Below are 111,687 nucleotides of genomic sequence, written 5' to 3' on the forward strand. Positions count from 1 at the left end.
GGCGCTGATCCAGATCCTCACCGAGCCGAAGAACGCCCTGGTGCGCCAGTACCGGCGGCTGTTCGAGCTCGACGGGGTCGACCTGGAGTTCAGCGACGACGCACTCGAGGCGATCGCCGACCAGGCGATCCTCCGCGGCACCGGCGCCCGCGGGCTCCGGGCGATCATGGAGGAGGTGCTCCAGTCGGTGATGTACGACGTGCCCAGCCGGGACGACGTCGCCACTGTGGTGATCACCAAGGACGTCGTGCTCGAGCACGTCAACCCGACGATCGTGCCGCGCAAGCCCACCCGCGCCCCCCGCGAGAAGAGCGCCTGACGCCCTCCCGACCCGCCCCTGCGCCGGGGCGGTGACGTGCGCAGATGCCGGGTTCCCGCTGTGGGGACCCGGCCTCTGCGCACATGGTCAGCGGCCGTCCACAGATCCTCCCGCCGGCCGCCCGACCGGGGGACGAGGCCGCACGCTCGTCCGGTGACCTGGGACGTCGAAGCGGTCGTGGGGCCGCGCGGCTGGGCGACCCACGCCGAGCTGGTCCGCCACGTGCACCGCGGGACAGTGGACGCCTGGGTGGCCGCAGGCCGCCTCGTCCGCCTGGAGCCGGGGGTCTTCGCGACTCCCGCTGCCGCGGGTCGGTGGCGCACCCGGGTCGCTGCCGCGGCCCTGACCCGCGGAGCGGTGGTCAGCCACGGTTCGGCGCTCGCGCTGTGGGACCTCGTCCCGCCGCCACCGGGACCGGTGCACCTGACCGTCGAGGGAGCCCGCAGCGGGCGGGGGACGACCAGTGTCCGGCTGCACCGCGGCACCGGTCTGCTCGACGCCCTGCGCCGGGTCGAGGGCATCCCGGTCAGCTGCGTGGAGCGCGCCGTCGTCGACAGCTGGGGTCTCCCAGGAGCGGTGCCCCGGCCGGTCGTCCGGGCCGCGGCGATCGACGCCGTCCGTACGCGGCTGTGCCGGCCGCAGGAGCTGGCCTGGGAACTCGACCGCCGTCCCCGGCTGCCAGGCCGCGCGCAGCTGGCCGAGCTGGTCGCGCTGCTCGCCCAGGGCTGCCGCAGCGAACTGGAGATATGGGGGTGCCTGCACGTGCTGCAGCAGCCGGGCATGCCGGCTTTCACCCAGCAGCGGCCGCTGGTCGTCGCGGGGGAGCGGTTCTTCCTCGACGCCGCCTACGACGAGGCCCGGCTGGCCGTCGAGCTCGACGGTGCCGCCTGGCACGGGTCCCACCGGCAGCGCGAGCGCGACATCCGCCGGGATGCGCTGGTCGCCATCACCGGTTGGCAGACGCTGCGCTTCGGCTACGCCCGCATGACGACCGAGCCCGCCGCGTGCCGGCGGACGATCCTGGCGACCCACCAGGCGCGGCTGGAGCTGTTGCGTGGGCGCTGAGGCCGGGTGCCAGACATCGGAACCCGGCCTCAGCGCACGCGTCACTCGGTGGCGGGCTCGGCGAGGACGACGTCCACGGTGAGCGGACCGTCGCCGGCGACCACCGACAGCTCCGCGATCCGGCCGGCGTTCGCGAGGTCGACCCGGGTGGACTCCACCAGCGCCACCTGCGCCGCCGGGGCGGTCACCGTCGCCGTCGCCACGTCGGCGCGCATCGACTGCTTGGCCTCGGACTTGGCCTTGCGCACCGCGGTCAGCGCCTCCGCGGCGACCAGCGGCACCGCCGGGTCACCCCCGGTCGGCAGCTCGGCGGCGGCCGGCCACAGCGCCCGGTGCACCGATCCGCTCTGCCACCACGACCAGACCTCCTCGGTCACGAACGGCAGCACCGGCGCGAACAGCCGCAGCTGCACCGACAACGCCAGCGCGAGCGCCGCCTGGGCCGACCGCGCCGCGTCGTCCGAGCCGTACGCCCGGGTCTTCACCAGCTCCACGTAGTCGTCGCAGAACGACCAGAAGAACGTCTCGGCGACCTCGAGGGCCCGGGTGTAGTTGTAGGCGTCCATCGCGGCGGTCGCCTCGTCGACGACCGTCGCGAGCGCGGCGAGCAGGCCACGGTCGATCGGCTCGGTGACGTCCTCGGCGGTCAGCGCGGTCGAGGCGCCCAGGCCCAGCACGAACTTGCCGACGTTGAGCACCTTCATCGCCAGCCGCCGGCCGACCTTCATCTGCGCCTCGTCGAACGGCGAGTCGGCACCGGGCCGGGCGCCGGCCGCCCGCCACCGCACCGCGTCGGTGCCGTAGCGCTCCAGCACGTCGATCGGGGTGGTCGCGTTGCCCTTCGACTTCGACATCTTCTTGCGGTCGGGGTCGACCACGAAGCCGGAGATGGTGGCGTGCGTCCACGGCACGGTGCCGTGCTCGTAGTGGGCGCGGACGACGGTGGAGAACAGCCAGGTGCGGATGATGTCGTGCGCCTGCGGCCGCTGGTCCATCGGGAAGACGTGCGCGAACAGCTCCGGGTCGGTGTCCCAGCCCGAGGCGACCTGCGGCGACAGCGACGACGTCGCCCAGGTGTCCATGACGTCGGGGTCGGCCATGAACCCGCCCGGCCTGCCGCGCTGGGACTCCTCGAAGCCCGGCGGGACGTCGGACGACGGGTCGACCGGCAGCGATGCCTCGTCGGCGACGATCGGCTCGTCGTAGACCGGCTCGCCCTCGGTGTCCAGGCGGTACCAGACCGGGAAGGGGACGCCGAAGAAGCGCTGCCGGCTGACCAGCCAGTCGCCGTTGAGGCCCTCGACCCAGTTCTCGTAGCGGTGCCGCATGTGCTCGGGCACCCACTGGATCTCCCGGCCCCGGGCGACCAGCGCCTCCCGCAGGTCGGCGTCCCGCCCGCCGTTGCGGATGTACCACTGGCGAGTCGTGACGATCTCCAGCGGGCGCTCGCCCTTCTCGAAGAACTTCACCGGGTGGGTGATCGGCTTCGGGTCGCCGACGAGGTCGCCGGACTCGCGGAGCAGCTCGACGATCCGCTGCTGGGCGCTGAACGGGGTCTTGCCGGCGAGCTCCGCGTAGACGTCGGCGGGCACGCCGTCGGGGGCGTCGGCGACGAAGCGGCCGTCCCACCCGATGACGGCGCGGGTGGGCAGTTGCAGCTCGCGCCACCAGGTGACGTCGTTGAGGTCACCGAAGGTGCAGATCATCGCGATGCCGGAGCCCTTGTCGGGCTCGGCGAGGCGGTGCGCGACCACCGGCACCTCGACGCCGAACAGCGGCGTCCGCACGGTCCGGCCGAACAGCGGCTGGTAGCGCTCGTCGTCCGGGTGCGCGACCAGCGCGACGCACGCCGGCAGCAGCTCGGGCCGGGTGGTCTCGATGAAGACCGGGTCACCGGACGGCCCGGCGAACCCGATGCGGTGGTAGGCGCCGGGGCGCTCCCGGTCCTCGAGCTCGGCCTGGGCGACCGCGGTGCGGAAGGTGACGTCCCAGAGGGTCGGGGCCTCCTGGGCGTAGGCCTCGCCGCGGGACAGGTTGTGCAGGAACATGCGCTGCGCGGTGGCCCGCGAGGTGTCGGAGATCGTCCGGTAGACGTTCGACCAGTCGACCGACAGGCCGACCCGGCGCCACAGCTTGGCGAACTCCTCCTCGTCCTCCGCGGTCAGCCGCTCGCACAGCTCCACGAAGTTGCGCCGGGAGACGGGCAGCTGGTCCTTGCCCGGCTTGGCCGGCGGGGTGAACGACGGGTCGTAGGGGAGCGAGGGGTCGCAGCGGACGCCGTAGTAGTTCTGCACCCGGCGCTCGGTGGGCAGGCCGTTGTCGTCCCAGCCCATCGGGTAGAAGACGTGCTTGCCGCGCATCCGCTGGTAGCGGGCGATGATGTCGGTGTGCGTGTAGCTGAACACGTGCCCGACGTGCAGCGACCCGCTCGCGGTCGGCGGCGGGGTGTCGATCGCGTAGGTCTGCGCCCGCGGCGCGGACAGCGCGGCGGACCGGTCGAACTCGTAGACGCGCTGCTCGGCCCAGCGGGCGACCCAGGTCGCCTCGAGCCCGTCGAGGGTCGGCTTGTCGGGTACGCCGGCAGGGGCTCCCGGAGCGGTGCTGTCGGGGGCTGAGATGTCGGCTGCCATGACTGGCATCCTAAGAGCGATGAGCACCTCAGTTTCCCCAGGGCAGGGGGCCGGTTCCCCCGAACTGGCCCGGGTCGAGCAGGAGCTCCTGGCGCGCTGGCCGGAGAACCGGCTCGAGCCGTCCCTGACCCGCATCAACGCCCTCGTCGACCTCCTCGGCTCGCCGCACCGCGCGTTCCCCGTCGTCCACGTCACCGGCACCAACGGCAAGACGACGACGGCGCGCATGGTCGACGAGCTGCTGCGCGGGTTCGGGCTGCGCGTCGGCCGGTTCACCAGCCCGCACCTGGAGACCGTGCGCGAGCGGATCGTCATCGACGGCGAGCCGATCAGCGCGGAGCGGTTCGTCGAGACCTACGACGACATCGCCCCCTACGTGCAGATGGTCGACGGCGGCGGCGTGCCGATGTCGTTCTTCGAGGTCATGGTCGGGCTGGCCTACGCCGCGTTCGCCGAGACCCCGGTCGACGTGGCGGTGGTCGAGGTCGGCATGGGCGGCACCTGGGACGCGACCAACGTCGTCGACGCGCGGGTCGCCGTCGTCACCCCGGTGTCGCTGGACCACGCCGAGTACCTCGGGCCGGACGTCGCCAGCATCGCCACCGAGAAGTCCGGGATCATCAAGCCCGAGTCGGTCGCCGTGCTGGCCCACCAGCCGGCGGGTGCGCTCGAGGCGCTGGTGCGCCGGGCCATCGAGGTGGAGGCCACGGTCGCCCGCGAGGGCACCGAGTTCGGCGTGCTGGAGCGCCGGGTCGCCGTGGGCGGCCAGCAGGTGCGGCTGCAGGGGCTCGGCGGTGAGTACGACGAGGTCTACCTGCCGCTGTTCGGCGCCCACCAGGCGCAGAACGCCGCGGTCGCGCTGGCCGCCGTCGAGGCGTTCCTGGGAGCGGGCGCGGCCAGCGGGCCGATCGCGCAGGACGTCGTCCGCGAGGCGTTCGCCGCCGTCCGGTCGCCGGGCCGGCTGGAGCGGGTGCGCACCTCCCCGACCGTGCTGATCGACGCCGCGCACAACCCCGGCGGCATGGAGGTCACCGTCGAGGCGGTGCGGGAGTCGTTCGACTTCACCCGGGTGGTCGGCGTGGTCAGCTGCGTCCGCGGCAAGGACGTCTCCGGCATCCTCGCGGCGCTCGAGCCGCTGTGCGCCGAGCTGGTCGTCACGCAGAACAGCTCCGAGCGGGCCATGCCGGCCGACGAGCTGGGCGCGCTGGCGGTCGACGTCTTCGGCGCCGACCGGGTGAGCGTGCACCCGCGGTTCCTCGACGCGCTGGAGTCGGCGATCGAGCTGGCCGAGGCGGGTCCGGACGACGCCCTCGGCGGCTCGGGCGTGCTGGTCACCGGCAGCGTGATCACCGCCGGGGAGGCCCGCTCCCTGCTGCTGGCGAACCGGTCGTGACCGAGCTCGCGAGGTCACGCATGGGCAGAGCACCTCGGGTCACCGCCCCGACGAGCGTCAGCGAGGAGGAGCGGTGACGGCCCCGGACCCGGTCCGGGCCGGCAGGGCGCTCAACGGCGCGGCGGCCGGGATCCTGGTGCTCGAGGGCCTCTCGGTGCTGTTCGTGCCCCGCGGGCTGGCGCAGAGCGGCGGCGGGCTGGCCGGCTGGCAGACCGCCGCGGTGCTCGTGCTGGCGGTGGTGCTCATCCTGGCCAGTGGCGTCCAGCGCAAGCCGCGCGGCCTGCTCATCGGCACGGCGCTGCAGGTGCCGCTGGTGCTCACCGGGTTCCTCGGCTCGGCGATGTGGCTGGTGGCCGGGGTCTTCCTGCTCATCTGGCTGTACCTGCTCCAGGTGCGCAAGGAGCTGCTCGGCTCGCCGTTCGGCCCGCCGCCGGCGCCGCCGCCCGCCGGCTGAGCGTCACCGGCCGTCACCACCCTCACCCGGTCGAGGGGCGTCCCCGCGCCCGGCCTGCAGCCCGGCCCGCCGCGGGCCGAAGCTGGCGGTGGACCCCCGGCGACACCAGGTGCCGGGGCGCACGAGGGGAGAGCGCCGTGCAGGATCACAGCAGCTGCTGCGGGGGCGCGCACGACACGAGGTCGGCCGCTCGCCGGCCGACCGGGGAGCCGCCGATCGCCCCGGGCGGGCCGATCAGCCAGACCATCGCGGCCAACGCGGCCCGGCTGCGCTGGCGGATCCTGTCCGACGTGGTCGAGCAGCGGGCCCAGGAGCTGCACGCCCGGTCCAGCTACGACTGCTGGAACGGGCTGAGCGAGCGCGACCAGGAGCTCTGGCGGCACATGGCCCGCCTGGACATCGGCGGGTAGCGCTCAGGCGGCCGAGGCGTCCCCGAGCTCGGTGCGCAGCCGGTCGGCGTCGGTGCCCAGCTGCCGCAGGACCCGGTCGACCACGGGGTCGGCGACGGCCAGGACCCCGGCGAGCACCGCCGCGCCATCGATCGCCCGCTCGCGGCGGGGGCCGCCCTTCTGCAGGACGGCGCGCAGCGACTCCTGCAGGGCACGCTTGGCGCCGTCGGTGAAGGGGAGGTGCCCGGCGGTGCCCTCGGCGCCCCGCTCGAGCGCGCCCGGGCCGAACGCCGCCTCGGCGGCCGCCCGCACCTGGTCGAGGTCGATGCCCACCGCCGCGAGCGCGTCCGGGTCCAGCGCGCCACCGGACCGGCCGAGCGCCGCCCGGAGGTCGGGGTGGGTCACCCCGGTCGCGCGGAGCACCTCGCCGGCCCGGCCCGGGTCGCGGGTGAGGGCGAGGAGCAGGTGCACCGGCTCGATCCGCCCGGCCCGCAGCGCGCGGGCCTCCTCCTGGGCGGCGACGACGGCCTGCCGGGCCTCGTGGGTGAAGCGTTCGAACACGTCAGTCGTCCTTCCTGCTGCGGGCGTGCTTCTTGTGGACGGCCTGCCGGGTCACGCCGAGGGCCTCGGCGATCTGCTGCCACGACCAGCCGCGGGCGCGGGCGTTGCCGACCTGGAGCACCTCGAGCCGGTCGGCGAGCTCGCGCAGGGCGCGGACGGCGCGCAGCCCGGTGTCCGGGTCGTCGGCCGCGGCGGCGGTGGTGACGTCGGTAGGGGAGGCCATGGCTGTCAACTTAGGTTGACGCCGACGTCCTGTCAACCTGGGTTGACGCCCGGGGTGCCGTACGCTCCCGACCCGTGTCTGCACCCACTGCCGAGCGCACGCTCGTCCTGGTCAAGCCCGACGGCGTCGCCCGCGGCCTGGTCGGTCAGGTCCTCACCCGCCTCGAGGCGAAGGGCCTGCGCCTGGTCGCCGCCGAGCTGCGCACGCTGACCGCCGAGGTCGCCGAGACCCACTACGCCGAGCACCGCGAGCGGCCGTTCTTCGGCTCGCTCGTCGAGTTCATCACCAGCGGGCCGCTGATGGCCCTGGTCGTCGAAGGCCCGCGCGCCATCGAGGCGTTCCGCGCCCTGGCCGGCGCCACCGACCCGGTCAAGGCGGCCCCGGGCACCATCCGCGGCGACTTCGCCCTCGAGGTCCAGAACAACATCGTGCACGGCTCCGACTCGCCCGAGTCGGCCGCGCGCGAGATCGGGATCTTCTTCCCCCAGCTCGGCTGAACCGCGGCGGGGCCTCGGACGACGGGGCCCCGCCGTCTACCCTGGGACCTGCCATGACTGGACAGTCCCTGTACCCCCGCCTCGAGCCGCTGCTGGCCCAGGTCGGCAAGCCCATCCAGTACGTCGGCGGTGAGCTGAACGCCCAGGTGAAGCCCTGGGAGGACGTCGCCGTGCACTGGGCGCTCATGTACCCCGACGCGTACGAGGTCGGGCTGCCCAACCAGGGCCTCATGATCCTCTACGAGGTGCTCAACGAGCGCCCCGATGCGCTCGCCGAGCGCACCTACGCCGTCTGGCCCGACCTGGCCGCGCTCATGCGCGAGCACGGCGTCGGCCAGTTCACCGTCGACGCGCACCGCCCGGTGGCCGACTTCGACCTGCTCGGCGTCAGCTTCGCCACCGAGCTCGGCTACACCAACCTGCTCGAGGCGCTCGACCTGGCCGGGGTCCCGCTGCACGCGGTCGACCGCGACGAGTCGCACCCGGTCGTCGTCGCCGGCGGGCACGCCGCCTTCAACCCCGAGCCGGTCAGCGACTTCGTCGACTGCGCCGTCCTCGGCGACGGCGAGCAGGTCGTCGGCGACATCACCGACGTCGTGGCCGCCTGGAAGGAGCAGGGCCGCCCCGGCGGGCGGGTCGAGCTGCTGGCCCGGCTGGCCCGGGTCGAGGGCGTCTACGTGCCCCGCTTCTACGCGGTCACCTACGCCGGCGACGGCACGATCGCCGGCGTCCTGCGCACCCGGGACGACGTCCCGGCGCGGATCGGCAAGCGCACCGTCATGGACCTCGACGAGTGGCCGTACCCGAAGCAGCCGCTGGTCCCGCTGGCCGAGAGCGTGCACGAGCGGATGAGCGTGGAGATCTTCCGCGGCTGCACCCGCGGCTGCCGGTTCTGCCAGGCCGGGATGATCACCCGCCCGGTGCGCGAGCGGACCATCACCGGGATCGGCTCGATGGTCGACGCCGGCCTCAAGGCCACCGGCTACGAGGAGGTCGGCCTGCTCTCGCTGAGCTCCGCCGACCACTCCGAGATCGGGCAGATCGCCAAGGAGCTCGCCGACCGGTACGAGGGCACCAACACCGGCCTGTCGCTGCCGAGCACCCGGGTCGACGCGTTCAACGTGACGCTGGCCAACGAGCTGTCGCGCAACGGCCGCCGGTCCGGGCTCACCTTCGCCCCCGAGGGCGGCAGCGAGCGGATCCGCCGGGTGATCAACAAGACCGTGTCCAAGGAGGACCTGGTCCGCACCGTCACCACCGCCTACGCCAACGGCTGGCGCCAGGTGAAGCTCTACTTCATGTGCGGTCTGCCCACCGAGACCGACGAGGACGTGCTGGAGATCGCGGAGCTCGCGGTCGAGGTCATCCGGGCCGGCCGCGAGGCCAGCGGCTCCAAGGACATCCGCTGCACGGTCTCCATCGGTGGCTTCGTGCCCAAGCCGCACACCCCGTTCCAGTGGGCCGGGCAGGCCAGCGCCGAGACCATCGACCACCGGCTCAGGGTGCTGCGCGAGGCGATCAACGCCGACCGCCGCATCGGCCGGTCGATCGGGCTGCGGTACCACGACGGCAAGCCCGGCGTGATCGAGGGGCTGCTGTCCCGCGGCGACCGCCGCGTGGGCCGGGTCATCGAGCGCGTCTGGCGCGACGGCGGCCACTTCGACGGCTGGAGCGAGCACTTCTCCTACGACCGGTGGGTCACCGCCGCGACCCAGGAGCTGGCGCCCTTCGGCGTGGACCTGGACTGGTACACCACCCGCGAGCGCACCGAGCACGAGGTGCTGCCCTGGGACCACCTGGACTCCGGGTTGGACAAGGAGTGGCTCTGGGAGGACTGGCAGGACGCGATCTCGGAGGACGAGGTCGGCGACTGCCGCTGGACCGGCTGCTACGACTGCGGCGTGTGCCCGACGATGGGCACCGAGATCCAGATCGGGCCCACGGGCCGAAGCCTGCTGCCGCTGAGCGTGGTGGGCCGCTGATGGCCCGCATGCCGGAGGGGCCGCCCCCGCCGCCCACGGTGCAGAAGCTGCGGCTGCGCTACACCAAGCGGGGCCCGCTCCGGTTCGCCTCGCACCGCGACCTCGCCCGCGCCCTGGAGCGGGCGCTGCGGCGCGCCCAGGTGCCGATGGCGTTCTCCGCCGGCTTCAGCCCGCACCCGAAGATCAGCTACATGGGCGCGGCGCCCACGGGTGCCGCCTCGGAGGCCGAGTACTTCGAGATCGGCCTCGCCGAGCGCCGCGACCCCGAGCAGGTGCGCGCGGCGCTGGACGCCTCGCTGCCCCCGGGCATCGACGTGCTCGAGTGCGTCGAGGCGGGGGAGGGGACCGGCTCGCTGGCCGACCGGCTGGACGCCACCCGCTGGCGGATCGACCTCCCCGGCATCGAGCCGGCCGAGCTGTCCGCGGCCGTCGACCGGCTGCTGGCCGCCGACCAGGTGCTGGTCACCAAGCGGACCAAGAACGGCACCAAGGACGTCGACGCCCGCGCCGCCGTCGTCTCCGCTGCGGTGTCCGGCGGAACAGGTTGTGCCATACTCGAGGTGGTCGTACGTCAGCTCACGCCGACCGTGCGACCGGACGACGTGGTGGCCGCCTTGGCTGCCGTCGCCGACCTGCGCCCGCCGTCGCCCGCCAGGGCCGTGCGAGAGGCGCAGGGCCGGCTCGACGGCACCGGTGCGGTCGCTGATCCGCTCGGTCCCGACCGCGTGGTGCGCTCCTGCTGCCAGGAGGAGAGCGCGCCGGTCTGACCGGCCAGAGCCGGGAGACCGCCGGACGCCGTCACGCGACACGTCTGCCAGCCGTGGCGCGACCCCGCTGATCTCCGCACCACCGCAAGACCCGCTGTCCAGCTGCACCACCGGGCCCCAGCCGCACCGGCCGGGGCGCGATCAGACTTCGCGGGCCGGGCCGACCCGCCGCACCCCGTGCGGCCGCCCGACCCGCCCAACCCGCGCTCCTGCGCGGCCGCCAGTCGGAGACGATCGGCGCCCGGGAGCGCACCAGGAGGCGAGCCCTTCGTGGCCGACCGCATCGACGAGAACGACACCCCCGCCACGGGCCTGGCCGAGGACGCCCCCGGCGCTCCCGAGGCCCAAGACCCCACGCCGCCGGACGTCGCGCCCGAGACCCCGGCGGAGCCCCCGGTGGAGCCCCCGGTGGGGGAGCCCACCGAACCGGAGCCGGACGAGGAGGCCGACGGCGAGGCCGAGGCCCTCGCCGCCGAGCCCGCGCCCGAGGTCGCCCCGGAGCCGGAGCCCGAGCCCGAGCCGGAGGGGCCCCGCTTCGGGGCCCAGTTCAGCTCGCCCGAGCCCACCACCGTCACGGCCCGCCCGCGCCGGCGGGCCACCCGCCCGGCGCTACCCGCCGACCCCGACTCGGTCGCCCCGCCGGCCGCGGCCCCGTTCAGCGCCCCGCTGGCCGCGCCGTTCGTGCCGACCTTCGTCGCGCCCGAGCCGGAGGTCGCCGCCCCGCGCCGCCGCAGCCGGCGCCCCGTGGCCGAGTCGCCGGTGCCCGCCGACGACGTGGTCGAGGAGACCCCGCTCGACGAGCAGGACGCGCCCGCGCCGCGGCGCAGCCGCAGCCGGCGCCGCCCGGCCGCCGACGCGCCGGCCGTGGAGCCGGAGGCCGACGAGCTCACCGAGGACCGCGACGCCGACGAGCAGGACGACCGGGACGACCGCGACGGCGACGACGCCTCCGGGAGCGGCAGCCGCCGCCGGCGCCGGGGCCGGCGTGGCCGCGGCCGGGGCCGGGCCGGCGACGAGGGCGACGACGAGTCCGGTGACGCGACCGCCGAGGACGCCGAGGACGGCGCGGCCGACGAGGCTCCCGACGAGCGCGCCGAGGAGCCGGACACCGACTCCGCCGACGCGGACGAGGACGACGACGAGCAGGGCGAGGCCGGCAGCGGCTCCAGCACCCGCCGCCGGCGTCGCCGCCGTCGCCGGGGCACCGGTGAGGCCGGCGCCGACGACAGCAGCACCACCACCGACGACGACGACCGCCCGGAGCGGGCCGGCCGCACCGGTCGCACCTCCAGCGACGACGACGTCCGCGGCGTCGCCGGCTCCACCCGCCTGGAGGCCAAGCGCCAGCGCCGCCGGGAGGGCCGCAGCGACGGCCGCCGCCGGGCGCCGATCCTCTCCGAGAGCGAGTTCCTGGCCCGCCGCGAGGCGGTCGACCGGGCGATGGTCATCCGGCAGCAGGGCGAGCGCACGCAGATCGCCGTCCTCGAGGACGACGTGCTGGTCGAGCACTACGTGACCCAGGCGCAGTCGCAGTCCTTCGCCGGCAACGTCTACCTGGGCCGCGTGCAGAACGTGCTGCCCAGCATGGAGGCGGCGTTCGTCGACATCGGCAAGGGGCGCAACGCCGTCCTGTACGCCGGTGAGGTCAACTGGGACGCCGCCGGCCTGTCCGGCAAGCAGCGGTCGATCGAGACCGCGCTCAAGAGCGGCGACAAGGTCCTGGTCCAGGTGACCAAGGACCCGATCGGCCACAAGGGCGCCCGGCTCACCCAGCAGGTCAACCTGCCCGGCCGGTTCCTGGTCTACGTGCCCGGCGGCTCGATGACCGGCATCAGCCGCAAGCTCCCGGACAAGGAGCGCACCCGGCTCAAGGACATCCTCAAGAAGATCGTCCCGGACGACGCCGGCGTGATCATCCGGACCGCCGCGGAGGGCGCCTCGGAGGAGGAGCTCACCCGCGACGTCGCCCGGCTGCAGGCGCAGTGGGAGGTCATCCAGACCAAGGCGTCCTCGACCAGCAGCGCGCCGACGCTGCTGTACGGCGAGCCGGACCTCGCCATCCGGGTCATCCGCGACGTCTTCAACGAGGACTTCAAGCGGCTGGTCGTGCAGGGCGACGACGCCTGGGACACCGTCGAGGCCTACGTCGCGCACGTCTCCCCGGAGCTGTCCGAGCGGCTGCAGCGCTACACCGGCACCGGTGACGTGTTCCGCGACCTGCGGATCGACGAGCAGCTGGCCAAGGCGCTGGACCGCAAGGTGTGGCTGCCCTCGGGCGGCTCGCTGGTCATCGACCGCACCGAGGCGATGACGGTCATCGACGTCAACACCGGCAAGTTCACCGGCAGCGGCGGCAACCTCGAGCAGACCGTCACCCGCAACAACATCGAGGCCGCCGAGGAGATCGTCCGCCAGCTCCGGCTGCGCGACATCGGCGGGATCATCGTCATCGACTTCATCGACATGGTGCTGGAGAGCAACCGCGACCTCGTGCTGCGGCGGCTCACCGAGTGCCTGGGCCGGGACCGCACCAAGCACCAGGTCGCCGAGGTGACCTCGCTGGGCCTGGTGCAGATGACCCGCAAGCGGGTCGGCCAGGGCCTGCTCGAGGTCTTCTCCGAGCCCTGCGAGCACTGCCGCGGCCGCGGGATCGTCGTGCACACCGAGCCGGTCGACGACAAGCGCAAGGGCAACGGCGGCAACGGCGGCGGGCACTCCCACGGCAACGGGGGCAACGGCGGCGGCAGCGGGAGCGGCGGTGGCCGCAACCGCGACCAGCAGCGCTCCGGCGTCAAGGACGCCGAGCCCGTGGTCGCCGAGACCGCCGCGCCGGCCGAGGCCGCGCCCGAGGGCGCCGAGGGCGAGGCCGCGACCGAGGGCACCGGCTCCGGCCGCAGCGGCCGTCGCCGCGGGCGCCGTGGCCGCGGTCAGTCGGGCGAGGCCCGGGCCGCCGAGGACGCCGCCGCGCTGGACGGCGGTCGCGACGACGAGGGCACGGACGACGAGCCCGCGGACGACGAGGTGACCGCGGTCGCCGACGAGGTCGCGCCCACCGGGCAGCCCGTCGCCGAGGAGACCGTGACCGGGGAGCCCACCGCCGAGGGGACCGTGACCACGGTCGACGAGGACGGCGAGACCGCGGAGCCCGCCGCCGCGAGCCCGGAGGCCGCGCTGGCCGCGCTGGCCGCCGGGACCGCCCCGGTGGTCGAGGAGGCCGAGCCCGTGGCCGCCGCGGTCGACGAGGACGGGGAGGCCGCCCCGGTGGCCGACACCGTCACCGCCGCGCCCACGGACCTGGCCGTGCCCGAGGACCTGGCCGTGCCCGCGGACCTGGCGGTGCCCGAGGCGCCGGCGGTCCTCGTCCCGGAGGAGCCGGCCGTGCCGGTCGCCGAGGCGCAGCCGGCCGCCGAGCCGGCCGCGGTCGTGGCCCGGCCGCGGCGCCGCCGTGCGGCGTCCCGACCTGCCGGCCCGCCGGCGTAACAGGAACCGCGCCCGGGTGGAGGGGAGGGTTCGACCCCGCTCCTCCACCTCGGGTACGCTGGTCGGGTTGCTGCGCCCTGGGCCTGGGCACCGGAAGGTGCTCCCCGGCGCGCGCGTGCAGCCCGTCCAGCACCGGCCAGCCCGACGACCCGCGCGTCATCGCAGGTCATCGTGCCGGTCGCCCAGGACAGCAGAGAACCGATCGAGGAGTCAGTGGTGTACGCAGTCGTCAAGGCCGGTGGAACGCAGCACAAGGTGGCTGTCGGTGACACCTTCACCGTCAACCGCCTGAGCGGGGAGGCCGGTGACTCCGTCACCCTCCCGGCCCTGCTGCTGGTCGACGGCGACACCGTCACCACCGACGCGCAGGCGCTGGCCGGCGTGACCGTGACCGGCGAGATCGTCGAGCACGGCAAGGGCCCGAAGATCAAGATCCACAAGTTCAAGAACAAGACGGGTTACCACAAGCGGCAGGGGCACCGTCAGCCCCTGACCAGCGTCGTGGTCCGCGACATCACGAAGGGCTGACGACGACATGGCACACAAGAAGGGCGCCTCGTCCTCCCGCAACGGCCGCGACTCGAACGCGCAGCGCCTCGGCGTCAAGCGCTTCGGCGGCCAGGTCGTGAAGGCGGGCGAGATCATCGTCCGCCAGCGCGGCACCCACTTCCACCCGGGTCTGGGGGTCGGCCGCGGCAAGGACGACACCCTGTTCGCCCTCCTCCCGGGCGCGGTGACCTTCGGCCACCGCCGCGGGCGTCGCGTGGTCTCCATCGAGACGGTGGCTGCCGCGGAGCCCGTCGCCGTTTGATCAGGACCTCGTCCCCGGACGAGGCCGCACAGCTTTGCCCGGGTGGCGGTGCCGACAGGCACCGCCACCCGTTCCACTTTCAGCAGCAGCAGAGAGGCGGCGACCATGGCCGCTTTCGTCGATCGCGTGACGATCCACGTGTCCGCCGGCAACGGCGCCAACGGGGTCAGCTCGGTCCACCGGGAGAAGTTCAAGCCGCTCGGCGGTCCCGACGGGGGCAACGGCGGGGACGGCGGGGACGTCGTCCTCGAGGTCGACCCCAACGCGCACACCCTGCTGGACTTCCACCACTCGCCGCACCAGAAGGCGGGCAACGGCAAGCAGGCCGCCGGCGACTTCAAGAACGGCGGCCGCGGCGAGGACAAGGTCCTCCGCGTACCCGAGGGCACCGTGGTGTCCATCGACGGCGAGGTCGTCGCCGACCTGATGGGTGCGGGCACCCGCGTCGTGCTCGCGCACGGCGGCAAGGGCGGGCTCGGCAACGCCGCGCTGGCCAACTCCCGGCGCAAGGCGCCCGGCTTCGCGCTGCTCGGCGAGCCCGGCGACTCCGTCTCCGCGGTGCTGGAGCTCAAGAGCATCGCCGACGTCGGCCTGGTCGGCTTCCCGTCGGCGGGGAAGTCCTCGCTGGTCGCCGCCATGAGCGCCGCCCGGCCCAAGATCGCCGACTACCCGTTCACCACGCTGGTGCCGCAGCTGGGCGTCGTCCGCGCCGGCGACGTCACCTACACGATGGCCGACGTGCCCGGGCTGATCCCCGGCGCCTCGACCGGCAAGGGCCTCGGGCTGGAGTTCCTCCGGCACGTCGAGCGCTGCGCGGTGCTGGTGCACGTGGTCGACATGGCCACCATGGAGCCCGGCCGCGACCCGGAGAGCGACATCGATGCGCTGGAGCACGAGCTGCGCGAGTACGGCGGCGAGGAGCTCGACCTGGTCGGCCGGCTGCGCATCGCCGTCCTCAACAAGATCGACGTCCCGGACGCCCGGGACCTGGTCGACCTGGTGCGCGAGACGCTCGAGGCCCGCGGCCTGCAGGTGTTCGCGATCAGCGTGGCCACCGGCGAGGGCCTGCCCGCGCTGAGCTACGCGCTGGCCCGTGAGGTCGAGCAGTACCGCACGACGCTGCCCGAGCCCGAGCCGGTGCGGATCACCCTCACCCCGCGCGCGGTCGACGACAGCGGCTTCACCGTCGAGCCCGACCCGCGCACCGACGGCTGGCTGGTCCGCGGCGTGAAGCCCGAGCGGTGGATCCGGCAGACCGACTTCAACAACGACGAGGCGGTCGGCTTCCTCGCCGACCGGCTCAACCGGCTCGGTGTCGAGGACGCGCTGGCCAAGGCCGGCGCCGTCCCCGGCGACGCGGTCACCGTCGGCGACGTCACCTTCGACTGGGAGCCGACGCTGCCCGCCGGCACGCTCGACGCCGAGCAGATGGCGGGGCTGGGCGGTCGGGGCTCGGACGTCCGGCTGGAGAACAACCACCGGATCAGCGCCGAGGAGCGGCTGGCGGCCAAGAAGGCCCGCCGGGTGCCCTACGAGCTGGCCGAGGCCGACGGGTCCCTCGACCAGTCCTTCTTCGAGGACGACGAGGGGCGCTGAGCGTGCGGGCGGAGATCGCCGGGGCCTCCCGGGTGGTGGTGAAGGTCGGCTCGTCGTCGCTGACCACCCTGCCCGGGGGCCTGGACACCGAGCGGCTGCGGGCGCTCGTCGACGTCCTCGGCGCGCTGCGTGCCGCCGGCCGCGAGGTCGTCCTGGTCTCCTCCGGCGCGATCGCCGCGGGGCTGGCCCCGCTGGGGATCGACAGCCGCCCGCGCGACCTGGCCACCGCCCAGGCGGCGGCCAGCGTCGGCCAGCTCCGGCTGGTGCAGACCTACGCCGAGGCCTTCGCCGCGCATGACGTCACCGTCGGGCAGGTGCTGCTGACCGCCGGCGACCTCACCCGGCGCAGCCACTACCGGAACGCCCGGCAGACCGTCGAGCGGCTGCTGGCGCTGGGCGTGCTGCCGATCGTCAACGAGAACGACACCGTCGCCACCGAGGAGATCCGGTTCGGCGACAACGACCGGCTGGCGGCGCTGGTCGCGCACGTCGCGGTCGCCGACGCGCTGGTGCTGCTGTCCGACGTCGACGGCGTCTACGACGGCGACCCGCGCACCGGCCCGGCGCAGCTGGTCGACACGGTCCGCAGCCGCGCCGACCTGGCCGCGGTCACCCTGGGGTCGGCCCGCCGCAACGGCGTGGGCACCGGCGGCATGGCCACCAAGGTGGAAGCCGCGTTCATCGCCGCCTCCGCCGGGGTGCCGGTGGTGGTCACCTCCACCCCGCAGGCCGGCGCCGCGCTGGCGGGGGAGCGGGTCGGCACGCTGTTCGCCGCGAGCGGCCGGCGTCCCTCGGCCCGGCAGTTCTGGCTGCGCTACGCCAGCAGCCCGCGCGGGCGGCTGGTGCTCGACGACGGCGCGGTGCGGGCGGTACGCGAGCGGCACGCCTCGCTGCTGGCCGCCGGGATCACCGCGATCAGCGGCTCGTTCCTGGCCGACGACCCGGTGGAGCTGGTCGGGCCGGACGGCGTGGTGGTCGCCCGCGGCCTGGTCGCGTACGACGCCGCGGAGATGCCGGCGCTGCTCGGCCGCAAGAGCGGCGACCTCGACCCGGAGCACCGGCGCGAGGTGGTGCACCGGGACGAGATGGTGCTGGTCGGCCGCCGGTTCGTCGGCTGACACCGCCGGGAGCATCGCAGCGAGCTCTGCGAGCGAGGAGCGGACCGGGGGTGGAGGCCGACCAGTGCATTCGTCGGCTGACAGACTGTCGCCGTGACGATCCGCCCCATCCGCGAGATCGGCGACCCGGTGCTCCGCACGCCCGCCGACCCCGTGCGCTCGTTCGACAAGGACCTCGCCGCGCTCATCCGTGACCTGGAGGAGACCGTCGACAACCCCGGCCGCGCCGGGGTCGCCGGCCCGCAGATCGGCGTCGGGCTGCGGATCTTCTCCTACAACGTCGACGGCGTGATCGGGCACATGGTGAACCCGGTGATCACCGAGCGGTCCGAGGAGACCCAGGACGACGACGAGGGCTGCCTGTCGATCCCGGGGCTGTACGCGCCCACCGTGCGGGCGATGCACTGCGTGGCCGAGGGCTTCGACGTGCACGGCGAGCCGCTGCGGCTGGAGGGCACCGGGCTGATGGCGCGCTGCCTGCAGCACGAGGTCGACCACCTCGACGGGAAGCTGTTCGTCGACCGGCTCACCGGCGAGGCCCGCAAGCGGGTGCTGCGCGCGCTGCGCAGCTGAGCTCACGGCAGGACGGCGACCGCCTCGACCTCGACCAGCAGGTCGGGCTCGCCCGACGCCACGACCTGGCGGTGGACCTCGGGCCGGGGGAGCCCCTCGGGTCCGGCAGCTCGACGGGCACGGCGTCCTCCTGGGCGTCGACGGGTGCGCCGACCACGGCAGCACGGCCGCCGTCCGGGCCAGGGGGCTGCGCGCCCGCGTAACCTCGACCCGTGTCCGCCGCTGACTTCCCGCTGATCGGTGACGCAGCCACCCGGGCCCGCGAGGCGGCCCGCGTGCTGCGCACGCTGCCGACCGAGACCAAGGACGCCGCGCTGCTCGCGATGGCCGACGCCCTGGTCGAGCGCGCCGACGAGGTGCTCGACGCCAACGCCACCGACATGGAGGCAGCGGCGGCCGGAGGCACCCCGGCGGCGATGCTGGACCGGCTCCGGCTGGACCTGCCCCGGCTGCGCGGGGTCGCCGACGCGCTGCGGCACCTGGTGTCGCTGCCCGACCCGGTGGGCGACGTCGTCCGCGGCTCGACGCTGGTGAACGGCCTCCAGCTGCGCCAGGTGCGGGTGCCGCTGGGCGTGGTCGGGATCGTCTACGAGGCCCGCCCGAACGTGACCGTCGACGCCGCCGGGCTGTGCCTGAAGAGCGGCAACGCGGCGCTGCTGCGCGGGTCGGCGTCGGCGCACCGCACGAACACCGCGCTGGTCACCGTGCTCACCGAGGCCGCCGAGAAGGCGGGGCTGCCCGCCGGCTCCGTCGCGCTGCTGCCGGCCGACCGCGCGTCGGTGGGCGAGCTGCTCAACGCCCGCGGGCTGGTCGACGTGGTCATCCCGCGCGGCGGCGCCTCGCTGATCCAGCGGGTGGTCACCGAGTCGACGGTGCCGGTGATCGAGACCGGCGTCGGCAACTGCCACGTCTACGTCGACGCCTCCGCGGACGCCGCGATGGCCGAGGCGATCGTGCTCAACTCCAAGACCCACCGGGTGAGCGTCTGCAACTCCGCGGAGACGCTGCTGGTGCACCGCGACGTCCCGTTCCTGCCGCGGCTGCTGACCGCGCTGGCCGAGGCCGGCGTGACCCTGCACGGCGACGAGACGGCCCGCGCCGCGCACGACGCGGTCGTGCCGGCCACCGACGAGGACTGGGCGACCGAGTACCTGTCGCTGGACATGGCCGTGCGGGTGGTCGACGACCTGCCCCAGGCGCTGGACCACATCAGCCGGTGGGGGAGCGGGCACTCGGAGGCGATCGTCGCCGACTCGGCCCGGGCCATCGCCGACTTCACCGCGGGCGTCGACGCCGCGGCGGTGCTGGTCAACGCCTCCACCCGGTTCACCGACGGCGGTGAGTTCGGCTTCGGCGCCGAGATCGGCATCTCCACCCAGAAGCTGCACGCCCGGGGCCCGCTGGGGCTGCCGGAGCTCACCTCCACCACCTACGTCGTGACGGGCAACGGCCACACCCGCTGACCGCTCGTACGTCTCCCCAGAGTCGAGGAGCCGCATGTCCCTGCCCACCCACGCCGCCCAGTTCGCCGACGTGGCGGACGTGACCCAGCGGCTCTCGGCGGCCGGCTACCTGCCCGACCACGCGATCGCCACGACCGTGTTCCTCGCCGACCGGCTGGGCAAGCCGCTGCTGGTCGAGGGGCCCGCCGGGGTCGGCAAGACGGAGCTGGCCAAGGCGATGGCCGCGGCCACCGGGTCGGAGCTGATCCGCCTGCAGTGCTACGAGGGCCTGGACGAAGCGCGGGCGCTGTACGAGTGGAACTACAAGAAGCAGCTGCTGCGGATCTCCGCGGCGGGGGCGGGCACCGGCGCGGGCGCCGACTGGGACGCCGTGCACGACGACGTCTTCGGTGAGGAGTTCCTGCTCGCCCGGCCGCTGCTGACCGCCATCCGGCGGACCGAGCCGACGGTGCTGCTCATCGACGAGACCGACAAGGCCGACGTCGAGGTGGAGGGGCTGCTGCTGGAGGTGCTCAGCGACTTCCAGGTGACCATCCCCGAGCTCGGCACGATCACCGCGACCCGGCGGCCGCTGGTCGTGCTCACCTCCAACGCGACCCGCGAGCTGTCCGAGGCGCTCAAGCGCCGCTGCCTGTACCTGGCGCTGGACTACCCGAGCGCCGAGCGGGAGCGGGAGATCGTGCTCTCCCGGGTGCCCGACCTGGCCCCGGCGCTGGCCGACCAGCTGGTGCGCACCGTGCGGGCGCTGCGGGCGATGGAGCTGAAGAAGTCGCCGTCGATCTCCGAGACGCTGGACTGGGCGCAGACGCTGCTCGCGCTCGGGCTGGACACCCTCGACGAGGCGGCGGTCGGGGCCACCCTGGGCGTGGTGCTCAAGCACGCCAGCGACCAGGCCCGGGCCGCGGCGCAGCTGAAGCTGAACTGATGACGACGCCCGGCGCGGCCGCCGTCCCGGGTGGGCTGGCCGGCCACCTGGACGGGTTCGTGCGGGCGGTCCGCGAGGCCGGCGTGCCGGTGGGCATCAGCCAGGCGGTGGACGCCGCGCAGGTGCTCACCGCCGTCGACCTGCTGGACCGCGATCAGCTCCGGCACGGTCTCGCGGCGGTGCTGCTGCGCCGGGCGGCCCAACGGCCGGTGTTCGACGTGCTGTTCGACCTGTGGTGGCCGCTGACCGACCGGCCGGGCGCGGACGGCGACCCGACCGGCGACCCGGCCGTCGACGCGGCCGGCGGACCGGACGCGGACGGTGACGCACCGCTCCGGGTCGGTGAGCCGGGCGCCGCGGCCGAGGCGATGCGCGCGGAGCTGCTGCGGCTGCTGGCCGAGGGCGACGACGAGGCGCTGCGCCGGTTCGCCCGGCTGGCGGTCGACCGGCTGGGGGCCGGGGCGCCGTCGCCGTCCGGGCAGTCGTTCTTCAGCTACCGGGTGCTGCGCGCGCTGTCGCCGGACACCCTGGTCGCGCAGCTGGTGGCCGGGCTGCTGGGCGGCGCCGACCGCGGCGGGCTGGCCGAGCAGGTGGCCCGGCAGACGGCCCGGGAGCGGGTGGCCGGGTTCACGGCGGCGGTGGAGGCGGAGGTGCGCCGGCGGACGGCCGCGGAGAAGGGGCGGGAGCGGGTGGCCCGCAACGCGGTCAAGCCGCTGGCCGAGCAGGTCGACTTCCTGCGCGCCCAGCAGGCGGACCTGGTCGAGCTGCGGCGCACCGTCGGCCCGCTCGCCCGCCGGCTGGCCGCCCGGCTGTCGGCCCGGCGCCGCACCGGCCGGGCGGGGCGGCTGGACTTCCGGCGCACGGTGCGGGCGTCGCTGGCCACCGGCGGGATGCCGCTGGTCACCCACCACCGGCCCCGGGTGGTGCACAAGCCGGAGCTGGTGGTGCTGTGCGACGTCAGCGGGTCGGTGGCCGGGTTCAGCCACTTCACGCTGCTGCTCACCCAGGCGCTGCGCGAGCACTTCACCGGGGTGCGGGCGTTCGCGTTCGTCGACTCCACCGACGAGGTGACCCGGTTCTTCGCCCCCGGCGCGGACGTCGTCGACGCGGTCGCCCGGATCGGCCGGGAGGCCGACGTCGTCTCCTTCGACGGGCACAGCGACTACGGCAACGCGTTCGAGGTGTTCGCCGAGCGCTGGCCGGAGGCGGTCGGACCGCGGACGTCGCTGCTGGTGCTCGGCGACGGGCGCACCAACTTCCGCCAGCCGGGGCTGCCCGTGCTCGCCGACCTGGTCCGGCGCAGCCGCAGCGCGTACTGGCTCAACCCGGAGCCGCGCCGGCTGTGGGGGACCGGCGACTCCGCGGCCGACCGGTACCGCGACGTCGTGCCCATGGTCGAGGTGCGCAACGCCGCCCAGCTGGCGGAGTTCGTCACCACGCTCTGACCCCGTGCCCGTCCCGGGCCGGGCGGACGCGTTGCGCGCCGTCGGCCGGTCAGCGGAAATCCGCAGCCCGGCCCGTAACCGGACGCGACCGTCCGCGTTGAGCCCCGTGGACGGCAGCATCGAGCCCGCCGACGTCCGACCGGGTCCGCCGGTCGGGTGGCGGTGGAGGAGCTGCCGGCGGCCGGCGGCACGGGGGTGCCGGCCGTCGAACGGGCCGGGCAACCGGGACCGGTCGACTCCGCCCCGTACGTTCCCCTCCCGTCGGGGCCGGTGCTCCGCAGACCGGCTCCGGCGGGAGCGGATAGGCTCGATCGGTGGCAGCACGACGCATCGGGGTGATGGGCGGCACCTTCGACCCCATCCACCACGGTCACCTCGTCGCCGCCAGCGAGGTCGCGGGCCTGTTCGGGCTCGACGAGGTCGTCTTCGTGCCGACCGGTGAGCCGTGGCAGAAGTCCGACCGCGGGGTGAGCCCGGCGGAGGACCGCTACCTGATGACGGTCATCGCCACCGCCTCCAACCCGCGCTTCTCGGTCAGCCGGGTGGACGTCGACCGCGGAGGTCCGACGTACACCATCGACACGCTGGGTGACCTGCGGCGACTGCACCCGGACGCGGAGATGTTCTTCATCACCGGCGCCGACGCGCTCGCCCAGATCGTCAGCTGGCGGGACACCGACAAGCTCTTCGAGCTGGCGCACTTCGTGGGCGTCACCCGGCCGGGGTACCAGCTGGCCGACACCGACCTGCCCGACGGCGCGGTGAGCCTCGTCGAGGTGCCCGCGCTGGCCATCAGCTCCACCGACTGCCGCGCGCGGGTGCAGCGCGGCATGCCGGTCTGGTACCTCGTGCCCGACGGCGTCGTCCAGTACATCGAGAAGCGCCGGCTGTACCGCGGGGACCGCAACGGCCACCTGCTCAGCGGCCGTGTGCGCGCCGCGACCGCGCCGACCCGGCCGGCCGCCCCCGACATCCCCCCGTCGTCCGACGGCGGCCCCCCGGCTCGGCCGGCGCTGCCCGACGACCCCGCCCCCGGGGACGGTCCGTCCCCCGATCTGCAGGAGATACCCCGATGACCGCCTCGGCCGAGGCCCGCGAGACCGCGCTGATCGCCGCGCAGGCTGCCGCGGACAAGCTGGCGACCGACGTCTCCATCGTCGACGTCAGCGACCGCCTGGCGATCACCGACGCCTTCGTGCTGGCGTCCGCACCCAACGAACGGCAGGTCCAGTCCATCGTCGACGAGGTGGAGGACCGGCTGCGCGAGCACGGCGTCAAGCCGGTCCGCCGCGAGGGCGTCGCCGAGTCCCGCTGGGTGCTGCTGGACTTCGTCGACGTCGTCGTCCACGTCCAGCACGCCGAGGAGCGGGCCTACTACGCCCTCGAGCGGCTGTGGAAGGACTGCCCGGTCATCCCGTTCGTCGACCAGCACGCCCCCGCCGCGGCCGGCGCCGCGCCGGCCACCGGCGACGATGCTGGTGCTGGTGACGACGCTGCTGGTGACGACGTGGCCGGTGACGACGAGACCGGGGCGGCGGAGCCGGTCGACACCGACCGGTGACCACCGCCGGTCCCGCGACCCCGCCGGTGCGCCGGCTGCTGGTCTGGCGGCACGGGCGCACCGAGTGGAACGCGGCCGGCCGCTTCCAGGGGCAGCTGGACCCGCCCCTGGACGACGAGGGCCGCGCCCAGGCCGCCCGCACCGCACCGCTGCTGGCCGCGGCGCTCCGCGGCAAGCGGGTGGTGCTGGTCTCCAGCGACCTCCAGCGGGCCGTCGACACCGCCGGTGCCCTGGCTCCGCTGCTGGAGGTCCCGGTGCTCCTGGACCCCCGCCTGCGCGAGCACGGCCTCGGCTCGTGGGAGGGGCTGACCCGCGACGAGGTGGCCGACCGGCACCCCGAGCAGTACGCGGACTGGGTGGCCGGCGGTGCGGTGCGCGGTCGGGGCGGGGAGGAGCCGGCGGTCGTCGCCGACCGGGCCCTCGCCGCGGTCGCCGCGCTGCCGGAGGTCGACGTCGCGGTCCTGGTGACCCACGGCGGGCTGGCCGGCCGGCTGGTCGAGGCGCTGCTGGGTCTCGGTCACGAGCACCGCCGGGTGTTCGGTCCGCTGGGCAACTGCCACTGGAGCGAGCTGGACTTCCAGACCGTGGGCTGGCGGCTGATGCGGCACAACCTGTCGGCACCGGCGTCGTCCCCGGACGGCTTCCCGGCCGGAGCAGGCGCCCGGGACGCAGCCGGTGGTGCGGGCGGGCTCGCGCCGGTCGGCGCGGGCCCCGGGGAGGCGCCGTCCGGGCCCACCACCGACGCCGATGCGGCCGGCTGACCCCAGCGCCGCCCGGCACCGCCCCGCCGGTGGCGGGCGGGTGGCCGTGGTCACCGACTCGACCGCCTACCTGCCGGTCGGGCTCGCCGACCGGTACGGCGTCCACGTGGTGCCGCTGTACGTGGTGCTGGCCGGCCGATCGGGCCGGGAGGGCAGCGACGTCACCTCCCAGGAGGTAGCCCGCGCCCTGACCGTCCGCGGTGGTCAGGTGTCGACGTCGCGCCCCACGCCCGGTGACTTCGTCGCCGCTTACCGGGCCCGGCTGGACGCGGGCGCGGAGCGGATCGTGTCGGTGCACCTGTCGGCGGAGCTCTCGGGCACCTGGGACGCGGCCCGGCTGGCCGCCGCCTCGGTCGGCGAGCACCTGGTGACCGTGCTGGACTCCCGGTCGGCGGCGATGGGCAGCGGCTTCGCCGTGCTCGCCGCGGCCCGGGCCGCCGCGGCGGGGGCGACCGCCGAGGAGACCGCGGCCGCCGCCCGGGTCACCGCCGCCGCCACCCGCACGCTGTTCGTCGTCGACACCCTCGAGCACCTGCGGCGCGGTGGCCGGATCGGCACCGCGGCCGCCGCGCTGGGCACGGCGCTGGCGGTCAAGCCGATCCTGCACGTCTCCGACGGGCAGATCAGCGCCCTGGAGAAGGTGCGCACGTCGACCCGCGCGCTGCACCGGCTGGTGCAGCGCGCCGCCGAGGTGGCCGGGGACGCCCCGGTCGACGTCGCGGTGCACCACCTCGCCGCGCCCGACCGGGCCCAGCGGCTGGCCGACCAGCTCACCGACCGGCTCCCCGTGCGGGAGCTGCACCTCAGCGAGCTCGGTGCGGCCCTCGGCGCGCACGTCGGCCCGGGGGCGGTCGGGGTGGTCATCGACCCCTCGCCGCGGGAGCAGGACGACCCGCGGGAGCAGGACGAGTCGCGGAGGCAAGACGAGCCGCGGGACCAGGGCGACAGGGGCGGCCCGGGCCGGGGCGGCGAGGAGCTGGGCGGGCGCTGAGCGCGGCAGGGTCGGCACCGGCCCACCGTCGACTCCACGACCGTCCTCGTGCCGCCCACCGTCCACAACGGGCGGCGCCGTCCACAACCTGCCCGGACACCTGGCCGGGGGTCGGGGACCGCTCCTAGCGTCCGCCGGGTGCGCCCCTCCACCCGCCGCAGCGACGACGCCGACGTCATCCGCGCCCGCCTGCGTGCGCTGCTGGCGGAGGGGCAGCGGTCCGGCGGCTGGGTGCCCGACGACCCCGGCGACCCGGACCGCCCCGACCCCGACGACCCCCAGGGCGCGGGCGACGGCGCGGAGGCCGATCCCGACCGCTGGGAGACGCCGCTGACCGGCGACCCGGCGCTGCCGGTGCTGGGCCGGCACCGCGCCCCCGGCCGCACCGCCCGGGTCGTGCCCGGCCGGCCGGCGGCCTGGGCGCTGTGGGCGGCGGCGCTGGTCGCCGCGGCGGCGGTGCTGGGCTGGACGTGGCTGCACCGGCCCGCCGTCGAACCGGTGCCGTCCCGGGCGCCGGAGCCGACCGCCGCCGCCGCCGCGGCCCGGCCGACCGGGTCCCCGGACCCTGCGGCGCCCACGGGCACCGGGAGCGCGGTCGTCGTGTCGGTGGTCGGGCAGGTGGCCCGGCCCGGGCTGGTCACCCTCGCCCCGGGCGCCCGGGTCGCCGATGCGCTGGCCGCCGCGGGTGGCCTGCTGCCGGAGGCGGACCCGGCCGCCGTCAACGCCGCGGCCGTGGTCACCGACGGCCAGCAGATCGCGGTCGGCGTGCCGGGCGCCGCCGCCCCCGCCGCGGCGACCCCGGGTGGACCAGCTGCCGGCCCGGTCGACCTCAACACCGCCACGGTCGCCGACCTCGACGCGCTGCCCGGTGTCGGCCCCGTGCTGGCCCAGCGGATCGTCGACCACCGCACGGAGCACGGCCGGTTCACCGCGATCGAGCAGCTCGACGACGTCAGCGGCATCGGCCCGGCGCTGTATGCGCGGCTGGCACCGCTGCTGCGGGTCTGACGTGCGCAGCCTGCGGGTGGTCCGTCGCACCGACGAGGGCCGGTGGACCTGGCTGGACCTCCGCTTGGTGCCGCCGGCGGCGACGATCTGGGTCGCCACGCTGCTCACGGCCCGGCTCGGGGCGGCACCGCTCGCGCTGACCGCCGGGGCCGCCCTCGTCCTGGTGCCGTTGCTGCTGCGCGGCCGCACGGGCGGCCGGCGAGGCACCGTGCTGCTGGCGGGCTGCCTGGCCGCGCTGGCCGCGGTCTGCGCCGTCGCCGCGGTGCGGGCCGACGTGCGGGCGGGTTCGCCGCTGACCCGGCTGGCGGCCGACGGCGGGGTGGCCGGGCTGGTGCTGCGGGCCGACGCCGACCCCCGCCCGCTCACCGGCGCCGGCGAGCCGCGGGTGCTGCTGCCGGCGACCGTGACCGCCGTCGATGGCACGGCGGTCGCCGGCCAGCCGGTGCTGCTGTTCGGGCCGGCCGCCGAGTGGCAGCAGGTGCGCGCCGGGCAGTCGCTGCGGGTCCGGGCCGCGGTGCGCGCCGCCGAGCCCGGGGACGACGTGGTGGCGCTGCTGTCCGCCCGCTCCCCGCCCACGCAGCTCTCCGGCCCGGCCGGTCTGCAGCGGCTGGCGGCACCGGTGCGCGCCGGGCTCGCCGCCTCGGCGGACCGGGTGCTGCCGGCCCGCCCGGCCGGGCTGCTGCCCGGGCTCGTCGTCGGTGACACCCGCGGGATGGACGCCCAGCTGACCGAGGAGTTCCGCCGGGCCGGGCTGGCGCACCTCACCGCCGTGTCCGGGGCCAATGTCGCGATCGTGCTGACCCTGCTGCTCTGGCCACTCCGGCTGCGCGGCGCGGACCGCCGCCTGCAGGCACTGGTGGCCGTGCCCGGGCTCGTCGGGTTCGTGGTGCTGGCCGGGCCGCAGCCCAGCGTGCTGCGCGCGGCGGCGATGGGCGGGGTCACCCTGCTGGCCCTCGCCTCGGGGCGCAGCCGGGCGGCGGTCCCCGCGCTGTCCGCGGCGGTGGCGGTCCTGCTGCTGGTCGGTCCCGGGCTCGCGCGCGACCCCGGCTTCGCGCTGTCGGTGGCCGCGACCGCGGCGATCGTGCTGCTGGCGCCGGCCTGGTCGCGCGCGCTGCGCGCCCGGCGGCTGCCCGGTCCGCTCGCCGACGCGCTCGCGGTCTCCGCGGCCGCGGGGCTGGCCACCGCACCGCTGGTCGTGGCGTTGTCCGGCACGGTCAGCCTGGTCTCCCTGCCGGCCAACCTGCTGGCCGCGCCGGCGGTCGCGCCGGCCACGGTGCTGGGCCTGCTCGCGGCGCTGGCCGGGCCGGGGTGGCCGGCCGCCGGGGACCTGCTGACCTGGCTGGCGGGCTGGCCGGTGCGCTGGCTGGTCGCGGTCGGCGAGCGGGCCGCCGCGGTGCCCGACGGCGCGGTCGGCTGGCCCGGTGGCGCGGGCGGTGCGCTGCTGCTCGCGGCGGTGCTCGGGCTGCTCCTCTGGACGCTGCTGCGGTGGCCCCGGTGGCGGCTGCTCGCGCTGGCCGCGGTGGTCGGGATCGTCCTCGTGGGCTGGCCGGTGCGGCAGGTCAGCCGCGGCTGGCCACCCCCGGCGACGGCACTGGTCGCCTGCGACGTCGGGCAGGGCGACGCGCTGGTGCTGCCCACCGCGCCCGGTGAGGGGCTGCTCGTCGACGCCGGGCCCGACCCGGTGCTGGTCGACGCGTGCCTGGACCGGCTCGGGATCGACCGGCTGCCGCTGGTGCTGCTCTCGCACCTGGACGCCGACCACGTCGGCGGCCTGTCCGGGGCGCTCGGCGGCCGCGAGGTCGGGACGGTGGCCACCGGGTCGCTGGCGCCCACCGACGACCGGGCCCCGGCGCTCGGGGCGCTGGTCCGCCGCACCGGTGCCGAGCGGGCCGTCCTGGTCCCCGGCGACCGGCGCACCGTCGGGTCCGCGGCCGTCGAGGTGCTCGCGCCCGACCCGGCGCGAGCCGTGGTCGGCGCCGAGCCCAACGACCTGTCCCTGGTCGTGCGGGTCACCCAGCGGGGCCTCCGGCTGCTGTTCACCGGTGACCTGGGGGCGGACGCCGAACGCCGGCTGGCCGCGGGCACCGACCTGTCCGCCGACGTGCTCAAGGTGCCCCACCACGGCAGCGCCGACGCCGATCCCGGCTTCCTCGCCGCGACCGGCGCGCGGGTCGCGGTGGTGTCGGTCGGGGCGGACAACACCTACGGCCACCCGGCCACCCGGCTGCTGCGCTGGCTCGCCGCCGACGGCATGCGGGTCCACCGCACCGACCGGGACGGTGACGTCGCCGTGGCCGGCCGCGCCGGCGACTGGGGCGTGGCGGTGCGGGGACCGGACAGCGTCCTGGGACCCGCCGCCGCCGGGCGGCCCACCGCTCCGGGAGCCGCACCGCCGGGCCCGGCGGCGGCAGCGGCCGACCGTCGGAGGCGCGTGGCAGCATGGCGCCGTGGCTGCCGCACCCCCTCCTCCGACGTCCCGGCTGCGGGTCGTGCTCGGCGAGGAGGAGCTGCTGCGCGAGCGGGCGGTCTCGGCCGTCCGGACGGCGGTGCGCGACCTCCACCCGGACGTCGAGGAGCACGACCTGGTGGCCGGGGGCCTCCCGCTGGGCGACCTCGCGGAGGTGCTGTCGCCGTCGCTGTTCGGCGGCCACCGCCTCGTGGTCGTCCTCGGCGCCCAGGAGTCGGCCGCGGCGCTCGCCGACGCGCTCACCGGCTACCTCAAGGACCCCGACCCGGAGCTGACGCTCGTGCTCGTGCACTCCGGCGGCAAGCGCAACGAGGCGCTGGTCAAGGCATTCAAGGCCGCCGGTGCCGCGGTCGACGACTGCCCGAAGGTCACCTCGCCCGGCGACCGCATCGCCTTCGTCCGCAACGAGGTGCGCTACGCCGGAGGGAAGATCAGCCCCGACGCGGTGACCGCGCTCATCGAGGCGGTCGGCAACGACCTGCGCCAGCTGTCGTCCGCGGCCAGCCAGCTCGTCTCGGACTTCGGCGGGGTCGTCGACGCCGACGCCGTCGCCCGCTTCCACCGCGGCCAGGCGGAGGTCACCGGCTTCTCCGTCGCCGAGCGGGTGCTCGTCGGCGACACCGCGGGCTCGGTGGAGCTGCTGCGCTGGGCGCTGCAGCGCGGCGTGGCGCACGTGCTCATCGCCGACGCGCTCGCCGACGGGGTGCGCACCGCCGCCCGGGTCGCGTCGCTGAACACCACGAACATCGGTGACCTGGCGCGCACCCTCAAGCTGCCGCCGTGGAAGGTGAAGAAGGCCCAGGGGCAGGCCCGCGGCTGGAGCATCGACGGGCTGCAGCAGGCGATCGCGGTGACCGCGCAGCTCAACGCGGACGTGAAGGGCATGGCGGCCAGCGCCGACTACGCGCTGGAGCGCGCGGTCCGGCAGATCGTGGCGATCCGCGCGGCCACCGCCGGCGGCCGGGCCCGCACCGGCCGCTGACCGCCGCGCGCCGCCGGGCCCGCCGGCGGGCTCGCCGGGCAACGGCACGGCGGCGCCAGGGGCGACCGGGCCGAGGGGCGGCGCCCCTGCACGCCCCTGCGGACCGGTGCGAGCACCGGGTTCAGTAGGTGTAGCCACCACCCGTCGAGCTGCTCGAGGCGGCGGGCGCCTTAGTCAGCTCCGTGCCGTCGGGCTCGACGACGTGCCAGATCCCGCCGACGCCCTGCCCGGTGACGTCGCCCTTCGCCGCGTCGCCGGCGTAGGTGTAGACCGGCCGGCCGTCGATGGTCAGCTGCGGTCGGCCGTCGACCCCGGTGATCGTGCCGACCGTGCCGGTCACGTCGTGGACCACCGGGTGCGTCGACGTGGTCTCGACCGCCGGCCACAGGGTGGCGCAGCTGCCGGTGCAGGTGCTCGTCCCCGAGTTCGCGGTGTCCTGGTCGTAGAAGTAGACGGTGCGGCCGTGCCCGTCGACGACGACGGTGCCCAACGAGGTGCTGCCCGTCGCCAGCGCATCGGCGGAGCTGCCATCGGCGGCACTGCCACCAGCGGCACTGCCACCAGTGGCGTGCCCGCCGCCGGTCCCGCCGCCTGAGGTGCTCCCGGCCGAGCACCCGGCGAGCGCGGTGAGGGCCAGCGCCGAGCCGGCCACGGTGGTGAGCAGTCTGCGGTTCATGGAGGGTCGCCTTCCGGGAGTCCGTCGGCCGCGCCGCGCCCTGGGCGCCGCCGGGCGGTGCGGTGCCGCCGTCCCCACCACGGGACGCGGCGGCGGATCGTTCACCACGGCACCGATCCGCCCGACCGGTGAACGATCCGGCCCGCCACCCCGTCGTGCCCGGTGACAGGGTGGGACGACGAACGGATCGGGCGATGCGCACGCGGACGAAGGTCGTGCTGGCGGTGGGTGGATCGGTGCTGGTGCTCGGCGGCGTGGCGTTCGCCGTCGGACCGGGCATCTACGCCGACCACGTCAACTCCCAGGCCGCGGCGCCGCCCCGGATCGCCGCTGCCGGCGAGCGCGACCCGCTCCCCGCCACCGACCTGCCGGGGGAGTGGACGGTCGGGGCCGGCTCGTTCGCCGGCTACCGGGTGGACGAGGTACTCCGCGGCCACCGCGCCACGGTCACCGGCCGCACCGAGCAGGTGACCGGCGACCTGACCGTCACCGGCGACCAGCTCACCGCCGCCGACATCACGGTCGACGTCGCCGGCATCGCCACCCCCGAGGCGGCGCGCGACGCCTACTTCCGCAGCTCGGTGATGGACACCGACCGCTTTCCGCAGGCCACCTTCGAGCTGACCAGCCCAGCACCGGTCTCCGCGGTCACCGGCGGCCGGCCCGGCGAGGTGCCGGTGACCGGCGAGCTCACGATCCACGGCGTGACCCGGCAGGTGAGCACCACGCTGCAGGCGGCCGCTAACGGCGACGGCGCGCAGGTCACCGGCAGCGTGCCGATCACCTTCGCCGACTACGGCGTGACGGCGCCCCGGCTGCCCTTCGTCTCGGTCGAGGACACCGGTCAGGTCGAGTTCTCGCTGCACCTGGAGCGGGGGTGATCGCGGCCCGGCGCAGGTCCCGGGAGGCCGGGGCCCCGGCCGCCGACGACGCCGAGCTGCTGCGCGCCCTGCACGACGCGCACGGCCCTGACCTGCTGCGGTACGCGCTGCGGCTGACCGACGACCGGCAGCAGGCGGAGGACGTCGTCCAGGAGACGCTGCTGCGGGCCTGGCGGAAGCCCGACGTCCTCACCCAGGACGACGACGTGGCCCGGGCCTGGATGTTCACCGTGGCGCGGAACCTGGTGATCGACGACCGGCGCAGCGCCCGGCACCGCCGGGAGGTCGACACCGCGGAGGTGCCCGAGCGGGTCGGCGGCGGCAGCACCGAGGACGTGCTCGACGTGCTGCTCATCGCCGACGCGCTGGCCGCGCTGAGCCCCGAGCACCGGGCCGTCGTGGTCGACGCCTACTACCTGGGGCACACCGTGCCCGAGATCGCCCGCCGGCTGGAGATCCCGGCCGGCACCGTCAAGTCGCGCCTGCACTACGGTCTGCGCGCGCTGCGGCTGACCCTGCAGGAGAGAGGAGTCACCCGGTGACCGACGACGTGTACCGGGAGTGGGACTCCGCCTACGTGCTCGGCGCGCTGACACCCGTCGAGCGGCGGGAGTACGAGACGCACCTGGCCTCCTGCCCCGGCTGCCGGGCCGCGGTCGCCGAGCTCGCCGGGCTGCCCGGCGTGCTGAACCGGCTGCCGGCCCAGGACGCGCTGGCCATCCGCGACCAGGACGCCGGACCCCGGCGGGACGGCGACCGGGTGCGGGTGCTGGCCGACCGGGCCCGGCGCCGGCGGCGGCAGGGCCGGCTGCGCACCGCGGCCGCCGGGCTGGGCGTCGCTGCCGTGCTGGCCGGCGGGGGCGTCGTCGTGGGCACCCAGCTCGGCGACGACCCGGCCGGCCCGGCGGTCGCGACCGCCTCGGCCCGCACCGTCGACCTGCAGCCGGTCGGCGGCAGCGGCCTCACCGCCCAGCTGACCGCCACCCCGACCCGGTGGGGTACCCGCCTCGACTGGAGCTGCCGTTACCCCGCGGCCGTACCGGACGGGTACGGGGTCCGCTACGCGCTGGTCGTCATCACCGACGACGGCCAGGAGCGGACGGTGGCCACCTGGAGCGGCGACGGCACCTCGGCGTCCGGGCTGTCGGCGACCACGGACGTCGAGAGGGCGGCGATCCGCAGCATCGACGTCCGCTCGGTCGGCAGCACGGCGCCGCTGGCCCGCTCGGACCTCTGACCGGCGCCTACCGGGCGCTGCCGACCACCGCGGCGAGCCAGTCGGCGAACGCCGGCCACACCAGGTCCGCCAGCCGCTGGTAGCCGGCGGCCCCGGGATGGGCACCGTCGACCGACGCGATCTCGGCGATCCAGTCCGCGTCGCCGGCGAGCGGGGCCGCCACCTCGGCGTAGGGCACGCCGCGGTCGGTGCACCGCGCGGCGAGCGCCCTCGACAGCGCCTCGATGCGCTCGTTCTGCGCCGGGTCGGCGACCAGCGCCGGGCCGACCACCAGCACCGGCCAGGACGCCGCGGCCGCGGCGGCGAGCACGCCGTCGAGGGCGGTGAGCGTCTCGTCCTCGGTGGCCCGGCGGCGGCCGTCCTCGACGGTGGTGTCGTTGACCCCGCCGGCCACGACCAGGCCGTGCGCGTCGCCGTCCCGCAGCCGCGGCCGGGCCTCGGCGAGGAGCCGGCGGCCGATCTCCGGGGTGGTCTCCCGGCGGATCCCGAGCGGGTACGCGGTGAGGTCCCAGCCGGTCGCCCGGGCGCGCGCGGCCACCCGCCCCACCCAGCCGAGCGCCGCCGGGTCGCCGACCCCGGCGGCGAAGGAGTCGCCGAGGACGGCGACGCGGACGTCGGGTGCGGCGGTCACCGCGGCGTGAGCCGGACCGCGGGGTCGCGGCACCAGGCCTCGGCCGCCGGCCAGCGCCCGTAGCCGGCGGTCAGGTCGAGGTGCCCGGCGCCGGGCAGCAGGTCGAGGTCGAGCCCGAGCGCGGCCCACTCCGGGGACGGCCCGCCGCGGGAGTAGGGGTCGTCGTCCGCGATGGCCAGCCGGGTGACGCCGGCCGCCTCCTTCAACGCCGCCGCGTCCAGCGGCACCCGCGACCACTCGGCGACCTCGGGGAACCCGGCCAGCACGTCCGGCCGCGGCGGCGCGACCAGCAGCACCCGGTCGACCCGCTCGGCGGGCGCCAGCAGCGTCGCGACGTGTGCCCAGGTGGGGGCCGCGAGGGAGTGCGCGACGACCACCCGCTCACCCTCGCCGAGCTGGGCGAGCTCCGCGCGCACCAGCGCTGTCCACGCCGCGAGCGAGGGCCGGTCGGGGTCGGGCAGCTGCGGGTAGAGCACCTGCTCACCCGATGCGCGGAGCGCCTCGGTCAGCTGCCACTGCCAGTGCCCGCGGGGGCGGTGGTTCTGCCACCCGTGCAGCACGAGGAACCGACGGTCGGGCACGGGGGACCTCCAGCGGGACGGAACGGGGGCCGACGTGCGACGAGCCCCTCTCCCGGGAACGGGAGAGGGGCTCGTCGAGGAGCGGGGGCCGGCCTCAGAGCGAGGCGGCCTGCTTGGCCAGCGCCGACTTGCGGTTCGCAGCCTGGTTCTTGTGGATGATGCCCTTGCTGGCGGCCTTGTCGAGCGCCTTGGCGGCGGTCTGCAGGGCGACGGTGGCCGCGGCCTTGTCCCCGGCGTCGGCGGCGACGCGGAAACGCCGGACCGACGTCTTCAGCGCGGACTTGACGGCGACGTTGCGCTGCCGCGCGATCTCGTTCGTCTTGATCCGCTTCTTCTGGGACTTGATGTTCGCCACGCGTGAGCCTCGAATGTCTCTGGGGGTCGGGTCAGTGCAAGTGCTTGAGTCCTGCGTCCGCGGCACCACGAGGCGCACGGCGGACCGGCCTCACAAGATACCAGGGCTGCCGGTGCTCCCTCCACCCGCGGGCGGGGGAGCGGCATCCGGCGCGGGCGATCGCTGTACCCCGGCCGGACGTGGGACCATGGGCGCACTGTGACGACTCCCGCCATGACCGATCCCGCCCGGATCCGGAACTTCTGCATCATCGCCCACATCGACCACGGCAAGTCGACGTTGGCGGACCGGATGCTCGAGGTGACCGGCATCATCGAGGCGCGGCAGATGCGTGCCCAGTACCTCGACCGCATGGACATCGAGCGCGAGCGCGGCATCACCATCAAGGCGCAGAACGTGCGCCTGCCGTGGAAGGTCGGCGACGACGAGTTCGTCCTGGACATGATCGACACCCCGGGCCACGTCGACTTCACCTACGAGGTGTCCCGGTCGCTGGCCGCCTGTGAGGGCGCCGTGCTGCTGGTCGACGCCGCGCAGGGCATCGAGGCGCAGACGCTGGCCAACCTGTACCTGGCGATGGAGAACGACCTCACCATCATCCCGGTGCTGAACAAGATCGACCTGCCCGCGGCCCAGCCGGAGAAGTTCGCCGCCGAGATCGCCAACATCATCGGCTGCGAGCCCGACGAGGTGCTGCGGGTCAGCGGCAAGACCGGCGAGGGCGTCGCCGAGCTGCTCGACGAGATCGTCGCGAAGATCCCCGCGCCGGTGGGCAACGCCGACGGCCCCGCCCGGGCGATGATCTTCGACTCGGTCTACGACATCTACCGCGGCGTGATCACCTACGTCCGCGTCGTCGACGGCCGGATCAGCAGCCGCGAGCGGATCAAGATGATGTCGACCGGCGCCGTCCACGAGCTGCTGGAGATCGGCGTCATCTCCCCGGAGCCCAAGCCGGTCGACGGCCTCGGCGTCGGCGAGGTCGGCTACTTCATCACCGGGGTGAAGGACGTCCGCCAGTCCCGCGTCGGTGACACCGTCACGCTGCAGCACAAGCCGGCCAGCGAGGCCATCGGCGGCTACAGCGACCCCAAGCCGATGGTCTACTCCGGGCTCTACCCGATCGACGGCAGCGAGTACCAGCTGCTGCGCGAGTCGCTGGACAAGCTGCTGCTCAACGACGCGGCGCTGGTCTACGAGCCGGAGACGTCGGCGGCGCTGGGCTTCGGCTTCCGGGTCGGCTTCCTCGGCCTGCTGCACCTGGAGATCGTCCGGGAGCGGCTGGAGCGGGAGAGCGGCCTGTCGCTGATCTCCACCGCGCCGAACGTCGTCTACCGGGTGGTGATGGAGGACCGCTCGGAGGTCGTGGTCACCAACCCCAGCGACTGGCCCGAGGGCAAGATCGACAAGGTCTACGAGCCGGTCGTCAACGCCACCATCATCGCGCCCAGCGACTACACCGGCGCGATCATGGAGCTGTGCCAGAGCCGCCGCGGCTCGCTCACCGGGATGGACTACCTGTCCGAGACCCGCGTCGAGCTGCGCTACACGCTGCCGCTCGGCGAGATCATCTTCGACTTCTTCGACGCGCTGAAGTCGCGCACCCGCGGCTACGCGAGCCTGGACTACCAGGAGGCCGGCGAGCAGGAGTCGCAGCTGGTGAAGGTCGACATCCTGCTGCAGGGCGAGGCGGTCGACGCGTTCTCCGCGATCGTGCACAAGGACAAGGCCTACAGCTACGGCGTCCTCATGGCCGGCAAGCTCCGCGAGCTCATCCCTCGCCAGCAGTTCGAGGTGCCGATCCAGGCCGCCGTCGGCTCCCGGGTGATCGCCCGCGAGACGGTGCGCGCGATCCGCAAGGACGTGCTGGCCAAGTGCTACGGCGGTGACATCACCCGCAAGCGGAAGCTGCTGGAGAAGCAGAAGGAGGGCAAGAAGCGGATGAAGATGGTCGGCCGCGTCGAGGTCCCCCAGGAGGCCTTCGTGGCCGCGCTCTCCACCGCAGAGCCGACCGCCGCCAAGAAGTGACCGGCCGGCTGCTGGCGGTCTGCGTCTCCGGCACGGAGCTGCTGCCGCTGCCCGACAAGCGGCCCGACCGCTCGGGCATCGACAAGAAGCCGGTCGACGGGCGGGTCGCCGTCCACCCGCTGGGCCTGGACGGCGACGTCCAGGTCAACAAGCGGCACCACGGCGGTGAGGGCCAGGCGGTCTACGCCTACGCCCAGTCCGACGCCGACTGGTGGGAGGCCGAGCTCGGCCGCGCGCTGCCGCCGGGCCGGTTCGGCGAGAACCTCCGGACGGCGGGGCTCGACCTCGTGCACGCCGTCATCGGTGAGCGCTGGCAGGTGGGGACGACGCTGCTCGAGGTGACCGCCTGGCGCACGCCCTGCGCGAACTTCGCCCGGTACTGGGGCATTCCGGACCTGGTGAAGCGGTTCGCCGCGCACGGTGCGACCGGCGCCTACCTGCGGGTGCTCCGACCCGGCGACATCGGCGCAGGGGACGCCGTCGAGGTGCTCGACCGGCCCGACCACGGGATCACCGTGGGCGAGGCGTTCCGCATCGCGACCTTCGAGAAGACCCGGCTGCCGGAGCTGACGGTGGCGCTGCCGTACCTGCCGGTGAAGGACCAGCCGAAGCTCGCCGCGAAGATCGAGAAGCGGCTGGCCGCGCAGGCCTGAACCCGTTCCACCGAACCGCCGGCAGGGCTAGCGTCGCCTCCGGTCCGGCCAGGACCGCCGGGCCGCGGCACCACGGGCGGAGTCCTGCCATGTACGCCTTCACCGTCGACGTCCACGCACCCATCGAGCAGTACGACATGGTGCACGCCGAGGTCGCCCGCCGCAGCGCGGGCGCGGTCCCCGGTCTCCTCGTCCACTTCGGCCGGTCGACCGCGACCGGCTTCCAGGTGCTCGAGATCTGGGAGACCAAGGAGCAGTGCGACCGGTTCAGCAACGAGATCGTCGGCCCGGTGATCGCCGAGATGGCGGCCGGTCAACCGATGGCGACGCAGGACCCGGTGATGACCGAGTTCGACCCGCACGGGCTGATGCTCGCCGCCCGGGCGAACGCCTCCGCCTGACCGATCACGCGGTCGCACGTGCCTGACTCCGCGGGCCGGTCCGCCCCTCGCTCGTTCCCCGCTGCGATGCTCCCGGCCCTGTCGTCAGGCGACGGCGGCCTCCTGACCGCCCGTCGCCCGCACCAGGTCGGCGTAGGACAGCCCGACCATCGTCGAGTGGTCGCCCCCGCCGGCCCACACCTGCGGGTACCCGGCCAGGTCGACGTCGACGACGGTGCGCAGCGGCGCGGGGTGGCCCACCGGACCCACCCCGCCCACCTCCTGCCCGGTCGCGGCCAGCACGAACTCCGGTGTCGCCCGGCGCACCCGGGCGGCTCCGACCAGGGCCGCGACCTCGGCGGTGTCCACCCGGTGCGCGCCGGAGGTGAGCACCAGCAGCGGCGCGCCGTCCGCGGCGAACACCAGGCTGTTGGCGATCGCGCCGACCGCCACGCCCAGCGCCTCGGCGGCGGCCGCCGCGGTCGGCACCGGCTGGTCGAAGGTGCGCACCTCGGCGTCGACGCCGGCCGCGCGCAGGTCGCCCAGCAGACGCTCGACCGGACCGGTCACAGGGTGAAGACGATCTTGCCGTTGGTGCGGCCCTCGAGCATCCGCGCGAAGCCGTCGCGGGCCTCGGTCAGCGGCAGCTCGACGTCGATCTGCGGCCGCACGCCGGTGACCCGGCACATCTGGACGAGGGCCTCCAGCTCGGCGCGGGTGCCCATGGTCGAGCCGATCACCGACAGCTGGGTGAAGAACACCCGGTTCAGCTCGGCGCCGGGGTTGAAGCCGGTCGTCGCGCCGGAGGTCACGATCACGCCGCCGGGCCGCAGCGACTTCACGCTGTGGCTCCACGTCGCCTCGCCGACGGTCTCCATGACGCCGTCCACCCGCTCGGGCAGCCGGGCGCCGGTCTCGAACGCGGCGTCCGCGCCCAGGGCGAGCGCCGCGGCCCGCTTCTCCTCGGTGCGCCCGGTGACCCACATCCGGTAGCCGGCCGCCCGGCCCAGGCTGACCAGCGCCGTCGCGACGCCGCCGCTGGCGCCCTGCACCAGCACGGTCGAGCCCGGCCGCAGCCCGGACTTCACGAACAGCATCCGGTAGGCGGTCAGCCACGCGGTGGGCAGGCAGGCGGCCTGCGCGAAGCTCAGCTCGGCCGGCTTGGGCAGCAGGTTGCGCCGCGGGACGGCGACCCGCTCGGCCATCGTGCCCTGGTGCAGCTCGGAGAACAGCGTGCGCTTCGGGTCGAGCGTCTCGTCGCCGGTCCACCCGTCGCTGGCCACCACGCCGTGGACGACGACCTCGTTGCCGTCCTCGTCGACCCCGGCCGCGTCGGTGCCCAGCACCATCGGCATCCGCTCGGCGGGCAGCCCGATGCCGCGCAGGCTGAACAGGTCGTGGTGGTTCAGCGACACGGCGCGCACCGTCACCGTCGTCCACCCGTCGGGGACCTCCGGCTCCGGGCGGTCACCGATCTCCAGCACGGAGAGCGGTTCGTCCGGGGCAGGCGTCGACACGAAGGCAGCGAGCATGCCTGGCAACGTAACCGAGGCGCTGATCACAGGCGAGCCGCTGATCACCTGATGACGACGGCTCTGGTCCGCTTCCGCGCGGCGGTCCGCTCCTCGCTCGTTCCTCGCTGCGATGCTCCCGCCGCTGTCAGCGGACGACGACGGCGAACTCCTGCTGCGCGACGAACTCGCCGATCACCGGGGCGCCGGGCACCTCGCCGCCGAGCAGCAGCCCGCCGGAGGTCTGCGCGTCGGCGAGCAGCAGCGCCTCGTCCTCCGCGATCGCCGAGAGGTCGGCGTGCGGGCGCACCCAGTCGAGGTTGCGCCGGGTGCCGCCGGAGACGAACCCGGCCGCGGCCGCCTCGCGCGCGCCGGCCAGGTAGGGGACGGCGGCCGCGTCGACCACCGCGGTCACGCCGCTGGCCCGCGCCATCTTGTACAGGTGGCCGAGCAGGCCGAACCCGGTGACGTCGGTGCCCGCGCGGATCCCGGCGGCGACGGCCGCGACCGAGGCCTCGGCGTTCAGCGTGGTCATCGACGCGACGGCCTCCGCGGACACCTCGCCGGTGCTCTTCATCCGGTTGTTGAGCACCCCGACGCCCAGCGGCTTGGTCAGCGACAGCGCGGTGCCGGGCGTCGCGGCGGCGTTGGTGATGATCCGGTCGACGTCGACCAGCCCGGTGACGGCCATGCCGTACTTGGGCTCCGGGTCGTCGATCGAGTGCCCGCCGCCGACGTGGCAGCCGGCCTGCTGGGCGACCTCCAGGCCCCCGCGGAGCACCTCGGCGGCGAGCTCGGCGGGCAGGACGTCGCGCGGCCAGCCGAGCAGGTTCACCGCCACGACCGGGGTGCCGCCCATCGCGTAGACGTCGCTGAGGGCGTTGGCCGCGGCGATCCGGCCGAAGTCGTAGGCGTCGTCGACGACGGGGGTGAAGAAGTCCGTGGTGAGCACCAGGCCCTGGCCGCCGGGCAGCTGCACGACCGCGGCGTCGTCCCCGTCGTCCAGGCCGACGACCAGCCGGGCGGCCGGGTCCGCGGGACCGGTGTGGGTGAGACCCGCGACCACGGCCTCCAGTTCGCCCGGCGGGATCTTGCAGGCGCAGCCTCCACCGTGGGCGTACTGGGTGAGCCGGACAGCGGTGGCGGTCATGGCTGCGAATCTAGGCGTCCCGCGGCCGGGGCGGCCGGGGTGTTCCGGCCAGTGAGCAGGCGGTGCCGGTAGGGTCCGCCGTGGAGGCGTCAGGGTGTCTGGTGGCCCCCGCGGCCTCTAAAGCCGACGTGATCGAGCATCTCGGTCAGGCGGGTTCGATTCCCGTCCGCCTCCGCCACGCCCCCGGGCGGGGCCGGTCCTCCCGACCGGCTCCGCCCTAGGCTGGGCGATCGTGACCCCCGACCCCCGCCGCTCGGTGCCGCGCACCGACGCGGTCCTCGCCGACCCGCGGGTCGCGGCCGCCGCCGGTCGGCTCGGCCGGGACCTCGTCAAGTCCGCGGTCCAGGCCGCCCAGCAGCGGGTCCGCGCCGGTGAGCTCGCGCCGGACGACGTCGCCGCCGCCGTGCTCGCGGCGCTGCCCGGCACCGCGAGCAGCCTGCAGCCGGTGCTCAACGCCACCGGCGTGCTGGTGCACACCAACCTGGGCCGGGCGCCGTGGTCCCCGGCCGCGATCGCGGCGGTCACCGCCGCCTCGGGCACCACCGACGTCGAACTCGACCTGGGCACCGGGCGCCGCGGCCCGCGCGGCGAGGCGGCGATCGACGCGCTGCTCGCCGCCGTCCCGGCCGCCGAGGCGGCGATCGTGGTGAACAACTGCGCCGCCGCCCTCGCGCTGGTCGCCACCGCGCTCGGGCAGGGCCGGGAGCTGGTCATCGCCCGCGGCGAGCTGGTCGAGATCGGCGACGGCTTCCGCATCCCCGAGCTGCTGGCGGCCACCGGCGCCCGGTTGCGCGAGGTCGGCACCACCAACCGGGTCGCGCTCGCCGACTACGCCGCGGCCGTCGGCCCGGACACCGGCGCGGTCCTCAAGGTGCACCCCTCGAACTTCGTCGTCCGCGGCTTCACCCGCTCCGTCGACGTCGACGAGCTGGCCGGGCTCGGGGTCCCGGTGGTGGCGGACGTCGGCTCCGGCCTGCTCCGCCCGCACCCCGTGCTGCCCGACGAGCCGGACCTGCAGACCACCCTCGCCGCGGGGGCGGACCTGGTGCTGTGCAGCGGCGACAAGCTGCTCGGGGGTCCGCAGGCCGGCCTGGTGCTCGGCCGTGCGGAGCTGGTGCAGCGGCTGCGCCGGCACCCGCTGTACCGGGCGCTACGGGTCGACAAGACGACGCTCGCCGCGCTGGAGGCGACGCTGCGCGGGCCGCAGCCGCCGGTGCAGCAGATGCTCGCCGCCGAGCCGGTCGCGCTGCGCGCCCGCGCCGACGCGCTGGCCGCCCGGCTGCGCGCCGCCGGCCTCGACGCGCGCGCGGTCGACTCGACCGCCCGGGTCGGTGGTGGAGGGGCGCCGGAGCACCCGCTGCCCAGCGCCGCGGTGTCGCTGCCGCCTGAGTTCGCCGGGCCGCTGCGGCTCGGCCCGCAGCCGGTGGTCGGGTACCTGGCCGACGACCGGACGCTGCTCGACGTGCGCAGCCTGGCGCCCGAGGACGACGAGCGGCTGGCTGCCGCGGTGGAGGAGGTGGCCCGGCGGTGGACCTGACGGACATGCAGGTGCTGGCGACGGCCGGGCACGTCGACCACGGCAAGTCGACGCTGGTCCGAGCACTCACCGGGATGGAGCCGGACCGGTGGGAGGAGGAGCGCCGCCGCGGGCTGACCATCGACCTCGGCTTCGCCTGGACGACGCTGCCCTCGGGCCGGGTGCTCGCGGTCGTCGACGTGCCCGGGCACGAGCGGTTCGTGGGCAACATGCTCGCCGGGGTCGGCTCGGTGCCCGCGGCGCTGGTCGTGGTCGCCGCCGACGACGGCTGGTCGGCGCAGACCGAGGAGCACGTGGCGGTGCTCGACGCGCTCGGCGTGCGGCACGGGCTGCTCGCCGTCACCAAGGCCGACGTCGCCGACCCCGCGGCGGTGCTCGCCGACGCCCGGGCGCGGCTGGCGGCCACCTCGCTGGGCGAGGTGCTGGCGGTGGCGGTCAGCGCCCGCACCGGCGCCGGGATGCCCGCGTTCACCGCCGCGCTCGAGGCGGTGCTGGCCGGGCTGCCCGCCCCGGACCGGGCCGCGCCGGTGCGGCTGTGGGTCGACCGGGCCTTCACCATCCGCGGCGCAGGGACCGTCGTCACCGGCACCCTCGCCGCCGGCACCGTCACCGCGGGCGACCGGTTCACCCTCGGCGACCGCGAGGTGAGCGTGCGCGGCGTGCAGTCCCTGGGCCGGGCGGTCGAGGGTGCCGCCGCCACCGCGCGGGTCGCGCTGAACCTGCGCGGCATCGCGGTCGAGGAGATCGGCCGCGGCGACGCGCTGCTCACCCCCGGGGCCTTCCGCACGACCAGCGACGTCGACGTGACACTGGTCCACCCGGCCGGTGACCGGTTGCCCGCGGAGGCGATCGTGCACGTCGGCTCGGCCACCGTCGCCGCGCGGCTGCGCCCGCTGGACGACACCGCCGTCCGGCTGCGGCTGACCAGCCCGCTGCCGCTGCGGGTGGGCGACCGGGTGCTGCTGCGCGACCCCGGCGCCCGCCGGGTGCTCGGCGCGGACGTCCGGGACGTCGACCCGCCCGAGCTGCGCCGCCGGGGTGCCGCCCGGTCGCGGGCCGCCGAGCTGGCCGAGCACCCGGCGGGGGAGGCCGGGGCGCTCGCCGACCTGGCCCGCCGCCGCTTCGTGAAGCGGTCGGACTTCGTCGCGATGGGCTGGCCGGTGCCGGCCGGGGCGACGCCGGTCGGGCCGTGGCTGATCGCGCCGGGGCTCGCCGACGAGCTGGCGGCCCGGGTGCCGCAGGTGGTGGCCCGGTACCGGCAGCTGCGCCCGCTGGAGCCCGGCCCGCCGACGGCGGTGCTGCGCTCGGCCCTGGAGCTGCCGGACGCCGACCTCGTGCCGGCGCTGGTGCGGCCGCCGCTGTCGCTGCGCGACGGTCGGGTGGTCAGCGGGTCGGCGGGCCTGCCGCCGGCCGTGCAGCAGGCGGTCGACACGATCAAGGCCCGGCTGGCGGTCGACCCGTTCGCGGCGCCGGAGGCACCTCACCTGTCCGCCGCGGGGCTGGGGTCGCGGGAGCTGGCCGCCGCGGTGCGCGACGAGCAGCTGGTGCGCATCGCCGAGGGGATCTACCTCCTGCCGGGGATCGCGGACGAGGCGCGCCGCCGGCTGGCCGGGCTGCCGGCGCCGTTCACGCTCAGCCAGGCCCGGCAGGCGTGGGGGACGACCCGGCGGGTCGCCGTCCCGCTCGCCGAGTGGCTGGACGCGCGGGGTGTGACCGAGCGGCTACCGGACAACTCCCGCCGGCTGCGCTGACCGCTCAGGGCAGCGGACCGCCCAGGTACACCGCGCGCCAGGCGGGGTCGGGCTCGGCGTCCCCGGCCACCGGCGGTTCGGCGTCCTGGGTCTCCACCAGCTCCTCCGGGCGCACCGGCGCGGGCAGCCGCCGGAAGCGCGCCCGCGGGTCGTCCTGCTCCGTCATGCGCTGAGGGTGGAGCCCGGGCGGCGGGTCCGCAAGGCCCTGACCGCCGCCCGGGTCAGGGGACGCCGGGGTCGAACAGCGCCCGGCGGAGCTCGCGGTCGAACTCCCGCTCGACGACCTGGCGCTCCTCGACGTCCGAGGTCTCGACCAGCTCCTCGCGGCGCGCGTGCTCCGGCAGCTGGCGGAACCGGGTGCGCGGGTCCTGGTGCTCGGTCACGGCCTGAGCGTGCGGCCGGCGGGCCCCCCCGCACAAGGGTCTGCGGCAGCTCGGGCGCTGGCCCGCTCCGCTGGTCAGAGCCGAGCAGCGCGGTGCGCGCTCAGTCGGCCGGCACCCACCGCGGACGGCGCTTCTGCCGGAACGCGGCGATGCCCTCCTGCCCCTCCTCCGAGGCGAAGAACCGCGCCGACAGCTCCTGCAGCGGGCCGAAGTCGGGCGCGCCCGCGCCGCGCAGCAGCCGCTTCGTCTCGGCCAGCGCGGTCGGTGACCCGGCCGCCAGCGCGGTGACCTCCGCGGCGACGGTCGCGTCGACCTCGTCGTCCGGCACGGCCAGGTCGACCAGCCCGGCCGCCGCCGCCTCCGCGGCGCCGAACACCTCACCGGTCAGCGCCAGCCGGTGCAGCGCGGCCGGGTGCATCCGCGGCCGCACCACCGCCGAGATCACGCCCGGCACCAGGCCCAGCCGCACCTCGCTGAGCGCGAACGTCGCCGCGGCACCGGCCACCACCACGTCGCAGGCGGCCAGCAGCCCGATCCCGCCCGCCCGGGCCGGCCCGCGGACGACGGCGACCACGGGCTTGGGCGAGGTCCACAGCAGCGACAGCAGCGCCGGGAACTCCGTCACCCCCTGGTCGCCGGCGGCCGCGCCGGTGGCCTCGGTGAGGTCCATGCCGGAGCAGAACACCCGGCCGGTGTGGTCCAGCACGACGACCCGCACCGCGTCGTCGGCCAGCGCGGCGGTGAGCGCGTCGGTGAGCTGCGCGCGCATCGCCCGCGACAGCGCGTTCCGGTTGGCGGGGGAGTCGAGGGTCAGCCGGGCCGCACCCCCGGAGACGGAGACGGTGAGCACGCGGTCGGCGTTGGTCGCGGAGGTCACGCCGCCATCTTGCCGAGGGCGGTCACACTGGGAGCAGACATGACCACCTTGCCTCTGCTCGGCCAGACACCCGCCCTGCCCGCCGACCCGTCGATGCTGCCGGCCTCCGCGCGGGAGAGCCTGGCCACGACGCCGTTCGGTCTCTACGTGCACGTGCCCTTCTGCGCCACCCGCTGCGGGTACTGCGACTTCAACACCTACACCTCCGACGAGCTCGGCCCGGGCGCGAACCGCAGCGAGTACGCCGGCACCGCGATCGCCGAGCTGCGGCTGGCCGCCGAGGTGCTGGGCCCGGACCGCCCCGCCGTGCAGACGGTCTTCGTCGGCGGCGGCACGCCCACCCTGCTGCCCGCCGCCGACCTGGCCGCGGTGATGGACGCCGTCCGCGAGCTCTTCCCCGTCGCCCCGGACGTCGAGGTCACCACCGAGGCCAACCCCGAGTCGGTGACCCCCGGGTCGCTGGCGACCCTCCGCGCGGGCGGGTTCACCCGGATCAGCCTGGGCATGCAGTCCGCCGCCGAGCACGTGCTCGCCGTCCTCGACCGCCGGCACACCCCCGGCCGTGCCGTGCAGGCCGCGCACGAGGCCCGCGCCGCCGGGTTCGAGCACGTCAACCTCGACCTGATCTACGGGGCGCCGGGGGAGACCGACGCCGACTGGGCCGCGTCGCTGGACGCGGTGCTCGCCGCGCCGGTCGACCACGTCAGCGCCTACGCGCTCATCGTCGAGCACGGCACCCGGCTGGCCCGCCGGGTGGCCCGCGGCGAGCTGCCGATGCCCGACGACGACGTCCTCGCCGAGCGCTACGAGCAGGCCGACGTGGCGCTGCAGCGCGCCGGCCTGGGCTGGTACGAGGTCAGCAACTGGGCCGCGGACGACGCCGCCCGCTGCCGGCACAACGAGCTCTACTGGGCGAACGCCAACTGGTGGGGGATCGGCCCGGGCGCCCACTCGCACGTCGGCGGGCTGCGCTGGTGGAACGTCAAGCACCCGGCCGCCTACGCCGACCGGCTGGCCGCGGGCCTGCACCCGGCCGCCGACAGCGAGCTGCTCACCGCCGACGACCAGGCGTTCGAGCGGATCATGCTCGGGCTGCGGCTGCGCGACGGACTGCCGCTCACCGCGCTGAGCGACGCCGGGCGGGCCCGGGCCGCGGAGTCGGTGGTCCGCGGGCTGCTGGAGCCGCAGCCGCACGCCGGCGGCCGCGCTGTCCTCACCGACCGGGGCCGGCTGCTCGCCGACGCCGTGATCCGCGACCTGACCGACTAGCGGCCGGGACGACCGGCTAGCGCGGGGCCTCGGCGGCGGCCGGCTCCGCGGCGGCGGCCGGTTCGCTGCCGCCGGGCATCAGCGCGTCGAGGTCCAGCACGCGAACGTGGATGACGTTGCGCTGCTGGAGCGCCGCGCGCAGCGCGCGGTGCAGCCCGTCCTCCAGGTACATCTCGCCGTGCCACTGCACCGCGTGCGGGAACAGGTCGCCGTAGAAGGTCGAGTCGTCGGCGAGCAGGGTGTCCAGGGCCAGCTCGCGCTTGGTGGTGACCAGCGTGTCCAGCCGGATCTGCCGGGGCGGGATCATCGCCCAGTCGCGGGTGGAGAAGCCGTGCTCGGGATAGGGGCGACCGTCGCGCACCGACTTGAAGATCAGGGCTGCCCCTCCGTCCGGACACGGGTGGGCCGCCGCGCCGGCCCCCTCGACTCCGGTCAGCCTAGTGCGGTCCCGCTCCTCGTGCGGAGGGCCCGGGCGGTGGGATCGTTCCCGGTCCGGCGAGCCCGCGACCACGGGGAGCGACCGGTCGTATGCTGGCACTCGGCCGGTCGGAGTGCCAGGACGGCGTCCTGGTGCGGGCACCGGTCGGCTGGTCGGCACCGGGCGCGACCGGGCACGAGGGGTACGGGAGGTGTCAGCCGTGGCGCACGACGACCGGCGCCTGCGGGTGCTGCGCGCGATCGTGGAGGACTACGTCTCCACCAACGACCCGGTGGGCAGCAAGGCGCTCGCCGCCCGGCACGACCTCGGCGTGTCGCCGGCCACGATCCGCAACGACATGGCCGCGCTGGAGGAGGAGGGGTACATCACCCAGCCGCACACCAGCGCCGGCCGGGTGCCCACCGACAAGGGCTACCGGCTGTTCGTCGACCGGCTGTCGTCGGTCAAGCCGCTGTCGGGCGCGGAGCGGCGGGCCATCGAGAAGTTCCTCGACGGCGCGGTCGACCTGCACGACGTGCTCGGCCGCACGGTCCGGCTGCTCGCGCAGCTCACCCGCCAGGTCGCCGTCGTCCAGTACCCGACGCTGTCGCGCAGCGCCGTCCGGCACCTGGAGCTGGTGCCGCTGTCGACCACCCGGCTGCTGATGGTGCTCATCACCGACACCGGCCGGGTCGAGCAGCGGGTCGTGGAGTCGCCCGGCGAGGTGGACGCCGAGCAGGTGGCCGAGCTGCGCACCCTGCTCAACGCGGCGTTCACCGGCGCGAAGCTGGTCGAGGCCAGCGGCACGGTGCCCGGGCTGGTCGAGAACGCCCCGCCGCACCTGCGGGCGCTGGTCTCGGCGGTGAGCGCGACCCTGCTGGAGACGCTGGTCGAGCCGACCGAGGACCGGCTGGTCATCGGCGGCACGGCCAACCTGGCGCGCGGCAGCGCGCTGGACTTCCCCGGCACGGTGCGCCCGTTGCTGGAGGCGTTGGAAGAACAGGTCGTGGTCCTGCGGTTGATGGCCGAGGTGGGACCGAGCACCGTGCTGGTGAGCATCGGCGAGGAGAACGCGCACGAGGCGCTGACCGGTGCGTCGTTCGTCTCCGTCGGGTACGGCGCGGGCGACCAGGCCCTGGGCGGCCTCGGTGTCGTGGGCCCCACCCGCATGGACTACGCAGGCAACATGGCCGCGGTACGAGCCGTGGCCCGCTACGTCGGCCACCTGCTGGCCGAGAGCTGAGGACTGAGACAACCGCATGGCGACCGACTACTACGGCGTGCTGGGCCTGGCCCCGGGTGCGACGGACTCCGACATCAAGCGGGCCTACCGCAAGCTGGCCCGCGACCTGCACCCCGACGTCAACCCCGACCCGGAGGCCAAGGACCGCTTCCAGGAGGTCAGCCGCGCCTACGAGGCGCTGACCGACCCGGAGAAGCGCCGCATCGTCGACCTCGGGGGTGACCCGTACGACAACGGCGCCCGCGGTGGCGCCGGCAGCCCGTTCGGCGGCGGCGCCGGCTTCGGCGGCCTCGGCGACATCATGGACGCCTTCTTCGGCGGGGCGACGACCCGCGGTCCGCGCAGCCGGGTCCGCGAGGGCAACGACGCGCTGATCCGGGTCGACCTCGACCTGGCCGAGACGGTCTTCGGCACCACCACCGACATCACCGTCGACACCGCCGTCCTGTGCGACCTGTGCGCCGGGGCCGGCACCGCGCCGGGCACCCACCCGACCACCTGCGCCACCTGCCAGGGCCGCGGTGAGCTGCAGAGCGTGCAGCGCTCGTTCCTCGGCCAGGTGATGACCAGCCGTCCCTGCCCGACCTGCGGCGGCACCGGCCAGGTCATCCCCGAGCCGTGCAGCCAGTGCGCCGGCGACGGCCGGGTGCGCTCGCGGCGCACGATCCCGGTGAAGATCCCCGCCGGCGTCGAGGACGGCATGCGCATCCGGCTGGCCGGGCACGGCGAGGTCGGCCCCGGCGGCGGACCGGCCGGCGACCTCTACGTCGAGGTGCACGAGCGCCCGCACCCGGTGTTCACCCGCGACGGCGAGGACCTGCACTGCCGGGTCACCCTGCCGATGACCGCGGCGGCGCTGGGCACCACGCTGAAGCTGGAGACCCTCGACGGCGTCGAGGACCTCGACATCAAGTCCGGCACCCAGTCCGGCGGCGTGCTGACCCTGCGCGCCAAGGGCGCCCCGCGGCTGCGCGGCACCGGCCGCGGCAACCTCATGGTGCACATCGACGTGCAGACCCCGACCCGGCTCGACGACCGGCAGCAGGAGCTCCTCCGCGAGCTCGCCGGCCTGCGCGGGGAGGACCTGGCGGACGGCGGACCGGCCCACTCCGGCGGGCTGTTCTCCCGGGTCCGCGACGCGTTCAACGGCCGATGACCACCCCGCCGGCCGACGCCGCCGTCCCCGAGCTGGACGGCGCCCCGCTGTTCCTGGTCGACGAGCTGCCCCTCGGCCCGGCGGTCACGGTCGGCGGGCCCGAGGGCCGGCACGCGGTCGAGGTGCTGCGGCTGGCGGCCGGTGAGCGGGTGCGGGTCTCCGACGGGGCCGGCGTCGTCGTCGAGGGCACCGTGGCCCAGGCCGGCCGCGACGGCCTGCGGGTCGAGGTGACCGCCCGGCACGAGGTGCCCGCTCCTGTGCCGGAGTTCGTGCTGGTCCAGGCGCTGCCGAAGGGCGACCGGGGGCCGCTCGCGGTCGAGCTGGCCACCGAGCTGGGCGTCGACCGGATCGTGCCGTGGACCGCGGCCCGCTGCGTCACCCGCTGGCGCGAGGACCGGGTCGACAAGGGGCTGGCCAAGTGGCGCGCCGCCGCGCGGGCGGCCACCAAGCAGGCCCGGCGCCCCCGGGTGCCGGAGGTGACCGCGCCGATGAGCACCCGCCAGGTCGCCGGGCTGCTCGGCGAGCTCGACCTCGCGGTCGTGCTGCACGAGCAGGCCCGCGAGCCGCTGGCCCGCCTCGAGGTGCCCGGCACCGGCACCGTCGCGGTGGTCGTGGGCCCCGAGGGCGGGCTGACCGACGGCGAGGTGCTGGCCTTCCGCGCCGCCGGCGCGCACCCGGTCCGGCTGGGCGCGGAGGTGCTGCGCACGTCGACCGCCGGCGCCGCGGCACTGGCCGCGCTCAGCGCCCGCACCCGCTGGCGCTGAGCGGAGTCCCAGCGCATCGTCTCGCGAGCTCTGGGACTCCACTCGAGCTCAGGCGGGCAGGGCCAGCAGGACGACGCCCGCCACGATCCCGCCGACGGCCACCAGCGCCGCCGTCGCCCAGGTGGTCCGCCACCCGAACGCGCGCGACACCATCGCCATCCCCGGGATGCTGACCGCCGGCAGCGTCAGCAGCAGCGCGCCGATCCCGCCCAGTGACACCCCGGCCAGCGCCAGGCCCTGCAACACGGGGATCTCCCCGCCGGTGGGGATGACCAGCAGGGTGCCGACGACGGCCGCGACCACCAGCACGACCACGCCGGCGTGCACCGTGCTGCTGCCGATCGGGAACAGCCACCCGCGGAAGGCGCCGACCGCGAGCACGACCACGAGGTACTCCGGGACGAGGGTCACCAGCAGCCGCAGCAGCGTGCGCGCGAACCGCGCCGGTGCGGTGGCGAACCAGTCGACCGCGGCGGGCTCCTCCCGGCCGGTCACCTCCGGCAGCGGCACCTCGGTGCGGGAGGTCAGCCGGGCGACCAGCGCGCTGCCGCCCACGACCACCGCGGCTCCGACGACGACCCGGGTGACCGTCCACTGCCAGGGCGCGACCAGCGCCAGGAAGACGATGACCGCCGGGTTGAGCAGCGGGTTGCCCAGCCAGTAGGCGAGCGCGGCGGCGGGGCTCACGCCGTCCCGGCGCAGGGTGGCCGCGACCGGGGCGGTGCAGCAGGTGCACATCATCGACGGCGTGCTGACCAGACCGCCCACCGCCGCGGACCGCAGCCGGCCGGGCCGGTTGAGCAGCCGCACCAGCCAGGTGCGCGGGACGAACGCCTGCACGGCGGCGCTGATCAGGAGGGCGGCGACCAGCGCCTTCCAGATGGCCTGCAGGTAGGTGGCGGAGAACGAGGTGGCGGCGTGCCAGGTGGGTGCGTCGCCGGGCTGCACGCCGCCGACCGACAGCACGCTGCTGCCCTCCCACGTGCGGGTGCCGCTGAGCGTGACGACCTTCGCCTCGTAGGGCAGCCACTTCGCCCAGAGCAGGGCGGCGGCCGCGACGACCAGGGCCAGCAGGACGCCGGCGGCGGCGACCCGGCGGGTGGGTGGCCGGCTCGGCGGTTCCTCGAGCAGCGGGGCCAGGTTCCTGGGGGAGAGGGCGGTGATGCGTGCGGCGGAGCCACCCGACCGGACGGCGTCTCGGGTGCTCACTACGTCCTCGGCACGGGGCGGGGAGCGGGCACGGGGTACCTCCTGGGGACGGCGGGACGGGCCGGTCCATCCTCACCCGGCGCCCGACCGGCGGCGCGGCGCGCCCTCAGGACATCTCGACGATGCTGCGGGTCACCGCCGACTGCCGGGTCAGCACGCCGGCGATCAGGTGCTGGGTCTCGTTCACCCGCGCCACGACCTCGCGGATCGCGGCCAGCGCCCCGACGACGTTCTGCACGTCGGTCTGGATGGTGCCCACCCGGGTGCTCACCTCCTCGGTGGCCAGCGCGGTCTCCCGGGCCAGCTCCTTGACCTCGTTGGCGACGACGGCGAAGCCCTTGCCGGCCTCGCCCGCGCGGGCCGCCTCGATGGTCGCGTTGAGCGCCAGCAGGTTGGTCTGCTCGGCGATCCCGGTGATCACCCGCACGACCTTGTCGATCTGCGCGCTGGAGGTGCCCAGGTGCGCGACGAGGTCGGCGGCCCGGGCGGTCACCTGCTGACCGTCGACGGCGACCGCGGTGGCCTCGGCGACGTTGCGCTCCACCTCGTCGATCGAGGACACCAGCTCGCGGGCGGCGTCGGACACGCGCTCCAGGCCGCGCAGCCGCTCCATCGTCTGGGAGATGAGGAAGCCGGTGTTGCGGAGCGCGTCCCGCCGGCTGTCGCTCATGACCAGGGTCCGCGTGGCGAAGAAGTCCATCGTCCCGACGACGGCGCCGTCGACCATCACGGGCAGGCAGACCCCGGAGCGCACTCCGGCGTGCTGCGCGGCCGGGGCCCGCACGCAGTCGCGGACCTCGCCGAGGTCCTCGACGAAGACCAGGTCGCGGGCCCGCCACGTGCGGCCGGCGACCCCGACGCCCTCGGCGAAGGACGCCGTCCGGGTGACCTCGCGGAACTCGGCGCCCAGGTCGCCGCTCTCCAGGTCGACGGTGAGCACGCCCGCCGCCGGGTCGATCGACCAGTACGAGCCGTAGTGCCAGTCGAACTCGCGGCGGATGGTGTCCAGGGCGGTGGTGACCGCCTCCTCCACGCTGCCCGCACTGCTCAGCTCGCGCAGCAGGCTGTTGATGGCGGCGACGTCCCCGGCGGCCCGCGCCTGGTCCGCGGCGGCGGCCACCCGGGAGAAGGCCTGGGAGACCAGCTTGCCCACCGCCCGCAGCGCGTCGAGCCGCTCGGGGGTCGGGCTGAGCGTCTCCGTGGTGAAGAAGTCCATCGTCCCGACGACGCGGCCGGCGCGCACGACCGGGAAGCAGATGCCGCTGCGCACGCCGGCCCGCTGGGCGGCGGGAGCCCGCACGCAGTCGGTCATCTCGCCGAGGTCCGCCACGAACAGCAGGTCCCGGGCACGCCAGGCCCGCCCGGACAACCCGACGCCCTCCGCGAAGGAGGCGGTCAGCGTGACCTCGCGGAACTCCCGGCCGGCGTCGCCGGACTCGACGGCGAAGTGCAGCAGCCCGTCGGCCCGTTCGACCTGCCAGTAGGAGCCGTACGCCCAGCCGAAGCACTCCCGGACGGTGTCCAGCGCCGCCCGGGCGACGTCCTCGGCGGTGGCCGCGGCGTCCAGGGCGGCGACCACCCGGGTCACCGCCGCGACGTCGGACCGGGCCTCGGCGAGCTGGGCGGCCTGGTCGGCGACGTGGCGGGTGGACGGTCGGCGCATCGGGACCCTGCCTCTCCGGACGTGGCCGGGGGCACCCGCTGCTCGGGTGCTCCCACCGGCGTGTCCCACGGTGCCGCGCCGCGCACCCGATTGCGCGCAACTGATCTGGGCTACCTCGTTCCGTGTCGTGGTGGCCCCTAGAGTCGCGGCCGTGACCGATCCCGACTGCCTGTTCTGCCGCATCGTGGCGGGGGAGATCCCGGCGGACGTCGTCCGGGAGACCGACCGGACGCTCGCCTTCCGGGACGTGAACCCGCAGGCGCCCACGCACGTGCTGGTCGTCCCGCGCGAGCACCACCGCACCGTCGGCGAGCTCGCGGCCGCCGACCCGGACCTGGCCGCCGCGCTGCTGACCGCCGCCGCCGACGTCGCCGTCCAGGAGGGCCTGGCCACCGACGGCGAGCCGGAGCCCGGCTGGCGGCTGGTCGTCAACAGCGGCCCGGCAGCGGGCCAGACCGTGCACCACGTCCACCTGCACGTGCTGGGCGGCCGCGACCTCGGCTGGCCGCCGGGCTGACCCGCCGTCCGTCCGGGGAGGCCGGCCGCTGACCCCGCTGTGCGAGCCCGGTTCGACGTCGTCCCGCGCGGGTAAGCTGGCTCGGGTCACAACCCCGTAGCAGGAAGGCAGGGTCGAGCGTTCTTGCCCGACACCTCACCGGGCGCCGGTCCCACCGGCAGCTCGCCCAACGGCACCATCTCGTCCCGTGAGCTGTCCGCGCGCGCCGCGGCGGGCACCCCGGACACCTCGGACACCCCGGTCCCGCCGCCGGTGCGCACGTCGATCACCGTGCCCGACAGCGTCTCGATGGTCGCCCTCCTGGGCTCCGGCGACGAGCTGCTCCGGCTGGTCGAGGGCGAGCTGACCGCCGACGTCCACGTCCGCGGCAACGAGATCGCCGTCACCGGCCAGCCGGCCGACAACGCCTTCGCCGTCCGGGTCTTCGACGAGCTGATCGCGCTGCTGGCCACCGGCCAGGCGCTGCGCCCGGACTCGGTGCGCCGCGTCGTCGGCATGCTCAAGGCCGGCGGGTCCGAGCGCCCCGCCGACGTGCTGAGCCTGGACATCATCAGCCGGCGCGGCCGCACGATCCGGCCCAAGACGCTGAACCAGAAGCGGTACGTCGACGCCATCGACAGCAACACCATCGTCTTCGGCATCGGCCCGGCCGGTACCGGCAAGACCTACCTGGCCATGGCCAAGGCCGTGCAGGCGCTGCAGACCAAGCAGGTCAACCGGATCATCCTGACCCGCCCGGCGGTCGAGGCCGGCGAGCGGCTGGGGTACCTGCCCGGCACGCTGTCGGAGAAGATCGACCCCTACCTGCGGCCGCTGTACGACGCGCTGCACGACATGGTCGACCCCGAGTCGATCCCGCGGCTGATGCAGGCCGGCACGATCGAGGTCGCGCCGCTGGCGTACATGCGCGGGCGCACGCTCAACGACGCGTTCGTCATCCTCGACGAGGCGCAGAACACCACCGCCGAGCAGATGAAGATGTTCCTCACCCGGCTCGGCTTCGGGTCGAAGATCGTGGTCACCGGTGACGTCACCCAGGTCGACCTGCCCGGCGGCGCGCAGAGCGGCCTGCGGATCGTCCGGGACATCCTCGACGGCATCGAGGACGTCCACTTCGCCCAGCTGACCAGCACCGACGTCGTCCGGCACCGGCTGGTCGGCGACATCGTCGACGCCTACGACCGGTGGGACACCGCGCAGCGGTCCGACCGGCCCGCGGGTGCGGCACCGGCCCGTCCGGCGCGCCCGCGCCGCCAGCAGGGGAGCTGAGCGTGGCCGTCGAGGTCGCCAACGAGTCCGAGATCGCGGTCGACGAGCAGGCCCTGGGCGGGATCTGCCGGTTCGTGCTCGACGAGCTGGGCGTGAGCCCGCTCGCCGAGCTGTCGGTGCTGTGCGTCGACAGCGACTACATGGCCACGCTGCACGAGCGGTGGATGGGCGAGAAGGGCCCCACCGACGTGCTCGCCTTCCCGATGGACGAGCTGGACGCCGGCCGTCCCGATGACCCCGACCCGGGCCCGGCGCTGCTCGGGGACGTCGTGCTCTGCCCGTCGGTCGCGGTGCGCCAGGCGCGCGCGGCCGGCCACTCGATGGACGACGAGCTGCTGCTGCTCGCCTGCCACGGCGTGCTCCACCTGCTCGGCTACGACCACATGGAGCCCGACGAGGAGAAGGAGATGTTCGGCCTGCAGTCCACGCTGCTGGAGGGCTGGCGCTCCGCTCCCCGTGACCCCGTCACCGGCGCTCCGGTGAGCGAGGAACCCGGCCCGCGATGACCGCGACCGCGATCGTCCTCCTGGTGATCGCCGTCGTCCTGGTGCTGCTCGCCGGTGTGTTCGGCGCGCTGGACGCCGCCCTGCAGCGCCTGTCCAAGGCGCGGGTCGACGAGATGGTGCGCGAGGGCGTCAAGCGGGCGCCCGCGCTCGCCCGGGTGGTCGAGGAGCGCGGCCGGCACGTCGCGCTCCTGCTGCTGCTGCGGATCGTCTGCGAGATGACCGCCGCGGTGCTGGTCGCCGACGTGCTGTTCCGGCAGTTCTCCTCGGAGGCGCTGGGCATCGTGGTGGCCGCCGCGGTGATGGTCGTCGTCAGCTACGTGCTCATCGGCGTCGGCCCCCGCACGCTGGGCCGCCAGCACGCCTACGCGATCGCCATGGCCGGCGCGCCGCTGGTGCGCCTGCTGGGCCGGCTGCTCGGCCCGGTCGCCACCCTGCTGATCGTCATCGGCAATGCGATCACCCCCGGCCCGGGCTACCGCGAGGGCCCGTTCTCCAGCGAGGTCGAGCTGCGCGAGCTGGTCGACATGGCCGAGGAGCGCGGGGTCGTGGAGGCCGGCGAGCGCAACATGATCCACGGCGTCTTCGAGCTCGGCGACACCATCGCCCGCGAGGTGATGGTGCCGCGGCCGGACGTCGTCTGGATCGAGCAGGGCAAGAACCTGCGCCAGGCCCTCGCGCTGTGCCTGCGCAGCGGGTTCAGCCGGCTGCCGGTGATCGGCGAGAACGTCGACGACGTGCTGGGCATCCTGTTCATGAAGGACCTCGTGCGGCGCTCGCAGAACATCCCGGCCGACCGCTCCGGCGGGCCCAGGGTCGAGGAGCTGATGCGCCCGGCGACGTTCATCCCGGAGTCCAAGCCGGTCGACGAGCTGCTGCGGGACATGCAGGCCAGCCGCACCCACATGGCCGTCGTGGTCGACGAGTACGGCGGCTTCGCCGGGCTGGTGACGATCGAGGACATCCTCGAGGAGATCGTCGGCGAGATCGACGACGAGCACGACGCCGTGCAGCGCCCGCCGGTGGAGGAGCTCGAGGACGGCAGCTTCCGGGTCACCGCCCGGCTGCCGGTCGAGGACCTCGCCGACCTCTTCCGGGTCGACCTGCCCGAGGACGACGACGTCGAGACCGTCGGCGGCCTGCTGGCCCGCGCGCTCGGCCGGGTGCCGATCGAGGGCTCGCAGGCCGACGTCGGCGGGCTGCGGCTGGTCGCCGAGAGCACCGGCGGCCGGCGCAACCGGATCGACACCATGCTGGTCTGCCGGGTGCCCGAGCCCGAGCCGGAGGCCGACGAGGACGAGGCCGCCCGGGAGGACCAGCCGGCCGGGGTGGAAGGCTGACCCCTCGTGACCGCCGCTGAGCTGGACCCCGAGGACGCCAAGCTGATCACCCTGGCCCGCTCCGCGCGCGGCCGCACCGGGGCGCCGGAGGGAGCGGCCGTCCGCGACACCGACGGCCGCACCTACGTCGCCGCCACCGTGGCGCTGCCCTCCCTGCAGCTGTCGGCGCTGCAGGCGGCGGTGGCCGCCGCGGTGTCCAGCGGGGTGGAGGGGCTCGAGGCCGCGGCCGTCGTCAGCGCCGCGGAGTCGGTCGAGGAGGCCGGCCGCGCCGCCGTCCGCGACCTGACGCCGTCCGCGCCGGTGCTGCTGGCCGGCCCCGACGGCACGCCCCGCGCCACCTCCTGACCGACCTCCCCGCCTTCTCGCGGGGAACCGGGCGTTAGTCCAGCGGGCGGCCGAGGGCGTCGGCGAACCCCGCCGGGTCGCGCACCCAGGCGGTGAACGCGCGGTCGCCCTCGCCGTCGGTGGCCAGGTGCCGCACGCTCACCCGGGTGCGGCCGGGCCACCAGCGGGCCCGGCGGCGCGCGGTCGGCCAGTCGGCGGGCGGACGGCCGACGAGCACCTCGCGCACCAGCACGAGCGGCACCAGCTGGAACGTCGACACCTGGCGCAGCCCGGCCACGTCCAGCGAGAGCGCCGCGTCGGAGACCGTCGTCCGGCCGGTCGAGCCGAGCAGCACGACCAGCGCCAGGCCGATGGCCAGCGGCAGCTCGTCGGTGACCCGGTCGCTGCCGCCGCGGGCGGCCAGGATGCCCAGCCACAGCGCGACGCCGACGACGACCAGCGCGAGGACGACGGGGCCGACCGGGTCGTACTGCCAGTAGCGCAGCGGCCGCGGGGTGACGGTGACCGTGCGCTTGGGGCGGCGGGGGGAGAGGAAGCCGTAGCTGGTGACCTGGGTGCGGTGCTCCTCGACCGCGCGGGCGGCCTGGACGGCCAGGGGCTCGCCGGCGTCGCGGCGGTTGCGGGGAGGCATGCCCGTCATGATCCCAGGCGGTCCGGCGGCACCGGGTGCGGAGCACCACATGGACGACCCGGTCGGGGGAGGTTAGGCTTGCCTTCCCCGATGCGAGGAGGATCCGTGGGGCTGCGACTGCCGGTCGGCGGGGTCACCGTGCTGCTGGGCCCGGCGGCGGCCCGGGCGGCCACCATGGCCGCGCTCGACGACGACAGCGCCCGCTGCGGCGCCGACCACGACGCGCTCCCGGTCCTGCGGCTGTCCGGCCGGGCGGCCGACGGCGTGCGGCAGCGGCTCGACGCCGTCGACGCGGCGCGTGCCAGCCGCGCGTCGCTGGTGCTGGTCGACCGGCTCACCGAGGGACTGGCCGCGGGCGACCGCCGCACGGTGCTCACCGCGCTGTCCGCGGTGGCGTCCTCGGGGCGGGCCGTGCTCGTGGACGACGACGACCCGGTGGCCGCGCTGGCCGTCGCCGACGGCGCGCTGCGCACCGGCACGTGGGCGTTCGAGCCGGTGCCGGATCCCACCCAGCTGGAGCGGCTGGCCTCCTGAGCGGCCGCCGCCCGAGGTCAGCGGGCGGAGTAGGTCAGGCAGTCGGCCGCGTCGGCCGCCGACCCCACCTGGATCTGCGAGGCGGTGCACTCGAGCCGGTCGTTGTGCACGCAGTCGGAGCGGTGGCAGGCGCCGACCACGCCGGTGCGCTCGAGGCCGGCGCGGAACGAGATCTCGACGAAGGTGCCGCAGTGGGCGTGGTCGCCGGCCACGGTGATCGCCCCGGCGTGGCAGTTGGAGTCGGCGTTGTAGGAGCAGCTGCTCACCGAGCAGTCGTGCACCATCGGCATGTACTCAGTGGTCGTCATGGACCGAGGGTGGCAGCTCGGCGGACGGCCCGCCAGACCACCGGGCGTGCCCTGACCTGGCCGGACGTCGTTGCGTCGGGCACCGGCGGAACGTCGGTGGGGGATGGGAGACTGGGTCTCGTGAACGCCCCCGAACAGCCGCCGTACCGCAGCGGCTTCGCCTGCCTGGTCGGCCGGCCCAACGCCGGCAAGACCACGCTGACGAACGCGCTGGTGGGGGAGAAGGTCGGCATCGTCAGCAACCGGCCACAGACCACCCGGCACGCCATCCGCGGCGTCGTCCACCGCCCCGGCGGGCAGCTGGTGCTGGTCGACACCCCCGGGCTGCACAAGCCCAAGAGCCTGCTCGGTCGGCGGCTCAACGACGTCGTCCGCGACACGCTGTCCGAGGTCGACGTCATCGTCTTCTGCATCCCGGCCGACCAGCCGGTGGGCGCCGGCGACGCGTACATCGCCCGCCAGCTCGCCGAGGTCAGCACCCCGATCGTGGTGGTGGTGACCAAGACCGACGCGGCGAGCAAGAAGCAGGTGGCCGAGCAGCTGATCGCCGCCAGCCAGCTGGTCGAGGCCGCCGAGGTGGTGCCGGTCAGCGCGGTGGCCGGCGACCAGGTCGAGCTGCTGGAGGACCTGCTGGTCGGGCTGCTGCCCGAGGGCCCGCAGATGTACCCCGACGACCAGACCACCGACGAGGACACCGAGCGGCAGATCACCGAGCTGATCCGCGAGGCGGCGCTGGAGAAGGTGCGCCAGGAGGTGCCGCACTCCCTCGCGGTCACCGTCGAGGAGATGGAACGGCGCCCCGACCCGAAGACCGGCGGCGAGCTGGTCGTGATCCACGCGTCCCTGCACATCGAGCGGCCCAGCCAGAAGCCGATCGTGCTCGGCAAGGGCGGCGTGACGATCAAGGCGATCGGCAGCGAGGCCCGGGTCGGGCTCGAGGAGCTGCTCGGCGCCCGGGTGCACCTCGACCTGCACGTCACGGTGCTGGGCGAGTGGCAGGACGACCCGAAGAAGCTCAACCGGTTGGGCTACTGAGCCGATGAGCAGCACCCCGCAGTCGCTGTACCGCGACGAGGGCGTCGTCCTGCGCACCCAGAAGCTCGGCGAGGCCGACCGCATCGTCACCGTGCTCACCCGCCGCACCGGCAAGGTGCGTGCGGTGGCCAAGGGCGTGCGCCGCACCAAGAGCAAGTTCGGTGCCCGGCTGGAGCCGTTCAGCCACGTCGACCTGCAGCTGTACACCGGCCGCTCGCTGGACATCGTCAGCCAGGCGGAGTCGCTGCGGAACTACGGCCCGGCGATCGTCGGTGACTACCGGGCCTACACCGCCGGCACCGCGGTGCTGGAGACCGCCGACCGGCTCACCGTGGAGGAGAAGGAACCCTCGCTGCGGATGTTCCTCCTGGTCATCGGTGCGCTGCGCACGCTGTCGGAGGGTGTGAAGCCGGCGCCGCTGGTGCTCGACGCGTTCCTGCTGCGCGCGATGTCGGTGGCGGGCTGGGAGCCGGCGCTGGGCGACTGCGCGCGCTGCGGCGAGGTCGGCCCGCACCGGCACTTCTCCGTGCCGGCCGGTGGCACCGTCTGCCCGGACTGCCGGCCCACCGGCTCGGCGATGCCGAGCCGGGTCACGATCGAGCTGCTGGAGGCGTTGTTGTCGGGCGACTGGGAGCGGGCCGAGGCCAGCCAGGCCAAGGACCGGCGGGAGGGCAGCGGCCTGGTCGCCGCCCTGCTGCAGTGGCACCTGGAGCGCGGGCTGCGGTCGCTGCCGCTGGTCGACCGCACCGAGGTGGTCCGGTGAAGCGCGAGGTCAAGAAGCCGAACCCGCACCCGTCGGGCGCGACCCCGCCGGACATCCCCGCCGACAAGGTGCCGCACCACGTCGCGATCGTGATGGACGGCAACGGCCGCTGGGCCAAGGAGCGCGGGCTGCCGCGCACCGCCGGGCACGAAGCCGGGGAGCACTCGCTGTTCGACTGCGTCGAGGGCGCGATCGAGCTCGGGGTCAAGGCGATCAGCGCCTACGCGTTCTCCACCGAGAACTGGCGGCGCAGCCCGGACGAGGTCCGCTTCCTCATGGGCTTCAACCGCGACGTCATCCGCCGCCGCCGCGACGAGATGCACGAGCTCGGGGTGCGGGTGCGCTGGGCCGGTCGTCGTCCGAAGCTGTGGCGGTCGGTGATCAAGGAGCTCGAGGTCGCCGAGGAGCTGACCCGGGACAACGACGTCCTCACGCTGACGATGTGCGTGAACTACGGCGGGCGCGCGGAGATCGCCGACGCGGCCGCCGCGATCGCGCGCGAGGTGGCCGCCGGGCGGCTGAACCCGGACAAGGTCGACGAGAAGACGATCGCCCGGTTCCTCGACGAGCCGGACATGCCCGACGTCGACCTGTTCGTGCGCAGCTCGGGGGAGAACCGCACCAGCAACTTCCTGCTGTGGCAGTCCGCGTACGCGGAGTTCGTCTTCCTGGACACGCTGTGGCCCGACTTCGACCGCCGCCACCTGTGGCAGGCGTGCGAGGAGTTCGCCTCGCGGCAGCGGCGGTTCGGCAGCGCCTGACGGCCGGTGGAACCCGCCGTCTAGCGTTGAGGGGTACACCCGCCGACCGCCAGCCGGATGGAGCCCTCCGTGCCCAGCGACACCCCTGCCCCCGCCCGTACCGCCGACCCGGCCCGCCTGGACAAGGTGGTCAACCTCTGCAAGCGCCGGGGCATCGTCTTCCCGTCGGGTGAGATCTACGGCGGTACCCGCTCCGCGTGGGACTACGGACCCCTGGGCGTCGAGCTCAAGGAGAACATCAAGAAGCAGTGGTGGCGCACCGTCGTCCAGGGCCGTGACGACGTCGTCGGCCTCGACTCCTCGGTCATCCTGCCCCGCCAGGTGTGGGTCGCCTCCGGTCACGTCGGTGTCTTCACCGACCCGCTGACCGAGTGCCAGAACTGCCACAAGCGGTTCCGCGCCGACCACCTGGAAGAGGCGTACGAGGAGAAGAAGGGCCGGGCGCCCGAGCGCGGCCTGCTCGACATCACCTGCCCGAACTGCGGCGTCACCGGCTCGTGGACCGAGCCGCGCGACTTCAACATGATGCTCAAGACCTACCTCGGCCCGGTCGAGGACGAGTCGGGGCTGCACTACCTGCGCCCGGAGACCGCGCAGGGCATCTTCGTGAGCTTCGCCAACGTCATGGGCGCCTCGCGGAAGAAGCCGCCGTTCGGCATCGGCCAGATCGGCAAGTCCTTCCGCAACGAGATCACCCCCGGCAACTTCATCTTCCGCACCCGCGAGTTCGAGCAGATGGAGATGGAGTTCTTCGTCCAGCCCGGCACGGACGCCGAGTGGCACCAGTACTGGATCGACGAGCGCACCCGCTGGTACACCGACCTGGGCATCGACCCGGCGAACCTGCGGCACTACGAGCACCCCAAGGAGAAGCTCTCCCACTACTCGACGCGCACCGTCGACATCGAGTACCGGTTCGGCTTCCAGGGCTCGGAGTGGGGCGAGCTCGAGGGCATCGCCAACCGCACCGACTTCGACCTGAAGACGCACAGCGAGCACTCCGGCACCGACCTGTCGTACTTCGACCAGGCCTCCGGTGAGCGCTGGACGCCGTACGTCATCGAGCCGGCCGCCGGGCTGACCCGCTCGCTCATGGCCTTCCTCGTCGACGCGTACACCGAGGACGAGGCGCCCAACGCCAAGGGCGGCGTCGACACCCGCACGGTGCTCAAGCTCGACCCGCGGCTGGCACCGGTGAAGGCCGCCGTCCTGCCGCTGTCGCGCAACGCCGACCTCTCGCCCAAGGCCCGTGACCTCGCCGCTGAGCTGCGGAAGAACTGGAACGTCGACTTCGACGACGCCGGCGCCATCGGCCGCCGGTACCGCCGGCAGGACGAGGTCGGCACCCCGTTCTGCATCACCGTCGACTTCGACACCCTCGAGGACGACGCGGTGACCATCCGCGAGCGCGACGCGATGACCCAGGAGCGGGTCGCGCTGGACCAGGTCGTCTCCTACCTCGGCGCCCGCCTCCCCGGCTGCTGAGTTCGTCTCGGCTCGCTGGGGCTCCGCTGCCTGTCAGGCAGCAGAGCACCATGCTCCGGGGACCAGTGGTGCTCTGCCCGCCCAGGGCGGGCAGAGCACCCGTTCCGCGCAGGGCCGGTCGCGCCCCCGCCGGGGCGTCCAGCGCCATGACCGATGTCATGGTGCGGTCGTGATGCTCGGCCGAGGAACACCGGACGGCGTCCCGCCAGGCTCACCGGCATGACGCAGACGCAGCACGCCCCCAGCGGGGCGCCCCCGGTGCGCACGGCCCCGCCGGCCGTGGCGCTGCACGGGCTGACCAAGCGGTTCGGCGCGGTCACCGCGGTCGACGGCCTGGACCTCACCGTGCAGCCCGGCGAGATCGTCGCCTTCCTCGGCCCGAACGGCGCGGGCAAGACCTCGACCATCGACATGGTGCTCGGGTTGTCCCGCCCGGACGCCGGCACGGTCGAGGTGTTCGGCCTGCCGCCCCGCACCGCCGTCGCCCAGGGGCTGGTCACCGCCGTGATGCAGTCCGGCGGGCTGCTCAAGGACCTCACCGTCGGCGAGACCGTCGAGCTCACCGCCGCGCTGTTCGCGCACACCCGCCCGGTCGCCGAGGTGCTCGACCGGGCCGGGCTCACCGACATCGCCGGCCGCCGGGTGGCCAAGTGCTCCGGCGGCCAGCAGCAGCGGCTGCGGTTCGCGATGGCGCTGCTGCCCGAGCCCGAGCTGCTGATCCTCGACGAGCCGACCACCGGCATGGACGTCGAGGGCCGCCGCGAGTTCTGGAGCGCCATCCGGGCGGACGCCGAGGCCGGCCGCACCGTCGTCTTCGCCACGCACTACCTGGAGGAGGCCGACGCCTACGCCGACCGCATCGTGCTGGTCAGCGGCGGCCGGGTGGTCGCCGACGGCACCGCCGCGGAGATCAAGGCGCTGTCGGCGGGCCGGCTGGTCACCGCCACCTGGATCGACGCCACCCCCGCCCAGGCGGCCGCGCTCTACCAGGTCGAGGGCGTCGAGGACGTCGAGCAGCGCGGCGACACCGTGCTGGTGCGCACCCGCGACTCCGACGGCCTGGCCCGCCACCTGCTCACCGCCACCCCCGCACGCGACCTGCAGATCACCTCCCGCGGGCTCGAGGACGCGTTCCTCGCCCTCACCCAGAACGGAGCGAGCCGGTGACCACCGCCCTCGACCGCCGCGTCCCGCCGCTGGGCGGGTTCTCGGCCACCTTCCTCCGGCTGGAGATCCGCCGGATGCTGCGCAACCGCCGCACGCTGGTGTTCACCCTGCTCATGCCGCCGCTGTTCTTCCTGCTGTTCGGCGGGCTCAGCGACGCCTACCAGCACGACACCGCCGGCCGCGGCAACGTCTCGGCGTACCTGATGATCAGCTTCGCCGTGTACGGATCGATGATCGCCAACACCGCCGCCGGCGCCTCGGTCGCGGTCGAGCGGGCGCTCGGCTGGTCCCGGCAGCTGCGGCTCACCCCTCTGAACCCGCTGGCGTACATGGCGACGAAGGTGGCCACCGCGATGGTCATGGGCGCCATCTCGGTGGCGATCGTGTTCGCGGTCGGCGCGGTCAGCGGCGCGGTGCAGCTGCCCACCTGGGCGTGGGTGGTCAGCGGCGTGGTGGCGTGGCTGTGCGCCGTCGTCTTCGCCGCGTTCGGGCTGTTCATCGGCTACCTGGTGCCGTCGGAGAACGTGATGCAGCTGCTCGGCCCGGCGCTGGCGCTGCTCGCGCTGATGGGCGGCATCTTCGTCCCGCTGTCGACGCTGTCGCAGACCCTGCAGGACCTCGCCTCCTACACACCCGCGTACGGCGTGGGGGTGCTCGCCCGGGCCGCGCTGGTCGACGACGGCGTCGACCTGGGGGCGGTGCTCAACGTCGTGGTCTGGACGGCGCTGTTCGCCGCGGGCGCCATCTGGCGGTTCCGCCGCGACACCGCCCGCGTGTGAGCGGGTCACACTGCTCCCCGTGACTGCTGCACCGCGCACCGCGGCGCCGTCGTCCCCGCTGCCCCGTCGCTGGGTCGGTGGGGACGACGCGCGCCCGCTCGGCACGTCGAGGGTCGGCTGGCTGTGGGCCGCCGTCTGGCTCGTCTACCTGGCCGTCCCGATCCGGGCCGGCTGGCGCGACCGGGACACCGTCGCCGGGGTCGTGGCCGTCGTCGCGCTCCTGGTCTTCGCCGTCGGGTTCGCCGCCTACTTCGCCTGGATGCGGGTGCACCGCATCCGGACCGGGCAACTCCACGCCGGGCCGGTCTGGGCGATGCTCGGCGTGATGGTGCTGCTGCTGGTCATCGCCGCACCTGGCGCGGGGGAGGACGTCGTCGCCGGCGCCGTCTACGTGGGGGTCACCGCGGCGATGACGCTGCCGGGCCGGCAGGTGCTGGTGGTGGTCGGCGGCCTCACCGCCGCGGCGGTCGTGCTGCCGCTCGTCGTCCCGGGGTGGAAGCCGCTCGGCGACTTCATCCCGCAGCTGCTGCTCGCCAGCTTCGCCGCCTACGGGGTCGGGCAGGTGCTCAAGCGCAACATCGAGCTGGCCCACGCCCGGGCCCAGCTGGTCGACCTCGCCGTCACCCGGGAGCGGGCCCGGCTGGCGCGGGACGTGCACGACGTCCTCGGCCACTCGCTGACCGTCATCACCGTGAAGACCGAGCTGGCCGGCCGGCTGCTGGAGGGCCTCGACCCGGACCCCCGGCTGGACCGGGTGCGCGCCGAGGTCACCGAGGTCGAGCAGCTCGCCCGGGCCGCGCTGGCCGACGTGCGGGCGACCGCGGCGGGCACCCGGCAGGTGTCGCTGCCGGGGGAGCTGTCCACGGCCCGGCGGGCGCTGGAGTCGGCCGGCATCACCGCGGACCTGCCGGTGGCCGCCGAGGAGGTGCCCGCCGAGTGGCGGGAGCTGTTCGCCTGGGTGGTGCGGGAGGGCGTGACCAACGTCGTCCGGCACTCCGGTGCCCGGTGGTGCGGGGTGACGCTGACGCCGACGAGCGTGGAGGTGCGCGACGACGGCCGGGGGCCGGGCGGGTCGGGCAGCGGCGGGTCGGGACTGGCCGGGCTGTGCGCCCGGGTCACCGCCGCCGGTGGCCGGCTCGAGGTGGGGACGGCGCCCGAGGGCGGGTTCTCGCTGCGCGTGGTGACCGCGTGATCCGGTTGCTGCTGGCCGACGACCAGGCGCTGGTCCGGGGGGCGCTGGCCGCGCTGCTGGACCTCGAGCCGGACCTCACCGTGGTCGCGGAGGTGGGCCGCGGCGACGAGGTGGTCGACGCCGCGGTCCGGCACGACGCGGACGTGGCTCTGCTCGACGTCCAGATGCCGGGCCTGGACGGCATCGCGGCGACCGCGGCGCTGCGGGCGGGGCTCCCCTCGTGCCGGGTGCTGATCGTGACGACGTTCGGCCGGCCGGGGTACCTGCGGCGGGCGCTGGAAGCGGGGGCGAGCGGGTTCGTCGTGAAGGACACCCCGGCCCGGCAGCTCGCCGACGCCGTCCGGAAGGTGCACGCCGGCCTGCGCGCGGTCGACCCGACGCTGGCCGAGGAGAGCCTGGTCGCCGGGGCCAGCCCGCTGTCGGCGCGGGAGGCCGAGGTGCTGCGTGCGGCCCGCGGCGGCGGCACGGTCGCGGACCTGGCCCGGGAGCTGCACCTGGCCGAGGGGACGGTGCGCAACCACCTGTCCGCGGCGATCGGCAAGACCGGCGCCCGCACCCGCGCGGAGGCCGTGCACCTCGCCGAGGAGCACGGCTGGCTGCTGGGCTGACGTCCCGCCCGCCCGCCCCGTCGTCCGAGCGGCTCAACCCTGCCGTCGTCCGGCTCAACCCGGCTGACCTGACGTTGAGCCGTGCCGTGACCCGGCTCGACGTCAGGCCGACCGGGTTGACCCGACCGGGCTCCGGGTCAACCCGCGCCGACGACGTCGTCGAAGCGGACCAGCCAGCCGTCGTCCCCGCCGGGCTGGTCCCGCAGCCGACCGATCGGTCTGGGCACCTCGGTGAACTCCCGGACGACCGGCCCACGGACCAGCAGTGATCGCTGGACCAGCTGGTCCAGCCGGTCACGACCGCGGGTCAGGTCCGCGTTGGCGACCCGGATGAACCTCACGCCGAGCGAGACCAGCAGCTCCTCGGTGCGCTTCTCGTGCCAGAGTTCCTCCTCCGGGGTGCGCCGGAAGGCGGGCCGCCGGTACTTGACCTGCCCGTCGAACTCGATCGCCAGGGCGGCGTCCGGATACCAGCCGTCGGCGACCTTCAACAGTTGGCCGCCGACCCGCAACTCGACCTGTGGCACGAACGGCGGCAGCCCCATCGCCGCGAAGGTCAACCGTCCCGACGTCTCCAACCACGACTCGGCCCGACCGTCGGCGAGCTCGACGGCGCGTACTGAGCGCGGAACGCCGGGGACGTACCGCTGCCGGTCGAGGACGCGCGCCAGTTCCGCGACGGTGGTCAGCCCGCGAAGCAGCGCCGCGTCGACGGCGGCGACCGCGTGGACCTCGGGCCAGGACCGGGCGAGGTCGACCACGGTGCGTGCCGCCGTGGTCAGGGAGTAGGCGCCGCGGGCCGTGAGCTCGGCATCGGGGAGTTCGGCACGCGTCATCCGCCAGCCCTGCCCGCGCCGCCAGCGGTGCGGGTCGGTCAGCTGGACGGTGGGTGGGTCGTTCCGGGGTCGCGGCAGCCCCCACACCCAGGCCGCGGTCGCACCGCTCAGCACGGCGGTGGGGCGGGCCAGCCCGGTGAGCACGGCGAGCGCGTCCAGCCCGGGACGGCGCTCGGTGCGTTCGACCTCCGCCAGGTCGGCGCGGGAGATGAACACGCCGGTGCGCAGCCGGACCCAGGTGCCCGCACGCACGGCTGCCCGGATCTCGCTCTCGCCGACGCCACGTCCGGCCAGGTCGGCGGTGGTGAAGATGCCGAGCCGGCGGCGGCCGGGCTCGGCCACCGACAGGGGGACGGCGGCAGCGGTGGTCACCGGGTCAGGGTGCGGGTCGGCGGCCGCGAGTTGGCAGTCCTCGGGGAGCGTGTGGACGGCCGGGCCGATGGGGGACGGCGGCGAGCGCGCCGCGGCGCCGATCGAGTAAGGCCGACAGCCGGCCGGGTTGACCCGGTCCACCTGAGCTTGAGCCGCGGCACGGCACCGCTCAACGTCAGGTCGCCCGGGTTGAGCCGGACGGCGGGAGGGTTGACCCGGGCGGGACGACGGCGCGCGGGCGACCCTGTCGGCGGGAGCGGGGTCACACAGCGGAGCCACCTACTCTGGACGGCGTGACCAGCACCCTCGAGCGGCCGAAGGCGCTGCCGGCGCTGCAGCTGGGGTCGCTGACCGTCGACCCGGCGGTGGTGCTCGCGCCGATGGCCGGCATCACCAACCCGGCCTTCCGCACGCTGTGCCGGGAGTTCGGCGCGGGCCTCTACGTCTGCGAGATGATCACCACGCGCGCGCTGGTGGAGCGCAACGAGAAGACGCTGCAGATGGTCAAGGCCGCCCCCGGCGAGGCCGACGCGTTCAGCGTGCAGCTCTACGGCGTCGACCCGGCCACCGTCGGCCGCGCGGTGGAGATGCTGGTCGACGAGCACGTCGCCGGCACCCGCCCGGCGCACATCGACCTCAACTTCGGCTGCCCGGTGCCCAAGGTGACCCGCAAGGGCGGCGGCTCCGCGCTGCCGTGGCGCCGGGTGCTGTTCGGCAACATCGTGCGCGCCGCGGTCGCTGCGGCCAAGGACGTGCCGGTGACGGTGAAGACCCGCATCGGCATCGACGCCGACCACGTCACCTACCTCGAGGCCGGCGCGATCGCGCAGGACGAGGGCGCCGCGGCGATCACCCTGCACGGCCGCACCGCCGACCAGCTCTACAGCGGCACCGCCGACTGGGCCCCGATCGCCCGGCTGGTCGAGGCCGTCGACATCCCGGTGCTCGGCAACGGCGACCTGTGGGAGGCGGACGACGCGCTGCGCATGGTCGCCGAGACCGGCGCCGCGGGCGTCGTCGTCGGGCGCGGCTGCCTCGGTCGGCCGTGGCTGTTCGGCGACCTCGCCGCCGCGTTCGCCGGTCGGTCGCAGCGCACGCTTCCCGACTTCCGGCAGGTCGCCGCGATCATGCACCGGCACGCCACGCTGCTGGCCGCCGACCACGGCGAGACCTGGGGCTGCTCCGACTTCCGCAAGCACGTCGCGTGGTACCTCAAGGGCTTCTCCGTGGGCTCGGACACCCGCCGCGCGCTGGCCATGGTGAGCTCGCTCGACGAGCTGGCCGAGCTGCTGGCCGGCATCCCCGACCAGCCCTACCCGACGGCCGTGCTGGGCGAGCCGCGGGGACGCACCACCCCACCGCGGCCGGTGTCCCTGCCCGAGGGCTGGCTCGACGACCGTGACGACCCGCGCCCGCCTGCTGGCGCCGAGCTGCTGGTGGGTGGCGGATGACGAACGGCCCGTACCTCTACGACGACGGCCCGGCGCCGCTGCACACGGGTGAGCCCCGGCAGCGCAACGGGCTGATCCTGGTCATCCTCGCCGCCACGGTGGCCGCCGCGCTGCTGGCGGTCGGCGCGATGTGGCTGGTGCACGGCTCGTCGGCCGACCAGGCCGAGGAGACCGCCTCGGTGTTCAGCAAGGCGCTCGCCGCCGACGACACCGAGACCGCCTACGCGCTGCTCTGCGACGACGAGCGCGCCCGGCTGACGCCCGCCGAGCTGCCCGACGAGTACGGCCACGCGGGCACCCCGGAGGTCACCGGCTCCCGGCAGTCGGGCGAGGACTCCCGGCGGCTGGTCGACGTCCGCTGGGACGGCGCCGGCGGTGGCGACACCACCCGGCTGCTGGTGGTCCCCGAGGGCGGCGGCAAGGTCTGCGGTCCTGGCAACTGAGCCCGCCGGCACACCCTCCACAGGGGCCGCACCGCCGTCGTCCCCGCGTGGTACCCATGACGGGTGGCATGGGTCGGTCGGGTCGTCGGGGCAGCGGTCATGGCCGCCGTCCTGCTGGTCGTCTCGACCGCGCTGGCCATCTGGTGGACCGCCCGGCAGGACGCCCGGCCCAGCAGCGACGCGATCGTCGTCCTCGGGTCGGCGCAGTACAACGGCGTCCCGTCGTCGATCTTCGAGGCCCGGCTCGAGCACGCGCTGGCGCTCTACCGGGACGGCGTGGCGCCGGTGGTCGTGACCGTCGGCGGCAAGAAGAGCGGTGACGCGTTCACCGAGGCCGAGGCCGGGCGCGACTACCTGGCCAAGGAGGGCGTGCCGGACGACGCGCTGCTCGCCGTGCCGCACGGTGTCGACACGCTGGAGAGCATGCGCGACGTCGCCGGGGTCTTCGACGACCGGGGCTGGCACACCGCGGTGCTGGTGACCGACCCGTGGCACGCGATGCGTGCGGAGCGGATGGCCGCCGACGCCGGCATCGACGCGAGCAGCTCGCCGACCCGTCAGGGGCCGGCGGTGCAGACCCGCACCACGCAGTTCCGCTACATCCTGCGGGAGACCGCGGCGTACCTGCTCTACCGGGTGACCGGTGAGAGCGTCGCCGGCGCCCCGGGGATCGGCTGAGGGGAAGACGAGAGAGATGGCCGGGCGGGGACGCATCCGGGCCGCGGACATCGCGACGGTCCGTGAGCGCGCGAAGATCGAGGACATCGTCGGGGAGCACCTGCAGCTGAAGCGGGCCGGCGGCGGGAGCCTGAAAGGGCTGTGCCCGTTCCACGACGAGAAGTCGCCGAGCTTCCACGTCACGCCGTCGAGAAACCTCTTTCATTGTTTCGGTTGTGGGGAAGGCGGCGACGTCATCGCCTTCATCCAGAAGATCGACCACCTGTCGTTCGCCGAGGCGGTCGAGCTGCTGGCCGGGCGCACCGGCGTCCAGCTGCAGTACGAGGACGACGACGGCCGCCGCACCGCCGGCCCCGACCGCGCGCACGCCGGCCAGCGGGCCCGGCTGGTCGCGGCGAACACCGCGGCCGCGCAGTTCTACGCAGAGCAGCTGATGAGCCCCGAGGCCGGCCCGGCGCGGCAGTTCCTCGCCGAGCGCGGCTTCGACAAGCAGGTCGCCGTCGACTTCAGCTGCGGCTACGCGCCCGGCGGCTGGGACACCCTCACCCGGCACCTGCGCGGGCTGGGCTACACGCAGGAGGAGCTGGTCACCGGCGGGCTGGCCAAGGAGTCCTCCCGCGGCACGCTGATCGACCGGTTCCACCGCCGGCTGATCTGGCCGATCCGCGACCTGTCCGGCGACGTGATCGGTTTCGGCGCCCGCAAGCTGATGGACGACGACCCGGGCCCGAAGTACCTGAACACCCCCGAGACGCCGCTGTACAAGAAGAGCACCGTCCTCTACGGCGTCGAGCGGGCCAAGCGCGACATCGCCCGCAAGCACCAGGCGGTCGTCGTCGAGGGCTACACCGACGTCATGGCCTGCCACGTCGCCGGCGTCACCACCGCCGTCGCGTCCTGCGGCACCGCGTTCGGCGCCGAGCACATCGGCGTGCTGCGCCGGCTGCTGATGGACCAGGACGAGTTCCGCGGGGAGGTCGTCTACACCTTCGACGGCGACGCCGCGGGCCAGGCGGCGGCGATGAAGACGTTCAAGGAAGACCAGCGGTTCGTCGCGCAGACGTTCGTCGCCGTCGAGCCCGACGGCCGCGACCCCTGCGAGCTGCGCCAGGAGCAGGGGGACGCCGCCGTCCGCGACCTGGTCGCCCGGCGCACCCCGCTGATCGAGTTCGTGCTGCGGACGCACCTGGCCGACTACGACCTGGACACCGTCGAGGGCCGCGTCGCGGCGCTGGACAAGACCGCGCCGCTGATCGCGCAGATCAAGGACCACGCGCTGCGCCCGGCGTACGCCCGCCGGCTCGCCGGGCTGCTCGGTCTGCCGGACGAGTCGGAGGTCGTCGCCCGGGTGCGCCGGGCCACCGACGCCGGGGGGACGGCGCAGCAGCCACGGCCCCGCAACCCCCGCAAGAGCGCCGACGACATCGCCGCCGAGGTCGAGCGGGAGGCGGTGAAGGCAGCGCTGCAGTGCCCGGAGCTCGCCGGCCCGGAGTTCGACTCGGTCCCGTCGACGGAGTTCACCAACGAGGACTACGCGGCGGTGGCCGCGGCGGTCGGGCAGGCCGGGGGAGCGGCGGGCGCCACCGTGTCCGGCGCGGCGTGGGTGGAGCAGGTCGCGGAGCACTGCGACCGGGACACCGCGCGGGCGATGCTGACCGCGCTGGCGGTCGAGCCGCTGCGGTCGGTGGGCGAGAACGACGCGGGCTACGTGAACGCGCTGATGGCCCGGCTGAAGCTGATGGTCGCCGAGCGGCAGCTGGTGCCGATCAAGGGCCGGTTGCAGCGGATGAACCCGGTCGAGGACTCCGACGGGTACATGAAGCTGTTCGGAAAGCTGATGGAGCTCGAGCAGCTGGCGCAGTCGCTGCGCAAGCGGGCGGCGGGCGGGCTGTGAGCCTGCGCGCGCGGGTCCGGGACCGGTTCGCCCGGCCGCCGGAGCCCGTGCGCGCGGCGCTGGCGGACGACCCGGACGAGCGGGTGCTGGCCTGGGGCGAGCTGGTGGCTGGCGGCTGGCTGGTGGCCACCTCGCGCGGATTGCGCGAGATGGGCGGCGCGCTGCTGCCCTGGCACCTGGTCGGGACGGCGCGGTGGGCCGCGGCGGGCGAGGGCGGCACGTTCACCGTCGTCCCGCTGGCCGAGGTGGAGCCCGGCGTGCAGGCGCGCCAGCCGGTGGTGCGGTACGTGCTGCGCGGGGCGGGGGAGCTGCCGCGGGCGGTGCGCGACCGGGTCGACCGCACCGTGGTCACCAGCCGGCGGCACCCGCTGCCCGGTGGGGGAGGGGTGCTGCTGGTGGCGCGGCGGGTGCCCGGTCAGGCCGGGCGCGAGTGGACCGTGGTGTTCGACGACGACGCGGCGCGCGACGACCCGGTGGCCCGGGAGGTCGCCCGCGAGCGGCTGGCCGCGGCGGTGGCCGCCGACGACCCGACCCGCTGAGGGGTCAGTGCGCGCCGGTGTCGTTGCCCAGCCGGGTCTTGACCGAGCTCACCGCGGCGTCGGCGCGAGCCTGGACCATGCCGGCGGCGCTCTGCAGGCGCGGGTCGTCCTTGGCGTGGTTGTAGGCGCGGCGGATCTGCTCGTAGCGCTCCTTGCCGGCCTTGGCACCCAGGACGTAGCCGGCACCGAAGCCGGCGAGGAAGGACAGCTTGGCCACGGGGAACCTCCGGGGACGGGTGCGAGACGGGCGATGATCACGCTACCGGCCCGCGACGCGCGGGACCTGCCGAGAGGCCCCCTGCGGGGGTGCCCGGACCCCGTGCGGTAGTCTTTCGAGGCGCGCGGGCAAGCCCGTCGTTCCCCCGTAGCTCAATTGGCAGAGCATGCGACTGTTAATCGCAGGGTTATTGGTTCGAGTCCAATCGGGGGAGCTCTTCAGAGCCCCTGACCAGCGGAGACGCAGGTCAGGGGCTTTCGTGTGTCCGGGCCGAGCGCGCGTCGGCCGCGGATCACGGCTGGTCGAGCGGCGGATGGGGCGCTCTCAGGCTTCTGGTTGGCGTCCCGGACCTGACGTCCTGCGCGGCTCCCGCCGAGGGCGCGCCTACTTCACCTGAGAGCGCCGTCGGAGAGGTAGCGCCGCACTGGGACGCCGTCATCCGCGTTTCGCAGTCGAGCAAGGGACGCGGTCACCTGGAGTGCCAAGGGCTCGGTCCGGGTGGGGCGGGCCTCTTCAGCGAGGCAGTGGCCGGCGGTAGCGTCGCCGGGTGGACGCAGCTGCGGATCGGGACGCCTACCTGCAGTCGGTCCTGATCGGCGGCCGCGAGCCGGTGACGATCGTCGTCCGGGACCACGACCCGGAGTGGCCGGCCCGCTTTCAAGCGGCACGTGACCGCATCCACGATGCGCTGGGCACCCGCGCTGTCACCATCGAGCACATCGGCAGCACCGCCGTCCCCGGTCTGGCGGCCAAGCCCATCGTCGACATCCTCGTGACCGTTCCTGACGTGGACGACGAGTCGGCCTACGCGCCCGCCCTCGAAGCGGCCGGGTTCCCGCAGCGGGTCCGCGAACCCGGCCACCGCATGTTCCGCACCCCCGAGCACGACGTGCACATCCACGTCTACGAGCCGGACGCCCAGGCGGTGACCGACTACCTCGACCTGCGCGACTGGCTGCGGCAGTCAGCCGAGGACCGGGCCCGCTACGCCGCGACCAAGCGCGAGCTGGCCACCCGGCAGTGGGCTGACATGAACGACTACGCCGACGCCAAGTCCGACGTCATCGCTGCGACCCTGGGCCGAGCCAGAGCCTGGCGGTCGTCGATCGGCCGGTGACGGCCCGACCACTCGCTGGGGGAGTCGTCTTCCGTCCCGCCCGCAGCTCAGCAGGTCCCTACGTCGTCCCCGCGCCTACGCTCGGGAGATGCCGTCCAACCGGAAGCCGCTGGAGGATCTCCGGGAGACCATGGGTCGCCTGGGCGGCCAGCTGCCACGTCCCGGTCTGCGCGGCGTCGACGACCTGATGGACGACCTCTTCGGTGGCCGCCCGGGGCCTGCCCGGCCGCTCGAGGTGATCCAGGCGGAGCTCGACGGGCTCATCGGCCTGACGGAGGTCAAGGAGCAGGTGCAGGCGCTCGTCGCCTTCCTGCAGGTGCAGGCACGGCGCAAGGCGCACGGCCTGCCGGAGGCGGCGACGTCCCAGCACCTGGTCTTCCTGGGGAACCCGGGCACGGGCAAGACGACGGTCGCCCGGCTCCTGGCCGAGATGTACCGGGCGGTCGGGCTGCTGCAGAAGGGCCACCTGGTGGAGGTCGACCGGGCCGCGCTGGTCGGGCAGTACGTCGGTGCCACGGCGATCAAGACCGACCGCGTCGTCCGCAAGGCGCTGGACGGCGTCCTGTTCATCGACGAGGCCTACTCGCTGTCCCCGGAGACCGACGGCCGGGCGGACTTCGGGCCCGAGGCGATCGAGGTCCTGCTCAAGCGGATGGAGGACCACCGCCACCGGCTGGTCGTCATCGTGGCCGGCTACCCGGCGCTGATGGAGGCGTTCCTGGCCTCCAACCCGGGCCTCCGCTCGCGCTTCGCCCGGGAGATCGACTTCCCCGACTACTCGACCGACGAGCTGCAGGCGATCTTCAACGCCGTGGTCGCCCAGCACGAGTACGTGCTGGAGCCCGGCGCCGAGGTCACGCTCCGCCGGACCCTCGGTGGCCTGACGTCGGACCAGGAGTCCGGGAACGCGCGCTTCGCCCGCACCCTGTTCGAGCAGGCGCTCAACCGCCAGGCACTCCGGCTGACCCGCGACGGCAGCCGGAGCATCGACGACCTCGGGAGGGCCGACGTCTCGACGCTCACCGCCAGCGACATCGCCGAGGCCGCCCGCTCGCTCGGCGAGTAGGCGCGCGCGGCGGGACGGCCGTCAGTCCTCGTGCACCGTGGTGATCCGGTAGACCCCGGGCGCGGAGTCGGTCATGTCGATGAACCGCGCCTCGTCCTCCAGCACCTTCGGGTTGGCGCCCACCATCACCGCCCGGTACGCCTCCATGTCGTCGAAGTACGCCGCGGCGAAGCCCTCGTACTCGTGGCGGCCCAGGCCCGCGCTCCGGGCGGCGAAGGAGCTCGCCTTCGGGTCCGCGTGGAACTGCCGGTAGCCGCTGCCGCGCGCGTCCGCGCCGGGCTTGACGACCCAGCCGTGCTCGTCGAGCCAGTGCCGGTGGTGCGCGTCCCAGCTCATCGTGAGCGGGCGGCTGATCACCACGAGGGTGACCACGTCGGTCTCCCGCGGCGTGAACGGGTAGACCGTCCCGACCTGGGCGTAGGAGTCGGCCGCGTCCAGCCGGTCGCCCAGCCGCCCGGCCAGCCCCGCGAAGACGTCGACCAGCTCGGCGAGGGGCGCGTCGTCCCAGCCGGCCTCGATCTCCGCGTCGAACGGTCGCCCGCCCATCGACAGCGCGTGCGAGGTCCCGTCCACCGCGCCGTCGATCATCTCCAGCACACGCACCCGCGCACCTGGCCGCCCGGACAGCAGCTCCCACACCCGCCCGGCCTCCGCCTCGAGCGCGGTGCCCAGCTCGGCGCGGTCACCGGACCCGCTGCGCAGCAGCAGAGCCGCCATCCGCTTCATCGCAGGGACGCTGCTCCCGGTCGGGTGCGCATGTCAAGCACAGGTCCAGGCCCGGGGACGGCGGGGCTCACGCGGGGACCCACGCGAAGCCGTCGGCGTGGGCGTCCAGGGTGCCCGTCGAGGGCAGCGGGAAGTGCCCGGTGCACAGCAGCAGCTGTTCCCGCCGCACCTCCTCCAGCACCCGGCGGCGGCTGGCGGCCGACTCCTCCGGGTCGCTGTCGAGCAGCATCCTCAGGTCGGGGTGGCGCAGCTGGATCGGGGAGTGCACCAGGTCCCCGGTGACCACCGCGCCGCGCCGGGCCCCGTCGACCCGGACGACCACGTGCCCGGGGGTGTGCCCCGGGGTGTGCACCAGCCGGACGCCGTCGTCGACCTGGTGGTCGGACCGCACCACCTCCGCCTGCCCGCCGGCCAGCACGGGCAGGACGCTGTCGGCGACGACGGGGCTGGGAGTGGCGGCGTGCACGGCCTGCCAGTGCTCGAGCTCCTCCCGGACGAACAGGTACCGGGCGTTCGGGAACGTCGGCACCCAGCGCCCGTCGACCAGCGTGGTGTTCCAGCCGACGTGGTCGCCGTGCAGGTGGGTGTTGACGACGACGTCCACGTCGGCGGGCGTCAGCCCCAGCCGGGCCAGCCCGCCCGCGTAGCTGGTCAGCTGCAGCTGGTCCCACGGCGGGACGCGCGGGTACGGGCGGGAGTTGCCGACGCAGGTGTCGACCAGGACGGTGAGCCGCGGCGTGCGCACGACGTAGGACTGCACGGCGAGCACCAGCTCCCCGGAGCGGTCCAGCGACCCCTCGGCCAGCGCCGCCGGCCGGACGTCGTCGAGCAGGTCGTCGCTCAGGTCCGGGAAGAAGTACTGCGCGTCGAACACCAGCAGCTGCTGCTCGACCACCCGCTCGACGACGACCCCGCCGAGGTCGATCGGCCCCGGGCTGCCCGGGTGCGCAGCCGCAGCGAGGTTCTGGTGCTCGTCCATGCAGGGCCTCCGGGCGCGTCGTAGCGGCAAGTGTGCGGCCGGCCGGCGCCCGACGCACAGCGCCCTTCCACCTCGTGACCTGCGGGGTGCGGCACCGGCCACCCGGGCACCAGGGTGAGCAGATGAGCACGATCAGCCGGGTGCGGCTCCAGGAGCTGCGCTGGACCAGGCGCGGCCGGGCCCTCGACCGCTTCCTGCCGGTCGCCGGCGACCCGGCGAGCGAGAGCCCGGGCACCGGCTGGGTGCTCACCATCGAGTCCGACGCCGCCGTCGGCCGGCACGTGTGGTCCAGCGGCATCAACGGCTTTGCGGCCGTCGCCGTCCAGCAGGTCGGCGCATGGCTCGTCGGCAAGGACCCCTTCCAGCGCGAGTGGATCTGGACGACCCTCGCCCACGCGTGGCGCAAGCACGACCGCACCGGCATCGGCCCGATCGACATCGCGTTGTGGGACCTGGCCGGCCGGGCCTACGGGGTGAGCGTCTCCCAGCTGCTCGGCGGCTACCGCACCACCCTGCCCGCCTACGTGTCGACCCTGCACGGCGCGGAGACCGGTTCGCTGTCGACGCCGGCCCACTACGCCGACTTCGCCGTCCAGTGCGCCGAGCTCGGCTATCCGGGCTTCAAGGTCCACGGGTGGGCCGGCGGGGACGTCCGGCGCGAGATCGCCACCGTCCTCGGGGTGCGCGCCGCCGTGGGGGAGGGCATGGCCCTGATGCTCGACCCGTCGTGCAGCTACCCCACCTTCGCGGACGCGCTGCGGGTGGGGCGGGCGTGCGACGAGGCCGGCTACTTCTGGTACGAGGACCCGTACCAGGAGGGCGGGGTGTCGGCCCACTCGCACCGGCGGCTCGCCGAGCTCCTCTCGACGCCGCTGCTCCTCGGCGAGCACGTGCGCGGCTTCTCGGCGCACGTCGACCAGCTCGTCGCGCGGGGCACCGACTTCGTGCGGGCCGACGCCGACCTCGACGGCGGCATCACCGGGGCGATGAAGATCGCGCACGCGGCCGAGGGCTTCGGTCTCGACGTGGAGCTGCACGGACCGGGGCCGGCGCACCGCGCCTGCATGTCGGCGATCCGCAACAGCAACTTCTACGAGCTGGCGCTCTCCGCGCCCAGCCTGCTGCGCGCCTCGGACGACTTCCCGGTCTACCTCGGCTACGACGACGGCGTGCTGGCTGCGGGTCCCGGCGGGACCTTCGAGGTGCCGACCGGACCGGGCCTGGGGGTCGAGCTCGACGACGACTGGATCGCCGCGCACGTGGTCAGCGAGTTCGTCGCGGAGTGAGCCCGTCGTCGCCGTCGACCCGCGGGAGGACGGCGGGGGCCGGTCAGGCGGGGGCGTCGTCGCCGAACGCCCAGTCGACCGGGGCGAGCTCGATCGTCTCGACGGCGGCCAGCGGCACGGCCTGGAAGATCGCGTGCTCCCAGCACGCCGGCACGTACCGGGCGCCCGCCACGCTGACGCCGTAGCTCGCCGGCTTCCCGCACGCGCCACCCCACTCGCAGGCAAGGATGTCGTCGGGCACCCGGGCAGTGTGCTCGCAGGTCAGCCGCCCGGCGCCGGTTCGCGCGCGCCACTTCATGAGCGGTCAACAAGCCTCGACCCAGCATCGGCAGGGGCACCCGGCACGTACCGTGACGTGTGCTCGTCGAGCCGCTGCCGTCGCTGACCGACCTGGTGCTGGGCCTGGTGACCTCGTACCTGTTCGTCCGCCTGCCCCGTGGCCGCCCGGCGTCGCGCTACTGGCGGGCGGCCTTCCTCTGGTCGGCGGTGAGCGCCCTCGCCGGCGCCGCCCACCACGGCCACTTCGTCGGCACCCGCTTCAACGACCTGAGCTGGGCCATCACCAGCTCCGTCATCGTCATCACCATCTCGTTCCTGCTCGCCGCGACGGTGATCGAGGTGCTCGGCCGGAACCGGGCCGCCGTCTTCTGGCCCCTGCGCCTGGCCGGACTGCTGGCCTACGCGGTCGTCGCCGCCACCGGCAACGCCGGCATCACCGCGATCCTGCTCTGCGAGAGCGTCACCATGGTCAGCGTCCTGGTGCTCTGGACCTGGGCGTGGCGGCACGACCACCCGATGGGCCGTCCGATGCTGGTCGCGATCGGCACGAACATCGGCGCCGCCGGGCTCCGGGCGCTCCCCGAGGGGCTGCCGATCGACCCGGTGTCGGCCTACCACCTGGGCCAGATCGTCGCGATGGTCCTGCTGTACCGCGCGGTCGCCGGTGCCGAGGTCAGCCGCGTGCCCGCAGCAGCCGGGTGAGCGGGGAGACCACCAGCATGACCCCGGCCAGGACGAACAGCGTCCAGGCGAACCCGTGGCCTGCCCCCAGCCCGAAGTAGACCGAGCCGACCACCGCCGAGCCGAAGCCCAGCCCGGCCTGCATCACCGTCAGCAGCACCCCGCCGCCCAGCCCGGCGAGGTGCCCGTGCACCTGGCTCAGGATCACGCCCATCAGCGGCGACCACACCAGCGCGAGCCCGACGCCCACCACGACCATCGGCCCCGCCACCGAGCCCACGCCGAAGCTCGTACCGAACCCGTCGGCGACCACCCCGAGCCAGACGAACCCCACCGCGGTGAGCAGGCCACCGACGGCGAGCACCCCGACGCCGAACCGCGGCATCAGCCGGCCGGCGGCGATCGAGGCGCCCAGGAAGCCCAGCGACAGCGGCAGCAGGCTCAGCCCGATCCGCAGCGGGCTCAGCCCGTGCCCGCCGGCCATGAACGAGTACACGAACATGAACCCGCCGAAGGTCACGTACACCGGGGTCGCGACCAGCAGGCCGATCCGCACGGTGCGGAAGGCGAACAGCTCCGGCGGCAGCAGCGGCAGCCCGCCCTGGCGCTGCAGCCGCAGCTGCCACCGGACCAGCGCAGCGGTCGTCACCGGCACGGCCGCCAGGCAGGCCCACGTCCACGCCGGCCAGCCGGTCGCGCGGCCCTCGGTCAGCGGCAGGATCAGCAGCGTCATGGTCGCGCCGAGCAGGACGGCGCCGATCCAGTCCAGCGACGTCCGGGCCGGCGCCTTGGTCTCCGGCAGGTACCGGGCCACCCCGACCACCACCAGCAGCGCGACCGGGGTGTTGATCCAGAACACCGAGCGCCACCCCAGGTCCGAGCCCGCCAGCGCGCCGCCGACCAGGAAGGCCAGCGACGTGGCCAGGCCGGCCGTGGCCCCGAACCAGGCCAGCGCCCGGGTGCGGTGGTGCCCGTCGGAGTTGGCGTGGATGCTCGCCAGCACCTGCGGCGAGAGCGCGGCGCCGGACACCCCCTGCACGAACCGGGCCGCCACCAGCTGGCCCGGGGTCTGCGCGACGGCGCACAGCAGGCTCGTGACGGCGAACAGCCCGAGCCCGACGAGCAGCATCCGCTTGCGGCCGAACGAGTCGCCGAGCCGCCCGCCGATCACGACCAGCGCGGCGTAGACCACGCCGTAGGCGGCCACCACCAGCTGCAGCGTGCCGGCCGAGGCGCCCAGCTCGGCGCCGATCTGCCGCAGCGCGACGTTCACGCTGAACACCGACATCACCGGGACGACGGCGGCGGCCAGCGCGGCCAGCAGGGCGATCGGGTGCATGCGACGCGGTTCGGCAAGGGGATCCGCCACCGCGGAGGAGGAGACGCTCGAGGTCATGACGAGCAGCGTCCGGCGTTCCGGATGCTGGTGGTGAGAGCCTGCCGATCCTGGTACTGACACTCACTGGTTAACCCGCCCGGACGGCGCGACCATGGCCCGGTGACCGATGCCCGGCGGACCGAGCTGGCCGACTTCCTGCGCACCCGGCGGGAGCGGCTGACCCCGGACGACGTGGGCCTGCCCAGCGGTGGCCGCCGGCGCACGCCGGGCCTGCGCCGCGAGGAGGTCGCGCTGCTCGCCGGGGTCGGGGTCACCTGGTACACGTGGCTGGAGCAGGGCCGCGACATCAACGCCTCGGTGCAGGTCCTCGAGGCCATCGCCCGCACGCTGCGGATGGACGGCCAGGAGCGCTGGCACCTGTTCCAGCTCGCCGGGGTCACCGTCGTCGCGCCGTCCGCACCCTGCCCGGGCGTGAGCCCGGCCGACCAGGCCGTGCTCGACCAGCTCGACCCCTTCCCGGCGGCCGTGCTCTCGCGGCGCTACGAGATCCTCGCCTACAACCGCGCCTACAACGGGCTGGCCGGTGACCTCGACGCGGTCGCCCCGGGGGAGCGCAACCAGCTCTGGCTGTTCTTCACCCACCCCTACTGGCTCGACCTCTGCATCGGCAACCGGGCCGAGGCGGCGGCGCACCTGGTCGGCACCATGCGGGCCGGCATGGCCGAGCACCTCGACGACCCGCTGTGGACCGGCCTGGTCCGGCGGCTGCGCGAGGCGTCGGCGGAGTTCGACGGGTTGTGGCGGCGCCACGACGTCGTGGACCACCCGATGCCGGCCAAGGACTTCCGCAGCCCGGCCGGCGACCTGCACCTGCAGCTGGTGCGGTTCACCGCCGGTCAGCTGCCCGGCGGCGCCCGGATGATGGTCTACACGCCGCGGGACGACGTCACCCGGGTCCGGCTGGAGCAGCTGGTCCGCGCAGAGCCGGCGCAGCGGCTGCACGCCGTGTAGCCCACCGGAACGGGCGCTGCGCGGGGGCTGGTGGGCGGGTGCCCGCCTCCGTAGGGTCCGGCCATGCCTGTGGAGCTGCGCCAGCTGCAGGCCTTCGTGGCGGTCGCCACCCAGCTGCACTTCGGTCGCGCCGCCCAGGAGCTGCACATCGGGCAACCCACGCTCAGCGAGCTGGTGCAGCGGCTCGAGCGCGAGCTGGGCACGCCGCTGCTGACCAGGTCCACCCGTCCGGTCCACCTCACGGAGGCGGGCTCGGAGTTCCTGCTCCGGGCGCGCGCCCTCTTGGACGACGCCGCCGAGGCCGTCGCGGTCGTCAAGCGCATCGGCACCGGGCAGAGCGGCACCGTCCGGGTGGGCGTCACGCCGCCGGCGGCCCCCGTCCTCGCGCCCCACCTCAGGGCGACCCTGGCCGACGTGGCCCCCGAGGTCGACCTGGTCGTGGCCCGGCTGTGGTTGCCGCTGCTCGAGCAGGCCCTGGCCGACGGCACCGTCGACGTCGGCATCACGTGCGGCCGGCTGGACGACGTCGAGGGCATGGCGACGGAGGTGTTCTGCGCCCAGCCGCTGCTGGTGGGGCTCCGACCCGGCCACCCCCTGGCCGGTGAGCCGGCGGTCCCGCTGTCCGCGCTGGCCGACCAGGTCCGGGGGGCCACCCACGCGAGCCTGTTCCCCGCCTGGTCGCTGGCGCAGCAGCAGGCCCTGCAGACCGCCGGCATCAGCCCGCCCACCGTGCAGCTCGACGACCCGGACCTCGTCGCGGCCCGCTGGATGGAGCACCCCGGGGTCGACTGGATCCTGCTGATCGGCTCGCTCACGGCAGGTCACGTCGACACCGTCGTCCGGCCGGTCACCCCCCGCCTCGACGTGCCGTTCACGGTGCGCTGGCGGCGGTCCCGGGTGCGCACCCCGGCCGTGGCCACGCTGGTCGAGCACCTGCTCACGATGCCGCCCGCGCCGGGGTTCTCCGCGCTCTCCGACTGAGGACCCGGTCATCGGTTCCGCCGATGGCAGCATCCCGACCTCGTCGTTGACCGTGCTGCGGCGCCCGAGCAGATTCGGTGCACCGACATCGCCCGGAGGCGCACGATGACCGCTTCGTCCTCGTCCCGCAGGCCCACCGTCGTGCTGGTGCACGGCGCGTTCGCCGAGTCCGCCAGCTGGAGCGGCGTGATCGCCCGGCTGGCCGAGCGCGGGCACCCGGTGGTCGCGGTCGCGAACCCGCTGCGCGGGGTGCGCACCGATGCGGCCTACCTGTCCGGCCTCCTCGACACCGTCGACGGAGACGTCGTCCTCGTCGCCCACTCCTACGGCGGCATGGTCACCAGCAACGTCCACTCCGACCGGGTGCGGGCCATGGTCTTCATCGGCGCGTTCGCCCCCGACGTCGGCGACAGCGCCGCCACCCTGTCGGGCCGCTCCCCGGGCAGCACGCTGGCCGAGACGCTGCAGCCGGTGCCGCTGCCGGACGGCGACGCCGACCTCTACATCCGCCAGGACCGGTACCACGCGCAGTTCGCGGCCGACTCCTCCGCCGCCGACGCCGCGGTCATGGCCGCCACCCAGCGGCCGATCACCCGGTCCGCGCTCGAGGAGCCCTCCGCCGGTGCGGCCTGGCGCACGGTGCCGTCGTGGTTCCTGTTCGGGGCGGAGGACAGGAACATCCCCGCCGCGGTGCACCGGTTCATGGCCGACCGGGCCGGGTCCCGCCGCACCGTCGAGCTCGCCGGCGGCTCGCACACCGTCGCGATCCCCGAGGCGGCACAGGCTGCCGCCCTCGTCGAGGAGGCGGTGGCGTCGCTCGCCGCGGCCCCCGCGCAGTCCTGATCCCGCCACCGATCAGCTCCGCCGCCCCACCCGAGGAGATCCGCATGGGCACCGTGACAGTCGGGCAGGAGAACACCACCCCGATCGAGCTGTACTACGAGGACCACGGCAGCGGTCCCGCCGTGGTGCTGCTCGCCGGCTGGCCGCTGGACAGCCGGTCCTGGGAGCCGCAGCTGCACCCGCTGCTGACCGCCGGGTACCGGGTCATCACCTACGACCGGCGCGGGTTCGGCCGCTCCAGCCGCCCGACCACCGGGTACGACTTCGACAGCCTCGCGGCCGACCTGGACGCGGTGCTCACCGCCCTGGACCTGCGCGACGCCGTCGTCGTGGGGTTCTCCCTCGGCTCCGGTGAGCTCCTCCGCCACGTCGGCCACTCGGGCACCGGGCGGCTGCGCGCCGCAGTGGTCGTGGAGACCCTCGCCCCCTCGTTCGCGAAGTCGGCCGACAACCCGACCGGGGTGGACGCCGCCGGGGTGGCCGCGGTGCAGGAGGCCGTCCTCGCCGACCGCTTCGCGTGGCTGACCGGGCTCGTGGCGGACCTGGTGAACCTGGACCAGCACCGCGGCACCCGGGTCAGCGAGGACGCCGTCCGCGCGCTGTGGAACGCCGGTGCCGAAGCCGGCGGCCACGCCACCTGGGCGTGCCCGCCCGGCTGGCTGGAGGACTTCAGCGGCGACCTCGAGGCCCTCGACGTCCCCACGCTGATCGTCCACGGCACCGCCGACCGCATCCTGCCGATCGACGGGCAGGGCCGGCGCCTCCACGCAGCCCTCCCCGACGCCCGCTACGTCGAGATCGAGGGCGGCCCGCACCTGCTGGGCCTGACCCACGCCGCGGAGCTCAACCGCGAGCTGCTCGCCTTCCTGTCCGACGTGACCGGCACCGAGAACGGAGACCAGGCATGACCACGACCCCGCAGGTGGTGCTGGAGCCCGCCGCCCAGGACCTCGTCGAGCTCACCGGCAAGCCGCCCTTCCTCTACGAGCTCAGCCCGCAGGCGGCCCGCCAGGTGCTCACCGACCTCCAGTCCGGGCCGGTCGACAAGCCGGACGTCGACGAGGAGTGGGTGACCGTGCCGGCCGAGGTGGGCGACGTGCGGGTGCGGCTGCTGCGTCCCGCGGGTGCGACCGGGCAGCTCCCGGTCGCGGTCTACATGCACGGTGGCGGGTGGGTCCTCGGGGACGCCGCCACCCACGACCGGCTGGTCCGCGAGCTGTGCGTCGGCGCCGGGTGCGCGGTCGCGTTCGTCGAGTACACCCCCTCGCCCGAGGCGCACTACCCGGTCGCCGTCGAGCAGGGCTACGCCACCGCCCGGTGGATCACCGAGCACGGCGCCGAGCACGACCTGGACGCGACGCGGATGGCGGTCGCGGGGGAGTCCGTCGGCGGCAACATGACCGCCGCTCTCGCGCTGATGGCCAAGGACCGCGGCGACGTGCACTTCGTGCACCACTCGATGTACTACCCGGTCACCGACGCCGCCATGGACACCGGCTCCTACGAGCAGTTCGCCACCGGCTACTACCTCAGCCGCGGCTCGATGGAGTGGTTCTGGGACGCCTACCTCCCCGACCGGGACCGGCGCTCGGAGATCACCGCCTCCCCGAACCGGGCGACGGTGGAGCAGCTGGCGGGCCTGCCCCCGGCGCTGCTGTTCGTCGACGAGGCCGACGTCCTGCGCGACGAGGGCGAGTCGTACGCCGCGAAGCTCCGGCAGGCCGGCGTCGAGGTGACCACGGTGCGCTACGACGGCGCGGTGCACGACTTCATGCTGCTGGACCCGCTGCGCGGCACCCAGGCCGCCCGGGCCGCGACCGCGCAGGCCGCCGCGGTGCTGGGCGCCGCGCTCGGCACCCGGCCCGCCTGATCCGCCGTCCGGACCACGAGGAGCGATCCGATGCCGTCCGACCCCGCCCGGCCGGCCGACGCCCTGTCGGCCACCCTGACCCGCACCGAGGTCCAGCGGGAGCCGTTCTCGGTGCCCGGCCGGGAGATCGTGCAGGTCCGGACCGAGATCCCGGCCGGCGTCGCGTCCGGCTGGCACACCCACCCCGGTGAGGAGGTCGGCTACATCGTCGAGGGGAACGTCCGGATGGAGGTCCGCGGCCGTCCGGCGGTGGACCTGCACGCCGGCGACGGGTTCTGCATCCCGCCCGGCACCCCGCACAACGCGCTCGACCTCGGGCCCGGGACCGGCGTCATGCTGTCGACCTACCTGGTGGACGCCACCCTGCCGCTGTCGTCGGTCGCGGCCGCGCCGGGACCGGCCGGTGGCGCGTGACCTCCCGGCCCCGCTGAGCCGGGCGGCGAGGGGAGCAGCCGGTGACCGCGGTCCTGGTCGCGCTCGGGGCGGCGCTGATGACCGTCGCCGGCGGGGTGGCCGCGCTGCGGGCCGGGCGCCGCCGCCACCTCGTCCTCGGGCTCGCCGCGGGCCTGATGCTCGGCGTGGTCGGCTTCGAGCTGCTGCCCGAGTCGCTCCGGCAGGACCGGGCGACCTGGCTGTCCACGCCCGTGCCGCTGGTGCTGTTCGTCGGCGGCTTCCTGCTGCTGCACGTGGTCGAGCGGGCCTGCGCCGTGCACCGCGGTCAGGAGGACGCCTACCGGGGTCACGGGCACGGGCATGCGACCGGGACGTTCGCCGCCTCGGCCCTGGTGGGCCACAGCGTCCTGGACGGCGTGGCGCTCGGGGTCGCCTTCCAGGTGCAGACCCGGATCGGCGTCGTCGTGGCCGTCGCGGTCATCGCGCACGACTTCGCCGACGGCTTCAACACCTACACGCTCACCACCCTGCGCGGAGGCGACCGGCGGCGCGGTCTGCTGCTGCTCGGCGCTGATGCGGTCGCGCCGGTGGTCGGCGCCGCCCTCTCGGGGGTCGCCACCGTCCCCGAGGCGACGCTCGGCGGCTACCTGGGCTTCTTCGCCGGCGTCCTGATGTACCTGGCCACCGCGGACGTCCTGCCCGAGGCGCACGCGCAGCACTCGTCCGGGCTCACCCTCGCCAGCACCGTCGCCGGTGTCGCGCTGCTCTTCCTGATCGCCGGCGCGGCCGGCTGACCGCCCTCCACCGCACACCCTCGAGGAGCACGACCATGGGACCACTGGACGGCAGGACCGCGCTGATCACCGGCGCCACCAGCGGCATCGGTCTGGCGGCCGCGCAGCGGCTGGCCGCCGACGGCGCCACCGTCGTCATCACCGGACGACGCAGGACCGTGCTCGACGACGCCGTCGCGGCCGTCCGCGCCACCGCCCGCGCCGACGTGGTCGGAGTGGCCGGCGACGTGAGCTCCGGAGAGCACCTGGACGCCGTCATGGAGGTCGTCGCGCAGCGGGGGGCAGGCCTGGACGTGCTGTTCACCAACGCCGGCGGTGGCGAGTTCGCCGCGTTGAGCGACATCACCCGGGAGCACTACCACCAGACCTTCGAGCGCAACGTCGGCGGCACGCTGTTCACCGTGCAGAAGGCCCTGCGGGTGCTCAACGACGGGGCCTCGATCATCCTGTCCGGCTCCACCTCGGCCACCCGCAGCAGCGCCATGTTCGGCGTCTACGCCGCGTCCAAGGCCGCCATCCGCTCGTTCGGCCGCACCTGGGCCGCGGAGCTCGCCGGACGCGGCATCCGGGTCAACACCCTGGTGCCCGGCCCGATCGAGACCCCGGGTCTCACCGGCCTGGCCGGCACCCCCGAGGCCGGCCGGCAGCTGCTCGACCAGTTCGCGGCCGACATCCCGCTGGGGCGGGTGGGCCGCCCCGCCGAGATCGCCGACGCCGTGGCCTTCCTGGCCTCGGACGCGGCCGGCTTCATCACCGGCACCGAGCTGTTCGTCGACGGCGGGCTCAACCAGCTGTAGCGACCGGCGGCCCGGTCAGAAGACGACGGGCAGCGCATCCACACCGTGGACGAAGGACAGCGAGCGCCACGGGAGCTGCTCCTCGGGCACCGCCAGCGCCAGGTCCGGGAACCGGCGGAACAGCGCGGGCAGCACGATGCGCAGCTCCAGGCGGGCGAGCTCCGCCCCGACGCAGCGGTGGATCCCGTGCCCGAACGCCAGGTGGGTGCCGGCCGGGGACCGGGCCGGGTCGAACGAGTCGGGGTCCGCGCCCGCCCACGCCGGGTCCCGGTCGGCGCCGGAGAGCGAGGCGGCCACGACGTCCCCGGCCCGGACCGGGCAGCCGAGCAGCTCGCCGTCCTGCTTCGCGAACCGCGGGAACGCCACCTGCACCACCGACAGGTGGCGCAGCAGCTCCTCCACCACCCGGTCGACGTCCGCGGGTGAGCCGTTCCGGACCAGTGCCGCGTGCGCCGGGTCGCGGAGGAGGACCACGGTGCCCATCGCGATCATGCTGGCGGTGGTCTCGTAGCCGCCGGTGACGATGCCGTCGGCCAGGCCGGCCAGGTCGTCGTCCGAGACGTCCCCGCCCTCGGCCTGCAGGACCTGGCCGATCAGGCCGGGCCCGGGGTCGGTGCGCTGCCGGGCCACGGCGGCGCGGAGCAGCCGCTTCTGGTCCGAGACCGCGCCGAGCGCCGCCGCCGTCCCGCCGGTGGCGTCGAAGCGCTCGCCGGCCAGCCGGGTGAACGCCGCGCGGTCGCCGTCGTCGAGGCCCAGCAGGCCGCAGATCGTGTCCATCGGCACCCGGGACGCCAGGTGCTCGACCAGGTCCGCCGGCGACCCCGCGGCGGCGAGCTCGTCCAGCCGCTGCGCCACGATCTCCTCGATCGTGGGCCGCAGCCGCTGCAGCCGGTGGCGGGTGAACGCCGGGGCCACCAGCCTGCGCAGCTCGGTGTGCCGCGGGGGATCGGTGAAGCCGAGGCCGCCGGTGTCCGCCAGCGAGCCGGGACCGGCGTCCCGGAACAGGTGCGTGATGTCGGTGCTGAACGCATCGGTGTCCGCCAGGACGCCGCGGACCTCCTCGTACCCGGTCACCAGGTGCATCGTCAGCCCGAGGGGCAGGTTGCGTCGCTGCACCGGCCCCGCGGCCCGCGCCTCGGCGAGCTCGGGCACCGGGTCGGTGCCGACCCGCAGCAGCGGGAGCTTCGCCTCCTCCGGGAGGAAGTCCAGCGCGCCGAGGTCGACGCCGCCGGAGCGCAGCCGCCGCCGGGCCAGCCGGACCAGCCAGCCACGCGCCACGGCCCGCGGCCCGCGCCGGCGCGACGGGTGGGCCGCGGTGCCGGGGACCGTGCGAGGTGCCCGGCGCGGACGGGGGCGGGTGCGGGTCAGCGGGGGCATGGGTCCTCATCGGTCGGGGGCGGCGAAGGCGGACGGCGGGCGCCGGTGCCTCGGCCGGGCTCATCGACCGGCGACGGCGGGCCGAGGGTAGAGCCAGTGCCTGCACGCGAGCTGGCTACCGGCTGACCGTCCGCGTGTCCGACGTGCGGCTCGGTCGCCACCGCGACGAACGCCCCAGGTGCCGCAGCTCCCTGCCGGCACGCCACCGGTCCGATCGGTCCGGTCGATGATCCGTTCGCCGACCGGCCCTTGGCCGGCCCGGCCGATGACCGCAGCATGGTCGGCATGAGTGCACCGAGGATCCCGCTGAACCTCTTCGGGATCGGCTTCGGCCTGGCGGGGCTGGGGGAGGCCTGGACGACGCTGGCCGCCGCGGGCGCGGCGCCCGCCCTGGTCGGCGAGCTCGTCCTGCTGCTGTCGGCGCTCGCGTGGCTCACCGTCCTGGTCGCCTACCTGCGGCACGTCGCCGGCCACCGGTCGGTGCTGGTCGCCGACCTGCTCGACCCGGTCGCCGCCCCCTTCGCCTCGCTGGCGCTGATCACCCCGATGCTGCTGGCGTCCGTCGGGCTGCACCCGCACGTGCCGACCGCCGGCCGGGTGCTCACCGACGTCTTCCTGGTGCTCACCGTGCTGCTCGGCGGCTGGTTCACCGGGCAGTGGATGTACGCGCCGGTCGACCTGGACCGGTTCCACCCCGGCTACTTCCTGCCCACGGTCGCCGGCGGGCTCGTCGCCGCGGCCAGCGCCGCGGTGGTCGGTCAGCAACGGCTGGCCGAGGTGATGTTCGGTCTCGGCGTCGTCTGCTGGGTCGTCCTCGGCTCGATCATCCTGGGCCGGCTGCTGTTCCGCCCGCTGCTCCCGGGCCCGCTGCTGCCGACGATGGCGATCGAGGTGGCACCGGCCGCGGTGGCCAGCCTCGCCTGGTTCAACCTGCGCGGCGAGGACATCGACCCGATCGCCGCGTTCCTCGCCGGCTACGGCCTGCTCATGGTGCTCGCCCAGCTGCGGCTGCTGCCGGCCTACCTCCGGCTGCCGTTCATGCCCAGCACCTGGGCGTTCACCTTCAGCTGGGCCGCCGTGGCCACCACCGGGCTGGTGTGGCTCGAGGCCACCGACGTCGCCGGCGCCCGGGCCTGGCAGTACGTCGTGGTCACCGCGATCACCCTGCTGATCGGGGGCATCGCCGTCCGCACCGTGGTGGCGTTGGCCCGCCGGCGGTTCCTCCCCGCGCCGCCGGCGCCGCCGGTCGCGCCGGTGGGACCGGGCCCCGCCGTCCCCGAGCCCGCCGGCCGCAGGACGCCGCGCAGCGCGACGGGCCCCCCGCGCTAGGACACCGGCCGCTCACCGGGGCGGGTGGACCGGCGGCGGACCGGACCTCAGCCCCGGCCGGCGACCGTGTCGACCAGCCGGTCGACGTCCTCGGGCGCATCGTCGCCGGCCCAGGCGACGTGCTGGTCGGGGCGGACGAGCACCAGGCGCGAGCCGTACTCCGCGCGCCCGTCGGCCCGGGTGTCGGTGACCACGGTCAGCGGCATGCCGATCCGGGCCGCGGCCGCCTCGAGCCCGGCCACCGCGGCCGGCGGTGCGTCGAAGGCGAGCAGGGTGAACCCGACGCCCAGCGCGTCCAGGACGTTCTGCCCGGAGGTGAGCAGCTGGGGTGCCAGGTGGTGGCCGGGCCGGGCCCGGAACGAGTGCTCGCCGAACGCGCTGATGACGGCGCCGGGCGGCCCGGTGACGACCGGCGAGCCCTCGTAGTTCGGCTCGTAGCTGCGCACCGCGATCTCGCCGCCCACGCTCGCGATGTCGGCGAACGCCGTCTCGAACTCGGCGCGGTCCCGGTCGGGCGAGTAGCGCTCGACGAAGGCGCGCTCGCGCTCGATCTGCGCGGCGATGATGTTCTGCCCGACGTCCCGGAAGACGCCCTCGCGCTCGGGGCTGTACGAGTCGAGCAGCGCCTCACCGCCCCAGCCCTGCAGCACGGCGGCCAGCTTCCAGCTGAGGTTCACCGCGTCCTCCAGGCCGTTGTTCAGGCCGAACCCGCCGTAGGGCGGGTGCGTGTGCGCGGCGTCACCGGCGATGAACGCCCGCCCGGCGCGGTACTGGTGGGCCACCTGCACGCGCAGGTCCCAGAAGCCGAGGTGGTCCAGGTCGTAGGGGAACTCGACGCCGACCGCCTTGTGCAGCATCTGCTTGACGTCGACGTCCTCCGTCGTGCTGCCCTCGGGGAGGGGCGCGTGGAAGAAGAAGCTCTCCGTGACGTCGATGCGGCCGAGGAAGGCCCAGTAGCCCTTGAGGTAGGGCGCCATGACCCGGTAGGTCGACCGTGGCGGGAAGCGCTCCAGGAGGCGGGCGAGCTCGGGCGACCGGAACACCGCCAGCGCGACGACCTGGTCGAAGTCGGTGCCGGACCGCTCGACGCCGCCCTGCTCGGCGACGACCGACCGGCCGCCGTCGCAGCCCACGACGTAGGCCGCCTCGAGGGTGCGCTGCTCACCGGCCCGCGCGATCGTCACGCGCACGCCCTGCGCGTCCTGCTCGACCGCTGTCGCCGTCCAGCCGAGGTACGCCTCGACCTCGTCGAGCTGGGCCATCCGCGCGCGGAGGACCTCCTCGGTGCGGTACTGCGGGAGCCGCTCGTTGCGCTCGAGGAAGTAGTCGGCCACCTGCTCGCGGCCGGCGGGTGCCCGCCAGTGGTCGCTCATCAGGTCGCCGTAGGCCACGACCGTGCCGATGGGATGGCCCTCGGGCATGGTGCGGGCGGCGCGCAGTTCGTCGGCCAGCCCCCAGAAGTGGAAGTGCTCCATGGTCCGCTGGGTCAGGTTCTGGCCCTTCGGGATGCGGGACAGCTCCGTCCGACGCTCGACGAGGGCGCAGCGGACACCCCGCCGGGCCAGGTCGATCGCCAGCGCGACGCCGACCGGCCCTGCCCCGACGACGATGACCTGGGGGTTCTCCATGGTCGTGTCCGACCTCCACTCCTCGGTCCCGACGGCCGCCCGCTCCTGCGGACACCGGGGGACGTGCACGGGGGCGCTCGCGGTCTGAGGCTACGGGGCTGCTTCGCTGTGCGGAAAGATGTGCGACGAAGTTCCGGAGCGCGGAACGTCGGCCGTCAGCGGACGGCGATCCGCTGCGCCGTCTCCTGGGCGGCCCGCGCCCACTCCTCGATCAGCGCGGGAGTGAGCCGGCTGGCGGGGGCGGCGACGGCCAGGGCGGCGCGCACGTGGTCGGGGCCCTCGGGGATGCGCACCCCGACCGCGCCGATCTCGACGTCGCTCTCGTTGTAGGCGACCGCGTAGCCCGACCGCCGCACCTCGGCCAGCGCGGTCTCCAGGTCCGCCCGCGTCGTCGGGGGAGTGCCGGGCAGGACGTCGTCGGGGTACAGCTGGGCCAGCTGCTCCGGGGGCAGGCCGGCCAGCACGGCCTTGCCGGCGGACGTCGCGTGGGCCGGCAGCCGCAGCCCGACCTGACCACCCACCCGCAGGGCACGGGTGGCCTCCGCGGCGTCGACGAACCGGACGTCGCGGCCCTCGAGCAGCACCAGGCTGACCGTCTCGCCGAGCTGGTCGCGCAGCGCGTGCAGGAACGGCCGGGCCCGGTCCCGGATGTCGAGCGTGCTGATGGCGGCCAGGCCGATCGACAGCAGCGCGTCACCGGCCCGGTAGGAGCGGCTGGCGGGGTCGCGACGGAGGAAGCCGTGGTGCTCGAGCATCGCCAGCAGCCGGTGCGCGGTCGAGCGGGCGACGCCGAGCTCGGCGGCGCACTCGGAGACCCGCAGCACGGGCCGCTCGCGCAGCTGCAGCAGGAGCAGCAGGGCGTTGCGGACCGACTCGATCGGATAGGCCGGACCGGTCTCCGTCGTGGTCACGCACGTGCTCCTCGGGTGTCGTCGCCGCTCTTGACGGTGCTGAGCGTACTCAGGCATGTTGTCGAAGACGGGACGCTGTTCTGCTGTTCAGAACGCGGCCCCACGCGGGAGTCCGGCACCGTCGCCGTCCCTGAGCCTGGAGGAACCGAGTCGTGAACCGCCTGGAGAACAAGACCGTCCTCGTGACCGGAGGTGGCCGGGGCATCGGCCGCGCCGGCGCCCTGGCGATGGCGGCCGAGGGTGCCGCCCTCGCCGTCCTCGACCTCGACGCCGCGGCCGCCGAGGCGGTGGTGGCCGAGATCGAGGCGGCCGGGGGCAGGGCCCGGGCCTGGGCCGCCGACATCACCTCCCCCGAGCAGGTGGGCGCCGCCGTCGCCGAGGTGGTCGCATGGGGCGGCCAGGTCGACGTGCTGGTGCACTCGGCCGGCATCGTGGGCCCCGCGATGCTCAAGGACATGACGCTGGAGTCCTTCGAGCGGGTGGTGGCCGTCAACCTGACCGGCACGTTCATCTGCCTCACGGCCCTCATCCCGCACTGGGTCGAGCTGGGCCACGGCAAGTTCGTGGCGCTCACCTCCCCGGCGGCGCAGCGCGGGCAGGTCGGGGGCGGGAACTACGCCGCGGCGAAGGCCGGCGTCGTCGCGCTGGTCAAGACGGCGGCCGTCGAGCTCGCCCGGCACAACGTCACCGCCAACGCGCTGCTGCCGATCGCCGCGACCGAGATGTCGGCCAACGTGCGGGAGAACCCGAAGCTGGAGGAGAAGTTCCTCGGCATGATCCCGCTGCGCCGCTGGGCCGGCCCCGAGGAGATCGCGCCCAGCCTGGTCTACCTCGCCTCGTCCGACTCCGACTACATGACGGGCAGCGTGCTGTCCGTCGACGGCGGCCGCACGATCTGACGGGACCCGGCGCGATGACATCCTCCTGGACGGTCGCCGAGCAGCTGCGCTGGGTCGTCGGACGCCGCCCGTCCGCGACCGCCCTCGTGGACGCCGACGGCGAGCTCACCTTCGCCCGGTTCGGCGAGCGGGTGCAGGCGCTGGCCGGCTTCCTCGCCCCGTACGCGGGCGGGCGGGTCGGGCTCTACCTGGCCAACCGCCGCGAGTGGGCCGAGGCCTTCTTCGCCTGCCAGCTCGCCGGCATCGGGGTGGTGCCGGTCAACGACCGGTACCAGGACCGGGAGGTGCGCCACCTCGTCGCGGACGCCGGGATCTCGCTGCTGGTCTCCGACGCGGCCGGGCACCGCGGCGACGTGCTGGCCGGGCTCCGCGGGGACGTCGACATCCTGCTGGTCGGCGCCCCGTACGAGGCCGCGCTGGCCGCGGGCGGCCCGGTCCGCCGGCGCGCCAACGACGAGTCCGCCGTCCTCTACACCTCCGGCACGACCGCGCTGCCCAAGGGCGTGCGGCTGACCCAGGCCAACCAGGCGCTGGGGACCTTCCTGGGGCCGGCGGTGCTGCTGGGTCTGACGGCCGCCGACACCGTGCTCATCCCCACCCCGCTGGGCCACCGGGTGGGTCAGGTGCGGTTGCTCGGCGGGCTGCTCACCGGGGCGCGCACGGTGCTCAGCGCCGACGCGCGCCCGGCCACGCTGCTCGAGGCGGTGCGGCGCCACGCGGTGACCGTCACCGGGATGGTCCCCACGATCGCCCGGGACCTGGCCCTCTCCGGCACGCCGGTGGGTGAGCAGCTGGCGAGCCTGCGGGTCCTCAGCGTCACCGGCGAGGCGATGACCGCCGAGCTGCGGGGGACCGTGGCGCGCATGCTGCCGGGCACCGAGCTGTGGACGTTCTTCGCCTCCACCGAGACCGGCATGGCCGCGGCGCTGCCGCCCGAGCAGTTCACCGCGCGGCCGGGGTCGTCGGGGCGGGCGCTGCCCGGGGTCGAGCTGGCGGTGCGGGACCTGGAGACCGGTGCCCGCGCGTCGACCGGCTCCGGCGAGGTGCTGGTGCGCTCGGGCGCACCGGGCTCCTACGCGGTCGGCGCCGGCTACGTCGGTGCCGCCGCGGACACCGCGTTCACCGACGCGGAGGGCTGGTTCGCCACCGGCGACCTCGGCACCCTCGACGCGGAGGGCTGGTTGTCGATCACCGGCCGCAGCAAGGACATGATCCTGTCCGGCGGCTTCAACATCGCCGCCCAGGAGGTCGAGGAGGTCCTCCGCCTGCACCCGGGCGTGCGCGACGTCGCCGTCACCGGCGAGCCCGACGAGCGCTTCGGCGAGCGGGTGGTCGCCTGGGTGGTCCGGACGCCGGGGAGCGGTGACCGGGTCGACGCCGAGGAGCTGCGGGCGTTCACCGGCACGCACGTCGCGGCCTTCAAGCGCCCCCGCGTGGTCCGCTTCGTCGACGAGCTGCCCCGCACCGCGACCGGCAAGACCGCCAAGTGGCGCCTCGGCGACGGGGCGGGCCGGTGACCGGCGGGATGGCGGTGCCGATCCCGCCGGCGCACCTCGCCTTCCGCGACGAGCTGCGCGAGTGGCTGGCTCGCCACCTGCCACCCGGCGGCCTCCCCGACGTCGACACCGTGGACGGGTTCCGGGCGCACCAGGCCTGGGAGCGCACCCTGCACGCGGCGGGCTACACCGGGATCTCGTGGCCCCGCGAGCACGGTGGCGCCGGCGGCGACCTGCTGCACGAGGCCGTCTTCGCCGAGGAGTACGAGCGGGCCCGCGGGCCGGTGCGGATCACCCGGCCGTCGCTGCGCTTCCTCGGCCCGACGCTGATGCGGTTCGGCACGCCCGACCAGCAGCAGCGCTGGCTGCTGCGGATGCTGCGGGCCGAGGACGTGTGGTCGCAGGGCTTCTCCGAGCCCGAGGCGGGCAGCGACCTGGCCGGCGTGCGCACCCGGGCGGTGCGGCAGGGCGACGGGTACCTGGTCGAGGGCCAGAAGACCTGGACGACGTACGGCCGGTTCAGCGACTGGATGTTCGCGCTGGTCCGCACGGGCGCACCCGGCGACCGGCACCGCGGGCTGACCTGCCTGGCCGTCGACCTGCACAGCCCCGGTGTCGAGGTCCGCCCGGTCCGTCAGGTGCACGGGCGCACCGGGTTCGCGGAGGTGTTCTTCTCCGGTGTCCGGGTCCCCGCCGACCAGCGGATCGGCGCCGAGGGCGAGGGCTGGGCGGTCGCGATGACCCTGCTGTCGTTCGAGCGCGGGCCGGACGCCGCTGGGCCGGTCCGCAGCGAGCAGCGGCTGTCCGCGCTCGCGGCCGACGTGCTCGCGGACCTGCCGCCGGACGACGTCGCCGGGGTGCGCCGCGAGCTGGGGGAGGCGGCCGCCCGGGTGTACGCCTACCGGTCGCACACCGCCCGCCGGCTGGCGGACCAGTGGAGCGGGGAGCCGGCCGGGGCGGAGTCGAGCCTGGTGAAGCTGTTCTCCAGCCAGCTCGACCTCGACCTGGTCACCCTCGGCGCCGACCTGTTCGGCGATGCGCGGCTGGCCGAGGGCACCCCCGAGCACCTCGACCTCTGGCACTCCCGGGCCGGCCGCGTCTACGGCGGCACCGCCGAGGTGCAGCGCACCGTGGTGGCCGACCGCGTCCTCGGGCTGCCCCGGTGACCGCGGGAGACCCGCCGGAGCTCCGGTTGTTCCGCCCGACCGACGCGCAGCGGGAGCTGGTCACCGGCGCCCGGGCGGTCTTCGCCGCCGCCGTCGGGGGAGCGGACGACGGGCCGCGGGGGCGGAGCTGGCGGGCGATCGCCGACTCCGGTCTGCTCGGTGCGCTCGTCGGCGAGGACGCCGACGGGCTGGGCCTCGGCGCCGACGACCTGGCGCTGCTGACCGAGGAGGCCGGGCACCTGCTGGTGCGTGGCCCGCTGGTCGAGACCGCGTGGATGGCGGTCCCGGCGCTGGCCGCGGTCGGCGCCCCGGCCGCGGACACGCTCGCGGCGGTGCTGGCCGGCGAGGTGCTGGCCTCGGCGGTCGACGACACGCTGCGCGGCCCGGACCTGGGCGCGGCCGGCCTGGTCGTCGTGCCGGGGGAGGACGGCGACCGGCTGGTGGACGGCGCTGCGCTCGGCCCGCTGGAGCCGGCGGCCGCCGCCGATCCCGGGGCGCGCCTGGAGCGGGCACCGGACCTGGCCCGGGCACCGGGCGCCCCGGTGCCGCGGACCGGCGTCGGCGCCCTGACGCTCGGCCGGCTGGGCGGCGCCGCCTACCTGCTGGGCGTCACCCGCTGGCTCCTGGAGACGACCGTGGCCCACGCGACCGCGCGCACCCAGTTCGGTGCGCCGATCGGCAGCTTCCAGGCGGTGCGGCACGGCCTCGCCGACGTCCACGTCGAGCTGGAGTTCGCGCGCAGCGCGGTGTGGGCCGCCGCCGGCGAGCTGGAGGCGGGGGCGGCCACCGGCCGGACGGCCGTGCTCGCTGCCGCCGTCCAGGCCCGCCGGGCCTTCGCGCTGGCCGACCGGCACTGCCTGCAGGTGCACGGCGGCCTGGGCTTCACCTGGGAGCACCCGCTGCACCGGCACCTCAAGGCAGGGCAGACCGTCGCCGCCCGGTTCGGCCGGGGCCGGGACCTGGCCGCCGCGCTCGGCGACGCGGTGCTCGCCGCCGCCCGTTCGGCTCCCCGTTCCGCGCCGCCCCGCCCGCACATCTGACGCGGGCGCCGGCTCAGGGCCCGAAGTGCGCCGGGTCGGTCATCACCTCGACGAGCGTCGGGTGGTCGACCGTGCGGGCCGCCGCCAGGCTCTCCCGCAGGTCGGCGAGGGTGTCCACGCGCGTGCCGGGCACCCCGAACCCGGTGCTGATCGCGGCGATGTCGGGACCGCTGATGTCGATGCCGGGGAAGTCGCCCCGCTCCACGGCGAGCCCGCCGAACCGGCGCAGCGCGGCGCCCACGGCGGCGTAGCGCTGGTTGTTGATGACCACGTAGGTGACCGGCAGGCCGCTGCGCGCCGCCGACCACAGCGCGGGCGTGCCGAACTGGAACACCCCGTCGCCGAGCACCGCGGCGACACGGCGCTCGGGCATGCCCATCTGGATGCCGAGCGCGGCGCCCATGCCCCAGCCCAGCGAGCCGGAGGTGGAGACGAAGTAGTCGTCGCCGCCGGACTGGTGGGCGCGCTGCTGGAGGATGCCGCCGGCGGTGGTGGCGTCCCCGACGAGCGCGACGCCGCGCAGCGACTCGGTGATCACGTCGACGACGTCCGAGGCGGTGAGCACCGCGGACGCGGAGGGGGACCGCCGGGGTCGTGGCTCTGCCGGCGGGACCTCGCGGTCGGCGACGGGCGGCAGCGCCGCGGAGAGCGCCTGCAGCACGAGCCGCTGGTCGCCGACCAGGCCGGCGTCCACGCCGTAGACCATCGCGACGTGCCGCGGGTCGGTGTGGCTGTGCACGATCGGCACCCCGGCCGGCAGCGGCGGGACCCGGGCCGGCTCGAACTCGTTGAACACCCGGGCGCCGAGGAACACCAGCAGATCGGCCTCCTGCACCAGGGGGTGGCCGATCTCGTACTGGCCGCGGAAGTGCGGGTGGTCGGTCGGGAAGCCGGGGCGCTCGAAGCCACGGCGGTCCTCGTGCACGACCGGGGCCCCGAGCTGCTCGCTGAGCCGGACCAGGTCCTCGACGGCACCGACGCGGGCCAGCTCGCTGCCGGCGACCAGCAGCGGCCGGCGCGCGGACTGCAGCAGGTCGGCCGCCGCCCGCACCGCGCCGGGGGCGGGCAGGGTCCGGGAGTCGAAGTCGAACCGGTGCACCTCGGGGACCGGCACCGGGACGGGGCTCTCCAGCAGGTCCTGGCTCAGCGCCACCCACACCGGTCCGGCGGGCTCGGTGACCGCGGTCCGGAAGGCGCGGTTGACGTCCTCGGCGATCGCCTCGGTGGTGAGCGACTGCCAGTCCGACTTCACGTACTGGTGCACCAGGTCGCGCATCCGCCGGCCGGTGGTGAAGCCCTCCCGGGCCTGGATCGAGGAGGCCTTGAGGCCGTTGAGCACCACCACGGGGGAGTAGGCCAGCTGCGCGGCGTAGAGGTGGCTGAGCCCGTTGGTCAGACCGACGTTGGCGTGCAGGTAGGCGACGCTGGGCCGGCGGGTGACCCGGGCCAGGCCGTCGGCCATCGAGACGGCGACGCCCTCGTGCGTGGTGAGCACCAGCTCGACGTCCTTGCGCGTGACGAGCGCGTCCAGGACGGCGGCCTCGGTGCTCCCCGGGCAGGTGAACAACCGGTCGGCGCCCCAGTCCCGGACGACGTCCAGGAGGGCCTCGGCGGCAGGTGTGGACATGGGTGGGTGCTCCTCGGCGCCGGGGGTGGGGTGCGTGGCCGCGCGACGGTCAGTGGTGCGTGACCAGCTGCATCAGGTGGCTGCGCAGCCGGGCGAACTCCTCGCTGGCCCGGGTGGTCAGCTGGTTGCGCGGCCGGCCCAGCGGGACGTCGACGATCTCGGCGACCCGGCTCGGGGCGCCGGTGAGCACCACCACCCGATCGGCGAGGTAGACGGCCTCGTCGATGTCGTGGGTGACCAGCACGACGGTGATGCCGAACTGCCGGCGGACCTCCAGGATCAGGTCCTCGAGGTCGAACCGGGTCTGCGCGTCGACCGAGGCGAACGGCTCGTCCATCAGCAGCATGTCCGGCTGGTGGGCCAGCGCCCGCGCGATCGCCACCCGCTGCTGCATGCCGCCGGACAGCTGCCACGGGTAGCTCCTGCCGGCGTCGGGCAGGCCGACGGCGGCGAGCACCTCGGCGATGCGCGCCTCGCGCTGCTGCTTGCCGACGCCGGCCACCCGCAGCGGCACCGCGACGTTGCGGTTCACCGACAGCCAGGGGAACAGCGACCGGCTGTAGTCCTGGAACACGACGCTGAGCCGGTCGGGGACCGAGGTGAGCGGCGTGCCCTCGAACCGCACCGAGCCGGTGGTCGGCTGCAGCAGGCCGCTGAGGCAGCGCAGCAACGTCGTCTTGCCGGCACCGCTGGGGCCCACGACGCAGACGAACTCGCCCTTGGCCACGTCGAACGACACGTCGTCGATGGCGAGCTTCTCGTCCGGCCGGCCGACGTTGTAGGCCTTGCGGAGCGCACGGACCGACAGCACCGGCTCGCCGCCCCCGGTGGGGACCGAGCTCCCGACGACCTGCGACTGGGACACGGGTCAGCCCTTCTGTTCGACTGCGCGGGCGCCGAGGTACCACGCCAGGACGACGCGCTCGACGAGGATGAACAGGAACGTGAGCACGCTCCCGATGAGGGCCAGCACGATGATCCCGGTCCACATGTCGGTGATCGCGAACCGCTGCTGGGCCTCGAGGATGAAGAAGCCGATGCCCGACTGGGAGGCGACCAGCTCGCTGACCACCATCATGATCACGCTGATCTGCAGGCTGTGCCGCAGCCCGGCCATGATCTGCGGCATCGCGCCGGGCAGCACGACCGTCCACACCGTCCGGGTGCCCGACATGTGCAGCGCCTTGGCGGTGTCGAGCTTGGTCGGGTCGGTGGCGCGCATCCCGTCGAGGGTGTTGAGCAGCGTCGGCCAGATCGCGGCGAGCACGATGATGGTGATCTGCATCGACGCGCCGATGCCCATGATCGCCATGATCGCCGGGAGCAGCGCCGCGGTCGGGATGACGTAGACGAAGTAGAGGACCGGGGAGACCGCCTCGCCGACCCGGGCGAACTTCCACAGCAGCGCGCCCGCCACGACGCCGAGCACGCCGGCGAGGGTGTAGCCGATCGCGAAGTGCTCGAGGCTGGACCACAGCTGGCTGCGGGCGTCGCCGAGGACCCACAGGTCCCACAGCTGCGTGAGGATGTCCTTCAGCGGCGGGAAGAAGGTGTTGGTGCTGCTCGCCGACAGCACCCACCAGAGCACCAGCACGAGGGCGAAGAACCAGAGGCGCCAGATGCTGGTCAGGGCCTTGCGCACCGGGGCGAACGCCCGCCGTCCGGAGCGGGCGCTGAACTGCTGCGAGGGGGTGGTGGCCGCGGCCACCACCGGGTCGGCGGTCGAGGGGACGTCGAGCGACCGGGTGCGGCCCTCGTCGGTGCCCGCCGGCGGTGCGGTACTCGGGGTCTTGGCCATGGTCAGGCTGCCCTCGATGCGTTGTTGCGCTGGCTCTCGTGCCAGTGCAGGAGGCGTCGTTCCAGGTAGGAGAACAGGCTGGTCACCAGCACCCCGGCGATGCCGGTGACGAGGATGAAGGCGTAGGTGGCCGGCAGCCGGCTGGGCCCGGCGTTGACCGAGGTGAGGATGCTCAGGCCCAGGCCGGGGGCGCCGCCGATGAGCTCGGCGATCACCGCGAGGATCAGACCGACGGCGGCGGCGACGCGCAGCCCGGTGGCGATGAACGGTGCCGCGCTGGGCAGGGTCACCCCGGTGAACCGGCGCAGGCCCCGCAGCCGCAGGGTGGTCGCGGTGTCCCGGACCACCGGGTCGACGGCGCGCACGCCGTAGATGACCTGGATGGTCAGCGGCCAGAAGACCCCGAAGGCGACGAGGAAGACCTTCATCTCCAGGCTCGCGCCCCAGACGACGATGGCCAGCGGCAGGATCGCGATCACCGGCACCGTCTTGAGGAACTCGATGACCGGGATGACGCTCAGGTAGGCGAAGCGGTTGAGCCCGAGCAGGGTGCCCACCACGATCGCGGCCGAGCAGCCGATCAGCAGCCCGACACCCCAGCCGCGCACGGTGTCCCAGATCGCCTGCCAGAGGTCCCGGCCGCCGAGCTCCCGGCCCAGCTGGGCCAGCGTGCCGGTCATGGTGGGGAAGGCGTCGTCCCCCAGCACGCCGGACACCGCGACGTACTGCCACAGCCCCAGCACGGCGGCGATGACCAGCAGCCGCGCGGCGATCTTGAACCACCGGCGGTCGACGACCTTCACCGCGTGCCTCCTCGCCGCTGCCGCGGCTCCCCACGTGCATCCAGGACACGTGCGTCCATGACGGTCGGTCCTCCCTCGCCCGGTCAGACGGGTCCGGGGAAGCCGGACACGTCCTCGTAGTCGGCGATGGCCTGGAGCTCGGTGCAGGCCTCGAGCGCCGTCATGCCGTGGCCGCGGCCGATGCCGCTGCCCTTGAAGCCGCCGAAGGGCATGGAGACGTCGGAGGCGCCCATCCGGTGCACGTTGATGAAGACGCTGCCGCTCTCCAGCCGGCGGGCGACCCGCAGCGCGTGGTCGCGGTCGTCGCTCCAGACCGACGCCCCGAGACCGAACTCGGTCGCGTTGGCGTGCCCGACCACCTCGTCGTCGGTGTCGAACGGCAGCACCGGGACGACGGGGCCGAACTGCTCGCAGGTGACCAGCTCCGCGCCCGGCGCGACGTCCGAGACGACCGACGGCAGCAGGAACAGCCCGTCGTCCCAGCCGGCCGGGTCCAGCCGGGTGCCCACGGTGCGCACCGTGGCGCCGTCGGCCCGGGTGCGCTCCACCAGGGCGGTCACCCGGTCGAACTGCGGCTGGTTGTTGACCGGGCCCATCGTGGTCCGCGGGTCGAGCCCGTCGCCGACCACCAGCTGGTCGACCGCCGCGGTGTACCGGTCGAGGAACTCGGCGTGGTGGTCGCGGTGGACGTAGATGCGCTTCACGTTGAAGCAGATCTGGCCGCTGGCGGTGAAGACGCTCTTCACCAGCTCGTCGACGAGCCGGTCGGTGACCCGGGCGTCCTCCAGCACGATGGCCGGGTCGTTGCCGCCCAGCTCGAGGCTGATGTTCTTGAGGTTGCCGGCCGCGGCCCGCATGACCGACTGCCCGGTGGCGGTGCTGCCGGTGAAGAACACCTTGCGCACCCGGGCGTGCGCGGCGATGGCCGCACCGGCCTCACCGCCTCCGGGCACCACGTTGAGCACGCCGGCGGGGAGGTGGCCGGCCACCACCTCGAGCACCCCGCTGAGCGTCAGCGGTGCGAACTCCGAGGGCTTGACCACCACGGTGTTGCCCGCCAGCAGGGCCGGCGCGATGCCGAGGAAGGCCAGGTAGACCGGGCTGTTCCACGGCACGATGACGCCGGTGACGCCCATCGGGCGGCGGCCGGTCCAGACGGTGCCGCGGGCGTCGGACCGGAACACGCGGTCCTCGGCGATCTCGTCGGCGCGCTCGCTGTACCAGCCGAGGATGTGCCCGGCGCCGCCGACGTCCACCCGCGACTCCCACAGCACCTTGCCCTGCTCCCGGGTGAGCAGCTCGGCCAGCGGGCCGGTCACCGGGGCGAGGGCCGCCACGGCTGCGGCTAGGTGCGCCGCGCGGTCGTGGGCGGGGAGCGTGGACCACGCGGGGAACGCGGCGTCGGCCGCCGCGACGGCGCGGTCGACGTGCTCCGCCGTCCCGACCGCGACCCGCCCGACCACCTCGCCCAGCCGGGCGGGGTTGCGCACCGGCTGGAACGCCGAGTCCAACCGCTCGCCGGCGACCAGCACCGGCGACTCGGGGGCGTCGCCGCCGGCCGCCGCGCGCTCGGCCACGTCGCTGACCTGTCCTGTCATGGAGTGCACCTCGGGGTCTCGTCGGAGGGGTCGGGTGGGGGTCAGCCCTTGGGCTTCCAGACCAGGTCCTCCGGGTCGACCTTCTTCTTGATGGCGCCCTGCTCGCTCATGACGTCCTGGATGCTGGCGATCGAGTCGGTGTTGATCTCCGGCACGAAGTTGGTCGGGAGCACCTGCGCCTGGGCCGCCTCGGGGGTCAGCTTCAGCCCCTTGACCAGGGTGGCCTTGGCCTCGTCCTCGTGGTCCTTCGTGTACTCGATCGCCTCGGTCATCGCGTCCTGGAACGACTGCGCCACCTTGGGGTTCTTCTCCAGGTACGAGGCGGTCGCGGCGTAGCAGTAGATGGTGCCGCCGGGCCACAGGTCCGAGCTCGGGTGCGCGAGCGCGACGGCCCCGGCCTGCAGCGCCGTCTCGACGTAGGGAGAAGTGATGACGGCGGCGTCGACGCGGCCGTCGGCGAGCGCCTGGGGCATCTGCGGGAACGGCATGGCGACGAACTTGGTGTCCTTGCCACCGGCCTTCGTGATCAGCTCCTGGGCGCCGATCAGGTTGATGCTGGACAGCTGCACCACCGCGACGGTCTTGCCGCTGAGCTGGTCGACCGAGGTGATGCCGCTGTCCTTGGCCGCGACCAGCGCGCTGGCGTCGCGGTCGGGGGCCACCTGCCCGTCGATCGGGCTGACGCACTTCACGTCGGTGCCCTGCGCGCTGGCGTTGATCAACACCGGCGTCGTGAGGAAGCCGAACTGCTGCTTCCCGGCGACCATCGAGGCGACGATCGGCGTCGGCGCCGCGGCGGACTCGGTCTTCACGTTGAGGCCGTGCTCCTTGAAGATGCCCTTCTCCTGGGCCAGGAAGAGCACGGCGTTCGGCGTGAACGGCACGATCCCGACGGTCACGTCGGTGAGGCCGCCGCTCCCGCTGCCGGCGTCCGCGCTCTGGCCGTCGCTGTCGCCGCTGCTGCCGCAGGCGGCCGCGAGGCTCACCGCTGCCGCCAGCGCCAGGACCTTGACACCTCTACGCACGTGAGCCTCCAGAACGTCGTTGTCACCCGGGCTGCGTCTTCGATGTCGCGCGCCGTCCTCGACGCCGTGCCGGGACCGGCTCCCCGTGGGGGCCGGCGGAGCGAGACGTAGGCCACATTAGGGACGACGTTCGCCCACTGTCCACGCCTGCGGAAGAAAGTGGGCGCGAGTTCCGCAGAACGAAATCCGGAGGGCTCAACCGGCGCCGGATCAGTCCCGCGGCGGCGCACCCAGCCGTTCCAGCACGGCGTCCGCGCCCTCCTGGAGGGCGGGCAGGAAGGCGCGCAGCGCGTCCGGGCTGCCGATCCGGCTGCTCGGTGCGGCGATGCCGAGCCCGGCCAGGGGCTGGCCGGCGGTGTCGCGCAGGGCCACCGAGATGGCGCACACCCCGTCCGCGCTCTCCTCCCAGTTGAGCGCGTAGCCCTGGGCGCGGATGCCCTCGAGCTCGGCCCGCAGGCCGCTGGTCGAGGTCAGCGCCGCCGCGGTGGTCGCCGGCGGCAGCTCCTCGTCCGGGTACCGCCGGGCGAGCTCGGCGTCGGAGAGGCTGGCCAGGATGGCCTTGCCGACCGCCGAGGCGTGCGCCTGCCGGACGATGCCGGTCCGGTTGCCCACCCGCACCGACCGGAGGCTCTCGGCGCAGTCGACGAACCGCACGGTCGACCCCTCGAGCACCGCCAGGCTGGCGGTCTCCTGGGTCGTCTCGCGCAGCCGGTCGAGGACGGGGCGGGCCACCCGGCGGATGTCGATCCGGCTCACGGCGGCCAGGCCGATCTCGTACAGCGCCGGGCCGGGGCGGTAGGCGCCGTTGGGCCGGTCCTGCGCCACGAACCCGCGGTGGCGCAGGGAGGTGAGGAGCCGGTGGGCGGTCGAGCGGGCCACGCCCAGCAGGTCGGCCGCCTCCGCCACCCGCAGCGCCTGCCGCTCACCGACGAGTTGCAGGAGCCGCAGGGCGTTGTCCACCGACGTCGTGACCGGGGCGTCGGGAGCGGCTACGGCGTCCCGGGAGCCAGAAGCGTTCGACATGCCGGAACCCTAGGTCGACGGCTTCCCGATGGACAGAACTACCAGTGGTCGGCCGACGGGGTTCACCCCTCGAGCAGGCCGGCCTCGTGGGCGAGGATCGCGGCCTGCGTGCGGTTGCTCAGCTCGAGCTTGGTCAGCAGCCGGGAGACGTAGGTCTTCACCGTCGCCTCGCTGACGAACAGCCGGCCCGCGAGCTCGGCGTTCGACCCGCCCGTGCCGAGCAACCGCAGCACCTCCCGCTCGCGCTCGGACAGCGCCGCCACCCGGGCCAGCGCTGCCGCCCGGCGGGGTGCGGCCCGCCGGTCGACGTAGGAGTCGACCAGGGTCCTGGTCACCGCGGGGGAGAGGGTGGCCGTGCCGTCGGCGACCGCGCGCACGGCGGCGGCGATCTCCCGCGGCGGGGTGTCCTTGAGCAGGAAGCCGGCCGCGCCTGCGGCCAGGGCCGCGTACACGTACTCGTCGACGTGGAAGGTCGTGAGGACGGCGACCTGCGGCGGGTCGGGCAGCGCCAGGATCTCCCGCGTCGCGGCGAGCCCGTCCATGCCCGGCATCCGGATGTCGGTGAGGACGACGTCCGGCTGCAGCTCGCGGGCCGCCCGGACACCCGCTGCCCCGTCGCCCGCCTCGCCGACGACCTCGAACCCGCCGACCGACTCCAGCACCGTCCGCAGCCCGAAGCGCACGAGCTCCTCGTCGTCGACGAGCAGCACCCGGATCGCGCTCACGCCGGCAGCACCGCCTCGACCTCGAAGCCGCCGTCCAGCCGTGGACCGGTGGTCAGCCGGCCGCCCAGGGTGCGCACCCGCTCAGCCAACCCCACCAGGCCGTACCCGCCGCTCGGCGCGCCGTCCGCGGGGGCGGACGCCGGGCCGTTGGTCACCCGGACGACGAGCCCGGCCGGCCGGCGCTCGAGCGCGACCCGCACCCCTGCGCCCGGCGCGTGCTTGGCCGCGTTGGTGAGCCCCTCCTGCACGATCCGGTACGCGGCCCGGCCGACGGCGGGGTCGATCGGCGCTCCGCCCTCCGGCGGGCCGGTCAGCTCCACGGCCAGCCCGGCGTCCCGCGCCTCGGCGACCAGCCGGGCGAGGTCGCCCAGCCCGGGCTGCGGGCCCAGCGGCGCGGCGTCGTCGGCGTCCTCCGCGCGCAGCACGCCCACCATCTGGCGCAGCTCGTCCAGCGCCTGCCGGCCGGCCGTCTGCACCTGCCCGGCCAGCTGCTCGACGCGGTCCCGGTCCGCGGCGGCCAGCTCGATCGCGCCCGCCTGCAGCACCATCAGGCTCACCCGGTGGCCGACCGCGTCGTGCATCTCGCGGGCGATCCGGGTGCGCTCGGTCAGCACGGCGTCGCGGGCCAGCAGCTCCCGCTCGGCCTCCGCCTTCTCCGCCCGGTCGCGCAGCGCCGCCAGCAGCAGCACGCGGGTGCGCCGGTAGATGCCGAACGCGCCGGGCAGCAGCACCAGCACCGCGCCGCCGAGCCACCGGCTGAACGCCTCGCCGGCCTCGCCCCCGGCCCACGGCTGGGCGACGACCACCGTCCCGACGACCGCCGCGACCCACCGCACCGGCCACCGGCCGACGTAGCGGCCGACCGCGTAGGACAGCGGGGTCAGCGCTCCGTTGAGCGCGGGCGAGGGCACCGACAGCACGGCGACGAGCAGGAACACCGGGAACGGCGCCCGGCGGCGCAGCACCAGCAGCGACCCGCACGAGACGGCGGTGAGCACCGCGAACAGCGCGACCGGCACCGGGCCGCGGTCACCGGCCGCGCCACCGGCGCTGATCGCGCCGGCGGTGACCACCGCGATCACGGTCTCGAGGACGGCGCCGCGCGTGCTGAGGCCCGGCCAGATGCGCGCCCGGAGCTCCATGGCGGGAGCGTATTTCCCGGCGCTCCGCCTCCGCGTCGCCCGGCCGTCGCGTCCGCCGTCCACTTTCGGATGACAGCGGAGCGCCGTCCGGGGACCCGATCTCCGGCCCTGCGGCCGACGCGGCGGGCGACCGTGCCGCGACAGGGTCTTCCTCGTGACCGGACAGGCCGGTCGAGCCGCGGAGGTCCCCATGATCGCAGTGACCGGATTGACCAAGCAGTACGGCGGGCGCACCGTCGTCGACGACGTCTCCTTCACCCTGGAGCCGGGCACCGTCACCGGCTTCCTCGGGCCCAACGGCGCCGGCAAGACGACCACGATGCGGATGGTCGCGGGCCTGGTGCCGCCCACCGCCGGGACGGCGCTGGTGCACGGCCGGCCCTACCCGGCGCTGCCCAACCCCGGCGCGGTGCTGGGCACGCTGCTGGACGCCGCCGCCGTCCACCCCGGCCGCACCGGGCGCACCCACCTGCGGCTGATCGCCGACGCGCTGGGCGTGCCGGCGAGCCGGGTCGACGAGGTGCTGGAGCTGGTCGACCTGACGTCGGCCGGCGGACGGCGGATCCGCGGCTACTCGCTGGGCATGCGGCAGCGGCTGGGCATCGCCGCCGCCCTGCTGGCCGACCCGCCGGTGCTGATGTTCGACGAGCCGGCGAACGGGCTGGACCCGGAGGGCATCCGGTGGATGCGCTCGCTGCTGCGCGACCACGCCGCGCGGGGCGGCACGGTGCTGCTGTCCAGCCACCTGCTCGGCGAGGTCGAGCACACCGTCGACCGGCTGCTGGTGATCGGCGGCGGCCGGATCGTGGCCGACGGCCCGGTGGCCTCGCTGCTGGGCGCCGACGGTGTCGCCGTCGCCGCGGCCGACGTCGGCGCGCTCGCCCGGGCGCTCACCGCGGCCGGCCTCGAGGTGGCGCCGGGGAGCGACGGCGGACTGGTCGTCGCCGGCGCCACCACCGCCGAGGTCGGCGCCGTCGCCGCCGCCGGCGGGCACGTGCTCACCGACCTCCGGCCGCTCCAGCGCGGCCTGGAGGACGTCTTCTTCTCGCTCACCGCGGCCTGAGCCGCGCCGTCCCCTGGAGGTCCTGATGACTGCCGCCGTTCTCCCCGCTCCCCGTCCCGTTCCCGCCCGCCGCACGAGCGCCTCGCTGCCCGCCCAGGTCGGGCTGGAGGTGCGCAAGTCGCTGTCCACCCGGTCCGGCGTCGCGCTCGTCGCCGCCGCCGCGCTGCTCGCCCCCACCGCGATGGGGGTGGCCGTCGCCTCGGACACCGAGTACCTCGCCTCGGCCACCGGCCCGGTCGTGGTGACCGGCATGCTGTCGGCGCTGGTGCTGCTCGCGCTGGGGGTGCTGTCGACCGCGGGCGAGTGGACCCACGGCAGCGTGCAGACCACCTACCTGCTGGAGCCGCGCCGCTCCCGGGTGCTGACCGCCAAGGCGCTGGCCGTGGCGGCGCTGGGTGCGGCGGTCGCGGCCACGGCCGCGCTGCTCTCCTCCGGCGTGCTGGCCGTGCTCGAACCGGGGCTGCCGTTCGCCGGCCGGGCGGTGCTGGTGGTCGCCGTCGCCGGCGCGGTGTTCGCGCTCGTCGGCGCCGGGGTCGGGGCCGCGCTGGGCAACACCCCGGGCGCGCTGACCGGCGTCTACCTGCTCAACCTGGGCGTGCTGCCGCTGCTGCAGGTGTTCAAGCCCGCGCTGGCCGACAGCATCGACCCGGGCAACGCGGTGCTCGAGCTGGCGGAGGGCTCCGAGCAGGTCCAGTCGGTCACCGTGCTCGCGGTGTGGACGGCGGTCGCCCTGGTCGCCGGCGCCGTGATGACCCGCCGCCGCGCCGTCCAGTAGCCCGTCCGCCGGACGCCCCCTCGACCGCCGGTCGAGGGGGCGTCCGCGCGCGTGCTGGGAAGCTCGACCGCATGACCGATCCACGACTGCAGGCCCTGGTCTCCGCGGCGGGCGACGACATGATCGCGCTCATCGGCGCCGCGGGAGCGCTGGACTTCCCGGCCTTCTGCGACCAGTTCGACGTCGCCGCGGCGAAGCCCGGCGCCCACCTGCCGATCACCACCTGGCTGCTCGCGAAGCTCGGCGCCCAGTACGTGCAGGACCGGGCGTCGCGCGAGTTCCTGACCCTGGAGGAGATGCTCCCGGTGCTGCGCTCCTACATCGAGGAGTGGACGCAGCAGCTCTGACCGCTGCCGGGCTGCCACCATCGCGGGCGTGGCCGAGCACGCCGTCGTCGTCGGGTCCGGCACGCTGCGGTCGGCAGCGGCGGACGCCGTGCAGTTCCCGCACCGCTGGACGCCGGGCGGCGTGACCGTCGAGGCCACGTTCACCGGCGCCCACCTGCTGCACCTGGCCGCGGCGGGCTGCGTGCTCAACGACGTCCACCGGGAGGCCGGGCGGCTCGGGATCGCGGTGGACGGCGTGCGGGTGACCGCCGCGGGCGGGTTCGATCCGGGCACCTGGGCGTCGACCGGCATCGAGTACGCCGTGGACGTCGACAGCCCGGCGTCCGCCGCGCAGGTCGCGGACCTGCTGGCCGCGGTGGACGCCGTCGCCGAGATCCCGCGGGCGCTGCGTGCGGGGACGAGCGTGACGCGCGCGGGCGGTCAGCCCCAGCCGCCGCCGGAGCGCAGGACGCCGGCCGAGTAGACGTGCCGCGCCCGTGCCGCCGCGAGGTGCTCGACCGCGGCGCGCAGCGCCCACTCCGCGCCGCCGGCCGCGGCGAGCAGACGCTCGGGCACGTCGGCAGCCACTCCCTTGAGGTCGCTGGTCCGATCGGGGCCGAGCAGGCCGGCGACGCCGCCGAGCACGGTGACCGAGGCATCCGCGGGGGACAGCACGACGTCGTCGGCGGGGGAGGGGTCCAGCGCCAGGTCGCGCTCCAGCCGGGCGGGGTCGACGACGGTGTACCGGGCGCGGCCGAGCAGGTCGCGCTGCCGGTGCCAGCGGCCCGTCGTCAGCAGCGCGTCGACCACCTGCGGCAGGCCGACGCGGCGCTCGTCGAGCCAGGAGTCCAGCGGCCGCTCACCCTCGGCCTGCATCGCCAGCAGCAGCCGGTCGACGGCGGCGAAACCGGTGGGGCGGTCGTCGAGCTCGATGCTGTCGTCGGTGACCCGCAACCGGTCGGCCAGGGCGAGGTCGACGACCAGGCCGCAGCGGACGGCCGCCGCGGCGAGCGCCTGCTGGGTGAGGCGGCCGCGGCGGTCGAGGGAGAGGGCGGCCAGCCGGGCGGCCACGCTGGTGTCGGCGTCCACGTCCGACAGCTTCGCGCAGCCGGCACCGGGCGTCGTCCGGCGGCCCGTCAGCCGGTGATCGTGCCGCCCTGGAAGCGCTGCGACGTGCGCCCTGAACCGGCCGGCACCGGGTCGGAGACGGGGTAGCCGTAGCCGCCGTTCTCCCAGCCCTGCGCCCGGTACGTCGTCCGGACGCCGCCGGTCACGGGGTGGGCACCGGTCGCAGGCGACCAGAGGACGGTGCCGCCCTGGAACTCCTGCGAGCACCCGCCGTCGCGCTTGCCGCAGGCCTCGTTGGTGACCGGGTAACCGAGCGTCCGCGGGTCGTACGCGCGCCCGATCGCACCCAGCACGACGTGCGTTCCGGTGGAAGAGGACCAGGCGACGATGCCGTCCTGGAACGTCTGGCGGCAGCCCGAGTCAGGGCCGGAGCAGGACTTCTCAGCCACCGGGTAGCCGAGGCGGCCGTTCTCCCACCCGCGCTGCCGGTACTCATCCCGGATCAGGAAGTAGACGGCGTGGGCGCCTGCGACGGGCGACCACAGCAGGGTGCCGCCCTGGAACTCCTGGGAGCAGCCGCCGTCGCGCTTGCCGCACGCCTCGTCGGTGACCGGGTACCCCAGATCGCCGGTCTCGGCGCCCAGGGCGCGGTACCGGTCACGCAACGCACCCAGGACGCTGTGCGCACCGGTACCGGGCGACCACAGCAGGGTGCCGCCCTGGAGCTCCTGGACACACCCACCGTCCCGCCCCCCGCACTGCTCGTTCCCCAGCGGGTAGCCCAGGCGGCCGTTCTCCCATCCCTGGGCGGCGTACGCGCTGCGCAGCGCGCCGTAGACGGTGGTCGCACCGGTCGCGCCGGACCACAGCTCGGTGCCGCCCTGGAACTCCTGCGAGCAGCCACCGTTGCGCTTGCCGCAACCCTCGCTGCGGACCGGGTAGCCGAGGCGACCGTCCTGCTCGCCCTGACGTTCGTACTCGCCGGCGAACGCGTACCGGACGGCCTTGGCGCCGGTCAGCGGCGACCAGTAGATGGCGCCGGAGGCGAAGTCCTGCAGACACCCGTCCCCCTCGAGGCTGCAGCGCTCGTCGGCCAGCGGCCGGCCCATCCCGGTCAGCCGACCCCAGGCGGTCCACTCGTCCCAGAGGGCGTACCGCACCTCCCGGGCGGACAGGCCGTCGCCGCCGAAGATGCTGCCGTGCTCGAAGTCCTGCTCGAAGCCGCCGGCGACGGCTCGCTCGGGGCCTGTCGCCGCCCCGAGAGCCCCATCGACCCCGCCGCGCTGCCAGCGGCTGGTCACCTCGGTGCTGCTGAGGTGGTGGGCGCCGGAGCGGCTCGACCAGGTGATGACGGTCCTCGGGAAGTCCGACCCGAACTGCTGAGCGCAGACGCCGCTCCGACCGCAGAGCTGGTCGCCGAAGGGGTAGCCCACCCACGACCCGACGCCGCCCTGGGCGGTCCACACGTCGCGGATGGCGCCGTCGAGGACGGCCCACGCGCTGCTGTAGTCCGGTACGTAGTACAGGGCCCCGTGCTCGAACTCCTGCGTGCAGCCGCCCCTGGGCAAGGTGCACGTGGCGTCGTCCACCGGATAGCCGAGTTGGGCGTCCAGCGGGGCGACCCAGCGGAGCCCGAACGACTTGCTGCCGTCCAACCGGTCGTCGACGGGGTGGACGCCGTGGGTCGCCGTCCAGGTCTCGTACCCGTTCTGGAAGTGCTGCCGACACCGGCTTCCGACCGCACACACGGGAGAGTCCTCGACCGGGTACGCCAGGGATCCGTCCAGGCCGCCCCGCCGTGACCAGTCGTCGGCAAGCACACCGTCGAGGACGTGGTGCGCGCCTGTGCTGCTCGACCAGTAGTAGGTGCCGTGGGTGAACCGCTGGCTGCACCCGCCGTACCTGAGGCCGCAGGTCTCCGCCGACGTGGCCGCGCCCAGCGGGCCGCTCGCGCCGCCGGTGGCCTGCCACGCGGTCTGGATCGGGCTCGGGTCGGCGGCCGACGCCCTCGGCATGCCGAGGGCGAGGCACAGCAGGACGGCGGCGAGCAGCACCCAGGGGCGCAGACGGGGGACGGGCACTCGAGACTCCCGGGAGGTGGTGGTGGACCGACGACGAGGTGACCAGCTCAGCGGCGGAGGGTGCCGCCCTGGAAGAGCTGGACCGCGGGCCCGGAGGCCGTGGTCGGACCGTCGCTGGTCGGGTAGCCGAGCCGGCCGTTCTCCCAGCCCTGCGCCCGGTACTGGTCACGGAACGACCCGGTCACGGAGTGCGCGCCGGCGGCCGGGGACCACAGCAGCGTGCCGCCCTCGAACTCCTGGCTGCACCCGCCGTCGCGCTTGCCGCAGGCCTCGTCGCTGATCGGGTAGCCCAGCGCGCCGTTCTCCCAGCCGCTGCGCTGGTAGGCGTTCCGCAGCGCGCCCCGCACCTCGTGGCCGCCGCCGGCCGGGGACCACAGGATGGTGCCGCCCTGGAACTCCTGGGCGCAACCGCCGCCCCGCTTGCCGCAGCCCTCGTTCGCGACCGGGTAGCCGAGCACCCCGTTCTCCCAACCGAGGAGCTGGTACTCGCTGCGCAGAGCTCCCCGCACCACGAGCGTGCCGCCCGTCTCGTGCGCGCTCGCGAGGGTCGCCAACTTCGGGAGCCACATCATCGTGCCGCCCTGGAAGTCCTGGCTGCAGCCGCCGTCGCGCTTGCCGCAGCCGGCTTCAGCGGCCGGGTAGCCGAGGATGCCGTTCTCCCACCCGAGGTGGTTGTAGGCGACCACGTTCCAGCCCTGTACCGAGTGCGCGCCGGTGGCGGCGGACCAGAACATCGTCGCGCCCTCGAACGGCTGGGCGCAGCCGCCGTCGCGCTTGCCGCACCCCTCGTCGCCCAGCGGGTAGCCCAGCGGGCCGGTCTCCGACCCCAACGCGCGGTACTGGTCGCGCAGTGCACCGCGCACCGAGACCGGCTGGTCCAGGCCCTTGCGCTGGGGCCAGAGGATCGTGCCGCCCTGGAAGTCCTGGGCGCAGCCGTCGTACTCCATGCCGCAGACCTGGTTGGTCACCGGGTAGCGCAGTGGACCGTTCTCCCAGCCGAGCGAGCGGTACAGGGTGCGGATCGGCTCGAGCAGCGTGCGAGCGCCGGTGGTGGGGCTCCACAGTTCGGTGCCGTGCTGGAACTCCTGCGCGCAGCCGCCATCGCGCTTGCCGCACGCCTCGTCGGTCGTCGGGTAGCCCAGCG

113 protein-coding genes, 2 tRNA genes and 2 pseudogenes (2 of these 117 running past the window's edge) are annotated in these 111,687 nt (G+C 75.0%); 78 read left to right on the forward strand and 39 right to left on the reverse strand.

The window, feature by feature from the left end; all coding sequences use genetic code 11:
• A protein-coding gene (gene clpX, locus AB0J00_RS10685) for an ATP-dependent Clp protease ATP-binding subunit ClpX (protein WP_357743876.1) crosses the window boundary here: on the forward strand, positions 1–319 show its final stretch. It extends 953 nt beyond the left edge of the window; the window shows 319 of its 1,272 coding nt (coding positions 954–1,272); its start codon lies off the left edge, out of view; it ends in the stop codon at positions 317–319.
• A 153-nt stretch (positions 320–472) separates the two neighbouring features.
• The gene (locus tag AB0J00_RS10690; RefSeq protein ID WP_357743877.1) at positions 473–1,384 is read left to right on the forward strand and encodes a DUF559 domain-containing protein; all 912 of its coding nucleotides are present in this window, start codon (positions 473–475) and stop codon (positions 1,382–1,384) included.
• Between the two features lie 41 nt (positions 1,385–1,425).
• On the opposite strand, the gene valS is transcribed toward AB0J00_RS10690, so the two are convergent.
• Entirely contained in the window at positions 1,426–4,014 is a 2,589-nt protein-coding gene (gene valS / locus AB0J00_RS10695; protein WP_357743879.1) for a valine--tRNA ligase, read from the reverse strand.
• Between the two features lie 19 nt (positions 4,015–4,033).
• Between valS and AB0J00_RS10700 the strand changes: the two genes are divergently transcribed.
• The 3 genes from AB0J00_RS10700 to AB0J00_RS10710 all read left to right on the forward strand — a co-directional run bounded on the left by AB0J00_RS10700 (position 4,034) and on the right by AB0J00_RS10710 (position 6,271).
• A complete protein-coding gene (locus AB0J00_RS10700) occupies positions 4,034–5,407 on the forward strand; it encodes a folylpolyglutamate synthase/dihydrofolate synthase family protein (protein WP_357743881.1) in 1,374 nt (457 codons plus the stop codon).
• Between the two features lie 73 nt (positions 5,408–5,480).
• On the forward strand, positions 5,481–5,861 hold the full coding sequence (locus AB0J00_RS10705) for a DUF4233 domain-containing protein (RefSeq protein ID WP_357743883.1): 381 nt from the start codon (positions 5,481–5,483) through the stop codon (positions 5,859–5,861).
• A gap of 137 nt (positions 5,862–5,998) precedes the next feature.
• Positions 5,999–6,271 (forward strand): hypothetical protein, encoded by a 273-nt coding sequence (locus tag AB0J00_RS10710; protein WP_357743885.1) that lies wholly within the window; start codon positions 5,999–6,001, stop codon positions 6,269–6,271.
• Positions 6,272–6,274: 3 nt separating this feature from the next.
• Here AB0J00_RS10710 and AB0J00_RS10715 read toward each other — a convergent pair whose 3' ends face one another.
• Entirely contained in the window at positions 6,275–6,811 is a 537-nt protein-coding gene (locus AB0J00_RS10715; RefSeq protein WP_357743887.1) for a Clp protease N-terminal domain-containing protein, read from the reverse strand.
• 1 nt (position 6,812) lies between these two features.
• Positions 6,813–7,034, reverse strand: coding sequence for a helix-turn-helix domain-containing protein (locus AB0J00_RS10720; RefSeq protein ID WP_357743888.1), 222 nt, complete (start codon positions 7,032–7,034; stop codon positions 6,813–6,815).
• Between the two features lie 74 nt (positions 7,035–7,108).
• Here AB0J00_RS10720 and ndk point away from each other — a divergent pair, with 74 nt between their 5' ends.
• The 19 genes and pseudogenes from ndk to holA all read left to right on the forward strand — a co-directional run bounded on the left by ndk (position 7,109) and on the right by holA (position 29,461).
• Positions 7,109–7,531, forward strand: a complete 423-nt coding sequence (gene ndk / locus AB0J00_RS10725) for a nucleoside-diphosphate kinase (protein WP_357743890.1) — start codon at positions 7,109–7,111, stop codon at positions 7,529–7,531.
• A 53-nt stretch (positions 7,532–7,584) separates the two neighbouring features.
• Positions 7,585–9,513: a TIGR03960 family B12-binding radical SAM protein gene (locus AB0J00_RS10730; RefSeq protein WP_357743892.1), complete on the forward strand. Its 1,929-nt coding sequence runs from the start codon at positions 7,585–7,587 to the stop codon at positions 9,511–9,513.
• The gene (locus AB0J00_RS10735) at positions 9,513–10,280 is read left to right on the forward strand and encodes a TIGR03936 family radical SAM-associated protein (RefSeq protein WP_357743894.1); all 768 of its coding nucleotides are present in this window, start codon (positions 9,513–9,515) and stop codon (positions 10,278–10,280) included. Before AB0J00_RS10730 ends, AB0J00_RS10735 begins: the two co-directional genes overlap by 1 nt.
• 270 nt (positions 10,281–10,550) lie before the next feature.
• Positions 10,551–13,760 carry an Rne/Rng family ribonuclease gene (locus AB0J00_RS10740; protein WP_357743896.1) on the forward strand — a complete coding sequence of 1,070 codons (3,210 nt, stop codon included), beginning with the start codon at positions 10,551–10,553 and terminating at the stop codon, positions 13,758–13,760.
• Between the two features lie 216 nt (positions 13,761–13,976).
• Positions 13,977–14,288, forward strand: a complete 312-nt coding sequence (gene rplU, locus AB0J00_RS10745) for a 50S ribosomal protein L21 (protein WP_357743897.1) — start codon at positions 13,977–13,979, stop codon at positions 14,286–14,288.
• A 7-nt stretch (positions 14,289–14,295) separates the two neighbouring features.
• Entirely contained in the window at positions 14,296–14,571 is a 276-nt protein-coding gene (rpmA, locus tag AB0J00_RS10750; RefSeq protein WP_357743899.1) for a 50S ribosomal protein L27, read from the forward strand.
• Positions 14,572–14,676: 105 nt separating this feature from the next.
• The gene (obgE, locus tag AB0J00_RS10755) at positions 14,677–16,167 is read left to right on the forward strand and encodes a GTPase ObgE (RefSeq protein WP_357743901.1); all 1,491 of its coding nucleotides are present in this window, start codon (positions 14,677–14,679) and stop codon (positions 16,165–16,167) included.
• Between the two features lie 2 nt (positions 16,168–16,169).
• On the forward strand, positions 16,170–17,285 hold the full coding sequence (proB, locus tag AB0J00_RS10760; protein WP_357743903.1) for a glutamate 5-kinase: 1,116 nt from the start codon (positions 16,170–16,172) through the stop codon (positions 17,283–17,285).
• Between the two features lie 93 nt (positions 17,286–17,378).
• Positions 17,379–17,858 carry a peptide deformylase gene (gene def, locus AB0J00_RS10765; RefSeq protein ID WP_357743905.1) on the forward strand — a complete coding sequence of 160 codons (480 nt, stop codon included), beginning with the start codon at positions 17,379–17,381 and terminating at the stop codon, positions 17,856–17,858.
• A 212-nt stretch (positions 17,859–18,070) separates the two neighbouring features.
• Entirely contained in the window at positions 18,071–19,321 is a 1,251-nt protein-coding gene (locus tag AB0J00_RS10770) for a glutamate-5-semialdehyde dehydrogenase (RefSeq protein ID WP_357743907.1), read from the forward strand.
• Positions 19,322–19,355: 34 nt separating this feature from the next.
• Positions 19,356–20,246, forward strand: coding sequence for a MoxR family ATPase (locus tag AB0J00_RS10775; protein ID WP_357743909.1), 891 nt, complete (start codon positions 19,356–19,358; stop codon positions 20,244–20,246).
• Positions 20,246–21,691 carry a VWA domain-containing protein gene (locus AB0J00_RS10780; protein ID WP_357743911.1) on the forward strand — a complete coding sequence of 482 codons (1,446 nt, stop codon included), beginning with the start codon at positions 20,246–20,248 and terminating at the stop codon, positions 21,689–21,691. The genes AB0J00_RS10775 and AB0J00_RS10780 overlap by 1 nt, the downstream gene beginning before the upstream one ends.
• A gap of 314 nt (positions 21,692–22,005) precedes the next feature.
• Positions 22,006–22,767: a nicotinate-nucleotide adenylyltransferase gene (nadD, locus tag AB0J00_RS10785; protein WP_357743913.1), complete on the forward strand. Its 762-nt coding sequence runs from the start codon at positions 22,006–22,008 to the stop codon at positions 22,765–22,767.
• Positions 22,764–23,252 (forward strand): ribosome silencing factor, encoded by a 489-nt coding sequence (rsfS, locus tag AB0J00_RS10790; RefSeq protein ID WP_357743915.1) that lies wholly within the window; start codon positions 22,764–22,766, stop codon positions 23,250–23,252. The genes nadD and rsfS overlap by 4 nt, the downstream gene beginning before the upstream one ends.
• Positions 23,249–24,013 (forward strand): histidine phosphatase family protein, encoded by a 765-nt coding sequence (locus AB0J00_RS10795; RefSeq protein ID WP_357743917.1) that lies wholly within the window; start codon positions 23,249–23,251, stop codon positions 24,011–24,013. Before rsfS ends, AB0J00_RS10795 begins: the two co-directional genes overlap by 4 nt.
• Positions 24,000–25,004, forward strand: a complete 1,005-nt coding sequence (locus tag AB0J00_RS10800; RefSeq protein WP_357743919.1) for a DegV family protein — start codon at positions 24,000–24,002, stop codon at positions 25,002–25,004. Before AB0J00_RS10795 ends, AB0J00_RS10800 begins: the two co-directional genes overlap by 14 nt.
• A gap of 138 nt (positions 25,005–25,142) precedes the next feature.
• On the forward strand, positions 25,143–26,012 hold the full coding sequence (locus tag AB0J00_RS10805) for a helix-hairpin-helix domain-containing protein (protein ID WP_357743921.1): 870 nt from the start codon (positions 25,143–25,145) through the stop codon (positions 26,010–26,012).
• Between the two features lie 712 nt (positions 26,013–26,724).
• Positions 26,725–28,086, forward strand: a pseudogene (locus tag AB0J00_RS10810) (ComEC/Rec2 family competence protein); the annotation flags it as partial.
• Between the two features lie 373 nt (positions 28,087–28,459).
• A complete protein-coding gene (gene holA, locus AB0J00_RS10815) occupies positions 28,460–29,461 on the forward strand; it encodes a DNA polymerase III subunit delta (protein WP_357743923.1) in 1,002 nt (333 codons plus the stop codon).
• A gap of 121 nt (positions 29,462–29,582) precedes the next feature.
• Here holA and AB0J00_RS10820 read toward each other — a convergent pair whose 3' ends face one another.
• Positions 29,583–30,137, reverse strand: a complete 555-nt coding sequence (locus AB0J00_RS10820) for a hypothetical protein (protein WP_357743925.1) — start codon at positions 30,135–30,137, stop codon at positions 29,583–29,585.
• A 194-nt stretch (positions 30,138–30,331) separates the two neighbouring features.
• On the opposite strand from AB0J00_RS10820, the gene AB0J00_RS10825 reads away from it, so the two are divergent.
• The 3 genes from AB0J00_RS10825 to AB0J00_RS10835 are packed head-to-tail and all read left to right on the forward strand — an operon-like array spanning position 30,332 to position 32,255.
• Positions 30,332–31,018: a YceI family protein gene (locus AB0J00_RS10825; RefSeq protein WP_357743927.1), complete on the forward strand. Its 687-nt coding sequence runs from the start codon at positions 30,332–30,334 to the stop codon at positions 31,016–31,018.
• A complete protein-coding gene (locus AB0J00_RS10830; RefSeq protein WP_357743929.1) occupies positions 31,015–31,560 on the forward strand; it encodes a sigma-70 family RNA polymerase sigma factor in 546 nt (181 codons plus the stop codon). Before AB0J00_RS10825 ends, AB0J00_RS10830 begins: the two co-directional genes overlap by 4 nt.
• Positions 31,557–32,255, forward strand: coding sequence for a zf-HC2 domain-containing protein (locus AB0J00_RS10835; RefSeq protein WP_357743931.1), 699 nt, complete (start codon positions 31,557–31,559; stop codon positions 32,253–32,255). Before AB0J00_RS10830 ends, AB0J00_RS10835 begins: the two co-directional genes overlap by 4 nt.
• Positions 32,256–32,262: 7 nt before the next feature.
• On the opposite strand, the gene AB0J00_RS10840 is transcribed toward AB0J00_RS10835, so the two are convergent.
• The 3 genes from AB0J00_RS10840 to rpsT form a co-directional block, all read right to left on the reverse strand.
• Positions 32,263–32,886 (reverse strand): GDSL-type esterase/lipase family protein, encoded by a 624-nt coding sequence (locus tag AB0J00_RS10840; RefSeq protein WP_357743933.1) that lies wholly within the window; start codon positions 32,884–32,886, stop codon positions 32,263–32,265.
• Positions 32,883–33,467, reverse strand: coding sequence for an alpha/beta hydrolase (locus AB0J00_RS10845; RefSeq protein ID WP_357743935.1), 585 nt, complete (start codon positions 33,465–33,467; stop codon positions 32,883–32,885). The genes AB0J00_RS10840 and AB0J00_RS10845 overlap by 4 nt, the downstream gene beginning before the upstream one ends.
• A 94-nt stretch (positions 33,468–33,561) precedes the next feature.
• Entirely contained in the window at positions 33,562–33,822 is a 261-nt protein-coding gene (gene rpsT / locus AB0J00_RS10850; RefSeq protein WP_357743937.1) for a 30S ribosomal protein S20, read from the reverse strand.
• 213 nt (positions 33,823–34,035) lie between these two features.
• On the opposite strand from rpsT, the gene lepA reads away from it, so the two are divergent.
• From lepA to AB0J00_RS10865, 3 genes are all read left to right on the forward strand, one after another.
• Entirely contained in the window at positions 34,036–35,850 is a 1,815-nt protein-coding gene (gene lepA / locus AB0J00_RS10855) for a translation elongation factor 4 (RefSeq protein ID WP_357743939.1), read from the forward strand.
• Positions 35,847–36,503: an MOSC domain-containing protein gene (locus AB0J00_RS10860; RefSeq protein WP_357743941.1), complete on the forward strand. Its 657-nt coding sequence runs from the start codon at positions 35,847–35,849 to the stop codon at positions 36,501–36,503. Before lepA ends, AB0J00_RS10860 begins: the two co-directional genes overlap by 4 nt.
• A gap of 89 nt (positions 36,504–36,592) precedes the next feature.
• Entirely contained in the window at positions 36,593–36,904 is a 312-nt protein-coding gene (locus AB0J00_RS10865) for a hypothetical protein (RefSeq protein ID WP_357743943.1), read from the forward strand.
• An 84-nt stretch (positions 36,905–36,988) separates the two neighbouring features.
• Here AB0J00_RS10865 and AB0J00_RS10870 read toward each other — a convergent pair whose 3' ends face one another.
• From AB0J00_RS10870 to selD, 3 genes are all read right to left on the reverse strand, one after another.
• Entirely contained in the window at positions 36,989–37,453 is a 465-nt protein-coding gene (locus tag AB0J00_RS10870; RefSeq protein WP_357743945.1) for a YbaK/EbsC family protein, read from the reverse strand.
• The gene (locus AB0J00_RS10875) at positions 37,450–38,415 is read right to left on the reverse strand and encodes a zinc-binding dehydrogenase (RefSeq protein ID WP_357743947.1); all 966 of its coding nucleotides are present in this window, start codon (positions 38,413–38,415) and stop codon (positions 37,450–37,452) included. Before AB0J00_RS10875 ends, AB0J00_RS10870 begins: the two co-directional genes overlap by 4 nt.
• 127 nt (positions 38,416–38,542) lie before the next feature.
• The gene (gene selD / locus AB0J00_RS10880) at positions 38,543–39,544 is read right to left on the reverse strand and encodes a selenide, water dikinase SelD (protein ID WP_357743949.1); all 1,002 of its coding nucleotides are present in this window, start codon (positions 39,542–39,544) and stop codon (positions 38,543–38,545) included.
• 82 nt (positions 39,545–39,626) lie between these two features.
• On the opposite strand from selD, the gene AB0J00_RS10885 reads away from it, so the two are divergent.
• The 3 genes from AB0J00_RS10885 (at position 39,627) to selB (ending at position 42,832) form a co-directional block, all read left to right on the forward strand.
• Positions 39,627–39,722: transfer RNA gene (locus AB0J00_RS10885), tRNA-OTHER, on the forward strand.
• A gap of 54 nt (positions 39,723–39,776) precedes the next feature.
• Complete coding sequence (gene selA / locus AB0J00_RS10890) at positions 39,777–41,081, forward strand: L-seryl-tRNA(Sec) selenium transferase (RefSeq protein ID WP_357743951.1); 1,305 nt, start codon at positions 39,777–39,779, stop codon at positions 41,079–41,081.
• Positions 41,072–42,832, forward strand: a complete 1,761-nt coding sequence (selB, locus tag AB0J00_RS10895) for a selenocysteine-specific translation elongation factor (RefSeq protein WP_357743953.1) — start codon at positions 41,072–41,074, stop codon at positions 42,830–42,832. The genes selA and selB overlap by 10 nt, the downstream gene beginning before the upstream one ends.
• Before the next feature lie 4 nt (positions 42,833–42,836).
• Here selB and AB0J00_RS10900 read toward each other — a convergent pair whose 3' ends face one another.
• The 3 genes from AB0J00_RS10900 to AB0J00_RS10910 form a co-directional block, all read right to left on the reverse strand.
• Positions 42,837–42,998 carry a hypothetical protein gene (locus tag AB0J00_RS10900; RefSeq protein ID WP_357743955.1) on the reverse strand — a complete coding sequence of 54 codons (162 nt, stop codon included), beginning with the start codon at positions 42,996–42,998 and terminating at the stop codon, positions 42,837–42,839.
• A 55-nt stretch (positions 42,999–43,053) separates the two neighbouring features.
• Positions 43,054–43,215 (reverse strand): hypothetical protein, encoded by a 162-nt coding sequence (locus AB0J00_RS10905; protein WP_357743957.1) that lies wholly within the window; start codon positions 43,213–43,215, stop codon positions 43,054–43,056.
• Between the two features lie 100 nt (positions 43,216–43,315).
• Positions 43,316–44,092: an enoyl-CoA hydratase-related protein gene (locus AB0J00_RS10910; protein ID WP_357743959.1), complete on the reverse strand. Its 777-nt coding sequence runs from the start codon at positions 44,090–44,092 to the stop codon at positions 43,316–43,318.
• A 39-nt stretch (positions 44,093–44,131) separates the two neighbouring features.
• Between AB0J00_RS10910 and hemW the strand changes: the two genes are divergently transcribed.
• Positions 44,132–45,361, forward strand: a complete 1,230-nt coding sequence (hemW, locus tag AB0J00_RS10915) for a radical SAM family heme chaperone HemW (RefSeq protein WP_357743961.1) — start codon at positions 44,132–44,134, stop codon at positions 45,359–45,361.
• A gap of 85 nt (positions 45,362–45,446) precedes the next feature.
• On the opposite strand, the pseudogene AB0J00_RS10920 reads toward hemW, so the two are convergent.
• Positions 45,447–45,737: pseudogene (locus AB0J00_RS10920) on the reverse strand (type II toxin-antitoxin system VapB family antitoxin); the annotation flags it as partial.
• A gap of 262 nt (positions 45,738–45,999) precedes the next feature.
• Here AB0J00_RS10920 and hrcA point away from each other — a divergent pair.
• From hrcA to AB0J00_RS10935, 3 genes are read left to right on the forward strand one after another with little or no spacing between them, the layout of a single operon-like run.
• Positions 46,000–47,022 carry a heat-inducible transcriptional repressor HrcA gene (hrcA, locus tag AB0J00_RS10925; RefSeq protein WP_357743963.1) on the forward strand — a complete coding sequence of 341 codons (1,023 nt, stop codon included), beginning with the start codon at positions 46,000–46,002 and terminating at the stop codon, positions 47,020–47,022.
• 16 nt (positions 47,023–47,038) lie between these two features.
• On the forward strand, positions 47,039–48,178 hold the full coding sequence (gene dnaJ / locus AB0J00_RS10930; RefSeq protein ID WP_357743965.1) for a molecular chaperone DnaJ: 1,140 nt from the start codon (positions 47,039–47,041) through the stop codon (positions 48,176–48,178).
• Positions 48,175–48,942, forward strand: a complete 768-nt coding sequence (locus AB0J00_RS10935; protein ID WP_357743967.1) for a 16S rRNA (uracil(1498)-N(3))-methyltransferase — start codon at positions 48,175–48,177, stop codon at positions 48,940–48,942. The genes dnaJ and AB0J00_RS10935 overlap by 4 nt, the downstream gene beginning before the upstream one ends.
• A gap of 48 nt (positions 48,943–48,990) precedes the next feature.
• Here the strand turns inward: AB0J00_RS10935 and AB0J00_RS10940 are convergent, their stop codons facing one another.
• Together AB0J00_RS10940 and AB0J00_RS10945 are read right to left on the reverse strand one after the other, a co-directional pair.
• The gene (locus tag AB0J00_RS10940) at positions 48,991–50,151 is read right to left on the reverse strand and encodes a permease (protein ID WP_357743969.1); all 1,161 of its coding nucleotides are present in this window, start codon (positions 50,149–50,151) and stop codon (positions 48,991–48,993) included.
• A 106-nt stretch (positions 50,152–50,257) separates the two neighbouring features.
• Complete coding sequence (locus tag AB0J00_RS10945; RefSeq protein ID WP_357743971.1) at positions 50,258–51,814, reverse strand: GAF domain-containing protein; 1,557 nt, start codon at positions 51,812–51,814, stop codon at positions 50,258–50,260.
• Positions 51,815–51,965: 151 nt separating this feature from the next.
• Here AB0J00_RS10945 and AB0J00_RS10950 point away from each other — a divergent pair, with 151 nt between their 5' ends.
• The 5 genes from AB0J00_RS10950 to AB0J00_RS10970 all read left to right on the forward strand — a co-directional run bounded on the left by AB0J00_RS10950 (position 51,966) and on the right by AB0J00_RS10970 (position 55,788).
• Entirely contained in the window at positions 51,966–52,331 is a 366-nt protein-coding gene (locus AB0J00_RS10950) for an HIT domain-containing protein (RefSeq protein WP_357743972.1), read from the forward strand.
• A 123-nt stretch (positions 52,332–52,454) separates the two neighbouring features.
• The gene (locus AB0J00_RS10955; RefSeq protein ID WP_357743974.1) at positions 52,455–53,600 is read left to right on the forward strand and encodes a PhoH family protein; all 1,146 of its coding nucleotides are present in this window, start codon (positions 52,455–52,457) and stop codon (positions 53,598–53,600) included.
• Between the two features lie 2 nt (positions 53,601–53,602).
• A complete protein-coding gene (gene ybeY, locus AB0J00_RS10960) occupies positions 53,603–54,106 on the forward strand; it encodes an rRNA maturation RNase YbeY (RefSeq protein ID WP_357743976.1) in 504 nt (167 codons plus the stop codon).
• On the forward strand, positions 54,103–55,443 hold the full coding sequence (locus AB0J00_RS10965; RefSeq protein WP_357743978.1) for a hemolysin family protein: 1,341 nt from the start codon (positions 54,103–54,105) through the stop codon (positions 55,441–55,443). The genes ybeY and AB0J00_RS10965 overlap by 4 nt, the downstream gene beginning before the upstream one ends.
• Positions 55,444–55,449: 6 nt before the next feature.
• On the forward strand, positions 55,450–55,788 hold the full coding sequence (locus tag AB0J00_RS10970; RefSeq protein ID WP_357743980.1) for a cytidine deaminase: 339 nt from the start codon (positions 55,450–55,452) through the stop codon (positions 55,786–55,788).
• Between the two features lie 34 nt (positions 55,789–55,822).
• On the opposite strand, the gene AB0J00_RS10975 is transcribed toward AB0J00_RS10970, so the two are convergent.
• Positions 55,823–56,419 carry a hypothetical protein gene (locus AB0J00_RS10975; protein WP_357743982.1) on the reverse strand — a complete coding sequence of 199 codons (597 nt, stop codon included), beginning with the start codon at positions 56,417–56,419 and terminating at the stop codon, positions 55,823–55,825.
• A gap of 105 nt (positions 56,420–56,524) precedes the next feature.
• On the opposite strand from AB0J00_RS10975, the gene AB0J00_RS10980 reads away from it, so the two are divergent.
• Complete coding sequence (locus AB0J00_RS10980; protein WP_357743984.1) at positions 56,525–56,953, forward strand: hypothetical protein; 429 nt, start codon at positions 56,525–56,527, stop codon at positions 56,951–56,953.
• Between the two features lie 17 nt (positions 56,954–56,970).
• Here the strand turns inward: AB0J00_RS10980 and AB0J00_RS10985 are convergent, their stop codons facing one another.
• Positions 56,971–57,261 carry a DUF1540 domain-containing protein gene (locus AB0J00_RS10985; protein WP_357743986.1) on the reverse strand — a complete coding sequence of 97 codons (291 nt, stop codon included), beginning with the start codon at positions 57,259–57,261 and terminating at the stop codon, positions 56,971–56,973.
• 120 nt (positions 57,262–57,381) lie between these two features.
• Between AB0J00_RS10985 and era the strand changes: the two genes are divergently transcribed.
• From era to AB0J00_RS11025, 8 genes are all read left to right on the forward strand, one after another.
• Positions 57,382–58,296, forward strand: a complete 915-nt coding sequence (era, locus tag AB0J00_RS10990; protein WP_357743988.1) for a GTPase Era — start codon at positions 57,382–57,384, stop codon at positions 58,294–58,296.
• Between the two features lie 4 nt (positions 58,297–58,300).
• The gene (gene recO / locus AB0J00_RS10995; RefSeq protein ID WP_357743990.1) at positions 58,301–59,059 is read left to right on the forward strand and encodes a DNA repair protein RecO; all 759 of its coding nucleotides are present in this window, start codon (positions 58,301–58,303) and stop codon (positions 59,057–59,059) included.
• Positions 59,056–59,820 carry an isoprenyl transferase gene (locus AB0J00_RS11000; protein WP_357743992.1) on the forward strand — a complete coding sequence of 255 codons (765 nt, stop codon included), beginning with the start codon at positions 59,056–59,058 and terminating at the stop codon, positions 59,818–59,820. Before recO ends, AB0J00_RS11000 begins: the two co-directional genes overlap by 4 nt.
• Positions 59,821–59,877: 57 nt before the next feature.
• Complete coding sequence (locus tag AB0J00_RS11005) at positions 59,878–61,305, forward strand: glycine--tRNA ligase (protein ID WP_357743994.1); 1,428 nt, start codon at positions 59,878–59,880, stop codon at positions 61,303–61,305.
• Between the two features lie 219 nt (positions 61,306–61,524).
• Positions 61,525–62,472, forward strand: a complete 948-nt coding sequence (locus AB0J00_RS11010) for an ABC transporter ATP-binding protein (RefSeq protein WP_357743996.1) — start codon at positions 61,525–61,527, stop codon at positions 62,470–62,472.
• Positions 62,469–63,251, forward strand: coding sequence for an ABC transporter permease (locus AB0J00_RS11015; protein ID WP_357743998.1), 783 nt, complete (start codon positions 62,469–62,471; stop codon positions 63,249–63,251). Before AB0J00_RS11010 ends, AB0J00_RS11015 begins: the two co-directional genes overlap by 4 nt.
• 19 nt (positions 63,252–63,270) lie before the next feature.
• Complete coding sequence (locus AB0J00_RS11020; RefSeq protein ID WP_357744000.1) at positions 63,271–64,443, forward strand: histidine kinase; 1,173 nt, start codon at positions 63,271–63,273, stop codon at positions 64,441–64,443.
• Positions 64,440–65,051: a response regulator transcription factor gene (locus tag AB0J00_RS11025; protein WP_357744002.1), complete on the forward strand. Its 612-nt coding sequence runs from the start codon at positions 64,440–64,442 to the stop codon at positions 65,049–65,051. Before AB0J00_RS11020 ends, AB0J00_RS11025 begins: the two co-directional genes overlap by 4 nt.
• Before the next feature lie 137 nt (positions 65,052–65,188).
• Here AB0J00_RS11025 and AB0J00_RS11030 read toward each other — a convergent pair whose 3' ends face one another.
• The gene (locus tag AB0J00_RS11030; RefSeq protein WP_357744004.1) at positions 65,189–66,259 is read right to left on the reverse strand and encodes a type IV toxin-antitoxin system AbiEi family antitoxin domain-containing protein; all 1,071 of its coding nucleotides are present in this window, start codon (positions 66,257–66,259) and stop codon (positions 65,189–65,191) included.
• A 293-nt stretch (positions 66,260–66,552) separates the two neighbouring features.
• Between AB0J00_RS11030 and dusB the strand changes: the two genes are divergently transcribed.
• From dusB to AB0J00_RS11055, 5 genes are all read left to right on the forward strand, one after another.
• Positions 66,553–67,710: a tRNA dihydrouridine synthase DusB gene (gene dusB / locus AB0J00_RS11035; RefSeq protein ID WP_357744006.1), complete on the forward strand. Its 1,158-nt coding sequence runs from the start codon at positions 66,553–66,555 to the stop codon at positions 67,708–67,710.
• Positions 67,707–68,153, forward strand: a complete 447-nt coding sequence (locus AB0J00_RS11040; RefSeq protein WP_357744008.1) for a hypothetical protein — start codon at positions 67,707–67,709, stop codon at positions 68,151–68,153. The genes dusB and AB0J00_RS11040 overlap by 4 nt, the downstream gene beginning before the upstream one ends.
• 63 nt (positions 68,154–68,216) lie before the next feature.
• The gene (locus AB0J00_RS11045) at positions 68,217–68,831 is read left to right on the forward strand and encodes a YdcF family protein (protein ID WP_357744009.1); all 615 of its coding nucleotides are present in this window, start codon (positions 68,217–68,219) and stop codon (positions 68,829–68,831) included.
• A 16-nt stretch (positions 68,832–68,847) separates the two neighbouring features.
• Positions 68,848–70,725: a DNA primase gene (dnaG, locus tag AB0J00_RS11050; RefSeq protein WP_357744011.1), complete on the forward strand. Its 1,878-nt coding sequence runs from the start codon at positions 68,848–68,850 to the stop codon at positions 70,723–70,725.
• Positions 70,722–71,264, forward strand: a complete 543-nt coding sequence (locus AB0J00_RS11055; protein ID WP_357744013.1) for a hypothetical protein — start codon at positions 70,722–70,724, stop codon at positions 71,262–71,264. Before dnaG ends, AB0J00_RS11055 begins: the two co-directional genes overlap by 4 nt.
• Positions 71,265–71,268: 4 nt before the next feature.
• On the opposite strand, the gene AB0J00_RS11060 is transcribed toward AB0J00_RS11055, so the two are convergent.
• Positions 71,269–71,481, reverse strand: a complete 213-nt coding sequence (locus AB0J00_RS11060) for a hypothetical protein (RefSeq protein ID WP_357744014.1) — start codon at positions 71,479–71,481, stop codon at positions 71,269–71,271.
• A 141-nt stretch (positions 71,482–71,622) separates the two neighbouring features.
• On the opposite strand from AB0J00_RS11060, the gene AB0J00_RS11065 reads away from it, so the two are divergent.
• The 3 genes from AB0J00_RS11065 (at position 71,623) to AB0J00_RS11075 (ending at position 73,664) form a co-directional block, all read left to right on the forward strand.
• A tRNA-Asn gene (locus AB0J00_RS11065) sits at positions 71,623–71,695 on the forward strand.
• 333 nt (positions 71,696–72,028) lie between these two features.
• Complete coding sequence (locus AB0J00_RS11070) at positions 72,029–72,598, forward strand: GrpB family protein (protein ID WP_357744016.1); 570 nt, start codon at positions 72,029–72,031, stop codon at positions 72,596–72,598.
• Between the two features lie 88 nt (positions 72,599–72,686).
• Complete coding sequence (locus tag AB0J00_RS11075) at positions 72,687–73,664, forward strand: AAA family ATPase (RefSeq protein ID WP_357744018.1); 978 nt, start codon at positions 72,687–72,689, stop codon at positions 73,662–73,664.
• A gap of 21 nt (positions 73,665–73,685) precedes the next feature.
• On the opposite strand, the gene AB0J00_RS11080 is transcribed toward AB0J00_RS11075, so the two are convergent.
• Both AB0J00_RS11080 and AB0J00_RS11085 read right to left on the reverse strand, forming a co-directional pair.
• Entirely contained in the window at positions 73,686–74,381 is a 696-nt protein-coding gene (locus AB0J00_RS11080; protein WP_357744020.1) for an EthD domain-containing protein, read from the reverse strand.
• A gap of 76 nt (positions 74,382–74,457) precedes the next feature.
• Complete coding sequence (locus AB0J00_RS11085) at positions 74,458–75,369, reverse strand: MBL fold metallo-hydrolase (protein WP_357744022.1); 912 nt, start codon at positions 75,367–75,369, stop codon at positions 74,458–74,460.
• A 122-nt stretch (positions 75,370–75,491) separates the two neighbouring features.
• Here AB0J00_RS11085 and AB0J00_RS11090 point away from each other — a divergent pair, with 122 nt between their 5' ends.
• Entirely contained in the window at positions 75,492–76,655 is a 1,164-nt protein-coding gene (locus AB0J00_RS11090) for an enolase C-terminal domain-like protein (RefSeq protein ID WP_357744024.1), read from the forward strand.
• A 43-nt stretch (positions 76,656–76,698) separates the two neighbouring features.
• Here AB0J00_RS11090 and AB0J00_RS11095 read toward each other — a convergent pair whose 3' ends face one another.
• Positions 76,699–76,896, reverse strand: coding sequence for a hypothetical protein (locus tag AB0J00_RS11095; protein WP_357744026.1), 198 nt, complete (start codon positions 76,894–76,896; stop codon positions 76,699–76,701).
• Between the two features lie 116 nt (positions 76,897–77,012).
• On the opposite strand from AB0J00_RS11095, the gene AB0J00_RS11100 reads away from it, so the two are divergent.
• Positions 77,013–77,636: a hypothetical protein gene (locus AB0J00_RS11100; protein ID WP_357744027.1), complete on the forward strand. Its 624-nt coding sequence runs from the start codon at positions 77,013–77,015 to the stop codon at positions 77,634–77,636.
• Here the strand turns inward: AB0J00_RS11100 and AB0J00_RS11105 are convergent.
• Positions 77,608–78,954, reverse strand: coding sequence for an MFS transporter (locus AB0J00_RS11105; protein ID WP_357744029.1), 1,347 nt, complete (start codon positions 78,952–78,954; stop codon positions 77,608–77,610). The genes AB0J00_RS11100 and AB0J00_RS11105 overlap by 29 nt on opposite strands.
• Positions 78,955–79,113: 159 nt before the next feature.
• On the opposite strand from AB0J00_RS11105, the gene AB0J00_RS11110 reads away from it, so the two are divergent.
• From AB0J00_RS11110 to AB0J00_RS11145, 8 genes are all read left to right on the forward strand, one after another.
• Positions 79,114–79,965, forward strand: a complete 852-nt coding sequence (locus AB0J00_RS11110) for a helix-turn-helix transcriptional regulator (protein WP_357744031.1) — start codon at positions 79,114–79,116, stop codon at positions 79,963–79,965.
• Between the two features lie 63 nt (positions 79,966–80,028).
• Complete coding sequence (locus AB0J00_RS11115; RefSeq protein ID WP_357744033.1) at positions 80,029–80,946, forward strand: LysR family transcriptional regulator; 918 nt, start codon at positions 80,029–80,031, stop codon at positions 80,944–80,946.
• 105 nt (positions 80,947–81,051) lie between these two features.
• A complete protein-coding gene (locus AB0J00_RS11120) occupies positions 81,052–81,789 on the forward strand; it encodes an alpha/beta hydrolase (protein WP_357744035.1) in 738 nt (245 codons plus the stop codon).
• A gap of 44 nt (positions 81,790–81,833) precedes the next feature.
• Positions 81,834–82,697 carry an alpha/beta hydrolase gene (locus AB0J00_RS11125; RefSeq protein WP_357744037.1) on the forward strand — a complete coding sequence of 288 codons (864 nt, stop codon included), beginning with the start codon at positions 81,834–81,836 and terminating at the stop codon, positions 82,695–82,697.
• The gene (locus tag AB0J00_RS11130) at positions 82,694–83,659 is read left to right on the forward strand and encodes an alpha/beta hydrolase (protein ID WP_357744038.1); all 966 of its coding nucleotides are present in this window, start codon (positions 82,694–82,696) and stop codon (positions 83,657–83,659) included. Before AB0J00_RS11125 ends, AB0J00_RS11130 begins: the two co-directional genes overlap by 4 nt.
• 30 nt (positions 83,660–83,689) lie before the next feature.
• Positions 83,690–84,073 (forward strand): cupin domain-containing protein, encoded by a 384-nt coding sequence (locus AB0J00_RS11135; RefSeq protein WP_357744040.1) that lies wholly within the window; start codon positions 83,690–83,692, stop codon positions 84,071–84,073.
• A gap of 41 nt (positions 84,074–84,114) precedes the next feature.
• Positions 84,115–84,846: a ZIP family metal transporter gene (locus tag AB0J00_RS11140; RefSeq protein ID WP_357744042.1), complete on the forward strand. Its 732-nt coding sequence runs from the start codon at positions 84,115–84,117 to the stop codon at positions 84,844–84,846.
• A gap of 35 nt (positions 84,847–84,881) precedes the next feature.
• Complete coding sequence (locus AB0J00_RS11145; RefSeq protein WP_357744043.1) at positions 84,882–85,643, forward strand: SDR family oxidoreductase; 762 nt, start codon at positions 84,882–84,884, stop codon at positions 85,641–85,643.
• A 15-nt stretch (positions 85,644–85,658) separates the two neighbouring features.
• Here AB0J00_RS11145 and AB0J00_RS11150 read toward each other — a convergent pair whose 3' ends face one another.
• Complete coding sequence (locus tag AB0J00_RS11150) at positions 85,659–87,020, reverse strand: cytochrome P450 (RefSeq protein WP_357744045.1); 1,362 nt, start codon at positions 87,018–87,020, stop codon at positions 85,659–85,661.
• A 285-nt stretch (positions 87,021–87,305) separates the two neighbouring features.
• Here AB0J00_RS11150 and AB0J00_RS11155 point away from each other — a divergent pair, with 285 nt between their 5' ends.
• Complete coding sequence (locus AB0J00_RS11155) at positions 87,306–88,349, forward strand: hypothetical protein (RefSeq protein ID WP_357744047.1); 1,044 nt, start codon at positions 87,306–87,308, stop codon at positions 88,347–88,349.
• Positions 88,350–88,396: 47 nt separating this feature from the next.
• Here the strand turns inward: AB0J00_RS11155 and AB0J00_RS11160 are convergent, their stop codons facing one another.
• Positions 88,397–89,977 carry an FAD-dependent monooxygenase gene (locus tag AB0J00_RS11160; protein WP_357744049.1) on the reverse strand — a complete coding sequence of 527 codons (1,581 nt, stop codon included), beginning with the start codon at positions 89,975–89,977 and terminating at the stop codon, positions 88,397–88,399.
• A gap of 155 nt (positions 89,978–90,132) precedes the next feature.
• Entirely contained in the window at positions 90,133–90,888 is a 756-nt protein-coding gene (locus tag AB0J00_RS11165; RefSeq protein WP_357744051.1) for an IclR family transcriptional regulator, read from the reverse strand.
• Between the two features lie 152 nt (positions 90,889–91,040).
• On the opposite strand from AB0J00_RS11165, the gene AB0J00_RS11170 reads away from it, so the two are divergent.
• From AB0J00_RS11170 to AB0J00_RS11185, 4 genes are read left to right on the forward strand one after another with little or no spacing between them, the layout of a single operon-like run.
• The gene (locus AB0J00_RS11170) at positions 91,041–91,787 is read left to right on the forward strand and encodes an SDR family oxidoreductase (RefSeq protein WP_357744053.1); all 747 of its coding nucleotides are present in this window, start codon (positions 91,041–91,043) and stop codon (positions 91,785–91,787) included.
• Between the two features lie 14 nt (positions 91,788–91,801).
• On the forward strand, positions 91,802–93,304 hold the full coding sequence (locus AB0J00_RS11175) for a class I adenylate-forming enzyme family protein (RefSeq protein ID WP_357744054.1): 1,503 nt from the start codon (positions 91,802–91,804) through the stop codon (positions 93,302–93,304).
• An 8-nt stretch (positions 93,305–93,312) separates the two neighbouring features.
• Complete coding sequence (locus AB0J00_RS11180) at positions 93,313–94,449, forward strand: acyl-CoA dehydrogenase family protein (RefSeq protein ID WP_357744056.1); 1,137 nt, start codon at positions 93,313–93,315, stop codon at positions 94,447–94,449.
• Positions 94,446–95,489, forward strand: coding sequence for an acyl-CoA dehydrogenase family protein (locus AB0J00_RS11185; RefSeq protein WP_357744058.1), 1,044 nt, complete (start codon positions 94,446–94,448; stop codon positions 95,487–95,489). The genes AB0J00_RS11180 and AB0J00_RS11185 overlap by 4 nt, the downstream gene beginning before the upstream one ends.
• Positions 95,490–95,502: 13 nt before the next feature.
• On the opposite strand, the gene AB0J00_RS11190 is transcribed toward AB0J00_RS11185, so the two are convergent.
• From AB0J00_RS11190 to AB0J00_RS11230, 9 genes are all read right to left on the reverse strand, one after another.
• Entirely contained in the window at positions 95,503–97,116 is a 1,614-nt protein-coding gene (locus AB0J00_RS11190; protein ID WP_357744060.1) for a thiamine pyrophosphate-binding protein, read from the reverse strand.
• 49 nt (positions 97,117–97,165) lie between these two features.
• Positions 97,166–97,981 (reverse strand): ABC transporter ATP-binding protein, encoded by an 816-nt coding sequence (locus AB0J00_RS11195; RefSeq protein ID WP_357744062.1) that lies wholly within the window; start codon positions 97,979–97,981, stop codon positions 97,166–97,168.
• 3 nt (positions 97,982–97,984) lie between these two features.
• Complete coding sequence (locus tag AB0J00_RS11200) at positions 97,985–98,914, reverse strand: ABC transporter permease (RefSeq protein ID WP_357744064.1); 930 nt, start codon at positions 98,912–98,914, stop codon at positions 97,985–97,987.
• Between the two features lie 2 nt (positions 98,915–98,916).
• Entirely contained in the window at positions 98,917–99,717 is an 801-nt protein-coding gene (locus tag AB0J00_RS11205; protein ID WP_357744066.1) for an ABC transporter permease, read from the reverse strand.
• An 83-nt stretch (positions 99,718–99,800) separates the two neighbouring features.
• Entirely contained in the window at positions 99,801–101,315 is a 1,515-nt protein-coding gene (locus tag AB0J00_RS11210; RefSeq protein ID WP_357744068.1) for an aldehyde dehydrogenase family protein, read from the reverse strand.
• A gap of 41 nt (positions 101,316–101,356) precedes the next feature.
• The gene (locus tag AB0J00_RS11215; protein ID WP_357744070.1) at positions 101,357–102,340 is read right to left on the reverse strand and encodes an ABC transporter substrate-binding protein; all 984 of its coding nucleotides are present in this window, start codon (positions 102,338–102,340) and stop codon (positions 101,357–101,359) included.
• Between the two features lie 210 nt (positions 102,341–102,550).
• Entirely contained in the window at positions 102,551–103,363 is an 813-nt protein-coding gene (locus tag AB0J00_RS11220; RefSeq protein ID WP_357744072.1) for an IclR family transcriptional regulator, read from the reverse strand.
• A 62-nt stretch (positions 103,364–103,425) separates the two neighbouring features.
• Positions 103,426–104,088, reverse strand: coding sequence for a response regulator transcription factor (locus AB0J00_RS11225; RefSeq protein ID WP_357744074.1), 663 nt, complete (start codon positions 104,086–104,088; stop codon positions 103,426–103,428).
• A complete protein-coding gene (locus AB0J00_RS11230) occupies positions 104,085–105,230 on the reverse strand; it encodes a histidine kinase (protein WP_357744076.1) in 1,146 nt (381 codons plus the stop codon). Before AB0J00_RS11230 ends, AB0J00_RS11225 begins: the two co-directional genes overlap by 4 nt.
• A gap of 190 nt (positions 105,231–105,420) precedes the next feature.
• On the opposite strand from AB0J00_RS11230, the gene AB0J00_RS11235 reads away from it, so the two are divergent.
• The 4 genes from AB0J00_RS11235 to AB0J00_RS11250 all read left to right on the forward strand — a co-directional run bounded on the left by AB0J00_RS11235 (position 105,421) and on the right by AB0J00_RS11250 (position 107,878).
• Positions 105,421–106,293, forward strand: a complete 873-nt coding sequence (locus AB0J00_RS11235; protein WP_357744078.1) for an ATP-binding cassette domain-containing protein — start codon at positions 105,421–105,423, stop codon at positions 106,291–106,293.
• Between the two features lie 25 nt (positions 106,294–106,318).
• Positions 106,319–107,068: a hypothetical protein gene (locus AB0J00_RS11240; protein WP_357744080.1), complete on the forward strand. Its 750-nt coding sequence runs from the start codon at positions 106,319–106,321 to the stop codon at positions 107,066–107,068.
• Positions 107,069–107,139: 71 nt separating this feature from the next.
• Positions 107,140–107,415, forward strand: coding sequence for a hypothetical protein (locus AB0J00_RS11245; protein WP_357744082.1), 276 nt, complete (start codon positions 107,140–107,142; stop codon positions 107,413–107,415).
• Positions 107,416–107,443: 28 nt separating this feature from the next.
• Positions 107,444–107,878: an OsmC family protein gene (locus tag AB0J00_RS11250; protein WP_357744084.1), complete on the forward strand. Its 435-nt coding sequence runs from the start codon at positions 107,444–107,446 to the stop codon at positions 107,876–107,878.
• On the opposite strand, the gene AB0J00_RS11255 is transcribed toward AB0J00_RS11250, so the two are convergent.
• The 3 genes in view from AB0J00_RS11255 to AB0J00_RS11265 are tightly spaced (at most 47 nt apart) and all read right to left on the reverse strand, a layout consistent with a single transcriptional unit that may run on beyond the window.
• Positions 107,836–108,483: a hypothetical protein gene (locus AB0J00_RS11255; protein ID WP_357744086.1), complete on the reverse strand. Its 648-nt coding sequence runs from the start codon at positions 108,481–108,483 to the stop codon at positions 107,836–107,838. The two genes, AB0J00_RS11250 and AB0J00_RS11255, sit on opposite strands and share 43 nt — an antisense overlap.
• Before the next feature lie 47 nt (positions 108,484–108,530).
• Entirely contained in the window at positions 108,531–110,543 is a 2,013-nt protein-coding gene (locus tag AB0J00_RS11260) for a hypothetical protein (RefSeq protein ID WP_357744088.1), read from the reverse strand.
• A 47-nt stretch (positions 110,544–110,590) separates the two neighbouring features.
• Positions 110,591–111,687: the 3' portion of a hypothetical protein gene (locus AB0J00_RS11265; RefSeq protein WP_357744090.1), read on the reverse strand. The gene runs 301 nt beyond the window's last position; only the last 1,097 of its 1,398 coding nucleotides appear in the window; the start codon falls outside the window, past its right edge; its stop codon occupies positions 110,591–110,593.

It is taken from the genome of Modestobacter sp. NPDC049651 (assembly GCF_040659695.1).
GTDB lineage: Bacteria > Actinomycetota > Actinomycetes > Mycobacteriales > Geodermatophilaceae > Modestobacter.

Excerpts from the sequence above, each read along its gene's own strand:
- valS (WP_357743879.1), bottom strand. The coding sequence starts at position 4,014 with ATGGCAGCCGACATCTCAGCCCCCGACAGCACCGCTCCGGGAGCCCCT.
- AB0J00_RS10700 (WP_357743881.1), top strand. The coding sequence starts at position 4,034 with ATGAGCACCTCAGTTTCCCCAGGGCAGGGGGCCGGTTCCCCCGAACTG.
- AB0J00_RS10720 (WP_357743888.1), bottom strand. The coding sequence starts at position 7,034 with ATGGCCTCCCCTACCGACGTCACCACCGCCGCCGCGGCCGACGACCCG.
- AB0J00_RS10730 (WP_357743892.1), top strand. The coding sequence starts at position 7,585 with ATGACTGGACAGTCCCTGTACCCCCGCCTCGAGCCGCTGCTGGCCCAG.
- AB0J00_RS10735 (WP_357743894.1), top strand. The coding sequence starts at position 9,513 with ATGGCCCGCATGCCGGAGGGGCCGCCCCCGCCGCCCACGGTGCAGAAG.
- rpmA (WP_357743899.1), top strand. The coding sequence starts at position 14,296 with ATGGCACACAAGAAGGGCGCCTCGTCCTCCCGCAACGGCCGCGACTCG.
- obgE (WP_357743901.1), top strand. The coding sequence starts at position 14,677 with ATGGCCGCTTTCGTCGATCGCGTGACGATCCACGTGTCCGCCGGCAAC.
- AB0J00_RS10775 (WP_357743909.1), top strand. The coding sequence starts at position 19,356 with ATGTCCCTGCCCACCCACGCCGCCCAGTTCGCCGACGTGGCGGACGTG.
- AB0J00_RS10780 (WP_357743911.1), top strand. The coding sequence starts at position 20,246 with ATGACGACGCCCGGCGCGGCCGCCGTCCCGGGTGGGCTGGCCGGCCAC.
- rsfS (WP_357743915.1), top strand. The coding sequence starts at position 22,764 with ATGACCGCCTCGGCCGAGGCCCGCGAGACCGCGCTGATCGCCGCGCAG.
- AB0J00_RS10800 (WP_357743919.1), top strand. The coding sequence starts at position 24,000 with ATGCGGCCGGCTGACCCCAGCGCCGCCCGGCACCGCCCCGCCGGTGGC.
- AB0J00_RS10820 (WP_357743925.1), bottom strand. The coding sequence starts at position 30,137 with ATGAACCGCAGACTGCTCACCACCGTGGCCGGCTCGGCGCTGGCCCTC.
- AB0J00_RS10825 (WP_357743927.1), top strand. The coding sequence starts at position 30,332 with ATGCGCACGCGGACGAAGGTCGTGCTGGCGGTGGGTGGATCGGTGCTG.
- lepA (WP_357743939.1), top strand. The coding sequence starts at position 34,036 with ATGACCGATCCCGCCCGGATCCGGAACTTCTGCATCATCGCCCACATC.
- AB0J00_RS10865 (WP_357743943.1), top strand. The coding sequence starts at position 36,593 with ATGTACGCCTTCACCGTCGACGTCCACGCACCCATCGAGCAGTACGAC.
- AB0J00_RS10875 (WP_357743947.1), bottom strand. The coding sequence starts at position 38,415 with ATGCTCGCTGCCTTCGTGTCGACGCCTGCCCCGGACGAACCGCTCTCC.
- selD (WP_357743949.1), bottom strand. The coding sequence starts at position 39,544 with ATGACCGCCACCGCTGTCCGGCTCACCCAGTACGCCCACGGTGGAGGC.
- AB0J00_RS10900 (WP_357743955.1), bottom strand. The coding sequence starts at position 42,998 with ATGACGGAGCAGGACGACCCGCGGGCGCGCTTCCGGCGGCTGCCCGCG.
- hemW (WP_357743961.1), top strand. The coding sequence starts at position 44,132 with ATGACCACCTTGCCTCTGCTCGGCCAGACACCCGCCCTGCCCGCCGAC.
- dnaJ (WP_357743965.1), top strand. The coding sequence starts at position 47,039 with ATGGCGACCGACTACTACGGCGTGCTGGGCCTGGCCCCGGGTGCGACG.
- AB0J00_RS10935 (WP_357743967.1), top strand. The coding sequence starts at position 48,175 with ATGACCACCCCGCCGGCCGACGCCGCCGTCCCCGAGCTGGACGGCGCC.
- AB0J00_RS10945 (WP_357743971.1), bottom strand. The coding sequence starts at position 51,814 with ATGCGCCGACCGTCCACCCGCCACGTCGCCGACCAGGCCGCCCAGCTC.
- AB0J00_RS10965 (WP_357743978.1), top strand. The coding sequence starts at position 54,103 with ATGACCGCGACCGCGATCGTCCTCCTGGTGATCGCCGTCGTCCTGGTG.
- AB0J00_RS10975 (WP_357743982.1), bottom strand. The coding sequence starts at position 56,419 with ATGCCTCCCCGCAACCGCCGCGACGCCGGCGAGCCCCTGGCCGTCCAG.
- AB0J00_RS10985 (WP_357743986.1), bottom strand. The coding sequence starts at position 57,261 with ATGACGACCACTGAGTACATGCCGATGGTGCACGACTGCTCGGTGAGC.
- recO (WP_357743990.1), top strand. The coding sequence starts at position 58,301 with ATGAGCAGCACCCCGCAGTCGCTGTACCGCGACGAGGGCGTCGTCCTG.
- AB0J00_RS11005 (WP_357743994.1), top strand. The coding sequence starts at position 59,878 with ATGGAGCCCTCCGTGCCCAGCGACACCCCTGCCCCCGCCCGTACCGCC.
- AB0J00_RS11010 (WP_357743996.1), top strand. The coding sequence starts at position 61,525 with ATGACGCAGACGCAGCACGCCCCCAGCGGGGCGCCCCCGGTGCGCACG.
- AB0J00_RS11040 (WP_357744008.1), top strand. The coding sequence starts at position 67,707 with ATGACGAACGGCCCGTACCTCTACGACGACGGCCCGGCGCCGCTGCAC.
- dnaG (WP_357744011.1), top strand. The coding sequence starts at position 68,848 with ATGGCCGGGCGGGGACGCATCCGGGCCGCGGACATCGCGACGGTCCGT.
- AB0J00_RS11075 (WP_357744018.1), top strand. The coding sequence starts at position 72,687 with ATGCCGTCCAACCGGAAGCCGCTGGAGGATCTCCGGGAGACCATGGGT.
- AB0J00_RS11080 (WP_357744020.1), bottom strand. The coding sequence starts at position 74,381 with ATGGCGGCTCTGCTGCTGCGCAGCGGGTCCGGTGACCGCGCCGAGCTG.
- AB0J00_RS11085 (WP_357744022.1), bottom strand. The coding sequence starts at position 75,369 with ATGGACGAGCACCAGAACCTCGCTGCGGCTGCGCACCCGGGCAGCCCG.
- AB0J00_RS11090 (WP_357744024.1), top strand. The coding sequence starts at position 75,492 with ATGAGCACGATCAGCCGGGTGCGGCTCCAGGAGCTGCGCTGGACCAGG.
- AB0J00_RS11105 (WP_357744029.1), bottom strand. The coding sequence starts at position 78,954 with ATGCACCCGATCGCCCTGCTGGCCGCGCTGGCCGCCGCCGTCGTCCCG.
- AB0J00_RS11115 (WP_357744033.1), top strand. The coding sequence starts at position 80,029 with ATGCCTGTGGAGCTGCGCCAGCTGCAGGCCTTCGTGGCGGTCGCCACC.
- AB0J00_RS11120 (WP_357744035.1), top strand. The coding sequence starts at position 81,052 with ATGACCGCTTCGTCCTCGTCCCGCAGGCCCACCGTCGTGCTGGTGCAC.
- AB0J00_RS11125 (WP_357744037.1), top strand. The coding sequence starts at position 81,834 with ATGGGCACCGTGACAGTCGGGCAGGAGAACACCACCCCGATCGAGCTG.
- AB0J00_RS11130 (WP_357744038.1), top strand. The coding sequence starts at position 82,694 with ATGACCACGACCCCGCAGGTGGTGCTGGAGCCCGCCGCCCAGGACCTC.
- AB0J00_RS11135 (WP_357744040.1), top strand. The coding sequence starts at position 83,690 with ATGCCGTCCGACCCCGCCCGGCCGGCCGACGCCCTGTCGGCCACCCTG.
- AB0J00_RS11145 (WP_357744043.1), top strand. The coding sequence starts at position 84,882 with ATGGGACCACTGGACGGCAGGACCGCGCTGATCACCGGCGCCACCAGC.
- AB0J00_RS11150 (WP_357744045.1), bottom strand. The coding sequence starts at position 87,020 with ATGCCCCCGCTGACCCGCACCCGCCCCCGTCCGCGCCGGGCACCTCGC.
- AB0J00_RS11155 (WP_357744047.1), top strand. The coding sequence starts at position 87,306 with ATGAGTGCACCGAGGATCCCGCTGAACCTCTTCGGGATCGGCTTCGGC.
- AB0J00_RS11160 (WP_357744049.1), bottom strand. The coding sequence starts at position 89,977 with ATGGAGAACCCCCAGGTCATCGTCGTCGGGGCAGGGCCGGTCGGCGTC.
- AB0J00_RS11175 (WP_357744054.1), top strand. The coding sequence starts at position 91,802 with ATGACATCCTCCTGGACGGTCGCCGAGCAGCTGCGCTGGGTCGTCGGA.
- AB0J00_RS11180 (WP_357744056.1), top strand. The coding sequence starts at position 93,313 with ATGGCGGTGCCGATCCCGCCGGCGCACCTCGCCTTCCGCGACGAGCTG.
- AB0J00_RS11190 (WP_357744060.1), bottom strand. The coding sequence starts at position 97,116 with ATGTCCACACCTGCCGCCGAGGCCCTCCTGGACGTCGTCCGGGACTGG.
- AB0J00_RS11200 (WP_357744064.1), bottom strand. The coding sequence starts at position 98,914 with ATGGCCAAGACCCCGAGTACCGCACCGCCGGCGGGCACCGACGAGGGC.
- AB0J00_RS11210 (WP_357744068.1), bottom strand. The coding sequence starts at position 101,315 with ATGACAGGACAGGTCAGCGACGTGGCCGAGCGCGCGGCGGCCGGCGGC.
- AB0J00_RS11220 (WP_357744072.1), bottom strand. The coding sequence starts at position 103,363 with ATGTCGAACGCTTCTGGCTCCCGGGACGCCGTAGCCGCTCCCGACGCC.
- AB0J00_RS11230 (WP_357744076.1), bottom strand. The coding sequence starts at position 105,230 with ATGGAGCTCCGGGCGCGCATCTGGCCGGGCCTCAGCACGCGCGGCGCC.
- AB0J00_RS11235 (WP_357744078.1), top strand. The coding sequence starts at position 105,421 with ATGATCGCAGTGACCGGATTGACCAAGCAGTACGGCGGGCGCACCGTC.
- AB0J00_RS11240 (WP_357744080.1), top strand. The coding sequence starts at position 106,319 with ATGACTGCCGCCGTTCTCCCCGCTCCCCGTCCCGTTCCCGCCCGCCGC.
- AB0J00_RS11245 (WP_357744082.1), top strand. The coding sequence starts at position 107,140 with ATGACCGATCCACGACTGCAGGCCCTGGTCTCCGCGGCGGGCGACGAC.